The 113,590-nt window shown below is 62.0% G+C and carries 107 protein-coding genes, 1 other RNA gene and 1 pseudogene (1 of these 109 cut by a window edge); 56 read left to right on the top strand and 53 right to left on the bottom strand.

The annotated features are described in order from the left end of the window. The 4 genes from ACO06O_RS20090 to ACO06O_RS20075 form a co-directional block, all read right to left on the bottom strand. A protein-coding gene (locus ACO06O_RS20090) for an aromatic amino acid ammonia-lyase (protein WP_421884008.1) crosses the window boundary here: on the bottom strand, positions 1–312 show its start. Its footprint begins 1,269 nt before the window's first position; only the first 312 of its 1,581 coding nucleotides appear in the window; the start codon lies at positions 310–312; the stop codon falls past the left edge of the window. 196 nt (positions 313–508) lie between these two features. Further along, a complete protein-coding gene (locus ACO06O_RS20085) occupies positions 509–1,834 on the bottom strand; it encodes a hypothetical protein (protein WP_421884004.1) in 1,326 nt (441 codons plus the stop codon). Between the two features lie 25 nt (positions 1,835–1,859). Further along, entirely contained in the window at positions 1,860–3,026 is a 1,167-nt protein-coding gene (locus ACO06O_RS20080) for an acetyl-CoA acetyltransferase (protein WP_420420342.1), read from the bottom strand. A gap of 74 nt (positions 3,027–3,100) precedes the next feature. After that, positions 3,101–4,186, bottom strand: coding sequence for a GlxA family transcriptional regulator (locus ACO06O_RS20075; RefSeq protein WP_421884001.1), 1,086 nt, complete (start codon positions 4,184–4,186; stop codon positions 3,101–3,103). A 70-nt stretch (positions 4,187–4,256) separates the two neighbouring features. Between ACO06O_RS20075 and rnpB the strand changes: the two genes are divergently transcribed. The 3 genes from rnpB to ACO06O_RS20060 all read left to right on the top strand — a co-directional run bounded on the left by rnpB (position 4,257) and on the right by ACO06O_RS20060 (position 6,208). After that, positions 4,257–4,646: RNase P RNA component class A (gene rnpB / locus ACO06O_RS20070), an RNA gene on the top strand. A 120-nt stretch (positions 4,647–4,766) separates the two neighbouring features. After that, a complete protein-coding gene (locus tag ACO06O_RS20065) occupies positions 4,767–5,591 on the top strand; it encodes an alpha/beta hydrolase family protein (RefSeq protein WP_421883998.1) in 825 nt (274 codons plus the stop codon). 59 nt (positions 5,592–5,650) lie between these two features. Continuing rightward, the gene (locus ACO06O_RS20060; RefSeq protein WP_421883995.1) at positions 5,651–6,208 is read left to right on the top strand and encodes a PAS domain-containing protein; all 558 of its coding nucleotides are present in this window, start codon (positions 5,651–5,653) and stop codon (positions 6,206–6,208) included. A gap of 101 nt (positions 6,209–6,309) precedes the next feature. On the opposite strand, the gene ACO06O_RS20055 is transcribed toward ACO06O_RS20060, so the two are convergent. Together ACO06O_RS20055 and ACO06O_RS20050 are read right to left on the bottom strand one after the other, a co-directional pair. Beyond that, positions 6,310–8,019, bottom strand: a complete 1,710-nt coding sequence (locus ACO06O_RS20055) for a methyl-accepting chemotaxis protein (protein WP_421883992.1) — start codon at positions 8,017–8,019, stop codon at positions 6,310–6,312. A 239-nt stretch (positions 8,020–8,258) separates the two neighbouring features. Next, positions 8,259–9,071 carry an aminotransferase class IV family protein gene (locus ACO06O_RS20050; protein WP_421883989.1) on the bottom strand — a complete coding sequence of 271 codons (813 nt, stop codon included), beginning with the start codon at positions 9,069–9,071 and terminating at the stop codon, positions 8,259–8,261. A gap of 78 nt (positions 9,072–9,149) precedes the next feature. Between ACO06O_RS20050 and ACO06O_RS20045 the strand changes: the two genes are divergently transcribed. Further along, complete coding sequence (locus ACO06O_RS20045) at positions 9,150–9,506, top strand: MerR family transcriptional regulator (protein ID WP_421883986.1); 357 nt, start codon at positions 9,150–9,152, stop codon at positions 9,504–9,506. A gap of 225 nt (positions 9,507–9,731) precedes the next feature. Here the strand turns inward: ACO06O_RS20045 and ACO06O_RS20040 are convergent, their stop codons facing one another. Then, positions 9,732–10,064, bottom strand: coding sequence for a winged helix-turn-helix transcriptional regulator (locus ACO06O_RS20040; RefSeq protein WP_421883983.1), 333 nt, complete (start codon positions 10,062–10,064; stop codon positions 9,732–9,734). Between the two features lie 118 nt (positions 10,065–10,182). On the opposite strand from ACO06O_RS20040, the gene ACO06O_RS20035 reads away from it, so the two are divergent. After that, entirely contained in the window at positions 10,183–11,049 is an 867-nt protein-coding gene (locus ACO06O_RS20035) for an NAD(P)-dependent oxidoreductase (RefSeq protein ID WP_421883980.1), read from the top strand. 106 nt (positions 11,050–11,155) lie between these two features. Here ACO06O_RS20035 and ettA read toward each other — a convergent pair whose 3' ends face one another. Further along, positions 11,156–12,841: an energy-dependent translational throttle protein EttA gene (gene ettA / locus ACO06O_RS20030; protein ID WP_421883977.1), complete on the bottom strand. Its 1,686-nt coding sequence runs from the start codon at positions 12,839–12,841 to the stop codon at positions 11,156–11,158. Between the two features lie 192 nt (positions 12,842–13,033). Between ettA and ACO06O_RS20025 the strand changes: the two genes are divergently transcribed. Continuing rightward, a complete protein-coding gene (locus ACO06O_RS20025; protein WP_421883973.1) occupies positions 13,034–13,954 on the top strand; it encodes a DMT family transporter in 921 nt (306 codons plus the stop codon). Positions 13,955–13,964: 10 nt separating this feature from the next. On the opposite strand, the gene ACO06O_RS20020 is transcribed toward ACO06O_RS20025, so the two are convergent. Then, entirely contained in the window at positions 13,965–14,519 is a 555-nt protein-coding gene (locus ACO06O_RS20020; RefSeq protein ID WP_421883969.1) for a DinB family protein, read from the bottom strand. A gap of 94 nt (positions 14,520–14,613) precedes the next feature. On the opposite strand from ACO06O_RS20020, the gene hspQ reads away from it, so the two are divergent. The 10 genes from hspQ (at position 14,614) to ACO06O_RS19970 (ending at position 22,944) form a co-directional block, all read left to right on the top strand. Beyond that, complete coding sequence (gene hspQ, locus ACO06O_RS20015; protein ID WP_420420350.1) at positions 14,614–15,033, top strand: heat shock protein HspQ; 420 nt, start codon at positions 14,614–14,616, stop codon at positions 15,031–15,033. Between the two features lie 18 nt (positions 15,034–15,051). After that, positions 15,052–16,656, top strand: a complete 1,605-nt coding sequence (locus tag ACO06O_RS20010; RefSeq protein WP_421883966.1) for an acyl-CoA synthetase — start codon at positions 15,052–15,054, stop codon at positions 16,654–16,656. Between the two features lie 101 nt (positions 16,657–16,757). Then, the gene (locus ACO06O_RS20005) at positions 16,758–17,480 is read left to right on the top strand and encodes a tetratricopeptide repeat protein (RefSeq protein WP_421883963.1); all 723 of its coding nucleotides are present in this window, start codon (positions 16,758–16,760) and stop codon (positions 17,478–17,480) included. Positions 17,481–17,666: 186 nt separating this feature from the next. Then, a complete protein-coding gene (locus tag ACO06O_RS20000) occupies positions 17,667–18,356 on the top strand; it encodes a corrinoid protein (protein ID WP_420420353.1) in 690 nt (229 codons plus the stop codon). 37 nt (positions 18,357–18,393) lie between these two features. Then, positions 18,394–19,044, top strand: coding sequence for a DUF1638 domain-containing protein (locus tag ACO06O_RS19995; RefSeq protein ID WP_421883960.1), 651 nt, complete (start codon positions 18,394–18,396; stop codon positions 19,042–19,044). Between the two features lie 19 nt (positions 19,045–19,063). Continuing rightward, on the top strand, positions 19,064–19,366 hold the full coding sequence (locus ACO06O_RS19990; RefSeq protein ID WP_420420355.1) for a virulence factor: 303 nt from the start codon (positions 19,064–19,066) through the stop codon (positions 19,364–19,366). 87 nt (positions 19,367–19,453) lie between these two features. Beyond that, complete coding sequence (locus ACO06O_RS19985) at positions 19,454–20,641, top strand: alpha-hydroxy acid oxidase (protein ID WP_421883957.1); 1,188 nt, start codon at positions 19,454–19,456, stop codon at positions 20,639–20,641. Positions 20,642–20,892: 251 nt separating this feature from the next. Next, a complete protein-coding gene (locus ACO06O_RS19980) occupies positions 20,893–21,699 on the top strand; it encodes a hypothetical protein (RefSeq protein WP_421883954.1) in 807 nt (268 codons plus the stop codon). Between the two features lie 75 nt (positions 21,700–21,774). Continuing rightward, complete coding sequence (locus ACO06O_RS19975; RefSeq protein ID WP_421883951.1) at positions 21,775–22,344, top strand: DUF2059 domain-containing protein; 570 nt, start codon at positions 21,775–21,777, stop codon at positions 22,342–22,344. A 90-nt stretch (positions 22,345–22,434) separates the two neighbouring features. Next, positions 22,435–22,944, top strand: coding sequence for a DUF2059 domain-containing protein (locus tag ACO06O_RS19970; protein WP_421883948.1), 510 nt, complete (start codon positions 22,435–22,437; stop codon positions 22,942–22,944). A gap of 31 nt (positions 22,945–22,975) precedes the next feature. On the opposite strand, the gene ACO06O_RS19965 is transcribed toward ACO06O_RS19970, so the two are convergent. The 3 genes from ACO06O_RS19965 to ACO06O_RS19955 all read right to left on the bottom strand — a co-directional run bounded on the left by ACO06O_RS19965 (position 22,976) and on the right by ACO06O_RS19955 (position 25,718). Beyond that, positions 22,976–23,830 carry a D-amino-acid transaminase gene (locus ACO06O_RS19965; protein ID WP_421883945.1) on the bottom strand — a complete coding sequence of 285 codons (855 nt, stop codon included), beginning with the start codon at positions 23,828–23,830 and terminating at the stop codon, positions 22,976–22,978. Positions 23,831–23,920: 90 nt separating this feature from the next. After that, positions 23,921–24,154 (bottom strand): hypothetical protein, encoded by a 234-nt coding sequence (locus tag ACO06O_RS19960; protein WP_421883941.1) that lies wholly within the window; start codon positions 24,152–24,154, stop codon positions 23,921–23,923. Positions 24,155–24,254: 100 nt separating this feature from the next. Beyond that, positions 24,255–25,718: an autotransporter outer membrane beta-barrel domain-containing protein gene (locus tag ACO06O_RS19955; RefSeq protein ID WP_421883937.1), complete on the bottom strand. Its 1,464-nt coding sequence runs from the start codon at positions 25,716–25,718 to the stop codon at positions 24,255–24,257. Positions 25,719–26,044: 326 nt separating this feature from the next. On the opposite strand from ACO06O_RS19955, the gene ACO06O_RS19950 reads away from it, so the two are divergent. After that, positions 26,045–27,412 carry a sensor histidine kinase gene (locus tag ACO06O_RS19950; RefSeq protein ID WP_421883934.1) on the top strand — a complete coding sequence of 456 codons (1,368 nt, stop codon included), beginning with the start codon at positions 26,045–26,047 and terminating at the stop codon, positions 27,410–27,412. A 147-nt stretch (positions 27,413–27,559) separates the two neighbouring features. On the opposite strand, the gene ACO06O_RS19945 is transcribed toward ACO06O_RS19950, so the two are convergent. Together ACO06O_RS19945 and ACO06O_RS19940 are read right to left on the bottom strand one after the other, a co-directional pair. Continuing rightward, positions 27,560–28,048, bottom strand: a complete 489-nt coding sequence (locus ACO06O_RS19945) for a GNAT family N-acetyltransferase (RefSeq protein WP_421883931.1) — start codon at positions 28,046–28,048, stop codon at positions 27,560–27,562. Beyond that, the gene (locus tag ACO06O_RS19940) at positions 28,045–31,596 is read right to left on the bottom strand and encodes an indolepyruvate ferredoxin oxidoreductase family protein (protein ID WP_421883928.1); all 3,552 of its coding nucleotides are present in this window, start codon (positions 31,594–31,596) and stop codon (positions 28,045–28,047) included. The genes ACO06O_RS19945 and ACO06O_RS19940 overlap by 4 nt, the downstream gene beginning before the upstream one ends. A 216-nt stretch (positions 31,597–31,812) precedes the next feature. Between ACO06O_RS19940 and dcd the strand changes: the two genes are divergently transcribed. Continuing rightward, positions 31,813–32,376 carry a dCTP deaminase gene (dcd, locus tag ACO06O_RS19935; RefSeq protein WP_420420366.1) on the top strand — a complete coding sequence of 188 codons (564 nt, stop codon included), beginning with the start codon at positions 31,813–31,815 and terminating at the stop codon, positions 32,374–32,376. Positions 32,377–32,475: 99 nt separating this feature from the next. Further along, positions 32,476–33,450, top strand: coding sequence for an NAD-dependent epimerase/dehydratase family protein (locus ACO06O_RS19930; protein ID WP_421883925.1), 975 nt, complete (start codon positions 32,476–32,478; stop codon positions 33,448–33,450). 11 nt (positions 33,451–33,461) lie between these two features. Here ACO06O_RS19930 and ACO06O_RS19925 read toward each other — a convergent pair whose 3' ends face one another. Continuing rightward, the gene (locus ACO06O_RS19925; RefSeq protein WP_421883922.1) at positions 33,462–34,109 is read right to left on the bottom strand and encodes a LysE family translocator; all 648 of its coding nucleotides are present in this window, start codon (positions 34,107–34,109) and stop codon (positions 33,462–33,464) included. 125 nt (positions 34,110–34,234) lie between these two features. Next, entirely contained in the window at positions 34,235–35,101 is an 867-nt protein-coding gene (gene yghU, locus ACO06O_RS19920) for a glutathione-dependent disulfide-bond oxidoreductase (RefSeq protein ID WP_421883918.1), read from the bottom strand. 244 nt (positions 35,102–35,345) lie between these two features. Here yghU and ACO06O_RS19915 point away from each other — a divergent pair, with 244 nt between their 5' ends. Further along, the gene (locus ACO06O_RS19915) at positions 35,346–35,921 is read left to right on the top strand and encodes a HutD family protein (RefSeq protein WP_421883915.1); all 576 of its coding nucleotides are present in this window, start codon (positions 35,346–35,348) and stop codon (positions 35,919–35,921) included. A 22-nt stretch (positions 35,922–35,943) separates the two neighbouring features. On the opposite strand, the gene ACO06O_RS19910 is transcribed toward ACO06O_RS19915, so the two are convergent. The 7 genes from ACO06O_RS19910 to ACO06O_RS19880 all read right to left on the bottom strand — a co-directional run bounded on the left by ACO06O_RS19910 (position 35,944) and on the right by ACO06O_RS19880 (position 43,394). Beyond that, entirely contained in the window at positions 35,944–36,210 is a 267-nt protein-coding gene (locus ACO06O_RS19910; RefSeq protein ID WP_421883912.1) for a hypothetical protein, read from the bottom strand. Positions 36,211–36,493: 283 nt separating this feature from the next. Continuing rightward, positions 36,494–37,414 carry a methylenetetrahydrofolate reductase gene (locus ACO06O_RS19905; protein ID WP_421883909.1) on the bottom strand — a complete coding sequence of 307 codons (921 nt, stop codon included), beginning with the start codon at positions 37,412–37,414 and terminating at the stop codon, positions 36,494–36,496. Positions 37,415–37,444: 30 nt separating this feature from the next. Next, positions 37,445–39,517, bottom strand: coding sequence for an ASKHA domain-containing protein (locus ACO06O_RS19900; RefSeq protein WP_421883907.1), 2,073 nt, complete (start codon positions 39,515–39,517; stop codon positions 37,445–37,447). A 60-nt stretch (positions 39,518–39,577) separates the two neighbouring features. Then, complete coding sequence (locus ACO06O_RS19895; RefSeq protein ID WP_421883904.1) at positions 39,578–40,492, bottom strand: methyltetrahydrofolate cobalamin methyltransferase; 915 nt, start codon at positions 40,490–40,492, stop codon at positions 39,578–39,580. 178 nt (positions 40,493–40,670) lie between these two features. After that, entirely contained in the window at positions 40,671–41,564 is an 894-nt protein-coding gene (locus ACO06O_RS19890; RefSeq protein WP_421883901.1) for a homocysteine S-methyltransferase family protein, read from the bottom strand. Between the two features lie 4 nt (positions 41,565–41,568). Then, the gene (locus tag ACO06O_RS19885; RefSeq protein WP_421883899.1) at positions 41,569–42,435 is read right to left on the bottom strand and encodes a methylenetetrahydrofolate reductase; all 867 of its coding nucleotides are present in this window, start codon (positions 42,433–42,435) and stop codon (positions 41,569–41,571) included. Then, a complete protein-coding gene (locus ACO06O_RS19880) occupies positions 42,432–43,394 on the bottom strand; it encodes an ArsR/SmtB family transcription factor (protein WP_421883896.1) in 963 nt (320 codons plus the stop codon). Before ACO06O_RS19880 ends, ACO06O_RS19885 begins: the two co-directional genes overlap by 4 nt. 231 nt (positions 43,395–43,625) lie before the next feature. Here ACO06O_RS19880 and ACO06O_RS19875 point away from each other — a divergent pair, with 231 nt between their 5' ends. Further along, the gene (locus ACO06O_RS19875; RefSeq protein WP_421883892.1) at positions 43,626–44,576 is read left to right on the top strand and encodes a hypothetical protein; all 951 of its coding nucleotides are present in this window, start codon (positions 43,626–43,628) and stop codon (positions 44,574–44,576) included. After that, on the top strand, positions 44,573–46,138 hold the full coding sequence (locus tag ACO06O_RS19870) for an ATP-grasp domain-containing protein (protein ID WP_421883888.1): 1,566 nt from the start codon (positions 44,573–44,575) through the stop codon (positions 46,136–46,138). Before ACO06O_RS19875 ends, ACO06O_RS19870 begins: the two co-directional genes overlap by 4 nt. Here ACO06O_RS19870 and ACO06O_RS19865 read toward each other — a convergent pair. Continuing rightward, positions 46,135–46,890 carry a hypothetical protein gene (locus ACO06O_RS19865; protein WP_421883885.1) on the bottom strand — a complete coding sequence of 252 codons (756 nt, stop codon included), beginning with the start codon at positions 46,888–46,890 and terminating at the stop codon, positions 46,135–46,137. The two genes, ACO06O_RS19870 and ACO06O_RS19865, sit on opposite strands and share 4 nt — an antisense overlap. 172 nt (positions 46,891–47,062) lie before the next feature. Between ACO06O_RS19865 and ACO06O_RS19860 the strand changes: the two genes are divergently transcribed. Further along, a complete protein-coding gene (locus tag ACO06O_RS19860) occupies positions 47,063–47,722 on the top strand; it encodes a hypothetical protein (protein WP_421883882.1) in 660 nt (219 codons plus the stop codon). 22 nt (positions 47,723–47,744) lie between these two features. Here the strand turns inward: ACO06O_RS19860 and ACO06O_RS19855 are convergent, their stop codons facing one another. The 5 genes from ACO06O_RS19855 to ACO06O_RS19835 form a co-directional block, all read right to left on the bottom strand. Beyond that, positions 47,745–48,110, bottom strand: coding sequence for a nuclear transport factor 2 family protein (locus tag ACO06O_RS19855; protein ID WP_421883879.1), 366 nt, complete (start codon positions 48,108–48,110; stop codon positions 47,745–47,747). Positions 48,111–48,199: 89 nt separating this feature from the next. Further along, positions 48,200–48,781, bottom strand: coding sequence for a sarcosine oxidase subunit gamma (locus ACO06O_RS19850; protein WP_421883876.1), 582 nt, complete (start codon positions 48,779–48,781; stop codon positions 48,200–48,202). Beyond that, positions 48,774–51,794, bottom strand: a complete 3,021-nt coding sequence (locus ACO06O_RS19845) for a sarcosine oxidase subunit alpha family protein (RefSeq protein WP_421883874.1) — start codon at positions 51,792–51,794, stop codon at positions 48,774–48,776. Before ACO06O_RS19845 ends, ACO06O_RS19850 begins: the two co-directional genes overlap by 8 nt. A 1-nt stretch (position 51,795) precedes the next feature. Then, on the bottom strand, positions 51,796–52,128 hold the full coding sequence (locus tag ACO06O_RS19840) for a sarcosine oxidase subunit delta (protein ID WP_420420385.1): 333 nt from the start codon (positions 52,126–52,128) through the stop codon (positions 51,796–51,798). 12 nt (positions 52,129–52,140) lie between these two features. Continuing rightward, positions 52,141–53,385, bottom strand: coding sequence for a sarcosine oxidase subunit beta family protein (locus ACO06O_RS19835; RefSeq protein ID WP_421883871.1), 1,245 nt, complete (start codon positions 53,383–53,385; stop codon positions 52,141–52,143). A gap of 297 nt (positions 53,386–53,682) precedes the next feature. On the opposite strand from ACO06O_RS19835, the gene ACO06O_RS19830 reads away from it, so the two are divergent. Together ACO06O_RS19830 and ACO06O_RS19825 are read left to right on the top strand one after the other, a co-directional pair. Next, positions 53,683–54,744, top strand: a complete 1,062-nt coding sequence (locus ACO06O_RS19830; RefSeq protein ID WP_421883868.1) for a GlxA family transcriptional regulator — start codon at positions 53,683–53,685, stop codon at positions 54,742–54,744. Continuing rightward, entirely contained in the window at positions 54,741–55,154 is a 414-nt protein-coding gene (locus ACO06O_RS19825; protein ID WP_421883866.1) for a hypothetical protein, read from the top strand. Before ACO06O_RS19830 ends, ACO06O_RS19825 begins: the two co-directional genes overlap by 4 nt. A 1-nt stretch (position 55,155) precedes the next feature. Here ACO06O_RS19825 and ACO06O_RS19820 read toward each other — a convergent pair whose 3' ends face one another. Next, positions 55,156–55,626: an Lrp/AsnC family transcriptional regulator gene (locus ACO06O_RS19820; RefSeq protein ID WP_420420389.1), complete on the bottom strand. Its 471-nt coding sequence runs from the start codon at positions 55,624–55,626 to the stop codon at positions 55,156–55,158. Positions 55,627–55,774: 148 nt separating this feature from the next. Here ACO06O_RS19820 and ACO06O_RS19815 point away from each other — a divergent pair, with 148 nt between their 5' ends. From ACO06O_RS19815 to ACO06O_RS19800, 4 genes are read left to right on the top strand one after another with little or no spacing between them, the layout of a single operon-like run. Further along, entirely contained in the window at positions 55,775–56,947 is a 1,173-nt protein-coding gene (locus ACO06O_RS19815; RefSeq protein WP_421883863.1) for an amidohydrolase, read from the top strand. Between the two features lie 4 nt (positions 56,948–56,951). Further along, positions 56,952–58,178: a diaminopropionate ammonia-lyase gene (locus ACO06O_RS19810; RefSeq protein WP_421883860.1), complete on the top strand. Its 1,227-nt coding sequence runs from the start codon at positions 56,952–56,954 to the stop codon at positions 58,176–58,178. Continuing rightward, positions 58,175–59,359: a M24 family metallopeptidase gene (locus ACO06O_RS19805; protein ID WP_421883858.1), complete on the top strand. Its 1,185-nt coding sequence runs from the start codon at positions 58,175–58,177 to the stop codon at positions 59,357–59,359. Before ACO06O_RS19810 ends, ACO06O_RS19805 begins: the two co-directional genes overlap by 4 nt. A gap of 32 nt (positions 59,360–59,391) precedes the next feature. Then, positions 59,392–60,144 (top strand): maleate cis-trans isomerase family protein, encoded by a 753-nt coding sequence (locus tag ACO06O_RS19800; RefSeq protein WP_421883856.1) that lies wholly within the window; start codon positions 59,392–59,394, stop codon positions 60,142–60,144. A 10-nt stretch (positions 60,145–60,154) separates the two neighbouring features. Here the strand turns inward: ACO06O_RS19800 and ACO06O_RS19795 are convergent, their stop codons facing one another. Continuing rightward, complete coding sequence (locus ACO06O_RS19795) at positions 60,155–60,487, bottom strand: hypothetical protein (RefSeq protein ID WP_421883853.1); 333 nt, start codon at positions 60,485–60,487, stop codon at positions 60,155–60,157. 221 nt (positions 60,488–60,708) lie between these two features. Between ACO06O_RS19795 and ACO06O_RS19790 the strand changes: the two genes are divergently transcribed. Next, positions 60,709–61,347, top strand: a complete 639-nt coding sequence (locus tag ACO06O_RS19790) for a glutathione S-transferase family protein (RefSeq protein WP_421883851.1) — start codon at positions 60,709–60,711, stop codon at positions 61,345–61,347. 60 nt (positions 61,348–61,407) lie between these two features. Here the strand turns inward: ACO06O_RS19790 and ACO06O_RS19785 are convergent, their stop codons facing one another. From ACO06O_RS19785 to ACO06O_RS19765, 5 genes and pseudogenes are all read right to left on the bottom strand, one after another. Beyond that, entirely contained in the window at positions 61,408–62,796 is a 1,389-nt protein-coding gene (locus ACO06O_RS19785; protein WP_421883849.1) for an NAD(P)(+) transhydrogenase (Re/Si-specific) subunit beta, read from the bottom strand. 24 nt (positions 62,797–62,820) lie between these two features. After that, positions 62,821–63,246 carry an NAD(P) transhydrogenase subunit alpha gene (locus ACO06O_RS19780; RefSeq protein WP_420420397.1) on the bottom strand — a complete coding sequence of 142 codons (426 nt, stop codon included), beginning with the start codon at positions 63,244–63,246 and terminating at the stop codon, positions 62,821–62,823. A gap of 96 nt (positions 63,247–63,342) precedes the next feature. After that, a pseudogene (locus ACO06O_RS19775) lies at positions 63,343–64,572 on the bottom strand (Re/Si-specific NAD(P)(+) transhydrogenase subunit alpha); the annotation flags it as partial. 202 nt (positions 64,573–64,774) lie between these two features. Beyond that, positions 64,775–66,133, bottom strand: coding sequence for an ABC1 kinase family protein (locus tag ACO06O_RS19770; protein WP_421883846.1), 1,359 nt, complete (start codon positions 66,131–66,133; stop codon positions 64,775–64,777). A 57-nt stretch (positions 66,134–66,190) separates the two neighbouring features. Then, positions 66,191–67,006, bottom strand: a complete 816-nt coding sequence (locus ACO06O_RS19765) for an alpha/beta fold hydrolase (RefSeq protein WP_421883842.1) — start codon at positions 67,004–67,006, stop codon at positions 66,191–66,193. 104 nt (positions 67,007–67,110) lie between these two features. Here ACO06O_RS19765 and ACO06O_RS19760 point away from each other — a divergent pair, with 104 nt between their 5' ends. Beyond that, the gene (locus ACO06O_RS19760; protein WP_421883838.1) at positions 67,111–68,550 is read left to right on the top strand and encodes a sulfatase-like hydrolase/transferase; all 1,440 of its coding nucleotides are present in this window, start codon (positions 67,111–67,113) and stop codon (positions 68,548–68,550) included. Between the two features lie 7 nt (positions 68,551–68,557). On the opposite strand, the gene ACO06O_RS19755 is transcribed toward ACO06O_RS19760, so the two are convergent. Both ACO06O_RS19755 and ACO06O_RS19750 read right to left on the bottom strand, forming a co-directional pair. Then, entirely contained in the window at positions 68,558–69,178 is a 621-nt protein-coding gene (locus ACO06O_RS19755; protein WP_421883835.1) for a glutathione S-transferase family protein, read from the bottom strand. 3 nt (positions 69,179–69,181) lie between these two features. After that, positions 69,182–70,996: an AMP-dependent synthetase/ligase gene (locus tag ACO06O_RS19750; RefSeq protein WP_421883832.1), complete on the bottom strand. Its 1,815-nt coding sequence runs from the start codon at positions 70,994–70,996 to the stop codon at positions 69,182–69,184. Positions 70,997–71,117: 121 nt separating this feature from the next. Between ACO06O_RS19750 and ACO06O_RS19745 the strand changes: the two genes are divergently transcribed. Next, positions 71,118–72,899: a M3 family oligoendopeptidase gene (locus ACO06O_RS19745; protein WP_421883830.1), complete on the top strand. Its 1,782-nt coding sequence runs from the start codon at positions 71,118–71,120 to the stop codon at positions 72,897–72,899. A gap of 12 nt (positions 72,900–72,911) precedes the next feature. On the opposite strand, the gene ACO06O_RS19740 is transcribed toward ACO06O_RS19745, so the two are convergent. Then, on the bottom strand, positions 72,912–73,727 hold the full coding sequence (locus ACO06O_RS19740; RefSeq protein ID WP_421883827.1) for a HalD/BesD family halogenase: 816 nt from the start codon (positions 73,725–73,727) through the stop codon (positions 72,912–72,914). Positions 73,728–73,835: 108 nt separating this feature from the next. Between ACO06O_RS19740 and ACO06O_RS19735 the strand changes: the two genes are divergently transcribed. Beyond that, entirely contained in the window at positions 73,836–74,744 is a 909-nt protein-coding gene (locus ACO06O_RS19735) for a LysR substrate-binding domain-containing protein (protein WP_421883824.1), read from the top strand. On the opposite strand, the gene ACO06O_RS19730 is transcribed toward ACO06O_RS19735, so the two are convergent. Beyond that, positions 74,725–75,735, bottom strand: a complete 1,011-nt coding sequence (locus ACO06O_RS19730; protein ID WP_421883821.1) for an NAD(P)H-quinone oxidoreductase — start codon at positions 75,733–75,735, stop codon at positions 74,725–74,727. The two genes, ACO06O_RS19735 and ACO06O_RS19730, sit on opposite strands and share 20 nt — an antisense overlap. Positions 75,736–75,828: 93 nt before the next feature. Between ACO06O_RS19730 and ACO06O_RS19725 the strand changes: the two genes are divergently transcribed. The 8 genes from ACO06O_RS19725 to ACO06O_RS19690 all read left to right on the top strand — a co-directional run bounded on the left by ACO06O_RS19725 (position 75,829) and on the right by ACO06O_RS19690 (position 82,702). Then, entirely contained in the window at positions 75,829–76,011 is a 183-nt protein-coding gene (locus ACO06O_RS19725; RefSeq protein ID WP_420420407.1) for a DUF1192 domain-containing protein, read from the top strand. Positions 76,012–76,030: 19 nt separating this feature from the next. Next, positions 76,031–77,041: an NADP-dependent oxidoreductase gene (locus tag ACO06O_RS19720; protein WP_421883818.1), complete on the top strand. Its 1,011-nt coding sequence runs from the start codon at positions 76,031–76,033 to the stop codon at positions 77,039–77,041. A gap of 351 nt (positions 77,042–77,392) precedes the next feature. Continuing rightward, on the top strand, positions 77,393–78,190 hold the full coding sequence (locus ACO06O_RS19715; protein ID WP_420420409.1) for a 3-hydroxybutyrate dehydrogenase: 798 nt from the start codon (positions 77,393–77,395) through the stop codon (positions 78,188–78,190). A 507-nt stretch (positions 78,191–78,697) separates the two neighbouring features. After that, positions 78,698–80,005, top strand: a complete 1,308-nt coding sequence (locus tag ACO06O_RS19710; RefSeq protein WP_421883814.1) for an O-acetylhomoserine aminocarboxypropyltransferase — start codon at positions 78,698–78,700, stop codon at positions 80,003–80,005. 16 nt (positions 80,006–80,021) lie between these two features. Further along, on the top strand, positions 80,022–80,825 hold the full coding sequence (locus tag ACO06O_RS19705; RefSeq protein WP_421883811.1) for an alpha/beta fold hydrolase: 804 nt from the start codon (positions 80,022–80,024) through the stop codon (positions 80,823–80,825). Beyond that, the gene (locus tag ACO06O_RS19700; RefSeq protein ID WP_421883809.1) at positions 80,822–81,259 is read left to right on the top strand and encodes an acyl-CoA thioesterase; all 438 of its coding nucleotides are present in this window, start codon (positions 80,822–80,824) and stop codon (positions 81,257–81,259) included. Before ACO06O_RS19705 ends, ACO06O_RS19700 begins: the two co-directional genes overlap by 4 nt. Positions 81,260–81,392: 133 nt before the next feature. Further along, positions 81,393–81,794, top strand: coding sequence for a response regulator (locus tag ACO06O_RS19695; RefSeq protein WP_421883806.1), 402 nt, complete (start codon positions 81,393–81,395; stop codon positions 81,792–81,794). Between the two features lie 104 nt (positions 81,795–81,898). After that, a complete protein-coding gene (locus ACO06O_RS19690) occupies positions 81,899–82,702 on the top strand; it encodes a phytanoyl-CoA dioxygenase family protein (RefSeq protein ID WP_421883803.1) in 804 nt (267 codons plus the stop codon). 6 nt (positions 82,703–82,708) lie between these two features. Here ACO06O_RS19690 and greB read toward each other — a convergent pair whose 3' ends face one another. The 7 genes from greB to ACO06O_RS19655 form a co-directional block, all read right to left on the bottom strand. After that, a complete protein-coding gene (gene greB, locus ACO06O_RS19685; protein ID WP_420420415.1) occupies positions 82,709–83,272 on the bottom strand; it encodes a transcription elongation factor GreB in 564 nt (187 codons plus the stop codon). Between the two features lie 9 nt (positions 83,273–83,281). After that, the gene (locus tag ACO06O_RS19680; protein WP_421883800.1) at positions 83,282–84,379 is read right to left on the bottom strand and encodes an ABC transporter ATP-binding protein; all 1,098 of its coding nucleotides are present in this window, start codon (positions 84,377–84,379) and stop codon (positions 83,282–83,284) included. After that, positions 84,376–85,224 (bottom strand): ABC transporter permease, encoded by an 849-nt coding sequence (locus ACO06O_RS19675; RefSeq protein ID WP_421883797.1) that lies wholly within the window; start codon positions 85,222–85,224, stop codon positions 84,376–84,378. Before ACO06O_RS19675 ends, ACO06O_RS19680 begins: the two co-directional genes overlap by 4 nt. A 5-nt stretch (positions 85,225–85,229) precedes the next feature. Next, positions 85,230–86,159, bottom strand: coding sequence for an ABC transporter permease (locus tag ACO06O_RS19670; RefSeq protein ID WP_421883794.1), 930 nt, complete (start codon positions 86,157–86,159; stop codon positions 85,230–85,232). An 82-nt stretch (positions 86,160–86,241) separates the two neighbouring features. Then, the gene (locus ACO06O_RS19665) at positions 86,242–87,333 is read right to left on the bottom strand and encodes an ABC transporter substrate-binding protein (protein WP_421883791.1); all 1,092 of its coding nucleotides are present in this window, start codon (positions 87,331–87,333) and stop codon (positions 86,242–86,244) included. Between the two features lie 195 nt (positions 87,334–87,528). Next, positions 87,529–88,911, bottom strand: coding sequence for an aspartate aminotransferase family protein (locus tag ACO06O_RS19660; protein ID WP_421883788.1), 1,383 nt, complete (start codon positions 88,909–88,911; stop codon positions 87,529–87,531). A 173-nt stretch (positions 88,912–89,084) separates the two neighbouring features. Then, a complete protein-coding gene (locus ACO06O_RS19655; protein ID WP_421883785.1) occupies positions 89,085–91,502 on the bottom strand; it encodes a HAMP domain-containing methyl-accepting chemotaxis protein in 2,418 nt (805 codons plus the stop codon). Between the two features lie 236 nt (positions 91,503–91,738). Between ACO06O_RS19655 and ACO06O_RS19650 the strand changes: the two genes are divergently transcribed. Both ACO06O_RS19650 and ACO06O_RS19645 read left to right on the top strand, forming a co-directional pair. Then, entirely contained in the window at positions 91,739–92,314 is a 576-nt protein-coding gene (locus ACO06O_RS19650; protein ID WP_421883782.1) for a hypothetical protein, read from the top strand. Positions 92,315–92,483: 169 nt separating this feature from the next. Next, positions 92,484–94,382: a propionyl-CoA synthetase gene (locus tag ACO06O_RS19645; protein ID WP_421883780.1), complete on the top strand. Its 1,899-nt coding sequence runs from the start codon at positions 92,484–92,486 to the stop codon at positions 94,380–94,382. 9 nt (positions 94,383–94,391) lie between these two features. On the opposite strand, the gene ACO06O_RS19640 is transcribed toward ACO06O_RS19645, so the two are convergent. Together ACO06O_RS19640 and ACO06O_RS19635 are read right to left on the bottom strand one after the other, a co-directional pair. Continuing rightward, the gene (locus tag ACO06O_RS19640) at positions 94,392–95,360 is read right to left on the bottom strand and encodes a D-2-hydroxyacid dehydrogenase (protein WP_421883777.1); all 969 of its coding nucleotides are present in this window, start codon (positions 95,358–95,360) and stop codon (positions 94,392–94,394) included. 24 nt (positions 95,361–95,384) lie between these two features. After that, the gene (locus ACO06O_RS19635) at positions 95,385–96,032 is read right to left on the bottom strand and encodes a TetR/AcrR family transcriptional regulator (protein ID WP_421883774.1); all 648 of its coding nucleotides are present in this window, start codon (positions 96,030–96,032) and stop codon (positions 95,385–95,387) included. Between the two features lie 280 nt (positions 96,033–96,312). Here ACO06O_RS19635 and ACO06O_RS19630 point away from each other — a divergent pair, with 280 nt between their 5' ends. The 8 genes from ACO06O_RS19630 (at position 96,313) to ACO06O_RS19595 (ending at position 105,046) form a co-directional block, all read left to right on the top strand. After that, on the top strand, positions 96,313–98,655 hold the full coding sequence (locus ACO06O_RS19630; protein ID WP_421883771.1) for an efflux RND transporter permease subunit: 2,343 nt from the start codon (positions 96,313–96,315) through the stop codon (positions 98,653–98,655). A 4-nt stretch (positions 98,656–98,659) separates the two neighbouring features. Beyond that, the gene (locus ACO06O_RS19625) at positions 98,660–99,463 is read left to right on the top strand and encodes an outer membrane lipoprotein-sorting protein (protein WP_421883768.1); all 804 of its coding nucleotides are present in this window, start codon (positions 98,660–98,662) and stop codon (positions 99,461–99,463) included. A gap of 17 nt (positions 99,464–99,480) precedes the next feature. Beyond that, the gene (locus tag ACO06O_RS19620; protein ID WP_421883765.1) at positions 99,481–100,695 is read left to right on the top strand and encodes a hypothetical protein; all 1,215 of its coding nucleotides are present in this window, start codon (positions 99,481–99,483) and stop codon (positions 100,693–100,695) included. 448 nt (positions 100,696–101,143) lie between these two features. Beyond that, positions 101,144–101,647: a YbjN domain-containing protein gene (locus tag ACO06O_RS19615; RefSeq protein ID WP_420420429.1), complete on the top strand. Its 504-nt coding sequence runs from the start codon at positions 101,144–101,146 to the stop codon at positions 101,645–101,647. 155 nt (positions 101,648–101,802) lie between these two features. Then, positions 101,803–102,204 carry a hypothetical protein gene (locus ACO06O_RS19610; RefSeq protein WP_421883762.1) on the top strand — a complete coding sequence of 134 codons (402 nt, stop codon included), beginning with the start codon at positions 101,803–101,805 and terminating at the stop codon, positions 102,202–102,204. A gap of 35 nt (positions 102,205–102,239) precedes the next feature. After that, positions 102,240–103,064 carry a pyrroline-5-carboxylate reductase gene (gene proC / locus ACO06O_RS19605; RefSeq protein WP_421883759.1) on the top strand — a complete coding sequence of 275 codons (825 nt, stop codon included), beginning with the start codon at positions 102,240–102,242 and terminating at the stop codon, positions 103,062–103,064. 93 nt (positions 103,065–103,157) lie between these two features. Next, a complete protein-coding gene (locus tag ACO06O_RS19600) occupies positions 103,158–104,252 on the top strand; it encodes a mandelate racemase/muconate lactonizing enzyme family protein (protein ID WP_421883756.1) in 1,095 nt (364 codons plus the stop codon). A gap of 35 nt (positions 104,253–104,287) precedes the next feature. Then, positions 104,288–105,046, top strand: a complete 759-nt coding sequence (locus tag ACO06O_RS19595; RefSeq protein WP_421884174.1) for a class II aldolase/adducin family protein — start codon at positions 104,288–104,290, stop codon at positions 105,044–105,046. Between the two features lie 10 nt (positions 105,047–105,056). On the opposite strand, the gene ACO06O_RS19590 is transcribed toward ACO06O_RS19595, so the two are convergent. From ACO06O_RS19590 to ACO06O_RS19580, 3 genes are read right to left on the bottom strand one after another with little or no spacing between them, the layout of a single operon-like run. After that, positions 105,057–106,268, bottom strand: a complete 1,212-nt coding sequence (locus ACO06O_RS19590) for a winged helix-turn-helix domain-containing protein (RefSeq protein WP_421883753.1) — start codon at positions 106,266–106,268, stop codon at positions 105,057–105,059. Next, positions 106,265–106,762 carry a GNAT family N-acetyltransferase gene (locus ACO06O_RS19585; protein ID WP_421883750.1) on the bottom strand — a complete coding sequence of 166 codons (498 nt, stop codon included), beginning with the start codon at positions 106,760–106,762 and terminating at the stop codon, positions 106,265–106,267. The genes ACO06O_RS19590 and ACO06O_RS19585 overlap by 4 nt, the downstream gene beginning before the upstream one ends. Beyond that, positions 106,759–107,004, bottom strand: a complete 246-nt coding sequence (locus tag ACO06O_RS19580; protein WP_421883747.1) for a DUF1289 domain-containing protein — start codon at positions 107,002–107,004, stop codon at positions 106,759–106,761. Before ACO06O_RS19580 ends, ACO06O_RS19585 begins: the two co-directional genes overlap by 4 nt. Before the next feature lie 152 nt (positions 107,005–107,156). Here ACO06O_RS19580 and ACO06O_RS19575 point away from each other — a divergent pair, with 152 nt between their 5' ends. Further along, positions 107,157–107,492, top strand: coding sequence for an ArsR/SmtB family transcription factor (locus ACO06O_RS19575; protein WP_421883744.1), 336 nt, complete (start codon positions 107,157–107,159; stop codon positions 107,490–107,492). 17 nt (positions 107,493–107,509) lie between these two features. Further along, positions 107,510–108,607, top strand: coding sequence for a permease (locus ACO06O_RS19570; RefSeq protein ID WP_421883740.1), 1,098 nt, complete (start codon positions 107,510–107,512; stop codon positions 108,605–108,607). On the opposite strand, the gene ACO06O_RS19565 is transcribed toward ACO06O_RS19570, so the two are convergent. Continuing rightward, a complete protein-coding gene (locus tag ACO06O_RS19565) occupies positions 108,604–110,844 on the bottom strand; it encodes a xanthine dehydrogenase family protein molybdopterin-binding subunit (RefSeq protein ID WP_421883737.1) in 2,241 nt (746 codons plus the stop codon). The two genes, ACO06O_RS19570 and ACO06O_RS19565, sit on opposite strands and share 4 nt — an antisense overlap. Positions 110,845–110,997: 153 nt before the next feature. On the opposite strand from ACO06O_RS19565, the gene ACO06O_RS19560 reads away from it, so the two are divergent. The 3 genes from ACO06O_RS19560 to ACO06O_RS19550 form a co-directional block, all read left to right on the top strand. After that, positions 110,998–111,579, top strand: coding sequence for a TetR/AcrR family transcriptional regulator (locus ACO06O_RS19560; protein WP_421883734.1), 582 nt, complete (start codon positions 110,998–111,000; stop codon positions 111,577–111,579). A gap of 140 nt (positions 111,580–111,719) precedes the next feature. Continuing rightward, the gene (locus ACO06O_RS19555) at positions 111,720–112,289 is read left to right on the top strand and encodes a carboxymuconolactone decarboxylase family protein (protein ID WP_421883731.1); all 570 of its coding nucleotides are present in this window, start codon (positions 111,720–111,722) and stop codon (positions 112,287–112,289) included. 132 nt (positions 112,290–112,421) lie between these two features. Beyond that, positions 112,422–113,590 (top strand): aldehyde dehydrogenase family protein (locus ACO06O_RS19550; RefSeq protein ID WP_421883728.1); only part of this gene is annotated, 1,169 nt, incomplete at its 3' end.

Genomic DNA, 113,590 nt, shown 5'->3' with positions numbered 1-113,590 from the left:
CTGCTGAACGCCGGAATCCTTCTGAGACCCGACACCGGTGGTGATGCCATAGGCCGGGCGCCCGGACTGCACGATGCCCTCGACCACTTCGCGGGCATCGGCGATACGCTGCCAGGCGTCGTCGGCCAGGGCCGCCTTGTGATGCCCGACGGCGATCCGCGCCAATTCGTGCAGCGTCAAATCGTTCCCGGTCAGCGCGATTGCATCCTGCGGCCCCTCCGTCGCCGGCACGCGGGGCAGGGCGGCGGGGGCCGGGGAGACATAGGAGGGCGAGACGGCGGGCGTCTCGTTCAAGGGCGTCTGAATCGTCATGACCGTATCCGGGTGCGTCTCTTATGTTTGAACAAAAAGGCCTGCCGCCCGTATAAGGCAGCAGCCTGTCGTTCCGCAACCGGGGTATGCGACCTGTTTATCCTGTTTCCGCGCCGTCGGGCAGATTGGCCCCAAAACTCAAGCGATGATCCCACATCTGGAGACATGGTGGGTGGAGTAAACAAACTTGTAATTACTATTGTAACATGGTGGTATTTGAAATATTTAATGTTTCACCGCTAGATGAAATTACTGATGATGATATATATTTTATTAAAACTATATCATAGTGCAGATATTTTTCTTCTTCTGAATATGGCATTAGTGGTGGAAGTTTGTTGTTTTCATCTGATTTTGCGTGAACTATTCTACATCTTATTTCGTAAATCCTTCTAGATACTTCGTCTAGGAGGTCTGGATTTCTAGTATCAGCACGCACATTCTGGGAGGAGAGAGTGCTTTTCTCCCTCAATTTCTGAGAAAGATCCTCTTGAGAGTTGATAAAATCAACCAGGTCATTTTCATCGATGCAAGATTTCACTGTAGATTTTAACTGCTCTAGTTCCGAGCCATAAACTCTAGATGAACTGCTAGTGGAAACTCGAAATATTTTCTCTATATCTGCATCTCTTTCTATTTTGAAATTTGGTCGCCTAAGAATATTTCTTATGTTTTCTTTTGCTTCTTGACGAGAAAATTTTGGGAAAAAGAACTCTATCGATTGATAGAATGCAAGGTATTGCATCAAAGGCATTTTCCTGGCTGAAATGGCGTACCAGTATAGGTTTATCGCGTCTGCCTCATACTGAATCTTTGGAAAGGAGATTTCTGGATAATCATTCTTTGTTCCGTATATTATATTTAAATCCATTCTCCTAGATGTATTTCTTCTTGATAACGACAGTGGCAAATCACATTCTTGTTCGATTTGGAAAAAAAGGGAGTTTGATATCATTTGTAAAGTTTCTTTTATGTAATGGTGACTCCCTGTTGTATGTAATGACAATGTCATTGATAATGATCTAGGGCTAGAGTACGGGGATAATACTTTATTAAAATCGCTTGGTTTTCTTAGAGATATAGAGAATTTTCCATTGAAATCCAGAGAAAGTAGATCAGAGCTCCCCTTTTTAGGTTTCTCTCCTTTTATTTTTTGGTAAGACAATCTAAACAATCGGCTAGATAGCATTGACCCGAACGGGTCTAGTGCGACAACGTTCGCGTGTACGATGCCTGTTGAACTTTCATAATATGCATCTAATCCTTCAATAAACCTAATGTCCTCGAAATTGTTATTTAGGATTGTTTCAGCATCTTCCGGATCAGAAACTGTAACTGTTCGCGAACTCTCATTTTCCTGAATTTCAATTTCGAGGTCAAACGGGTAGTCCCCGAAGGTGAGGTCATCACGAAAGCAGCTAATCTTTGCAGCGCCGCAGCGAAGTTCAATTCTCTGAACTAAACTCTCGAAATTGGCTACATCTTCAACACTAGGTCCCTCATCGAAATCTTGATCCATCATTGAACCCCCATCGTTCTAGGCGGCCTTACTTCACCGCTTCCAGGATCGACACGTAGTTCGCGACCGCCGCGCCGCCCATGTTGAAGATGCCGCCCAGTTTGGCGTCCTTGACCTGCATGTCGCCGGCGTCGCCGCGGGTCTGCATGGCGGTCATGACATGCATGGACACGCCGGTCGCGCCGATCGGGTGGCCCTTTGCCTTCAGCCCACCCGACGGATTGACCGGCAGTTTGCCGTCCTTTGCCGTCACGCCGTCCAGCGCGGCCTTAGCGCCTTCGCCGGGCTTGGCGATGCCCATCGCCTCGTACTGCATCATCTCGGCGATGGTGAAGCAGTCATGGGTTTCGACGAAGCTGAGGTCGTCCAGCGACAGGCCGGACTTGTCGAATGCCTGATCCCAGGCCCGCGCACAGCCGTCCAGGAAGGTCATGTCGCGCTTCGACATCGGCAGGTAATCGTTGACCTGTGCCCGGGCGCGGAAAGCGACCGCCTTCTTCATGCCCAGGGCCGTGTCCATATCCGCCAGGACCAGCGCCGCCGCCCCGTCGGAGACCAGCGAGCAATCGGTGCGCTTCAGCGGGCCCGCTACCAGCGGGTTCTTGTCCGAAACGGTGCGGCAGAACTCGAAGCCCAGATCCTTGCGCAGCTGCGCGTAGGGGTTGGCACAGCCGTTCTTGTGATTCTTGGCCGCGATGGCCGCCAGGCCGTCGCTCTGATCGCCATACTTCTGGAAGTAGCCGTTGCAAATTTGGCCGAAGACCCCGGCAAATCCGCCCTCGGTCTCGCCTTCCTCTTTCAGATAGGAGGCCTGCAGCAGGATACCGCCGATTTCCGGACCGGGCGTTGCCGTCATCTTCTCGACGCCGACGACCAGGACGACCTTGCCCTGTTTGGCTTCCAGATAGTTCACGCCCTGATGCACGGCGGCGGAGCCGGTGGCACAGGCGTTTTCCATCCGGGTCGACGGCTTGAAACGCAGGCCGTCCACCGTGTTCATGACCAGCGAAGAGCCGAAATCCTGTTTCGAGAAGCCGCCATTGTACCAGCCGAGATAGATCGCATCGACATCTTCCGGGGCGACGCCCGCATCCTTCAGGGCCTCCTCGGCGACACGGCCGACCAGGGATTCGACATCCTCGCCCTCCAACTTGCCGAAGGGGGAATGGGACCAGCCTACGATCGCTGCGGTCATAACGGGGCTCCTCTCTGTTCGATTTGTATCGTTGAAATGGGTTTTACCGCAGCGCGATACAACGGTCGAGTCGGCTACTCCAGCGTCGCGATGGCCTTCATCGCGGCGCGGCGTTCCATGACGCTGCGCGGTTTGAACTGCAATCGGGTATGCAGCAGCGCATCCGCGTCGGCGGCGGACAAGCGGCGGACCTCGGTCGGGGTCAGGCCGAAGGCCTTGCGGAAAAGCGTCGCAAAATGGGATTGGCCGTTGAAGCCACATTCCAAGGTGATGTCCAGAACGGAACGGTCGGTTGTGACTGTCAGCCAGAGCCCGTGATCCAGGCGCAGGCGGCGGGAAAAATCGCCGAAACTCATGCCCAGCTCCTCCCGGAATCCGCGTTCCAATTGACGGCGGGAGATGCCGACCCGGTCGGCCAGTTGATCGATACGCGGCGGGTCGGACAGCCTTTCCTCCAACAGCAGGATGGCGCGGGCGACACGCGGATCGCGGACGGATTGCGCGATGGGGGGCTGCGGCTGGGCCGCGGCGGCGGTACGGCTGCTTTCCACCATCATGATGCTCAGCGCTTTCTGCGCAATGTCATGGCCCAGATGCCGTTCGATCATCCAGGCCGCCAGCCGTGCCGCACCGACCCCGCCGGCACAGGTGATGCGCTTGCCGTCGACCACGAACAGGCGGCTGGTATCGGGCTCCACCCGGTCGAACCGGTCGACCATGTCCTGATAGTGCAGCCAACTTACGCAGGCCTTGCGCCCGTCCAGGAGGCCAGCCTTGGCCATGGCGAATACGCCGGTGCAGATGCCGACCACGGCCACGCCCTTGCCGGCCGCGCTGCGTAGATAGTCGACGATCGGGGCGTCCTGAGCCTCATCGTGGCCCAGAAGGCCGCCGACCGCGACGATGTAGTCGAAGCGCGATGGATCCAGCAGGTCCGCCGTCGCCGTAACCGAAACCCCACAACTGGCCGGAATGGCCCGGGCGGCCGGGCTCATCACTTCCCAGCGACAGCGGATCGGCCGCGAGCGGTCGCGCTCATCCGCCGCCAGGCGCAGGGCGTCGATGAACGACCCGAAGGCGTTCAGCGTGAACCGGGCCAGCGGCACGAGACCGACATTCAGTGCGGCGGGCGGATCGGGGAGGCGAGGGTCGATGCTCATAGAGTGAATTTAGCGATGTGACGGAAACGTTGAAAGCGATCCGAAGAGGGCGTATCTCCTGCCGTCAGGGCCAGACGGTTGGACGGTCGCGCCCGGGCAACGGGGAAACCCGCCCGGGTGAGGAAAGTCCGGGCTCCACGGAAACACGGTGCCGGTTAACGGCCGGCGGGGGCGACCCCAGGGAAAGTGCCACAGAAAGCAAACCGCCGGATCTCGATCCGGTAAGGGTGAAAGGGTGCGGTAAGAGCGCACCGCCTGCCCGGCGACGGGGAGGGCATGGTAAACCCCACCGGGAGCAAAACCGAATAGGGACGGTAGCCGCCTTTCGAGCGGCAGGCGCGTTTCCGCGTCCCGTCCGGGTAGGTTGCGCGAGGCGGCCGGCAACGGCCGTCCCAGATGAATGGCCGTCCATTGCCTGCAAGGGCAGGGACAGAACCCGGCTTACAGACCGTCTGGCCCTTTTCGCGCATTGCCGTCCCGTCGCAGAAATTTCAATTCACGATCGCGCCTCGGGCCAATACGATTTGTGCGCCGTGCCTTCCATAGCCCGGCCATAGGGGTATAGCAGAAGGGGATACCGATGACGCATTGGAAGCCGATGGCCGCGACGATGCTGGTCTTTGCGATTCTGTGTGGCGGGGCCGCACGGGCCGATGACGAAGACTGTCAGCCAGCGGATTTGGAGCATTACGTGCCCGGCGGTGACGAATGCCTGGCGATCAAAACCTACCTTCCCGCGGATGTAGGGTCGGCTAAGCGGGTGGTCTTCGTCCTGCATGGGGATCTCAGTCGGGGCGGACCCGCGGACTATATCTTTCCGCTGGCGGAAAGGGCCGCGGAATTGGGTCAGATTGGGATTGCGTTGATGCGGGTCGGCTATTCCGGCGATGGACGCCGCTCGACGGGCACGCCCAGCCGCCAGAACAGCCGTAACGATATGTATACCGACGATGAGTTCGACGCGGCGGCCGAGGCGGCGAAGGCGCTGAAAGCGCATTACGGCGTCCCGGAGGCGGTGATGATCGGCCATAGCGGCGGTGCCGCCACGACCGGTGTCATCGTGGGTCGTCACCCCGGCCTGCTGCAGCGCGTCCTGTTGATCGCCTGCCCCTGCGATATCGACAAATGGCGTCAGTTGCGCGGCCGAAATCCCTGGCCGAGGGCGGAAAGCCCGGACGATTATATCGAAGAAATCCTGCCCGGCACGGTCGTCCGGCTGCTGGTCGGGTCCCGCGACAACAATACCTATCCAGACCTGTCGGAGGATTACGAGGAGGACGCGCGGTCGCGCGGTTTGGACGTGCGGTTGTACAAGGTCGACGGGGCCGGACACAATCTGAACGAAAGCATGGTCGGAAGCGATGTCTTCAAGGAAGCACTGACGGAAATAATCGCGGGCGAGTGAGTGCGCCGTTCGGGAAAACATGCGATACTGGTGCAAACGCCAGGAGACGTGACGGGACGATGCCGTACGGCGAAATTGAACTCTTCGACACGGAGGAGTTCGAGCGCTTGCTCGAACGCACGGAACTGGTGACTGCCTTCCGCTATTGGCAATCGATTTCCGGCGACCGGCCGCTTCCGACTTATGAAGACCTGGACCCGTTGGACATCATTCCGATCCTGCCCCTGGTCAATCTGGTGGATGTCGTACCGCAGACGCAAGGCGGCTATCGATTTCGCCATCGGCTTGTGGGAACGGAGCTGGTCGACCGGTTCCGCACGGAACATACCGGCCAATGGTTCGAGGATTTGTACGAGCCGGAACATCTCGAACGGCAACTTCCATCCTACATTCGCGCGGTTGAGCGCCAGAAACCGACGGTCGGCGATATCGAACTGAGTGAGAATGGTAAGAGGATCATGGCCTATCGCAGGCTGATCCTGCCCCTCGCCGGTCCGGACGGTGCGGTCAATTGCCTGCTCCTGGTCTTCGCTTTCCAAAGCGAAGACGACCGGTTTCGCCCCTTGAATGAGGGCCTGCCACTACACCGCCAGGGGCAAGGATCGCGGCGCGATTAGCATGGCGTCGTATCTGTCGGCGTGATCCTGGTCAGGCGGCAAAAAAACAGGGCAGCCGGCACTAGGCCGACCGCCCTGTCCCTGCCCCGAACTCTAGGCGCCTAGTTTGCGAGTTGCTTCAGGAAGCTGTCGACTTCCTGCTTCAATGTGCGGACCGTTTCGTTGAGACGGCGCGAGGATTCTTCCACGGCCTTGGCACCGGATTCATTGTCGTCGACCTTGCTGCGGACGGCGCCCATGATGTTGGACACGTCCATCGTGCGGCTTTGCGCCTGTTCGATGTTGCTGCTGATGCCTTCGGTCGCGGAGACCTGGGCATCGACCATGTCGGCGATTTCCGATGCGCCGGAACTGATCCGACGGATGCTGTCGACGACAGAGCCGATGGCCCCGCCGGCATCCTGGATGGCGCTTTGGATCGACGCGATCTGTTCGGCGATCTCGCCCGTCGCCTTGCCGGTCTGGGTCGCCAGTCCCTTCACCTCGTTCGCCACGACGGCGAAGCCCTTGCCGGCCTCCCCGGCGCGGGCGGCCTCGATGGTCGCGTTAAGTGCCAGAAGGTTGGTCTGTTCGGCGATGTCGTTGATCAGTTTCACGACTTCACCGACACGATCTGCAGCCTGTTGCAGGCCGGCCACCTTCTCGTTGACGCTTTCCGTCTGCTGCGCGGCGCTTTGGGCGTCCCGGGCGGAATCCGAAGACCGGCGTCCGATTTCCTGGATCGACGCCGACAGGTCGCTGGTGACGGACGACGCCTCGTTCACCGAACCGGCGGCGTCGTTGGCGGAGCCGTCGGCCTGTTGTGACATGCCGCGCAATTCCCCGGCGCTGCCGACGATATGGCGGATCGCGCCTTCGCTTTGGCTGCTGACTTCGCTCAGGGATTGGATGATGCCGCCGACCTTGTCGCGGAACTGTGTGGCGATGCCCCTGATGAACTCGCGCTTTTCCTCTTCGGATTTGGCCTGGCGTTCGGCCTGTTGCGCGACCAGTCCGGCATTCTCCTCCGCGTTCTCACGGAAGACGTCCAGGGCGCGGGCCATGTCACCCAATTCGTCGGAACGCTCCGTATAGGGCACAGCGTTCTTCGTATCGCCCTTGGACACTTGGATCATCTGTTCGGTCAACTGCAGCATCGGCCGGATCGATCCGCGCACCAGGAACAGAGCGATACCGCCGCAGACCAGAAGGCTGAGCACCGTGGCAACCAGGATGCCGGTGACGATGTTGGACGCGGCCGCCCGGACGTTGGACTTCAGGACCCCGGCATAGAGGATGCCGATCGTGTCGCCCTTCGTATTCCGGATCGGCTCATAGATCGTGTAATAGTCCTTCCCCAGGATCGTCGCTTCGCCCAGATAGGTCTCGCCGCGCATCATGTAGGGATAGACACGGCCGTTCTGGCCCAATTGCGTGCCCACCGCGCGGCTGCCGTCATCCTTGATGATATTCGTCGTACGTCGCCAGAAATCGCGGTTCTCGTCTTCCCATTCGAAGACGGTCGCGGTCTCGCCGGTGACGGAGCCGATCTCGTCGATCATGCTATGATCCGGAAAGTCGGGAATTTCCGGCAGGGTCAGCTTGGTGACGCGTCCGGCCTTGGTGATGGTGAAGCTGGTTTCCGGTAAGGTCTTGCGCAGAAGAACCGCCGCCGTGCGCAGGCTGGCATTCTGCCGTTCGATAACCTGATCGGCGATTTCGTCTTCCAGAATGTAAATCGCGCTGCCGCCGACGGCCGCGGATGCTACCGCAATCAGCCCCAGAACAATCAGTACAAGCCGCGTCCGCAGCTTGAGCCTAAGTTTGAGCATACCGTTTCACTCCCCCAAGGGTGTTTGGTTATTGGGACAGTGAAACACTATATGTATTAACAAAACTTGAACCGAGATTTCATGATCATGTCTTGATTTGTAAATTTCGACTGGCGGTTTGCGGCGGCAACCCTCGGATCGTCCCTCTGCAATTTGGAGAACCGGCGATAAGTTTATTACCGTTGGCGGGAAACGGTAGCGCGGGTCGTTTGCGACACCGCGCCCCGTTAGACGTCCCATCAGATCGGAATCGCAGGCTCCTGCTCGTAAGCCTTCTGCAGTAAGCGCAAAAAGGAGGATTCCCGATCCATTGGCGTCGAGCCGATGGCTGCGATAGCAATTCCGGGTGTCCAAGAATTCATCACGACACCGGCTTCAAAATTGCGAACCGACTCCAAGGCAACCCGGACCTGCTTCTGGGAAACGCCGCCGGCCGACAATTGCCGTGTCAGGATCTGCATCGTAACTCCGCGCAATATCGCCGCCTCCGGCCAAATGACGCTTTCACCGTCCCAAAAGGCCAGATTCCAGATTGTCGCCTCGCTCAGGCACCGCTCGGCGTCGATATAGGCGGCATCGTCGAACCCATTCGAAATTGCCCGCCGCAGGTAATAGGTCTTGGACCCTTCGCCGACATGTTTGATCTCCGCCATCTGACGATCATGGCGCACCACATCCAGACGCAGCGGCCCGTCGGGACCGTTGGCAGGCGGCGCGGTCCGCACGAGAAGGCCGAGATCCTTTCCGCTGCCCGCGGGCCGAAATTCGCCGCTGCGGGAAAACACCGTCGCCGTCAGTGAGAGATCGGAAGGTCCTTCCGCGACTGCCGCCCGAAGGATCTCGCGGACTTCATCGTCGGAATGCGCCTGTCCGAACAGGGATTTGGATGCTTCTCGTAGCCGTTCCAGGTGCAGGTCGAGCCCTCTCACGGCGCCGTTGCGGATCTGCATGGCGGTGAAATGGGCAAATCCGGAGAAGGCCAACGGGGATAGTTCCAACTTCGTCGCGTGATGCCCGTCTAGCATCGTTCTGTAACCGGTCTTATCTGGCATTGTGTGCTCCTTGCCATTGTGCGTTTCGGGAGCACGCGTTTTAACCCCTGACAGCGCTGTCAGGGTCAAGGAGGAAAAATGAAAATTGGCGAGTTGGCGCGGCGAGGCGGAGTCAGTGTCCGGATGTTGAGGTTCTACGAGTCCGAGGGGTTGCTGACACCGGTGCGAAGAAGCAACGGATATCGGGATTTCGGCCCGGATGCGCTTGAAACCGTCGCGCGGATCAAGACGCTAAAGGCGTCCGGCATGACGGTACCGAAGATCCGAAAGTTTCTACCTTGTGCCCTGAACGGCCGGGAAGAGTTTGAGCCGTGCGATGAACTGCGGGAAATCCTGGATCATCAGGTCGAGGCCGTATCGGAGAAAATCCGTCAACTCGAGGAATGCCGGGATGCATTGTCGGACTTGCGCGGTAAAATCGACACCAGGCCATGATATTCCGCCCGGGCGCGAAGGCCGGGCTGGAGTGCCGGAACCCTTGCTCACATGAAAGCACGATCAAGACGCTCCAGCGTTGACCCTATACGGAAAGGCTATCGAGTACGGTTCCGATTAGGCAGACGTTCTCTAACGCTCCAACCGACGATATTTGATCCGGTGCGGCGGATCGGCCTTGACGCAGGCGGCGTTCCCGCGCGCCGTTCTTACCGCAACTGAGTTTTACGTAGGATAGCGCCCGGTCGCCCGCGCAAAGACCTCACCCCAATTCGCGATCGGTGCGAGGGCCTCATTGAGACTGACGCCCCAAGTCGTAAGCGCGTATTCGACACGCGGCGGTACCTCTGGAAAGGCGGTCCGGGTGATAAGTTGATCGCGTTCAAGCTCGCGCAGTTGCTGGATCAGCATCTTCTCCGACACGCCTGGGATACGTCGCTTAAGCGCGCCGAAGCGCACGGGACCCTCGTTCAGTTCCCACAGGATTGCTGCCTTCCATTTGCCGCCAACAACCTCGAAGGCAGGACCGATGCCGCAGTCATAGGAATTATTCGTCACAAGTGGCCTCCACGAGCTAAAACTTACCAACAAGTATGTACCATACTTATTGGTCTGTACTTGTTAAATTGAAGGCATGTTACCTAGTTCTGCGTCTCGACGTAATAGGAGACCAGAAATGACTGATGTAACGGTAATTGGACTTGGCCCGATGGGACATGTTCTGGCGGAACTACTGCTCAAGGCCGGGAAATCCGTGACCGTGTGGAACCGCACTGCGGGCAAGGCCGCACCGCTGACTGAAGCCGGCGCCACCCTTGTGTCGACACCGGCGGAGGCCATCGCCTCAAGTCCGGTGACCGTCGTCTGCGTTTACGACTACGACGCGGTCGATAGCATCCTCGCGGCAGACGGCGTCTCCGGCGCGCTTGAAGGCAGGCTGCTCGTCAACCTTGGGACCGGTGGACCGGAAGATGCCCTGCGCGTCGGGGCTCACGTCAATCGGAATGGCGGCGGCTATCTGGATGGCGCCATTCAAGCGGCGCCCAGCCAGATGGGCGAGGACGACACACTGCTGCTAGTTTCGGGAGCGGGGCCCGAGTTCGCGCGCGCCGAGCCCCTGCTAAAGATTTTTGCAGGGAACACCGTCTATCTGGGAGAAAAGCCCGACGCAGCGGCCTTCATGGATCTCGCTACCTTGTCCTTCGTTTATGGTTCCTATGCCGGTTTCCTGCACGGTGCCAGAATTGCTGAAGCCACGGGCATTGACGTTGCGACCTATAGCCGACTTGTGAAGGAGCTTTCGCCGGGCTTCGGCGCATTCTTTGAACACGAAGGCGGGGTGATTGCCTCCGGCGATTTCCGCATCACTGAAAGCCCGTTGCGGATTTCCATTCCCGCCGTACGACGCATTCTGACTGCTTCTCAGGGGCTCGATCTCAATACCGAGCTTCCGGCCCTGGTGGACGGCTGGCTGCGCCGGGCCGAGGCGGAAGGGCTGGCGGATAAGGAACTCGCCAGTCTGATCAAGGTATTGAGGGGATAACGGCAATACGTACCACAGCGCCCCAACGAGACAGCCGCCTTGCATGCAAGGCGGCTGTTCGATTGAACGAAAGTCGCAACTTGGCGGCGCGATATCGAGAAACGTATTACCGCTCCAACCGGCGGTACTTGATCCGGTGCGGCTGGTCGGCCTCGACGCCCAGACGGCGTTTGCGGTCGGCCTCGTAGTCCTCGTAGTTGCCTTCGAACCACACGACCTGGCTGTCGCCTTCATAGGCCAGGATGTGCGTTGCCAGACGGTCCAGGAACCAGCGGTCGTGGCTGATGACCACGGCGCAGCCGGGGAAGGTCGCCAGGGCGTCTTCCAGGGCACGCAGGGTGTCGACGTCCAGATCGTTTGTCGGTTCGTCGAGCAGCAGGACGTTGGCGCCGGATTTCAGCATCTTGGCCAGGTGGACGCGGTTGCGTTCCCCGCCGGAAAGCTGCCCGACCTTCTTCTGCTGGTCGCCGCCCTTGAAGTTGAAGCTGCCGACATAGGCGCGGCTCTGCACCTTGCGCTTGCCCAGTTCGATGATGTCCTGGCCGTCGGAGACTTCCTCCCAGACGGTCTTGTTCGCATCCAGGGCGTCGCGCGACTGGTCGACATAGCCCAGCTTGACGGTCTCGCCGAGGCGGACGGAGCCGCTGTCGGGCTGCTCCTTGCCGGTGATCATGCGGAACAGGGTCGTCTTACCGGCGCCGTTCGGGCCGATGATGCCGACGATGCCGCCCGGCGGCAGCTTGAAGGACAGGCCGTCCATCAGCAGCTTGCCGTCATAGGCCTTGCGAACCTCGTCGGCCTCGATCACCACGCCGCCCAGGCGCGGGCCCGGCGGGATGACGATCTGGGCCGTCTGGTTCGCCTGTTCAGCGGCCTCGGCCTCGCGGACCAACTCGTCATAGGCCTGGATACGCGCCTTGGATTTGGTCTGGCGGGCACGGGCGGAGGCGCTGACCCATTCGCGTTCGGCGGCGATGTTGCGCATGCGCGCTTCCTGTTCGCGGCCTTCCTGCTGCAGGCGCTTCTGCTTCTGTTCCAGCCAGGCGGAATAGTTGCCTTCGTAGGGGATGCCGCGGCCTCGGTCGAGTTCCAGAATCCAGCCGGTGACATTGTCCAGGAAGTAGCGATCGTGGGTGACCATCACGACGGTGCCCGGATAATCGGCCAGGAAGCGCTGCAGCCAGGCGACGCTTTCGGCGTCCAGGTGGTTGGTCGGTTCGTCGAGCAGCAGCATGTCCGGGCGGCTGAGCAGCAGGCGGCACAGCGCGACGCGGCGCTTTTCCCCGCCGGACAGGTTGGCGACGTTCCAATCGCCGGGCGGGCAGCGCAGGGCATCCATCGCGACTTCGACCCGTCTGTCCAGATCCCAGGCGTCCTCGGCGTCGATCTTCTCCTGCAGTTCCGACTGCTCGGCGATCAGCGCCATCATCTCGTCGTCGTCGGTGACTTCGCCCAGCTTCATCGACACCTCGTTGAAGCGGTCGACGACGGCCTTCAACTCGCCCAGACCTTCCATCGCGTTTTCCGCGACGGTCTTGCTGTCGTCCAGCTGCGGTTCCTGGGCCAGATAACCGATCTTCACACCGTCGGCGGACCATGCCTCGCCGGTGTAATCCTGATCGATGCCGGCCATGATCTTCAGCAGGGTCGACTTACCGGCGCCGTTATAGCCCAGAACGCCGATCTTGGCGCCGGGCAGGAATTGCAGATTGATGTCCTTCAGGACTTCCTTGCCGCCCGGATAGGCCTTGCCCAGCTTGTGCATGCCGAAAACATATTGATACGCGGCCATGGCGGTCCTGCTCCCTGATCATCCGAAATGCGACTGGAAGCCACCCCGTCTTGGAGCGGCGACGCGGTTGTAGCGGAGTTGACCGACAAGGGCAATTTTTTGCGATTGTCGGCCTTGCTGTAGCCTCCTTACGCGGCGAAGGTGCATTGACACGCGCGGATACGCCACGCGGATCTGAGGGAGTTAGGGACCGTGGCAGAGCGGCAACCGCCTTTGGGCGCCGGACGCAATGCCGGTCTGGAAGTGCCGCCGGCCCAGCGCGCCAATCCACTTTGGGCCGCGGCCTGGATGATGGGGGCGCTGACATCTTTCGCGCTTATGGCCATCGCGGCGCGCGAGATTTCCAAGGAACTCGATACCTTCCAGCTGATGTTCTACCGCAGCATCATCGGGATTGTCATCGTGGTGGCGATCGGTGCGTTGCTGCCCGGCGGCATGGCCCAGTTCAAGACGGGCCGGTTCCGCATGCATGCGGTCCGCAACGCCGCGCATTTCGTCGGCCAGTTCTGCTGGTTTCTGTCGATTTCGCTGATCTCGCTGGCGGAAGTGTTCGCCATTGAATTCACGACGCCGATCTGGGTCGCGATGGTCGCGCCGATCTTCCTGGCGGAGAAAATGAACCGCTATCGGGCCATGGCGATTGCCGGCGGATTCCTGGGTGTGTTGATCGTCCTGCGACCCGGCGTCACCGAATTCGGCGCGGGGCATATCGCAATGCTGATCGGCTCCTTCGCCTTCTCGCTGTCCATGATCACGACGAAAAAGCTCAGCGCGACGGAGTCGCCCTTATGCATCCTGTTCTGGATGGCGGTGCTGCAGGCGCCGATGGGATTGATCGGGTCGGTCAGCGACTTCACCCTGCCGGGGCTGGAATCCGGGCTCTGGTTGGTAATTGTCGGAATCTGTGGTCTGACCGCGCATTACTGTATCGCCCAGGCCTTTCGTTGGGCCGATGCGACCTTGGTCGCCCCGATGGACTTTGTGCGCTTGCCCTTGATCGCGGTGGTCGGAATGCTGCTCTATGGCGAGGCATTGGACCCGTTCGTCTTTCTGGGCGGCGCGGTGATCCTGACGGGCAATTGGATCAGCATCCGCTTCGCCCGGCAGAGCTGATCCCTGCAGTCTAACCCGCCCCGTCGATCATCCATGCGGCGATGCCGAGACGGGCGACTTCGGTTTTCCGGTCATTCCTGTCCATGCGCAGATAGAATTCGTCCAGCTGCGGCGGGGCGACCGCTGTCTGGGACAGGAGATCGTGGACTTGGCCCCGGTGATGGGTGGCGTGGGAAAAGACATGTTGCAGGACTAGCCAGATCGGGTCGGTCTCCCGCCCCCAGCGCGGGGTCTCGTGCAACAGCACCTCGCGATCCAAATCCGCATCCGTCAATCCGCCGACAAATGCGATCAGGTCCTCGTCCGTTTTCGACCGCGCGACGGCCAGATCTTCGCGGGTCGCGAATTCCGGCCCGTCGCCGTCGTCAGGCTGGACCGGCGTGCCGCGCATGCGGGTCAGATAGCGCCGGTCGACGATAACCAGATGGTCCAGCGTCGCGTGAATCGACCCGAAGAAGCAGGGACGCTGCGCCATATAGGTCTCTTCGTCCAGACGCAGACACGCCTCCATCAGGCGCGTATTGGCTAGAACGTGGTTGGCGCACTGGGCGCGTAAAACTGCCATGGCGTCGATCGGCAACGATCTCTCCAGTTCAACTAACGGCTTGATTTCATTTTCCTGGCGGTCAAAGTACTATGACACAGAGGGATGTTGAGCGATGCACGAAAAAGACGATTGGACTTCCGCGCCGGACGAAAAGTCCAGCCCCCCGCCGTCGTCGGGGGCGGCGTCCGGCGATTCCGCAAATAAGGGCGTGGCCAAGTTTCAGATCGGTCAATCGGTTCAGCATCGCAAGTTCGGCTTCCAGGGCGTCATCTTTGACGTCGATCCGGAATTCGCCAATACCGACGAATGGTACGAGGCCATTCCGGCCGATGTGCGGCCGCGTAAGGATCAGCCCTTCTATCACCTGTTCGCCGTCAATCCCGCGGACAACTCGCCCTATATTGCCTATGTATCGGAACAGAACTTGGTTCCGATGCCGGAAGGCGAAGATGTCGCGCATCCGCAGTTGGAAGAGTATTTCGACGGCCGTCGCGACGGCCGCTGGGTCGTTCCGCGCGATCGGATCAACTGATTCCCGGATTATAGCGCCATGCTGATCGCCGCCGACCGCTACGAAACCGTTGTGGACCGTTTCGCATGGCAGGTGCCTGAACGCTACAATATCGGCGTCGATGTTGCCGACCGGCAGAACCCTGACAACCCGGCAATTATCTATCGCGGCGCGGATGACAGCGTACAGACCTATACGTTCGGCGACCTGACCCGGCTCAGCAATCGTTTCGCCAATGTCCTGCAGGCGCAGGGAATTGCGCGCGAGGATCGTGTCGGCATTCTGCTGCCGCAGGCGCCGGAAACGGCCGTTGCGCATATCGCGGCCTATAAGGCGGGGATGATCGCCGTTCCGCTGTTCACGCTGTTCGGGGAGGACGCGCTGGAATACAGGCTGTCCGCCTGTGGCGCGCGGGCGCTGGTGACCGATGCCGCCAGCCTGCCCAAGATCGCGGCGATCCGCGATCGCCTGCCGGATCTGCAGGTGGTGTTCTGCATCGATGGGCCGAATGACGGCGCCGTCGATTTCCACGCGGCGCTGAACCGCGCGTCGGACCGGTTCCAGGCGGTGGACACGGCCGCCGACGATCCGGCCCTGATCATCTTCACCTCCGGTACGACCGGTCAGCCGAAAGGCGCGCTGCACGCCCACCGGGTCCTGCTGGGCCATCTGCCGGGTGTCGAATTTCCGCATGATTTCTTCCCGCAAAAGGGCGACCGGTTCTGGACGCCGGCGGATTGGGCCTGGATCGGCGGGCTGATCGATGTGCTGTTGCCCAGCCTGCATCACGGCATTCCGGTTCTGGCCTATCGCGCACGGAAGTTCGATCCGGAAGAGGCGTTCCACCTGATGGGGCGGTTCCAGGTACGCAACGCCTTCATGCCGCCGACGGCGTTGAAGCTGATGCGCCAGGTCGACAATCCGAAGGGACGGTTCGACTACGCCATGCGCTCCATCGGGTCGGGCGGTGAAACGCTGGGCGCGGAACTGCTGGATTGGGGACGGGAGACCTTCGGCCTGACCCTGAACGAATTCTACGGCCAGACGGAATGCAATCTGGTCGTCGGCAACTGCAGTGCCTGCATGCCGGTGCGGCCGGGATTGATGGGGCGGGCGGTGCCGGGCCACACGGTCGGTATCGTCGACGATGACGGCAATCCTTTGCCCGACGGCACGGTCGGCCATATCGCGATCCGCCGTCCCGACCCGGTGATGTTCCTGCGCTATTGGGACAACCCGAAAGCGACGGAGCAGAAATTCGCCGGCGACTGGCTGCTGACCGGCGATACCGGTTTGCGGGAAGAGGATGGGTATTTCCGCTATGTCGGGCGCAGCGACGATGTGATCACCACAGCCGGCTATCGTGTCGGGCCCGGTGAAATCGAGGATTGCCTGATGAAGCATCCGGCGGTCGCCCTTGCGGCGGTGATCGGGGTGCCGGACCCGCTGCGCACCCAGGCGGTGAAGGCCTTTGTGGTGCCGCGCGGCGGGGTCACTGCGGATGCGGCGTTGATCGCAGAAATCCAGGCATTCGTCAAAACGCGCCTTGCCGCCCATGAATATCCGCGACAGGTTGAATTCGTCGACAGTTTGCCGATGACGGCGACGGGCAAAATCATGCGCCGTGAACTGCGCGACCGCTGAAAAGTGCGAAAATCGCCCTGTGCGAGAGGTATCGACGCACCGGTGGAATCCGCATAAGTTCCATTACCATGAGATGGGGTTTTTGGGGGATAGCCGTCGGCGTGGCGACGGTCACCGATCGGGATTTTCGACGGCTTGCGGCCGGCGTGGCATTAGCCGCTCTGGCGACGGGGGGCATTGCGCCCGCGACGGCGCAGACCGCGGCGGAAGAAGGACTTTCCCGCGCACCCGACTTCATCGTCGAACGCTACCGCGCGAAGGCCGAGGCCGGTGAGGCCCAAGCACAATTCCGCCTGGGCTATCTGCATGAGAACGGGCTGATTTCCGGGACGCCCGATATCGCCGCGGCGGCGGACTGGTATGCCCGCGCGGCGGAAGGCGGACATGCCGCGGCGCAGTTCAAGCGGGGGAGCCTGTATGCCGCCGGACTGGGCGGGCCGCGCGATTTTGCCAAGGCTGCGTCGCTGTATGAGGCCGCCGCGAAACAGGGCGTCGCCGAGGCCCAGTATAATCTGGCGATCCTGCTACAGGACGGAATTGGGGTCGAGAAGGATTCGGACGCGGCGATCCGGTGGTATGAGCAGGCCGCGTTCCGGGGCGTGCTCCCGGCCATGCGGGCGCTAGGTCTCTTGTACCTGTCCGGGGTCGGTCGGTCGCCCCAGGACGATATCGAGGCCTGGGCCTGGTTGACCCTGGCCGTGGAGAATGGCGACACCGCCATGGCCGACCACTTGAAGTCGGTCGACGGGAAACTGGAAGACAAGGCGCGCGACGAGGCCGGCCGTTTGGCCGACGCCTATCGCCAACTGCGCATCGTTCCGTGATTCATGGTACTATCGGATGTAAGACGCGCCCTGTCGCCCAGGAAGAATTTTCATTGTCGTGCTATGGACAAATCTTGTCGCGCGGATGCGAGCCTGAAAACCGCCTGGAATTAGCGTATCCGGCACATTAAAGAACCATGGGGCGGGACGGTACGCCGCCTCATTGCCGTAAAGGGATAAACGGATATGGCCGACGAAGAGGATCTCGACCTTCGCTCACTGGACGACCAGGAACTGGTCGAGCAGATGTGGGACGACCTGTATGACGGTCTCGCCGACGAGATCGTCGAAGGGACCAACATTCTGCTTGAGCGCGGCTGGGCGCCGTACAAGGTTCTGACCGAGGCACTGGTCGAAGGCATGCGCATCGTCGGGATCGACTTCCGCGATGGCATTCTGTTCGTGCCGGAAGTCCTGATGGCGGCCAACTCCATGAAGTCGGGCATGAATATCCTGCGCCCACTGCTAGCCGAAACCGGCGCGCCGCCGCAGGGCAAGATGGTCATCGGCACGGTGAAGGGCGACATTCACGATATCGGCAAGAACCTGGTGTCGATGATGATGGAAGGTGCCGGCTTCGAAGTGATCGATCTGGGCATCAACAACCCGGTCGAGAAGTATCTGGAAGCGTTGGAAGAGCATAAGCCGGACATCCTGGGCATGTCGGCGCTTCTGACGACGACCATGCCCTATATGAAGGTCGTTATCGACACGATGAAGGAACAGGGCATCCGTGACGACTTCACGGTTCTGGTCGGCGGTGCGCCGCTGAACGAGGAATTCGCCCGCGAGATCGGTGCCGATGCCTATTGCCGCGACGCGGCCGTCGCGGTCGAAACGGCCAAGGAAGTCATGGCCCGGAAGAACAACCAGTAACCCCGCCGGCCGCGGCCGGAAACGCGAGGGCGTGCCGATGACGGACGCATACCTCGACGAAGAACCGGCGCCCGATGCGGCGCCGGAATTCGTTTCGGACCAGGCCACCGTGCTGGTGATCGCCTGTGGGGCGCTGGCGCGCGAGATCGTGGACCTGATTCGGCTGAACCGATGGCGGCATCTGGCCGTCACCTGCCTGCCCGCGAAGCTGCATAACGAGCCGCAGAAGATTCCCGACCGGTTGCGGGAAAAGATCCGTGCGAACAAGGACCGCTTCGACAAGATATTCGTCGCCTATGCCGATTGCGGCACGGGCGGTCAGTTGGACCGGGTCGTGACAGGGGAGGGCGCCGTGCGGATCGGCGGGCCGCACTGTTATTCCTTCTTTGCCGGGGCCGAGGCATTCGACGCGATGGCCGAAGAGGAACTGGGCACTTTCTATCTGACCGACTATCTGGCCCGGCATTTCGACACGCTGATCCTGGACGGCATGGGATTGCGCAAATATCCGCAGATGCGCGACATGTTGTTCGGCAATTATACGCGCCTGATGTATCTGGCTCAGACCGACGATCCGGCCCTGGAGCGCAAGGCACGCGCTGCGGCAGAGGCGTTGGGCTTGCGCTTTGAGAAACAGCATACCGGATATGGCGAACTGGCTGCCTTCATGGCCGAAGCCGCACAGTAATCGAAGAGGAAGTTAGGGAATGGCACAGCTTATCGTCGTCTATTGGCGCGACATCCCGGCCCAGGTCATCGCCAAGAAGGGGCGCCGCGATCAGGTGAAGATCGTCCTGGAAGAACGTTTCGAGAAAGCGATCGACCGCGCCGCGATGCGCGGCGGCGCGCGGTCGACCGACGATTATCTGGCGGAATGGCGCAAGGCCGATCCGGTCGAGGTCTCCGACGATCTGGAAGCGGAAGCGCGCACCGTCGCGGACAAGCTGGAAGCCGAATACGACGATGCGCGGCTGAAGGCCCTGGTCGAAAATGGCGGCGTCGCGGCCTGATCGTCCCGGGAAAATCCGTGCGGGCTGACAGGTCGCAGTGGCGGCGTATACTGTCGCTAACCGCGCCCCCTTTCCCCCGGTCCGTCCATGATACCCAAACTTAACCGCAAGTTTCCTTCGACCTACGACATGGAGCGGGCCGCCCTGCGGCGCATGCCCAAATTCATGGCCGATTATGTGTCGGGCGGTATGGGGCTGGGGCTCAATCTGCGCAGAAACCGGGAAACATTGGATGCCGTCCGACTGATGCCCCGCTATCTGGTCGAAGGCGGTGCCATCGACCTTTCCGTCTCGCTGTTCGGGCAGACATTCGGCGCGCCGTTCGGTGTCGCACCGGTCGGCAATGGCGGGTCTGTCTGGCCCGGTTCCGCCGAGGCATTGGCGCGCGAGGCGCGGGCCCGGCAGCAGCCCTTCGGCGTTTCGACGGTCGCGGTTTCAAGCCTGGAAAAGCTCAAATCGGCCGCCGGGGACATGGGATGGTTCCAACTCTACCGACCGAATGTCCCGGAAATCGAGGCCGATGTTCTGCGCCGGGCCAAGGATGCGGGCTACAAGGTCCTGATGGTGACGGTCGACGTCCCGGATTTCCTGCGCCGGGATCACGACATCCGCAACAATTTCGGCAGCGAATTCTCCCTAACCGATCCGGCGACCTTCTGGCAACTGCTCACGCATCCGTCCTGGACCTATGCCAGCTGGCGTCACGGCATGCCGAAACTGGAAACCCTGCTGCACTATGCGCCCGCCGGGATTGGTGCCCGTGAAAGGGACCGTTTCGTCTTCGGGCTGCTGCCCGGTCATGTGGGGCCGGAAGACCTGCGCCGCCTGCGGGAGAACTGGGACGGCATCTTGTTGGCAAAAGGCATTCTCGACCCTGCCGAGGCGGCGCTGTGCCAATCCATCGGCCTGGACGGCGTGGTCGTCTCGAACCATGGCGGTAGGCAATTGGAAGCGGCGCCGAGTGCGATTGAGGTTCTGCCTGCGATCCGCCGGGTTGTGGGGCCCGATTTCGCCCTGATTGCCGATGGCGGGGTACGTACCGGCCTGGACATCTGCCGTATGCTGGCGGTCGGGGCGGATTTCGTCCTGATCGGCCGGGCGTTCTACTATGCGATGGGGGCGATGGGGTTGGCCGGCGCGTCGCATGTCTTCGATGTCCTGACCGCGGAGTTGCGGACGATGATGGGGCAACTGGGCGTGACCGACCCGCGCGACCTTCCGGAACGTCTGATCACTTCGCCGGAATTGCCTGTCGGAACAGGTGCCGACGATTAGGTGTTTGGCGGGACGGAGCGACTCATGTTCTTCTGATGTAGAAGCGAACTGGCAAGCATTCGCGCTAAATACTTAAAAAATACGCGCCTAATTCGAATAAAAATCCACCAAATTCACGATTTTTCTGAAACCAAGATTATTCAAATACCGCAATGCGTTAGCACCCGGAACAGCGTGCGAAGCGGAACGGTTAGCGTGTATAGTTGGCTGATTCTCTTGCGAAAATCCCCGATTCGACTCAGATTCACGGAATGTACTACTCGATCCGGCATCCGTTGGCGCTTGGGGCGCTGATCTGTCTGGCAGGCCTTCTGCTTGCCGGCGGGCCGGTGCGTGCGCAATCGGTGTTCGAGGCCCCCCTGGATCCGGCAACCTGTGGCGACCGGCTGAACCGGCTTTATGACGGGGATTTCGAGCAGTTCTGGTCCTTCGTTCTGCGGCAAGGGTATTCCGGCGTTCCGGAATACGCTTGGTCGACGCCGGAACGGGCGGGTGAATCACCGGAAGACTGGAAGGTCCGGGCCTGGCAATGTCTGCTGGAAGTTGAGCGTGCCAATCAGCGCGACGACCGTTTGGAAATGCGCTACGCGGTCGGCTACTTCCTGTGGTTCGGGACCAAGTCCCAGGGCTTCGATAAGCAACCGGACGGGACCCCCGGCATCCGGGAGCGCGGCTACCGTATGCTGCGTCAGGCGATGGCCGATGGCAGTGACGCGGCCCTTGAAGCGATTATTCAGGTCCATTTGGAAATTGTTCAACTGGGCGATCAGCGCATGGCGCTGGCCGGCAAGAAGGGCGTTCCCGCACGCCTGCCCGAATGGTGGCCGGAACGCGATCAACTGCTCGTCTCCCTCGATCGGCTGGCGAAATCCGGACATCCGTCCGCCTTTCTCGCGATATCGGCGATTTATTCCGAACGCGCTCTCCTGGCCAGCGCCACCGGTCACGATCACAACGGCCGGCCGGTATCCGGTCCCGACCCCCGCCTGATCGAAGCTTCGAAGGCCTATCGCAAGGCCTGGGAACAGCACAAATCCGACAAGCCGTCGAATTCGTGATCCTGTCACTCGACAGCAGACGCCATCTCCCGTAAATCTTTGCTCAGGCAGGATTAATGTGTGGGATGGGCATTCATGCGGCGTTTGACATGGTTGGTATGTGCCGCGGTTTTGGCGACCGCGGGGGGCGCTCAGGCGCGCGCCCAGACCATGTTGCTGCCGGTCGTCGACGTGGTCGGCTCCGGTGGGCCCGGGACGGGAGCGACCCGGGAACTGGTCGACGAACTTCTCATATTGCTGCAATACGACCAGGTTGCGGACCGGATTGTCGATGATGCGGCGACCGACGTTGTGCGGCGTGTCCGCATCGCCAATCCCCATATGACCGATAAGGACGCGCAGGCGGTGCGCCAGTTGTTCGAGGATGCGGTTCGCCGCAGCGCGCCGGATCTGACACAGGCGTCGCGCTCCATGCTGCTGCGAAACTATTCGGAACAGGAACTGCGGGAACTTATCGCCTTCTACCGCACGCCGGTGGGCCAAAAGTCCATTCGCCTCAACCCGGAACTGTCCGGGGAGATCGCTTCACGGGCGGCCGCAGCCGTGAGTGGGACGTTACCGCCGATCGTGGAGGCATTGTCGGTGCGCTTGCGCGCCGCGGGGTTCAGAAGCCCGGAATTCAGCGAATTCACCTCCGCCTGGTAAGATGGATCGCCGATATCGGCCATGGTTGAACCACCGGTCGTGGCGCGACTAGAATGTCGCGTTATTTTTTGGCGAAGCGGGGGGGAAGTGATGCGCCAGATCAGAAATTTGGTGATGGCAATCGTGCTTGCGGCGGCATTGCCCCTTGGGATCGGGGCGAGCCGGGCAGAGGAGGTGCCGGAACGCATTGTTCTTGTGGATAAGCTGATGGCCATGCTGTCGTTGGATCAGGCCATGTCCCAGGTCGCCGCCGCCACCACGCAAACCATTGTCGCCCGTGTTCGCCGCGCCAATCCAGGCATGACCGACGCCAACGCCAATGCGGTCTACAAGCTGTTCTATGACGCGATGATGGGGATGACGGATGAATCGATCACCCTGTCGCGCGCCAGCCTCCTGAAATACTACACCAAGGAGGATCTGAAGGTAATGATCGCCTTCTATGAGACGCCGACCGGGCGGAAATCCATCGAACTGATGCCCCAGATCATTCAGGAAGTCACGCTGGAGACCCAGGGCATGCTGGAACGACGGCTGCCGCCGCTGGTCGAGGCGTTGAACAAGCGGCTGAAGAACGCCGGCTACAACCTGCCGGGCTGAATCAACCTACCAGGCTGAATCCGGGACGCGTTCAGGACGCGGCGGCGCGGGCCATTTCGATATAGAGCGTGCGCAGTTTCGACGCGACCGGGCCCGGCACGCCATTGCCCAGGATACGGTCGTCGATCTTCACCACCGGCATGACGAAGCTGGACGCGGAGGTGATGAAGGCCTCCGCCGCGTCATAGGCTTCTGCGGGCGTGAAGGCCCGTTCCTCGACGGTCAGGCCTTCGCGGGCCGCGATCTCCAACACCGCGCGGCGGGTGATCCCATGCAGGATCTCATTGCCCAGATTGCGGGTAACGATGGTGCCGTCCAGGGTCACGATGAAGGCGTTGTTGGAACTTCCTTCGGTGACGACGCCGTCTTCAACCAGCCAGGCGTCGTTCGCGCCTGCTTCCAGTGCCGCCATCTTGGCGAGGCTGGGGGCCAGCAATTGCACGGTCTTGATGTCGCGCCGGCCCCAGCGGATGTCGGGAACCGTCACGACGGCGATCCCTTTCGCCGCAGCCGGGACGTCGCAGACCGCGCGCGCCTGGGTGAACATCACGAGGCTGGGCTTGGCGTTCTTGGGGAAGGCGAAGTCGCGATCCGCCGCGCCCCGGGTGATCTGCCAATAGACGATGCCTTCGACCAAATTGTTCCGGGCGATAACCTCACGCTGGATGCCCAGCAGATCTTCGGGACTGCAGGGCCAATCGAGCTTTAGTTCTTTCAGGGAGCGTTCGAGGCGCGCGATATGAGCCGCGTTGTCGACCAGCTTGCCGTCGATCACCGACGAGACTTCATAGACCCCGTCCGCGAACAGGAATCCGCGATCGAAGACCGAGATTTTCGCATCTTCCTCGGGAAGATACTCGCCGTTGACATAGACGATGCGCGACATGGGCTGCTCCCTCAGGCTGGAAATGCCGAGTTCTTACACGAGAAGCCCGTGGCGGGAAATACCGCGATGCGATCCGGTCGGGATCAGCGCCTATTCCGTCGTCGCCGTGGCGGTCGTCGTGGATTCGTCGGATGTCGAGGCGTCGGACATCCGATCGGATTCATCCGCCAGCGCTTCCCGGGTCCGGTCCTGGATGGCCTGCACGATGTTCTGCGTGATCGCAGGCGTCACGGACTGCGTGACCAGCGCATTTTGGGCCAGAACCGGGGACGCAATGGCGCCCGTCAGGATCAGTGCGGCGGTAAGAGAAGCGAACCGTTTCATGGGTCAACCTCCTAGGGTCGATGGGTTCAATCCTACTCCTGCCCAGAGAGATGGGGCGCGATTGACGGGAATGCAAGTTCGGCCGGCCGGCCGGCAAGGATCAGAAACTGAGATGCCCGGAAAGGCGGACACCCTTGTCCCGTTCGGCCCAATGCGCGACCGACCCGTGGGACAGGGCATAGTCGCCCGACAGATAGGTCGTCAGGCCCATGGAGACGGCTTGGTCGTCATTGCGGTAATGGACCCCCAGATCGGTGCGGAAAGTATCCTGCGTGGTCGAGACCGTCAGGCCCGGGGACACCGCGCCGCCGCCGAACAGATCCGTGTCGATATCCATCGCCAGCGTGCCCCGCAATCGCTGGTCCGGCGTCTCCTGGAAGCCCAGTATCGAATACCCTTCCAGCGATGCGCGCAGGTCGGCATCTTCGTCCACGAAGCGTAGGCCTCCGCCAAACTCCCCAAAGAAACCGTCATTTTCGATCCGGTCCAACAGATCCGCTTGCAGGTCGCCAATCAGATAGGGCTCCAATCCGATATCGTCGGATAGCGAGAAGAGGTAGGCAATTTCGCCGTCACCGGTCAGCCGGGCGAAATCGGCATCCGGTCCGCCGATGCCTGACGAAAAGCTGTCTTCATATCGTACGGAGCGGATGAACCCTGTCGATCCGGACAGGCGCAGCCCATCGATCGTACAAATGCCGGTCGACGCCGCCGCGTTCAGCGCGACATAGGCTGAGATCGCATCCGACCGGTCCATTCCGTCCTGCGTGCCGACTGCCGCGATGCGACGGATGTCGAAACGGGTCACCCCGGCGCTGGCGCTGAGATCCAGCCAGGCATTCGGCCGGAACAGGAGATAAGGCGCGACGCCGAAAGCCGTTTCGTCGTGAATGCCGCCGGGATTGGTCACGGAGACATGAGTGTCGCTATAGGTCATGGAGACCCCCGCCAGCGTCGTGGCGTTCAGCCAGGCGTCTCCGCCGGCGCTCAGCGCGATGGTGTCGCCGTCGAAGCCGGATCCTGTTCCGGGGGCTACGGGTGTCGACGATCCGTCGAGCCAAAGGCTCAGGCGCGCGCGCTTCGCCAGTTTGGGGCTGACTTGGGGTGCGCGCTTCACCGTCCCGTCCTGATCGCGGTACTCATAGTGGCGGCGGGACGAAAACAGGCCCGTCCGAAGGGCGGAGTCCGACGCCAGATAGGGTAGAATGGTCTTCAATGCGCCACGCTGCGTCTTGTGGCCGATTGTTTCCTGGTTCCGGCTCAGGCGTTCCGGCCGCAGGCGGGCATAGGGTGTGACCGGTGACAGGATATCCCCCGACCCGTGAAATGCCGCCGGACGTGCAGCGGCGTCACGTGGACCGATCTCCCGGTCGGATGCTCCGGGTGCGGCGATCCGAGTCAGATGAGACAGGATGGCGTCGTCGGTCCGCATCGCGTTGGTCGCGTTCACATGGGTCGATACCGCGGATACCCGCCCCGACGCGACGCCTGTTTCCGGCGAGGCCAACAACAAAGCGGCGACCGCAAGAGCGATACCCAAGTGAATCGGCAAGTTGCTGCGCATCTGCCCATACCCCAAGTCGGATATTCGTGTGACAAAGTGATGTTCATTCATGTCCTATAGGTAATGGGGGAGAATCAATTGATAATATTGATGAGTTATGAGTAAAATTATGTAATGGCAAAGTTGCAACATAGTAATGATTCTGGAAAACAACTGTAGATTACCGAGTGTCCGGACGGCGGGTGGCGCTGGATACATCTTAAAATATGCAGTCCCGTCGGCACGCATTCTTGTGGTTGAAAGTGCACGGCGCGGCGAAAGCATAAGCCTTCATTAAGAATTGCCCCGTAATGTGAAAACATTCGCAAACTGACGGGGTTCGCATCATGGATGCAATCGCACTTGATATAAGAACGATGGCAATCATGGCGGCCTTAACCAGCGTGCTTCAGGCCGTAGCGCTGACAACCTTGTGGCGGGCGGCGCCGCAAGCGCCGGGTCCGCGCGAATGGGCGTTGGGCGGGATTATGCTGGCCCTGGGAATGCTTTTGATTTCCTTCCGAAATCTGGTTCCCGATTGGGCCTCGGTGATCGTTGCGAATGTATTGATCGTTGCCGCTCATGCGGCGTATCTGGCGGGGATTAACACTCACCAGAACCAACGCCCCGACACGCATGTTATTGCTGGTTCGCTGCTCGCGACCGTGGGGCTATTCCTGTGGTTCACCTACTACGAAAACAATGTGTCGGCCCGGATCATCGTCATATCTGCGGTCCTGGTGCTGCTTTCGGCGACGGCGGCCCTTCGGTTGTCGCGGTCAGGGCGGAATCGAAAGCCCAGTGCAGCCTGGCTGGTCGTGGTCATGCTGGGTGCCCATGCCGCGTTTCATCTTCTACGAGGTCTGTACACATTTTTCCTGGATCGAGGCATTTCGGACTTTATGCAGGCTTCGATCGTGCATGGTGCGGCATTCGCCGACGTTGTCATATTCTCATTTGTCGCCGGTCTTGGATTCTCGATCATGACGGTGGCCCGTACCAACGAACGGCTTGCCGATGAACTGGCGTCGCGCACGACCTTGTTGTCGATCATCGCACATGACATTCGCAGCCCATTTACGGCCCTGATCGGCATGACGACGCTGGTATCCACGAGCCTGGAGAAGGGCGATGTGCAGGAGGCGCGAATTCTGACCGGCAAGGTGTCGCGGGCGGCGATGTCGACCCTGAACCTCCTGGAAGACATCTTGGTTTGGAGCAAGGCGGAGTTTAGCGCAACGACCAGGCATGCGTCCCAGATCGCACTTCAGGAACTGGTGGAGAAGAAAGTCCACTTGTTCGAGGAACAGATTCTTCAGAAACGCATCGATGTTCGCATGACACTGAATCAACCAACGGTCTGCCATTACGCTGACGAACTGGAAATGCTGGTCCGAAATTTACTGTCCAATGCGATCAAATTCTGTCCGCCTGAGGGTGAGATCTCCATTGTAACGTCTCCGACCGAACGAGGGGCGGAAATCCAGATATCGAATACAGTTGCGGCGACTCAGTCCATTGAACCAAGTGACGGTGACCGAAAGGGTCAGGCGCAACCCGGCGCGTCGGTCGGAACCGCGGGCGAAATCGGCATGGGGATTGGACTGGATTTGTGCCGGCGTCTTTGTGCAAATGCCGGGCACAATCTGACGATCCGGGCGGACGCAAAGGACACGTTCACCGCGTCACTGTCCGTCAGGGAATTGGCGGCGTAGAGCGGTATGCGTTCAGATGGAACCGCCTGAGATGCCCTCTTCGGTTTCGTGGTTAGGATCGGCGCGCGAGCATCGGAAGCGTGCCGCGACGCGCTCCGGGGAGCCGAAGGCGGCGTCTCAGGTCATTCCATGTGAACGCTTGCCGCTCTAGCGCACGCGGCGTTCCAGCATCACTTCGTTCGGCCGAAACCCGCGCTTTTCATAGGCGGCGGCCGCGCGGTCGTTGCCGACCAGATAGCTGATCATCATCACAGTCATGCCCAGTTCGCGGAAATGCGCTTCCGCGCAGTCCAGCAGCATGTCCAGCAACGGCCCACCCCGATGGACCGGTTCGATCCAAAGGTCGTAGACAAAGCCGACGACCTGATGGTCTGGATACAGGTAGTGGCCGCCCATATCCTCGACCGCGCAGATCATCATGCCGGCGGCGGCGCCTTGCTGTGTTTCCGCGAGGATCATGCGTCCGCGGTTTGCGGCGACCTCCCGGGCAAGATACCGAACATGGGCCTCGGCCCCGTCCGCGCCGGTCCGGCGGCCCGGGTGCAGGGCGTGTTCCACATCACACAGCCCCGCCATGAACCGGGTCAGGACCGGCAGATCCTCCGGAAACGCCGCATCACGCAGAGCGAAGGTCATTCCGCCGCCGCGGATGCCGGGGCCGGACTGGCCGACGGATCGCGGAAATGGGATAGCAATTCGCTTTCCTGTTTCTTCGCCAGGGCGATATGCCGCTCCTTGACGTGACCGAAGCCCCGGATCCGTTCTGGCACGCGGGCCAGTTCGACCGCCGTCGCATAATTCTTCGAAGACAGCTTATCGAAGACTTCCGCCATCAGCGTTTCGTATTCGGTGATCAGGGCGCGCTCGGTCTTGCGTTCCTCGGAATAGCCGAAGATGTCGAAGGGCGTGTTGCGCAAGCCTTTGAGTTTGGCCAGTACCCCGAACGCCTTCATCATCCAGGGGCCGTATTCCTTCTTCTGCAGCTCGCCGGTATCCGGGTCGCGATCCGCGAAAAGCGGCGGAGCCAGATGGAAACGCAGTTTGAAATCGCCCTCGAAGCGCTCCTTGACCGAGCGCATGAAGTCGCCGGACGTATAGAGGCGCGCAACCTCATACTCGTCCTTGATCGCCAGCAGTTTGAAGTAATAGCGGGCGACCGCCTTCGCCAGACTGCCATCCGACTGACCCAACCGGCCTTCCGCCGTGACGGCGCGGTCGACCAGGTCCTTGTAGCGGCGGGCATAGGCTTCGTTCTGATAGTCCTTCAGGAAGGCGATCCGCTTGGCGACGATGTCTTCCAAGGCGGTGGCAACTTCCGGCGCATCCGCGTTCTTCGCCTTTTCCTCGGCCTTGCCGACCAGGTTCATGACGGCTTTCGGATCATGCGCCATGCGGCGGCCCCACAGGAAGGCGCGCTTGTTCGCCTCGACCGCAACGCCGTTCAGCTCGATGGCTTTCTCCAAGGCCGCGCCGCTGATCGGCACCAGACCCATCTGGAAGGCGACGCCCAGCATGAAGGGGTTGGTCGCGATGCTGTCGCCCATCAGGGCTTCGGCGACCTTCGTACCCGGCAGGAAATGGGCGGCATCCGGACCGACCTGGTCGCGGATGATGCGTTCCATTTCCTCGGTCGGGAACTGCCAGTCCGGGTTCTTGGTGAAGGCGCCGGTGATCGATTCCTGGGTATTGACCACGGCGACGGTCGAACCGCGTTCCGCCTTCGCCATCGCGTCGTTGCCCGAGGCGACGACCATGTCGCAGCCCAGGATCACGTCGGCCCCGCCGGCGGCGATACGCACGGCCTTGATGTCTTCCGGCTTGGCCGCGATGCGGATATGGCTGGTTACCGGGCCGCCCTTCTGCGCCAGGCCGGCCATGTCCAGGATGGAACAGCCCTTGCCCTCCAGATGCGCGGCCATGCCCAACAGCGCGCCGATGGTCACGACGCCCGTGCCGCCGACCCCGGTCAGCAGGATGTCCCAGGGACGCTCGCTCGTCGCCGGGATCTTCGGGTCCGGCAGCGCTTCGAACAGGTCGGACACGCCTGCCGCCTTTGCGGCGCCGGCCGCCGCGCCCTTGCCCTTGCGCGGCTTGCCGCCATGCACGGTGACGAAGGACGGACAGAACCCGTCGACGCAGGAGAAGTCCTTGTTGCAGCTCGACTGATCGATCGCGCGCTTGCGGCCGAATTCGGTTTCCTTCGGGACGACCGACAGGCAGTTGGACTTGACGGAGCAGTCGCCGCAGCCTTCGCAGACCAGCTCGTTGATGAAGGCGCGCTTGGCCGGATCCGGATAGAGCCCGCGCTTGCGGCGGCGGCGTTTCTCGGCGGCACAGGTCTGATCGTAGATGATCGCCGTGCAGCCCGGAATCTCGCGCATTTCCTTCTGCAGCTTGGGCAGTTCGCTGCGATGATGCACCGTGGTGCCGGCAGGGAAATAGCCCGCCGTGGTCGGGTATTTTTCCGGCTCGTCGGACACGACGATCAGGCGTTTGACATTCTCCGCCGCGACCTGGCGTGCCATGGTCGGGACGTCGATCGGCCCGTCATGGGGCTGGCCGCCGGTCATCGCGACCGCGTCGTTGAACAGGATCTTATAGGTGACGTTGACCCCGGCGGAGACTGCCGCGCGGATCGCCAGCAGGCCGGAATGGAAATAGGTGCCGTCGCCCAGATTGACGAAGACATGCTTTTCCGACGTGAACGGCGCCTGGCCGACCCAGGTCAGACCTTCGCCGCCCATCTGGGTGAAGCTCTGCGTATTACGGTCCATCCACAGCGCCATGTAGTGGCAGCCGATGCCGGCCAGCGCGCGGCTGCCGTCGGGCACTTTGGTCGACGTGTTGTGCGGACAACCGGAGCAGAAATAGGGCACGCGCTTGGTGCCGCCCTTGGTTTCGGACAGCGATTTCTCCTTGGATTCCAGGAAGCCGAGCCGGTTCTTGAAATGCTCGTTCGAATCCACCGTCGCGCTGCCGCCCGGCAGTTTCTTCAGGCGGTCGACCAGCACGCGCGCAATTCCCGCCGGGGACAGTTCGCCATAGGACGGCAATTGCAGTTCGCGATTGTCGTTGAACTTGCCGACAACCCGCGGGCGCACGTCTTCGCGCCAGTTATAGAGCTGTTCCTTAAGCTGGTTTTCGATGACCGCCCGCTTTTCCTCGACGACCAGGATTTCCTCAAGGCCCTCGGCGAAATGACGGATGCCTTCGCGTTCCAGCGGCCAGGGCATGCCGACCTTGTAGATCACGATGCCCAGCTTTTCGGCGAAGGCTTCGTCGATATGCAGGTCTTCAAGCGCCTGCATGACGTCCAGATAGCTCTTGCCGGTCGTCACGATACCCAGGCGGCGGTTCTTCCCGCCGATGACTTCGTAATTCAGGTTGTTGGCGCGCGCATAAGCCAGCGCGGCGTAGAGCCGGTGCTTGTGCAGGCGTTCCTCTTCTTCCAGCGGCTGGTGGATCGATGCGCGGATGTTCAGCCCGTCCGGCGGCATCTGGAAGTCTTCCGGGATCTTGCTGACGACCCGGTGCGGATCGACATAGACGGAGGCCGAGGTGTCGACCGTATCGGCCAGGGTCTTGAAGGCGACCCAGACGCCGGCATAGCGTGACATGGCCCAGCCATGCAGACCCATGTCCAGGAATTCCTGAACATTCGCCGGGTGCAGAACCGGGATCATCGCGTCCATGAACGCGTATTCGGTCTGGTGCGCCGTCGTGGAAGATTTGCAGGTGTGATCGTCGCCTGCCAGGACCAGCACGCCGCCGTTCTTGGACGTTCCGGCGAGGTTGGCGTGACGGAAGACGTCACCGGTCCGGTCGACACCGGGTCCCTTTCCGTACCAGATGGAAAAGACGCCATCGACCTCGGCACCGGGATACAGGCCGACCTGCTGCGTGCCCCAGACCGCCGTCGCGGCCAGGTCCTCGTTCACGCCCGGCTGGAAATGGATATTGCTTTTTTCCAGAAACTTGCGTGCGCGCCAGAGCTGCTGGTCGAAGCCGCCCAGGGGCGAGCCGCGATAGCCGGAAATGAAACACCCGGTATTCAGCCCCGCCGCCTGGTCCCGGGCGCGCTGCATCAGCGGCAGCCGCACCAGCGCCTGCGTGCCCGTCAGGAACACACGGCCTTCTTCCAGGGTGTACTTGTCGTCCAGGGAAACTTCAGCCAGTTCGGCCATTGCGCACTTCTCCCAGTAGCAAGCCAGCACACTTCTTCTTTTTGTTGAGTATGGTGCCGGGTGGAACCACCCACAAGGGGCGGCACGTCATCTGTCAGTAAAAATAGGTTAGCATTACTGACCTATTTTTTCAACTAAATTGCGATGGCGCTTGCTTTCGATTGCCCTGCAGGCTCGAATCGCGCCGACTTGCGGCAACGGATCAAGGGAGCGGTCATGAAACTATCCGATCGCGATATTCTGAAGCGCATCGAGGAGCGGTCGATCGAAATCGATCCGGCCGACAAGGTGCGATTCGGGCCGGTTTCCATCGACCTGACCCTGGACCGGCGGTTCCTGTATTTCCGCCACGAACAGCTTTCGGTCATCGATGTCGACAAGGGGTTGGGACATCAGGATCCGATGACCCAATACGACGTCCCGGACGGCGAGGCATTCATCCTGCAGCCCAAGGCCTTTGCGCTGGGCGCCACGAAGGAACGGGTGAAGATCCCCGACGATCTGGTCGGCTGGCTCGACGGGCGGTCCAGCCTGGCCAGGATCGGGCTTATGGTCCATGCCACCGCCCATACCCTGGAGCCGGGTTGGAACGGCGTCATCACGCTGGAATTCTTCAACGCCGGCAATATCGCGCTGGCGCTGCGGCCCGGCATGCGGGTCTGCGCCGTCAGTTTCGAGCCGCTGACCTCGCCTGCGTTGAACCCATACGACCGGAAGGAAGGCGCGAAATACGTCAATCAGTCCGGCCCGGTCGCCAGCCGCGTGGGCAGTGACAACTAACGGCGCCCTCGACCGACATTTGAGGATGCACAGCGGGACCGGAAACGGTATATCAGCGCCCGAACGCGTTTCGAAACACCGACGGAAATCCATCAGCCCATGACCGTTCTCGTTACCGGCGCCGCTGGCTTTATCGGAAGGGCCGTGTCGCAAGTTCTGCTGGCGCGCGGCGAAAGCGTCCTCGGAATCGACAATCTGAACGACTATTACGACCAGGGTCTGAAGCGCGCCCGCCTGGCGACGCTGACCGATCAGAAGGGTTTCTCCTTCCGGGAACTGGATATTGCCGAGACAGACGACATCCTGGCGCTGAGGGATGCGGGGATCAAACGCATCGTGCATCTGGCGGCCCAGGCCGGCGTCCGCTATTCGCTGAAGAATCCCTATGCCTATGCCCGCGCCAATCTGCTGGGCCATTTGAACATCATGGAACTGGCGCGCGGGACGGACGGGCTGGAGCATATGGTCTATGCTTCCTCCTCCTCGGTCTATGGCGGCAATACGAAGGTGCCGTTCTCCGTCGACGACCGAACCGACACGCCGGTGTCGCTCTATGCGGCGACCAAGCGGTCCGACGAGCTGATGAGCCATTCCTACAGCCATCTCTACCGGATCCCGATGACCGGGCTGCGCTTCTTTACCGTCTATGGCCCGTGGGGCCGCCCGGACATGGCGGCCTGGATCTTTACCGAGAAGATGCTGAAGGGCGAGGCGATCCCGGTCTTCAACAATGGCGAGATGAAGCGCGACTTCACCTTTATCGACGATATCGTCGCCGGTGTGGTCGCCGTGCTGGACGGGCCGCCGAAAGATTCGGAAGGCCAGGTCCCGCACCGGGTCTACAATATCGGCAACAATCGCTGCGAACCGCTGATGCGGTTGATCGAAGTGCTGGAAGACGCGCTGGGCATGAAGGCCAAGAAGGATTTCCAGCCGATGCAGCCGGGTGACGTCCAGGCGACCTATGCCGATATCGACGCCATCGCCAATGATTTCGGCTATGCGCCGACGACGCCGATCGATGTCGGGATCCCCAAATTCGTCGAATGGTATAAGGCCTATAAGGGGCTGTAACGCCCGGGTACTTACCGTTCGGCCAGGGCCAGGCGCGCCGCGAAACCGGCGAAGGCGGCGGCAAAGCCGCGTTTTAGCCATTTCGTCACCGATTCCGAGGCCAGTATCCGATGCCGCACGGCATTGGCCAGCAGCCCGTATCCGATGAACACGATAAAGGTCAGCGCCATGAAGACGGCGGCCAGCACCAGGATATGGGGCAGGGATCCCGGTGTCGCGGCCGGCACGAATTGCGGAATGAAGGCCAGGAAGAAGATCGACAGTTTCGGGTTCAGGACGTTGATCAAGCCGCCGCGCAGGGCGATTCCGCCCAGGTCGCGCCAGACGCCCCGCCCGGACTTCCGGGCGCTGTCGTCCAGCTCCATCCGGCCGCCGTCACGCAGCATGCCCCAGGCGAGATAGAGCAGATAGAGAATGCCCAGGATCTTAACGACCTGAAAGGCCAATGCGCTGGCATGCAGCAGGGCCGCGAGCCCCAGAAGGCTGGCCGCCAGATGCGGGACAATCCCCATCGTGCAGCCGAAAGCCGCCGCAATGCTGGGCACGCCGCCGCGAAAAACGCCGGTGGACACCGTATAGATGACGCCGGTACCGGGGGCGAGCACGACAAGGGTGGCGGTGATCAGGTACTCGACGGTGATGATGTCCAGGACCGGCATGACCTTCCTCTCCCCATTCGGTGCGCCGCAATCCTACCGTGTTTGCAAAGGAAGGCTACCGGAAAGGCGGATGCGCCGACGAAGGACCGCCGGCGCATCCCAGATACTCAAACAACGCGGATGTCTTAGATCCGAACGCCGGTCTTGCCGTCGAAATCGGCGGCGCTATGGCGCTCACGCACCTGCTCGCCATCTTCACCCCAGCCGCGGTTCACGGCGCGGCCCCGGATGACGGCGTCGCGTTGACCGATCTCGCGGGTCCAGCGTTGGACGTGTTCATAGGATTTCACGTCCAGGAAGGTGCCGGCATCGCCATACTGCTTGCCCAGCGCCAGGACGCCGTACCAGGGCCAGGTGGCAATATCGGCGATCGTGTATTCGTCGCCCGCCAGATACTTGTTTTCCGCCAGATGCCGGTCCAGCACGTCCAACTGGCGCTTCACCTCCATGGCGAAGCGGTTGATCGGATATTCCCACTGTTCCGGCGCGTAGTAATAGAAATGGCCGAATCCGCCGCCCAGATAGGGCGCGCTGCCCATCTGCCAGAACAGCCAGTTCATGGTCTCGACGCGGGCCTTACCGTCGGACGGCAGGAAGGCACCGAACTTTTCCGCCAGATAGAACAGGATCGAGGCGGATTCGAAGACGCGGGTGCCCGGATTGGTGCTGCGGTCCAATAGGGCGGGGATCTTGGAGTTCGGGTTGACCTCGACAAAGCCGCTGCCGAATTGGTCGCCTTCGCCGATATCGATGTACCAGGCATCGTATTCCGCGCCCTTGTGCCCGGCGGCCAGCAATTCCTCCAGCATCACCGTCACCTTGACACCGTTCGGTGTCGCCAGCGAATAGAGCTGCAGCGCGTGGTCGCCGACCGGCAGTTCCTTGTCATGGGTGGCGCCCGCAATCGGACGGTTTGTGCTGGCGAACTTGCCGCCGCTGGCCTTGTCCCAAGTCCAGACCTTGGGCGGCGTATAGGTGTTGGTATCGCTCATCTCTGTCCCCTCGCTCTTCGAGTATCTTGCGGCGCCTTGTTCAATCACGGTGCCGGGCATCCGACAAGGTTGGGTCTATGTCGCGTACAAACAAGGTTTTGGAACAAATGTTCCAGTTCAAGGACCTGTGCCGACCGTGGCAGTGCCTTCGATTTATGACCGGTGCTAGCGCAGGGCGCATGCTATTCGCCGCCGGACACGCTATGAATGGGCTTCGAAATTTGTTTCAGGCGCAGGTATCGGTATGAAGATTCTAAGACGTGAGAGCTATCGGCGCGTGCCCTGGCGCAATGGTGCCGGTGAGACCGAGGAAATAGCCCTTTTCGCCGCGCCGGACGGGTCAGGGGATTTCGACTGGCGCATTTCGATGGCGCCGGTCCTGACCGCCGGCCCGTTCTCGGAATTTCCCGCGATCGACCGTATCCTTACCGTCATTGAAGGGGCCGGTCTACGGCTCGAATGGACCGACGGTGTACCCGCGGGCGGGCTGGATTGCTTGCCGGGAATGCCGGTCTCCTTTCCGGGCGACCGACCTTGCAAGGCATCGCTGTTGGGCGGTCCAATCGTTGATTTAAACGTCATGACCCGCCGCGGTCGATGGCAGGCGTCAGTGCGACGAACAAGTGAACTGAGCCGCGAGCCGACGGCAGCCCATCATTTGTTCTTCGCACTGGAGGGGCCGGTCGGCGCGCGGGTCGACGGCACGGAGGTCACGCTGTCCGATAAGGACACGCTGTGGCTCTCCGCGCCATTTCCCCGTGAAGTCACGCTGGACGGAACCTGGCTGGATATACAGCTATCGCCGGTTCCGCCCGCGTGACAGGGCATTCAGTCGGCCGCCGTTATTCCTGGGCCGTCATGCCGCGTACGATCCCCAGCAGCTTTTCGGCGAAAACGAAGTTCGCCTGAGTGCACAGGTGATCGGCGATCTGAATCATGCTGTGCGCTTCTTCTTTCGCCTTGCCGGTGATCGAAGCTTGATCCGTCGAACTGCGGGCGTCGGCGACGGCCTGAAGGCAGGTCTTCTTGTCGGTCACGGTCTGTGCAGAGGCCGACAGAAGGGGTGCGGCCACAAGAATGGCCACGAGGGGAAGGGCATAGAATTTCATGTGATGACTCCACCCGGCGGATTGTTCGGGCGATAGGTGGTGCGGGACATCCCGGCACCCACCCGAAGCGCCACGCCGCCGCGCGCGCCTGGCGGAATTACACATAATGGCGTGAAATTGTCTATTGGGATGTGGGGCAATTGTTACGCGCCCGGAACATACCCGTCATGCAGCTGCATTCTACCGCCCGGTTGTCGACCTCAGTACCGGAAATGCAATGGGCCGCCGAATGGCGGCCCATGAGTTTCGGAAACAATTCCCGGCGCCAGGAGGCGCATGCACATCACTCGACGGCATAGTCCGTCTTGAAGCCGCCCTTCTTGTTCAGCTCGAACTTACCGTCCTGGACGGCATAGAGCCAGGCGGCGGATTTCTTCAGGCCGCCGAGCGGGTAGAGGTGGCTCTGAACGATGCCGCAGCTGGGGTCCGTCGCCTTGTAGACAGCCAAGTCCCGGATCAGCTTGTCCGGCTCGCTGACGCTCATCAGCTTGGCGACGTTGCGGGCCTGTTTGGCGATGAAGCGCATGGAATTGCCGATACCGCAGGCCTGGGCGTGCTTCATCAGCGTCTTGATCGTGGCCAGGCCCGGGATGCCGATATGGATCGGCAACTCGTTGCCTTCGGCGCGGATCTTGCGGTCCCAGGCGATCAGCGGCTCGGCCTCGAAGCAGAACTGCGTCGCGATATAGAAATGCATCGGGCTCTGCTTGGCATAGGCGTTCTTGTCCAGCATGGCGCGAACGACTTCGGCTTCCGGAATGTCCGGGCTGCCCTCCGGGTGACCGGCGACACCCAGACTCTTGATGCCGTACTTCTCGAACAGGCCGAGGCGCAGAATCTGCATCGATTCCGTGAACTCACCGACCGGGTTGTCGACCCCGCCGCCGATCAGCAGTGCTTCCTCGACGCCCGTCTCGGCGGTCAGCATCTTCAGGTTCTCTTCGAAGAAGGCCTTGGACGGGATGGACCGCGCCGCGAAATGCGGTACCGGGCGCATGCCCTGATCCTTCAGCTTCTTGACCGTCGTGACCGTGTCGCGGAAATCGGAGCCCGGCAGAAAGGTGACATAGACGATCTGGTTGTCGCGCAGGACTTCACGGAAGTCCTCGATCTTGGCAGCCCCGCCCGGCGTGACTTCCAGGGTGGTCGTGCTCATGAAATCGATGATCTGGTCGACCTCGGACATGGTCTTGGGCTCCGTCATGGCGCGCACTTTCGTCGAACGAGTTGGATCCTAACCGCGCCGACGCCGACGACGGCCGCCACCCTCTCCCGAACCGGGATCGGATGCCGCCTTCTTTTCGGGCAATTGGACCGCTTTCTCCAAGTTCGGAAACGGCGCAGTTTTGTGCGGGAACGCCATCGCCCCAACAAAATGCTCCTGAAAGCGGGGTTCGACCGCCGTTTCGACCTTTTCGATCCGGGTCACCAGTTCCTTGATCTCGTTCCGGGCCTGACGGTTCAGGAGCGCGATGCGCGCGCCGGTGCCTGCCGCGTTGCCGACCGACGCGACCATGTCCAGCGGACAGTCGGGGATCAGGCCCAGAACCATCGCGTATTTCGCGTCGATATGGCTTCCGAAGGCACCGGCCAGAACGACCCGCTCCACCGGCTTGCCCAGCTTGTCGACCAGAAGCTGCGCCCCGGCATAGAGCGCCGCCTTGGCAAGCTGGATCGCCCGGACATCGGCCTGGGTCACGCGGATCTCCGGCTCGCCGCGATGCAGGATGTAGGAGAAGGTCCGGCCTTCCGGTACGACCCGGTCGGATTTCTGCGCCATGGACCCGTCGATAATGCCGTCTTCGGTGATCAGACCGGCCAGGAACATTTCCGCCAGGACCTCGATGATCCCCGATCCACAGATGCCGGACACACCGATCCTCTTGGTGGAGTCCGCGAACCCTTCGTCGTTCGACCACAGGTCGGAGCCGATGACCTTGAAGCGGGGTTCCAGGGTTTCCGGATCAATGCGCACGCGCTCGATTGCGCCGGGTGCCGCGCGCTGACCGGACGAAATCTGCGCGCCTTCCAGCGCCGGCCCGGTCGGGCTGGAACAGGCCAGCAGCCGTTCCTTGTTGCCCAGCACGATTTCGGCATTGGTGCCGACATCGACGACCAGGGTCACCTCGTCGCGGTATTGCGGGCCCTCGGCCAGAACCACGGCGGCGCAATCGGCACCGACATGACCGGCGACGCAGGGCAGGAAATAGGCCCGCGCGCCCGGATTGACTTTGCCTTTGAGATCCAGCTCTGCCGCCGACACGCGCAGCGACTGGTTGGTGGCCAGCGCGAAGGGCGCCCAGCCCAGTTCGGTCGGATCGACGCCCAGGATCAGGTGATGCATGATCGGGTTGCCGACCAGCACCAGTTCCAGAATGTCATTCGGGTCGACCATCGCCTCGGTCGCGGCCTGGACCAGCAGATAGCCCAGCGTCTCGCGTACGGCATTGGTCATCTCGGCGTCGCCGCCCGGATTCATCATCACATAGCTGACCCGGCTCATCAGATCCTCGCCGAAGCGGATCTGCGGGTTCATCGCCCCGACGGAGTTCACGACTTCGCCGGTTTGCAGGTCGGTCAGGTGGACCGACATGGTGGTCGACCCGACATCGACGGCGCAGCCGAAGGCCTTCTCGTGGAATCCGGGCCAGACATGGACCAGCTTGTGCCCGTTGCGGACCGCCGCGGTGACCTTCCATTCGCCTTTGCGCAGGGCCTTCTGCAGCCCTTGCAGCACCGGCAGGTCGGCGCGGTCGACAGTCAGGTCCCACTGCTCCTTCAGGGCCTTCTCCAGCCGCTCCAGATCGCCGGACGGGTGGTGCATGTCGGGCTCTTCGACCTCGACATAATGCAGGCGGACGATGGGATCGATTTCGATATTGCGCACTTCCGCGCGCTTGCGGACGACCTGTTTATGAACCTGGCTGTCCGCAGGGATGTCGATGACCAGATCGCCGTGGATGAAGCTGGAGCAGCCGAGACGCCGGTCGTCCTTCATCCCGCGCTTCTGCTTATACCGGTCTTCGACCTTGCCGAATTCGGAAACGTTTTCCGGCTTGCTCTTGACCTTGAACTTGGAGAAATCGCCGATACCCGGCACGACCTGGCAGCGGCCGCAGATGCCGCGCCCGCCACAGACGGAATCGAGATCGACACCCAATTGACGCGCGGCCTGGAGTATCGGCGTGCCTACCGGAAAATCGCCGCGTTTCCCGGAAGGGGTGAAGACGACATGGGCCGTCTTCACGTTTTCCTGGGATGATCCATCGCTCGTCGTGCTTGCGTCGGCCGGGTCGATATCCGCCATTTCCGTTCGTGTTCCTCCGGGGGTCGGTACGCGCTTGGATGAATGAGGGAAAAGCGCCGGCTACGCGGCCGGACGGCGGCGGCGGCGTTCGCCGCGCGCACCGCGCGCGCCCTGCACCTCGCCTTCCGGGGCCGGCTCGCGGAAGCGGCGGATCCAGGCGGCGCAATCCTTGTCGTGGCCGGCGACGACGTCGGCACCCCAAATGGCGTGCATTTCCTGTTCGTGAAGCGGGTTCATGATGGCGCTGGTCATACCCGCGCCGACCGCCATGGACAGGAAGGCGCCGTTCAGGCCGTGCCGGTTCGGCAGGCCGAAACTCAGGTTCGACGCCCCACAGGTCGTGTTGACCTTCAGCTCGCCATGCAGGCGGCGGATCAGGTTCAGGGCACCGACACCGGCGTTGCCCAGGGCGCCTACCGGCATGACCAGCGGATCGATGACGACGTCGCAGGCGGGGATGCCGTAATCGGCGGCGCGCTCGACAATTTTCTTGGCGACTTCGAAGCGGACGTCCGGATCTTCGGAGATACCGGTTTCGTCGTTGGAAATGCCCACGACCGCGCAATTGTATTTCTTCACCAGCGGCAGCACGACTTCCAGTCGCTCTTCTTCGCCAGTGACGGAGTTCAGCAGCGGGCGGCCTTCATAGGCCTCCAGGCCGCGCTCCAGGGCCTCGACGATGGAGCTGTCGATGCACAGTGGCACATCGGTCAGGGACTGAACCAGCTTGATTGCCTTGGCGAGAATGTCCGGCTCGTCGGCCAGCGGAATGCCCGCATTGACGTCCAGCATATGGGCGCCCGCCGCGACCTGGGCCAAGGCGTCCTTTTCGACCGTCTCGAAATTGTACTCCTTCATTTCCGCGGCCAGCTTCTTGCGGCCGGTCGGATTGATCCGTTCGCCGATTACGGTGAACGGCTTGTCGAAGCCGATGATATGCGTCTTGGTTTTCGATTCGAGGACGGTCTGGGTCATTGTGCTCACTTCCTTAAGGCATGTGCGGCGGCGCGGCCGGATCCCGGTGGCGCCTCATGGGGCAATCGGCTTCATGCGGTGATACATAACCCAGCACGCGCAGGCGAACAGCGCGACCGCGCCTCATAACGTCGGAATCGCGCCGTTCTGTTTTCCTGCGCCGGGGCAAGCGGTTGCGTCAGACCGATTCTGCTTGCCGGGCCGCGATTTTGGCGGGGGTGTCCGCCTTGGGAAACCGGGTCCAGCTGGACACCGGTTCGATCTCGTCGACGATGTGTTCGTCCCGGACCCAGCCCAGAACCGGCCGGAAGCCGTCTTCCGCGCGGTCCCGCAGCATGGCGTCCAAGGTTGCCGTATGCTCCGGCAGGGATCCGCCGCCGATCAGATTGACCGTTCCGTCGCGCAAGGCGGCGTCCAGCCAGGCGGCACGGCGTGCGTCGCCGGGGCGGAACTGCACGATGCCGTCGGCGGAGTCCAGCGTCCGCGGACCGAAGCGGGGGCCGCCGTCGACGCGCTGCAACAGGATGGAAACGTGGCTTCGCAGTTTGGCGCGGGCCTTGCGCGCACCTTCCAGCATGGCCTGGATGCGGCCGACACCGGGCAGGACGTCCAGCAGAAGTCCGTCGGCACCGCCGGCGATCAGGCCTTCCGCCTGCACGGCGACCGCGGCCTCAACTTCGCCCGGGGGCACGTCCCAGCCGTCGTCGCGCAGCACGCCAAGGACGAACCGGCGGCGGCCCTGACCGGGGATGCTGTCGACCGCCTCGGTCGCGGCTTCAGCGGCTTTGAAGTTGATGATGAAGGCCTCGTCTTCCAAACCGTGTGCCCGGAGCGTCAAAGGATTGGCCCGCAGACTGTTGGTGCGCACGATGTCCGCGCCCGCTTTCAGGAAGGCCTTATGGACGGCCTTGATCTTATCGTAGCGCGTCAGGTTCAGGACTTCCGCGCATTCCCCGGCGCCGAAGAAATCGCGTTCGGCATCGAGATCCAGTTCGGGAAGCTTCAACTCCCGCGTGATCGACCCATCGGTCAGAAGGACCCGGTTGGTCAGAGCGTCGGTGATGGTTCGCATGGGATTACGCAGCCTCCTCAGTGGCGGGGAAGGGGAACGGGACCGATTGCGGCACGCCGAGCGCCCGCGCGATGGTCATTGCATCACGGGTTCGGTTCAGAGTGTAGAGGTGAATGTGATCGACGCCCTCGGCGGCCAGTCGCTCGCCCAGGGAAACCGTCGTGGCGACGGACAGGGTGCGAACCGTCTCGGGATCGTTTTCCAAGCCGGCGAACCGCGCATCGAGCCAAGCCGGCACGGTCGCGCCGCAGCCGTCGGCGAATTTGTGCAGGCCGTCCAGCGATGCGATCGGCAGCAGGCCGGGGACGATCGGCTTTTCCATCCCGGCCGCAACGCATTCGTCGCGGAACCGCAGAAACAGGTCCAGGTCGAAGAAGAACTGGGTGATCGCATGCGAGGCGCCGCCGTCCAGCTTGCGCTTCAAGTGATCGATCTCGGCCTCACGGGACGTGGATTTCGGATGTCCCTCGGGATAGCAGGCCACCCCGATATCGAACCCACCAATTCCGGCCAGGGCCTCGGTCAGTTCCGCTGCGCAGGCAAATTCGCCCGGCCCGACCGGCGGGGCGTCGCCGCGCAGGGCGACCAAGCGTCGGATCCCTTTGGATTTCCAGAACCGGGCCAGGGCAAGAATTTGGTCCTTCGGCTGCCCGGTCGCGGTCAGGTGGGCTGCGATGGACCCGGCGAAACCGGCATCGCACAGCGCGTTAAGCGCCGTTTCACTGCGATCTCGCCCGGAGCCTGACGCACCATAAGTGACCGAAACATGGCTGCCGGTGCCGGCCAGAGCCCGAACCCCGCCGACGAACTTTTCGGACGTGCCTGACTTCGGGGGAAAGACCTCGAAGCTGATATAGAGGGACGACGTCATGCGACAGCTTCCTTCTCGGCTTGGGCTTTGCGGGCGGTCCAGACACAAACGGTCAGGGCGCCGCCTTCCAGGCGGGTGACATTGGTATCGATGAAGCCGGCGCCTGCCAGCCATTCCCAGATTTGCTCATCCTTGAACCCGGGCCAGCGATGGGCATGTTCGGCGCGCAGCTCCGCCAGATTGTGGCGGGCGAAATCGACGATCACGATGCGGCCGTCGTCGGACAGAGCACGGGCGGCTTCGGTTAGCGCCTGTACCGGGTCGTCCGAATAGTGCAACACCATGTGCAGGACGGCAGTGTCGAAGTCACCGTCGCCGCAGGGGATCTGGTACATGTCGGCCTGGCGGACCTGGCAATGGTCCAGACCGTCGCGTTCGATCGCGGCGCGGGCGACCCGCAGCATGTCGGCCGACAGGTCGATGCCGACGGCACTGGTGGCGCGCGGTCCGAAGAATTCCAGCAGCTTGCCGGTCCCGGTGCCGATATCCAGCAGGCGACCCAGCGGCCAACCGGCCGTTACCTGATTCAGGCATTCCGTCAGGGCCGATTCGTCGACATGCAGGGCGCGAATGCGGTCCCATTGTTCGGCATTGCGTTTGAAATAGGCGGCTGCTTCGGCGTCGCGTTTACGGCGCAGCCGGTCCAGCCGTTCCAGGTCGCGCGAAAGGACCGCATCGTCCAAGGGCAGCAGGTCGAGAACCGCGCCGGCAAAGGCCGCCGGTCCGGACTCGTCCGCCGCGCTGCCGGCCAGGCGGTAACGCGCCCAGGTGCCTTCCTGATAGCGGGCCAGGACACCGCCTTCGACCAGAAGCTTCAAGTGACGGGACAGACGCGGCTGGCTTTGGCCCAGCAGACCGACCAGGTCGCTGACGGTCAATTCGGAATGGGCGACAAGGTTCAGAATCCGAAGCCGGGTCGGTTCCGCCACCGCGCGCATTGCCTGTAAAAGCCGTTCCATGTCGCTCTCCGTGTCTAGATACCTATATAACGATATATTTATATTGTTGTCAATCGCGCGATTCATCTGAGCCGGAAACGGGTATTCTGTGGCGGTGAGCGGCGACTGACGGTAAGGTCTGGCACGGGACGGCACTGTTGCTAAGTCCTTGATCCAATCGGGGAACCGGGGTCCAGCCATATGAACTTTGTTATCAGTCCGACTGCGAAAGTCTTGCGCGCGGCGACCGTGATGGTTGCAGCAGCAATCATTTGGTTCTTGGCGATCGTTCCGGCACGCGCCGAACCGGCGAAGGTCGAAGTCGGCATTTTCGTCTCATCCGTCTACGACCTCGACTTCTATGAAGAGACCTTTCAGGCCATCGTGTGGCTGTGGTTCGTACATGACGATCCGCAGTTCGACCCGCTGGATTCGATCGAGTTCACCAACGCGCGGGAATACGAGCGTCTGGAGAGCTATGGCCGGTTTCGCGAAGACGGGCGGCGCTATGTGGCCGCGAAGTACCGGCTTCTGGTGAATCAGGGTTGGGATTTGGCGGATTTCCCCTTCGACCGTCAGGAGCTGGAAATTGTCCTGGAAAGCGTCGGTCGGGATGCGTCGCAGTTGGCGTTCGTATTCGATGGGGCCAATTCGGTTCTAGCTCAGGATCTGACGCTGAACGGCTGGTCGCCGGGACCGGTTCGCGGCGAGCCGAAAGTGTTCACCTATAACACCACCTTTGGCGAGGAATCGACGGAGCTGCTGTCCTTCCCCCGGGTCGAGTTCTCCGTGCCGCTGAAGCGGGACAATCCGAAACTCTTCTTCGAAGCCTATATCGGCTATCTGATCGCGGTTCTGATGTGCGCGACGATCTGGCTGACCTCGGCCTCGGGCATGCCCGATTACCGGATCGGCATGATTCTGGCGGCGATCTTCTCGTCGATTGGCAACAAGCATGTGCTGGAAAGCAACTATCCATCCTCGCCGACCCTCGGCCTCGCCGATCATTTGGAGATCAGTACCTTCCTTCTGATCGCCGCCTCGATGGTTCTGTCCGTCGGTTGTGAAAGATTGCACCTGATCGGGCGTGACCGCCTGGCGCGGCGACTGAATTTTGTCGGCATACCCATTCTGTTGTCGGTTTATGCGGCTTTCTTCATCGTCTTTGTGACGGCGGCGGCAACGGGCGGAAGCGCCCGATGACAAGGGCGGGGCGTCACGGTCTGATTGTCGTCGACCGGTCGGATCACGGATCGTCGGTCGTGCTGGACGACACGGTCCGACGCGGCGTCGCGGACATGATGGACGGAACGGACCTGGCGGGAAGCGACGACCGTCGCTTCGGCGCCAAAGACCGGGTGGTCATCACGTCCGAGAATGTGTTGGACACGGTCCTGCAACGACTGGACGATCCGGCCCGTGCGGACTTGATCGACGCTTTGAAGAACAAGCATCGCTGCCGGGAGATGCTGACGGCGCGCTATCCGGATTTCTATTACGGCATTGTGCAATTGGATCGGCTGACCGATCTCAAACTGCCGCCGGGACGCCGCTTTGTTGTCAAACCGAACCGGGGGTACTTCGCGACCGCCATTAAGATCGTCGATTCCGACAGCGACCTTGCGGCAACCCGGGACGAGATGGCGGCCGAAATCCGAAAGAACGGCGCGGTCTTCGCCAGTACGGTCCTGTCGGACGCGGATGTCATCGTCGAGGAGTTCATCGACGGCGAGGAATACGCGGTCGACATGTTTTATGACGGTGCCGGAATGCCGGTGATCGTGAACATCTATCACCATCCGATACCGGAGAATCCGGACTATCTGCACGCCCTGTATTACACCAGCAAACCGGTCTTCGACCGTCTGCACGGTGAACTTACGGAATGGTTTTCAAGCCTGAACGAAACCTTGGGCGCGCGGGCCTTCCCGATCCACGGCGAATTCAAGCTGGGCGCCAATGGGCTGGTTCCGGTTGAACTCAACCCTCTGCGTTTCGGCGGCGATGGGCTTATCGATCTTGCCTTCCACGCCTTCGGCCTCAATCCCTATGACGCGTTCTTCAATGACCGGGCGCCCGACTGGCCCACGATCTGGCGGGGGCGGGAGGAGAAGATCTATACCTGGATGATGGGGTATGTCGGCACCGATGTGGACGTGTCGTCTCACCGTCCCGATCACGGTGCGTTCCAGAACCTGTTTTCCAACATCCTCAGTGACACTCTGCTGAATTACGAAGCCCATCTGGGCTTTTCCGTCGTCTATGCCGAGGAGAGCGATATCGAAGCCGTGCATCGGCTGGTGAACACCGATTTCCAGAAGTTTTTCCGCGAGACGACGGCGTTTTCGGAAGATGCGCTTGCTAAACTGTACCGGAACGGTGTGCGCCTGCAGATCGCGGCCGGCGACTATGTCTGGCACGAAGGCGATGTCGGCGATTTTGTTCTGCTGGTGATCGAGGGCGGTCTGGACGTCATGCACCGCAACGCACAGGGGCAGGAAGTCTATCTGGATACGATCGGACAGCGGTCGGTTGTCGGCGAATACGCAGTCATCGACGGTCGTCCGCGCACTGCCGGCGTACGGGGCGGGCGGGACGGTTGTACCGCGATGAAGGTCAGCGGCGAGGCTTTCCGCAAGCTGTTGCGGGACGCACCGGGCCTGTTCGAGGAACTTTACTGGCAACAGCAGATGCGTATCCGCAAGATGAACGCACGAATCGGCGATCTGGAAGCGGAACTGGCGGCCCTTCGAGCCGGGGGCTAAGCGTTGTCTTTCAGATAGGCCAATTCGATGGCGTGCAGCGCCTCGTTGTTGTGGATCACCCCATCGGCCTCGATCAGGCGTTTGATGCTGTCGCGCAGATTGTCCAGCGCGTCGGTACCATCGGTATCCACAATGGCTTTCGCGGCGGCCATCATCGAGTCCGAATCCGGATAAAGGCGGCGCACCACTTCCCATAGATCGTCCGGATCGACCGCGTCGTCGCCATAGGTCTGGGTTATGTAATCCAGGAGGACGGATCGCTCCGCCGGGTGCAGATACCCGTCACAGCGCGAGAAGAACATCAACACGGTCAATTCGTAGCGGGCCGCGCGCAGCAGGGCGCGCGCTGCGGTTTCCGTTTCATCCGTACCGGGCTTGTCGAATCGAAACCAGTCCAGGAAGGCCTCCGGCGAGGAGTAGGTGCCGACCGCGCCGTGCGGGTCGAGAATCCGTTCGATGCGTTGAAAGTCAAACCGCCGCAATTCCCGCCGGACATGGCAATAGGCGTTCAGGCTGGGCGTGTCGCTGTGTGGATCGGCGGAGACCAATGTGATGCGGCGCACGCTCCAATGGCCGTTCCCGTCACGATATTCAATAATGGCTCCGGCTGGCAGATAGTGGCGCGTTCCGCCACTCGTCTCCAGCATCGCGGGGTGGTCTTCCTCCGGCAATTCTTCGACGATGCTGCCCGGCAGCGGCGGCCGCGGCGCATTGGCGACCTTGCCGGCGATCTTTTCCAGTTCATTCAGCATGCGTGCCACCCTCAGGTCTAACGATCGATCGCTTGTCGCCCTATTAAACACGCGCCGCCCGGTCTGTTCCATGGCTTTGTCGCCAAGCCTGTGCCGGTTACGGACTTGCGCGGTCGTCGGGGCGCGGCCTATAGGCTGGCCCTACGGTTTGCGAAGAAGTCCGGGGGTATCAATGAAAACGGTATTGAAACCAGGTGCGGTTTCACGGGCGCTAAAGACCATTCCTGTATCGGGATGGCTGATCGCGATGCCGATTTATCTCCTGGCTTGCAGCGCGTTTGCGTCTCTCTTGGTTGGCGCGACCGGGTGGGAAGGCCCCTTTCGGATTTGGGTCGGCGTATACCGTCAAATATTCTTTGAACCGTTAAGGGGCTTGGCTGCGTCCCATCTCGCCTGGGACTGCCTTTACCTTTCAATCCTGTTTGCCGGGCTCGTCTTTGGTGCCTGTTTGCGTGCGGAGTTGCGAACATTTCGATTCCTAAAGTCCCAGAACATCACCTGTGTCTTCGGCGGTGGAAACCCGGACCCAAACACTGATTTCAGGATCAAGGTCGGGATCTACGCGGCGGCGGCCCTGATCTATGTGTTGGGACAAGCCGCCGCGGCGCATTTCGTTCTTTGCGGTTCCGGCGCGCCATTCTGGTATCTTCTTTATATTCCGGTGACATACGCGGGAACTGTGCTGGTGCTGATCCGACAGGTGCGCAGGAGGGATGTTGAAGGCCTGCCGCTATTCAGCAGGGGCGAGGCCATTGGCGTGATATGCGTGCCCTGGACCATAGTGGCGCCGGTACTGATTTTGGCGCTCGCCGACGGGCTATCCCAAGGCTAAGACCCTGTTGCGACCTGTCTCGTCAGGCGATGAACCCGCCAGGCGGGGCCGCGTGGGGCAGGGACCAGCCAAAGTACACCTCAACCTCAGTAACCTTGCCGCCATTGAAGGTCAGAACTTCAGTGTTCCGAAACTTCCGCCCTTCGATCGACATACCTTCATAGGTTACGAAAACCGTCTCGCCCTGTTCGACAACATGTACGAAGGCGAAATCGGTGATCCGCTCGCTGTTTGGCCAGCAACGCTCAAAATAAGTACTTCGGTCGATCAGGTTGTCCTGCGGGCTGGAAAACCGGAATTCGTCCGCGATCAATACTTCCAATGCTGCCCGGTCGCCGTTTGCATAAGCGCGGTACATGGCTCGGGCAAGCTCGCCGCGATCTGACATGCCTTTCTCCTTCCCATTTGTGATCCAACGGGAAGGAGGGTGGGATAACAGGATGCAACATGCAACCGGTTAGGCTATGCAATTATATTTCAGGCCCACTCCCGCGCGCCGTCGGCGAAATAGTCCCAGAGATAGTCGGCGAAGCTCCAGCGGATCATGACGTCGAAAGTGTCGTCCTCGACCAGCGTGATAAAGATCGTCGCGTGATGGAAACCGGTGCCTGTCGCTTGGCCTGGGGTGAAGCGGCGCGGATGGAGGTCCAACGCGCAACCCTTGGCCAGCAATTCGCGGGACAGGCTGCCCGACACGCGGATCACCGTGTAATAATCCGACAGGTCGACTACGGCCTTGCCGACACCGTCCAGCGCGGCGCGCAAATCGGCGATCAGCTTGGTCTGACCATCCGCCTCGGTCCAGATCAGCCATTCGTCGAAGGCCTTCCAGAACACCCGGATGCTGCCTTTCTGAGCCGACGACATCGGTGCGGTCGGCAGAGCGACGCCCAGGACCTTCTTGACCGCATCGGCGAAACCCTTGTCGCAGGCATCGCCGCGCAAGGTGACCTTGCCCAGGAAGGGCAGTTCGGTGATCGACAATCCCTCGATCTGAACCGGGGTCTTGGCGGTCAGCGGGGTATCGGCCGTCACGCCGGGGTGGATCGCATCAACCATTGGTCCGCGTCCCTTCCTTATCGAAGAAAACCGTATCGGTGATCGTTACTTTTTCCACGCGGCCGCTCATCAGCGGGACCGACAGGGTCTCGCCCTTGCGGTTCTGGCCGTTGGCCACCAGCGCCAGCGCGATCGACCGGCCGACATTCGGGCTGTAGTAGCTGGAGGTGACATGGCCCAGCGTCTTCATCGGCGGCTTGGGCTTCACGTCCTCCACCACATGTGCGCCTTCCGGCAGCACGAAGTTCGGATCCTGAGTCAGCAGGCCGACCAGCTGTTTCCGGCCTTCGCGGGCGGTATCGCTGCGCGCGAAGGAGCGGCGGCCCAGGAAGTCGTCCTTCTTCTTCGAGACGATCCAGTTCATGCCCAGATCCATCGGCGTCACCGTGCCGTCGGTGTCCTGACCGACGATGATGAAGCCTTTCTCGGCGCGCAGGACGTGCATTGTCTCGGTACCGTAAAGGCAGAGATCGTGCTTCCGGCCGGCCTCGCGCAGGGCGTTCCAGACATGCAGGCCATAGCGCGCCGGCACGTTGATTTCATAGGCCAGATCGCCGGTGAAGCTGATCCGGTAGACCCGCGCCGGGGCGCCCGCGACCGTGCCTTCCTGCATCGCCATGAAGGGGAAGGTTTCCGGATCGAGGTCCAGCGATGTCAGTTCGGACAGCAGCGCCCGCGACTTCGGCCCGGTGATCGTGCAGACCGCCCATTGTTCGGTGACGGAGGTGAAATACACATCCATCTTCGGCCATTCGGTCTGGGACCATTCTTCCAGCCAGCCCAGCACACGCGCGGCGCCGCCGGTCGTGGTGGTCATGTGGAAGTGATCGTCGGCCAAACGGGTGGTTACACCATCGTCGAACACCATGCCATGTTCGTTCAGCATCAGGCCGTAGCGGGCGCGACCCGGTTTCAGGTTGTCCCACTTGTTGGTATAGATCCAATTCAGGAACTCAGCCGAGTCCTTACCCTGAATGTCGATCTTGCCCAGGGTCGAGGCGTCCAGCATCCCGACCGATTCACGGACCTGGCGGCATTCGCGCATCACCGCCTCGTCCATGGTCTCCTTGCCTTGCGGGAAGTACCAGGGGCGCTTCCAGTCGCCGACATCTTCGAAGACCGCGCCGGCGTCCAGATGGGCCTTGTGCATCGGCGTCGTGCGCTTCTGCAGGAACAGCTCGTTCCGGTTCTGGCCGGTGATGGCACCGAAGGTGACGGGGGTATAGGGCGGGCGGAAGGTCGTCGTGCCGACTTCCGGGATCGCCGCATTGCGGATTTCGGCCATGATCGCCAGGGCGTTGACGTTGGACGTCTTGCCCTGGTCCGTTCCCATGCCGGTTGTCGTGTAGCGTTTCAGATGCTCGACCGAGATATAGCCTTCCCGTGCCGCCAGATGAATGTCCGACGCGACAACGTCGTTCTGGTGGTCGTGGAAATGCTTGGCCTTGCCGTGGCCCAGCGGCTTCTTGCCGGGCACGGTCCAGACCATGCGCATCGCGCCGTATTCGATATCGTCCGTCGCGGGGGTGGCCGGAACGTCGCCCGACCCGAAACCGGCAGCCTTCGCCGCGGCGGCGCCGGTGGCATAGCCCTGGGACAGGCAGTCCTTCAGCGCGAATGCGCCGTTGCCCGACCCGGCCGAGACCGGTTTCCAAGGACCGGCGAAGCCCGGAACGAAGCATTGTTGCGCCTCGTCCCAGTTCAGCTTGCCGCGTGCCTGGCTCCACAGATGGACCGTCGGGTTCCAGCCGTTGGAATGGGCCAGGATATCGCAGGGCAGGGCGGTCGTGTCGGAGACGATCGTCCGGTTGTCTTCGCCCAGCTTGGCGATCTCGCAGGCATTGACGGCGTGTTTGCCGCTGGTGGCGACGACGGCATAGCCCTTGAAGACCCGGATACCGGCGTCTTCGGCAGCTTTGACCAGCGCGCCCTTCGGGTTGTCGCGCAGGTCGACTACCGTCACGTCACGCGCACCGGCCGCCTTTGCGTCCAACGCCGTCTTGTAGGCGGTGTCATTGTTGGTGAAGACCACGATCTCGCGGCCCGGCAGAACGCCGAACCGGTTGATATAGATGCGCAGCGCCGATGCCAGCATGATGCCGGGACGGTCATTGTCCGCGAAAACCAGCGGGCGTTCGATCGCGCCCTGCGCCAGAACGACCCGCTTGGCGCGGATCTTCCAGAACCGTTGACGGGGCATGCTGTCGTCGTCTTGCGGGCCCAGATGGTCGGTCACCCGCTCCAGTGCGGTCAGGTAGTTGTAGTCGTAGTAACCGGAAACCGTGGTGCGGCGCAGGACCGTCACGTCTTCCAGGGCTTCCAGTTCGGCCATGGCTTCGGCCACCCATTCCAGGGCGGGCTTGCCGTCGATTTGGGCATCGTCGCTCAACAGCGATCCGCCCAGCTCGTTCTGTTCGTCGGCCAGGATGACCCGCGCGCCGGTACGGCCGGCCGCCAATGCCGCGGCCAGGCCGGCTGGGCCGCCGCCGACGATCAGCACGTCGCAATGGGCGAATTTCTGGGCATAGGAATCCGGATCGCGTTCCATCGGGGATTTGCCCAGACCGGCGGCGTTGCGGATGATCTTTTCATAGACCGGCTCCCACCAGGACGACGGGAACATGAAGGTCTTATAATAGAAGCCCGCCGGGAACAGCTTGGCGAATTTCTGGTTGATGGATTGCAGGTCGAACTTCACCGACGGCCAGCAGTTCTGGCTCGACGCGCTCAGCCCGTCGAACAGTTCCACCATCGTGGCGCGGGTATTCGGTTCGGTCCGGTTGCCCTCGCCCAGTTGCACCAGGGCGTTCGGTTCTTCCGACCCGGCGGTCATGATGCCGCGCGGGCGATGGTACTTGAAGCTGCGGCCGACCAGCTTGACGCCATTCGCCAGCAGGGCGGAGGCCAGCGTATCGCCATGGTAGCCGGTATAGGACTTGCCGTCATAGGTGAAGGTCAGGGGCTGGGACCGGTCGATCCGGCCCTTGCCGTTCAGTCGGTAGGTCTGGCTCATCTTACTTACCTTCGCTCGGCTCAAGCTCGTCGCGGCTCGACAGGCCGTCCCAGTCCTTGGGTGGGTTCGGGGCGTCTTCGCCCATCTTGTAGCTGTCCCACATCACGTCCGTGACGGTGTGTCGGACGGCGTTGAACCAGCGGCCGCAGCCTTGGGTGTGGACCCAGCGCTCGGCGTGGACACCCTTGGTGTTCTTGCGGCTATAGATATAGTCGCCCCATTCCTGATCCGAGATTTGGTCGGTTCCGGTCGGCCGGGCGATATGCGCCTCGCCGCCATAGGAGAATTCGGTCTGTTCGCGCCAGCCGCACCAGGGACATTTAACGAGAAACATGGATCTGCCTCCTTAGTGCGCGACGGCGGCGGCGGCCGCTTCGTCGATCAGGGCGCCGGTATGGAACCGGTCCATGGTGAACGGCGCTGCGATGGGGTGCATGTCGCCCTGGGCGATGGAATGGGCGAAGACGCGGCCTGAACCTGGGGTCGCCTTGAACCCGCCCGTGCCCCAACCGCAGTTGAAGAACATGTTGTCCACCGGGGTCTTGGTGATGATCGGTGACCGGTCGACGGTCACGTCGGTGATCCCGCCCCATTGGCGCAACATGCGCACGCGGCTGAAGATCGGATAAAGCTCGATCACCGGGCCGACGACATGTTCGATCTGATCGAAGCTGCCGCGCTGGGAATAGGAAATGAACGGATCGCCCGAACCGCCGATAACCAGCTCGCCCTTGTCGGACTGGCTGATATAGGCGTGGATCGCGTTCGACATGATGACGCAATCGACGATCGGCTTCATCGGTTCGCTGACGAAGGCCTGCAACGGGAAGCTTTCCAGCGGCATCCGGAAACCGGCCATTTCGGCGACGACGGAGGAATGACCCGCCGCGACGACGCCGACCTTGTTGGCGCCGATGGAACCGCGCGTGGTTTCAACGCCCTTCACGACGCCGTTTTCGATCTTGAAGCCGGTGACTTCGCAATTCTGAATGATGTCGACGCCCATTGAATCGGCGGCGCGGGCATAGCCCCAGGCCACAGCGTCGTGGCGGGCCGTCCCGCCGCGGCGCTGCAGCAGCGCCCCCATGACCGGATAGCGGCAGTCCAGGTTGATGATCGGCACCATTTCCTTGACCTGTTCCGGGGTCAGGAACTCGCTGTCGATGCCGTTCATGTAGATCGCGTTGCCGCGGCGGCCGATCTCCTGCATGTCATGGACGTTATGCGCCAGGTGCAGCAGGCCGCGCTGGGAGAACATGACGTTATAGTTCAGCTCGTCGCTGAGGCCTTCCCACAGCTTGACCGCGTGGTCGTACAGCGCCGCCGATTCGTCCCACAGATAGTTCGACCGCACGATGGTGGTGTTGCGGCCGGTATTGCCGCCGCCCAGCCAGCCCTTCTCCAGGACCGCGACATTGGTGATGCCGCATTCCTTCGCCAGGTAATAGGCCGTCGCCAGCCCGTGCCCGCCGCCGCCGATGATGATAACATCATAGGACGGTTTCGGGTCCGGGCTGCGCCAGGCGCGTTCCCAGTCCTGATGGTGGTTCCGTGCGTTCCGCGCGATGGCGAAGATCGAATATTTCTTCATGGTTCGGAGGTCCTTCATCCCAGGACCGTATGCATAAGGCGGACGGCAAATGACCCCTTTCAGAACTGCGACAGGCTTAATAACGATTGCGACGGGCCTTTACGGAGGGTCATGACGCGGATTGACAAGGCGCCCGATCTGGCCCCATAGGCGATGGCGCATATCGGCAAGCCGATCCGGGGAGGAAAAACGGCGACTTGCAGGATGGGTGGTTAGGTAGGCAAACTGTCATATCGCTGACATGTCGCGTATGCGTAAGTCAGTCGATCTGCGATTGGGTGGTCGATGGCAACTCGAATGTTCAAACCCGTTGCGGGTTCGGGTCCGGACAAGGTGGTCTTTGTCCTGATTCCGAATTTCTCGATGATCGCCTTGTCGGGCGTGGTCGAACCCATGCGTTTGGCCAACCGGATCAGCGGCAAGACCCTGTATCAATGGGAAACCGCCAGCCGCGACGGCGAAACGGTGATGGCGTCGAACGCCTTTCCGATCCAGACGGACAAATCGGTCGCGGACTACAACTACGCGCCGACCAATGTCATCCTGTGTTCCGGCATCGACGCCCATGTCTATAAGGACAATGCAGTTTTCGGCTGGCTGCGCCGCTGGGCGCGGGAAGGCAGCCATATCGGTGCGATCTGCACCGGCGCCCATGTCCTGGCCCATGCCGGATTGCTGAAAGGTTATCGCTGCACGATCCATTGGGAGAACCTGGATAGCTTTACCGAAGAATTCCCGGATCTGGATGTCCGCGCGGAACTGTTCGAAGTCGACCGCGACCGCTTCACCTGCGCCGGCGGTGTGTCCGGGTTGGACATGATGCTGAACGAAATCGCAACCCGTCACGGTCAAGACCTGGCGGCGGCCGTCGCCGAACAGTTCATGCATGAGCGCATGCGCGAAGGTCATGACGACCAGCGCCTGCCGCTGCAGGCGCGACTGCGCATCAGCCATCCGAAACTGATCCGTGCGATCTCGGAAATGGAGCGTCATACCGAAGAGGCGCTGACCCGCGATGAAATTGCCGATCGTGTCGGCCTTTCGCGCCGCCAGCTGGAACGGCTGTTCCGTCGTTATTTGAACACCAGCCCCGCGCGCTATTACCTGAAGCTGCGCCTGAACCGGGCGAAGACGCTGCTGACCCAGACGACCATGCCGGTGACCGAAGTCGCCTTTGCCAGCGGCTTCACCTCGGCGTCGCATTTCTCCAAATGCTACCGCGACATGTTCGGGCGGACGCCGCGTGCGGAACGGCGGGGCCCGGGCGGTGCGCCGCTGGAGGACGGGGACCTTCTGGCGGAGGAGGATCTGGAGGATTTCGACGACCTGGACGACGATTCGATCGAGGCGTTGGGATGATCCAGGCGCCGCCGACCTCGAAGGAAGTGTCTGCGGCGTATCTGAAGCTGTCGGTCGGTCTGCGGGGCATTCTCTATCCGGTGCGGGACCTGATTTTCGAAACGGCACTGACCACGCCCGGCTGCGGCCAAATTGTCGAAGACGTGAAATGGGGGCAGCCGGCCTATCTGACCGAAAAGCCGAAAAGCGGAACGACGCTGCGTCTGGGGCCGTCGCCCGAGGATCCGGAGCGCGGAGCCCTTTTCGTGCATTGCAGCACCAGCCTGATCGAGGATTATCAGGCGCGATACGGCGATATGTTCGACTATGCGGGTAACCGTGCGCTGGTGATTCCGGCAGACCTGAAAGCGCATCGAGACGCGGTCGCCCATTGTATCGCCCTGGGTCTGATGTACCACAAGCGCGGCTGACTCACGCCGCCCCGGAAGCCGCGACCGGGATTTTCAGACCGACCTTCACATCGTCCATGACGACATTGGTCTGAAACCGCTGCACATTGGAATTCTGGAAGAAGTAGCGGCGGGTGAATTCCTCGTATTCCTTCATGTCGCGGGCCGTCAGGATGACGATGAAATCCGCGTTGCCGGTCACGTAATAGCATTGCATGACGTCCGGCGCGGCCCGCATGGTCCGCTTGAACTGGTCCAGAACTTCCGGCCTTTCCCGTTCCATCGTCACTTCGACGATCAGGGTCAGTTTGCGGCCCGTTGCTTCAGGCGACAGAACGGAAATGTCATGGGCGATTGTCCCATTTTCGCGCAGCCGTTTCAGCCGTTTCTGACACGCCGCCGGGGACAGGCCGACCAGCGCGCTCAGCTTTTCCGCCGTCAGCCGGTTGTTCTCCTGCATCAGGTTCAGCAATCGGGCGTCAAATTCGTCCATGGTGTCCTCGCAAAGAAATCGGGCCGTCGGGCCGTTCATATGGACGAAATTCATACATCATTCGGCCATCTCTGACGAATTTCGTACCTTGGCTTGGCCTAGTCTTAAACCTGTCATTCCGTGCGACACCCAACCCGAAAGCAGCGCCATGCCCGATACGAACGACGATCCGTCCCGGTTCCGGTCCATACTGACCGAATGGCGTCACGATCTGCACCGCCATCCCGAATTGGGGTTCGACGTCGCGCGGACGGCGGGCTTCGTGGCGGATAGCCTGCGCGGCTTCGGATTGTCGGTTCAGGACGGCATCGGCGGTGGGGTGGTCGGCGTTCTGCGTCGGGGCAATGGCCCGTCGATCGGCCTGCGGGCCGATATGGACGCGCTGGCGATCCAGGAGGAAAACACGTTCGACCATGCGTCGACCGTGCCGGGGCGGATGCATGCCTGCGGCCATGACGGCCATACCGCAATGTTGCTGGGGGCGGCCAAGCGGCTGTCTGAAGAAGGCGGGTTCGACGGCGAAATCGTCTTCATCTTTCAGCCCGCCGAAGAACACGGGCAGGGCGCGAAGGCGATGATGGCGGACGGCTTGTTCGACCGTTATCCCGTCGATGCGGTCTATGCCCTGCACAACATGCCGTCGATCCCGGCGGGTCATGTCGCGGTTCGTCCCGGTCCGATCATGGCCTGCGAGGACAATTTCGAGATCGTCATTCAGGGCAAGGGCGGGCACGCCGCCCTGCCGCATATGACCGTCGACCCGATCGTGGTCGGGTCCGAAATCGTCCTGTCGCTGCAGACCCTGGCCTCCCGGTATCTGGACCCGCTGGAACCCTGCGTTCTGTCCGTCACGGATTTCCATGTCGATGCCACACGCAATGTCATCCCCGACAAGGTCGTCCTGCGCGGCGATGTCCGGGCTTTCACGCCACGGCAGCAGTCGGCGATAGAAGACGGCATGCGCCGGATCGCTGAAGGGGTCGCAGCGGCGCATGGGGCGTCGGCAACTGTGGTCTATACCCACGAATTTGCCGCGACCATCAATGATGCGGCGGCGGCGGGACAGGTGGCGGCCACTGCGGAGCGCGTCTTGGGGCCGGAGCGGGTCGACAAGGACTGTCAGCCGGTCATGGCGTCGGAAGATTTCGGTTTCATGCTGGAACGGAAGCCGGGCTGCTATTTCCTGCTGGGGAACGGCGGCGCCGGGCCGGGTGGCTGCGGACTGCACAGCCCGAACTATGATTTCAACGACGACATTCTGACCATCGGCGCGGATCTCTGGGTCCAGCTGGTGCGCGATTGTCTGCCGGCGGAGGGGTGACGGGATGATGGATCTGAAGAACGTGACCGATGGCGCGATGGTGCTGCACCACAATGGGGCGGTCGAAACGGGCCTTCCCTATCCGGCACGATTGGAGGCAATTCTAGGTGCCGAACTCTGCGCGGAGGCGCAAACGGCCATTTCCGCCTGGCCAGGTTATGCTCCGACACCCTTGCATCGTTTGGACGGTCTCGCGGATCAATTGGGCGTCGGGGCGATTTACTATAAGGACGAAGGGCCGCGGTTCGGCCTGGGCAGCTTCAAGGCGCTGGGCGGCGCCTATGCGGTGCTGAAACTGCTGGCGAGGGAACTGCGCGACCCCGGCGGGGCGCACCTGTCGGAGGGCCGGATCGCGAAGGGGCTGCATGCGGACCAGGCGTCAACGGTCACGGTGGTTACCGCGACGGACGGCAATCACGGACGGTCCGTTGCCTGGGGCGCGCGGATGTTCGGCGCTGCCTGCCGGATCTACATGCATGCCGGTGTCAGTCCCGGACGTGCGAAGGCAGTCGAGGCGTTGGGTGCAAAGGTCGTTTGGGTCGACGGCAATTACGACGCATCGGTGCGTCAGGCGGCGCAGGACGCGGCGGACAATGGCTGGCACATCGTGTCCGACACGTCCTATCCCGGCTATATGGATCTGCCCCGACATGTCATGGCCGGCTATTCGGTGATGGTCGCGGAGGTGATCGCTCAAACGCCGCAGGATGCGGCGCTGACCCATGTTTTCCTGCAAGGCGGCGTCGGCGGTCTTGCCGGCGCGGTAACGGCAGCGTTGTGGCACCATTATGGGGCGGCGCGGCCGCGTGTCATTGTTGTCGAGCCGGACCGCGCCCCCTGCCTCTACCGCAGTGCGGTTGAAGGCCGTCCGGTGGCCGTCGAAATCGTCGAGGAAACGATTATGGCCGGCCTGTCCTGCGGTGAGGTTTCGCTATTGGCCTGGGACATTCTGGCGGCCGGCGCGGATGAATTCATGACGGTGTCCGATTCCTGGATTGCACCCCTGATGCGCGGCCTTGCGAACCCGGCGTCGGATCGTCCGGTAGTCGCGGGAGAATCCGCCGTGGCCGGCCTCGCCGGTCTTGCTGCAGTAAGGCAATCACCCGACACGGCTGCCGCCCTGGGCCTGGACCGGTCGTCCAGGATCCTGGTAATCGGCACGGAAGGGGCGACAGACCCGGCGATCTATGAAGCCATTGTCGGCCGAACGCCCCAGGAGATCGCGGCGTGACGGCCATCGCTGAAAACACCGCCCCGTCGCGCGGTTTCGATCAGGCTGAGTTCGAAGCGCGCCTGGCCCGCGCACAATCGGCGATGCGGGACGCCCGGATGGACGCGATCCTGCTGACCAACGAGCCGGAGGTTCGGTACTTCACGGGGTTCCACACCCAGTTCTGGGAAAGCCCGACCCGGCCTTGGTTTGTCCTGTTACCCCTTTCCGGCAAGCCGATCGCGGTCATCCCGGAGATCGGTCGTGCCGGCATGGAAGCGACCTGGATCGACGATATTCGTTCCTGGCCCGCGCCGAGACCCGCTGACGACGGTGTTTCGCTGCTGATCGCGGCGTTAGGGGAAATGCCGCGCCGGTTCGGGCGATTGGGCGTGCCGATGGGGCATGAAAGCCTGATCCGGATGCCGTTATCGGACTATCTGACAGTGATCGCGGGGGCGGAGGGATTGGAGCCTGTCGACGCCGCGCCTCTGCTGCACGGCTTGCGGTTCATCAAATCTTCCGCGGAAATCGATAAGATCCGCCAGGCCTGCACGCTCACCTCCGCCGCTTTCGAGGCTCTGCCGGACCTGATGCGAGCGGGACAGTCGGAACTGGAGATCTGCCGGGCATTCCGGATCGATCTGCTGCGGCGCGGGGCGGATCAATCGCCTTACCTGATCGCGGGTTCCGGGCCTGGCGGGTATGACAGCATCATCATGGGCCCGACCGAAAGGCTCGTCGAAGAGGGCGATGTCCTGATCATCGATACCGGCACGACCTATGACGGCTATTTCTGCGATTTCGACCGGAATTTCGCCTTCGGCCGGGCGGATGATGCGGTGCGCCAAGCCTACCGGACCGTGTTCGAGGCGACGGAGGCTGGGTTCCGTGCCGCGCGACCGGGCGCCACGACCAGCGAACTCTGGACCGCGATGTGGCAGGTTATGGAGGCGGGCGGCGCATTGGGCAATTCCGTCGGCCGGCTGGGTCACGGCCTGGGGATGGAACTGACCGAATGGCCGTCCAACACGGCAGAGGACGGCACGGTTCTGGCGCCCGGCGCGGTTCTGACCCTGGAGCCGGGGATGGAATTCCTGCCGGGCCGCCAGATGGTGCATGAGGAGAATATCGTTATCACGGACAGCGGCGCGGAATGGCTGACCCGCCGCGCCGCGCCGGAATTGCCGGTCGTGACGTGACCGGACGGGAGTCGCAAAGAAGGGGCACTGCGATGCGTTATGACGATCACCTGCGTTACGAATATGAGTTCGAGACGATCGACCCGCTCGGCCGGATCGGCGTCATCGCCCTGGCGACCGATTTCAACATCGAAACCGATCTGCGTCGCCTCGTGCCCGTCGGTGTGGAAGTGCTGACCAACCGGGTTTTGAACGCGAACCCGATCTCCCTTGAAAGCCTGCGGGCCATGGCCCCGGACATCGCCCGGGCGGGGGCCGGCATTCTGCCCAATGTCGGGGTCGATGCGATGATCTATGCCTGCACGTCGGGCACGGCGGCGATTGGTGAGGAAAATGTCGAGGCGGCGATTCATTCGGTCTGGCCGGGAATTCCCGTGACGAACCCGCTGAAATCCGCCTGCGCCGCCTTCGAGGCTTTGGGTGCGAAACGCCTGTCCGTGCTGACGCCCTATGTCCGGGAGGTGAACGAGACCCTGGTCGAGGAACTGACGCGTCGCGGTTTCGAGATCGTGAACATCGGAAGCTTCAACATCGACAGCGATTTCGACGCGACGCGCATCCCATCCGATGCCATCGCGGCAGCCGGGCGGGACCTATGCGACCCATCCGCCGATGTGTTGTTCGTGTCCTGCACCGCGCTGCGCGCCGCCGCCGTCGTCGAGACGCTGGAGGCCGATCTGGGAAAGCCTGTCGTGTGCAGCAATCAGGCGCTGGCCTGGCACGCCTTGCAACTGATCGGCTGCGCCGCGCGGCCGACCGGGTTCGGACGTCTGTTCGACCGCTAACCGGCCGGTTTCAGGAAGGCTGGGCGGGTTCCTGTCCCGGGTCGGTCGGCAGAACCAATTCCCAATCTTCACCCGCTGCCAGCAGGCATGTAACCCCGTCCGCATTGGTGTGAACGAAGGTCCATGTGCCTTCCGCCGACACGAAAAGTTCTACCAGGGATCCGCCGCTGGTCATGCCGATGGCGGATTGGCGTTCCTGATAGCGGGCGGAAAGCCGGGTGATGATCTTATCGCGTGGACCGCAAACCTGAGGACCGCCTTGCGCGGAGGCCGCTTGCGGTCCCATCAACAGCCCCGCCGTCAACGCGGCGGCCAGACCGGTACCAAGAATTGAACGAAACATGGCGTTCTCCTTAGTGAGACGCTCATGTTACAGGAGTGTGACCAGCCGATCTACGAATTGGCAAAGGTATGATGTGATTGTTTTGTTACTGTAATGTTACATCTATCCTTGAATACCGTGATCGCCCCTTCGGAAAGCGCAAGAACCGGAATGCGCAGCCTGCCGGTTTGACGGATTGTCCGGCCTTCGCCGAATTCGTCCCACCCGAACGGACCGGATCCATGATCACGCTATATGACTATCTACCCTCCCAGAATGCCTACAAGGTGCGCCTGCTGCTCAATCAATTGAACCGTCCCTACCGCACCGAATATGTCAGCATCTTCGAAGGGGAGGGACAGTCGGAAGCCTATCTGAAGGCCAATCCGATGGGCGCCGTGCCTGCAATCCGACTGGAGGACGGGTTCTTCATTGCCGAATCGAACGCGATCCTGACCTATCTCGCCGAGGGTAGCCGATTCCTGCCGGACGATCCCGTGGCGCGGGCGAAGGTGATGCAATGGCTGTTCTTTGAAAGCGACTATATCCAGAACGGGGCCGCGTCCCTGCGCTATTGGGCACTGACGGGCAAGCTGAGCAGCCGGGGAGCCGAACTGGTGGGGCAGCGCAGCGAGACCGCCTTGCGCACCCTACGAGTCCTCGACCGCGAATTGGCGGAACGGCCCTTCCTGGCGGGGCAGGAGTATACGATCGCCGATATCTCGGTCTTCGCCTATATGCACCGCGCCGACGAGGCCGGTCTGCCGCTGGCGCAATACGGCAATGTCGTCGCCTGGATCCGACGCGTGATGGATCAGCCGAATTTTGTTAGCAAGGTCTATCCCTATAGCATCGACCCGCATTCCCAGGGCGAATTGTGACCGAAACGAAGAAAGCCGCCCGAGGGGGCGGCTTTCTTGTATTGGGGCCAATGACCGGCCTCAGTCTTTCAGGCTCTTCACGATCTTTTCCACCATCTGCTTGGCATCGCCGAACAGCATGGTCGTATTGTCCTTGAAGAACAGTTCGTTCTGCACCCCGGCATAGCCCGACGCCATGGAGCGCTTCAAGAACAGGACCTGACCGGCATCCTCAACATTCAGGATCGGCATGCCGTAGATCGGCGATGTCTTGTCGGTCTTCGCAGCCGGGTTGGTCACGTCATTTGCGCCGATGACGAAGGCGACGTCGGTGGAGTTGAAATCGCCGTTGATCTCCTCCAGTTCGAACACTTCGTCATAGGGCACGTCCGCCTCGGCCAGCAGCACGTTCATATGGCCGGGCATACGGCCCGCGACCGGATGAATGGCGTATTTCACATCGACGCCCTCGGCCTTCAACAGATCCGCCATTTCACGCAGCGCATGCTGCGCCTGGGCGACGGCCATGCCGTAACCGGGGACGATGATGACGCTGTCGGCATTCTTCATCATGAAGCCGGCATCTTCCGGGCCGCCGGATTTCACCGGACGGTCGTCGTCGCCGCCTGTCGCGGCCACGGAGGTCTCGCCGCCGAAGCCGCCCAGGATCACGTTGATGATCGACCGGTTCATCCCCTTGCACATGATGTAGCTGAGGATCGCGCCGGACGCGCCGACCAGGGCGCCGGTGATGATCAGTGCGGTATTGCCCAGCGTGAAGCCGATGCCCGCTGCCGCCCATCCCGAATAGCTGTTCAGCATGGAGACCACGACCGGCATGTCCGCGCCGCCGATCGGCACGATCAGCAGGATACCGATGACGAAGCTCAACAGCACGATGGCCCAGAACAGCCAGGCTTCCTGCGTCACGCAGAACCCGGCGACGAGGGCGACTAGAAGCAGGCCCAGCCCGGCATTCAGCGGGTGCTGCCCGGTGAAGATCAGCGGCTTGGAACTGATGACACCCTGCAACTTGCCGAAAGCGATGATCGATCCGGTAAAGGTCACCGCGCCGATCGCCGTGCCCAGCGACATTTCAATCAGTGAGGCGACGGCAATATTGCCCGCCGTGCCGATATTGTAGGCTTCCGGCGCATAGAAAGCGGCACCCGCCACGAAGACGGCGGCAAGGCCGACCAGGCTGTGGAAGGCAGCGACGAGCTGCGGCAGCGCCGTCATCTCGATCTTCCGGGCGATGACCGTCCCGATCGTGCCGCCGATCAGAATGCCCAGGATGATCCATTCGTAGGACAAGACGGACGGCATCGCCAATGTGGTGATCACGGCAATGGCCATGCCGACCATGCCGAAGCGGTTGCCGTTGCGCGCGGTTTCCGGATGGCTCAATCCTCGAAGCGCGAGGATGAAGCACACTGCCGCGACGAGATATGCGTAACCGGCCCAATCCATTGTCGGTCTCCTTTCCCGCCGCGCTTAGCGCTGTTTCTTCTTGAACATCGACAGCATCCGGTTCGTCACCACGAAGCCGCCGAAGATGTTGACGCTGGCCAGGACCACGGCGATGAAGCCGAATACCTTGGACAGGTTCAGGTCGGTCGGCCCCGCCGCGATCAACGCGCCGACGATGATGACCGACGAAATCGCGTTGGTGACGCCCATCAGGGGCGAATGCAGGGCCGGCGTGACCGACCAGACGACGTAATAGCCGACGACGCAGGCCAGGACGAAGGCCGTGAAGAGATGCAGGAAGGGCGTCCCGGTCGCGGCTTCGGCCGCGGCGGCCGCGCCGGTCGGGTCCATTGCGGTAATCTTGTCGGACAACGCGGTGACCTGATCGGCCAATGCCTGCGCCTGTTCCTTGAGGGCGGACGCGGTGTCGCTAAGGGTCTGGTGATCCATCGGTCAGCCCTCCTTCTTTTCGTCGCCGCTATCGGCGGCCTTCGTGTCATCCGGCGCAGGTGCCGGGGCCTCCGCCGGTTTGGCGGCGGCCGATTTCTTCGCGGCGGATTTCTTCGCTGCGGATTTCTTGGCGCTTTTCTTTGCGCCGGATTTCTTCTTCGCGGGCGCGGCCTTCTGGGCCGTCGCCGATCCGGCGGTTTCCTTCACGCGATCATGAACGATCTCTCCGCCGCGGCAGACCAGCGTGCCTTTGACGACCGTGTCTTCCAGGTCGATCTTCAGCGCGCCGCTATCCTTGTCGATCATCGGTGTCAGGAAGTTCAGCAGGTTGCGCGCAAAGAGCTGGCTGGTCGTTTCCGCCAATCGGCTGGGGACATTGTCATGTCCGACCAGCGTGACGCCGTGTTTGGTGACGACCTTGCCGTATTCGCTCAAGGGGCAGTTGCCGCCGGTCTCGACCGCCAAGTCGACGATCACCGCGCCGGGCTTCATCGACTTCACATGATCCTCGGTCACCAGGACCGGGGCCGGGCGGCCGGGGATCAGGGCGGTGGTGATGACGATATCCATCGTCTTGATCTTTTCGGCGATCAACTCCGCCTGTTGGCGCTTGTAATCCGCCGACATTTCCTTGGCATAGCCGCCTTCGGTCTGGGCCTGCTGAAATTCCTCGTTCTCGACGGCCAGGAATTTCCCGCCCAGGCTTTCAACCTGCTCCTTCGTGTCGGGCCGGACATCCGTCGCCCAGACGATGGCGCCCAGGCGCTTCGCGGTCGCAATGGCTTGAAGCCCGGCAACGCCGACTCCCATGACGAAGACATTCGCCGGGTTCACGCGGCCGGCGGCGGTGGACATCATCGGCAGGGCGCGGCCGTAGTATTGCAGCGCGTCCAGCACGGCCTTGTAACCGGCCATATTCGCCTGGCTGGACAGGATATCCATGGACTGGGCGCGGGTGATGCGCGGGACCAGTTCCATGGCGAACAGGGTCACGCCCTGGGCGGCCAGTTTCTGAACCATGGCGCCTTCGGTCAGGGCGTATGCGTGGCACGCCAGCGCCTGGCCTTTCGAGAAGAGCTTGATCTCCTCATCCGTCGGGCGGGCGATCTTCAAAACCAGATCGGCACCTTTGACCGTGTCGGCCGGGGATTTGGCAATCTGCGCACCCGCCGCCTTGTATGCGTCATCGGAAATCGATGCGGACTCGCCCGCACCGCTTTCGACCGTGACCGTACAGTTCAATTGGATGAACTTGGCGATACTATCAGGCGAGGCGGCGACACGCTTTTCCCCGGCGCGCCGTTCCTTCAGAACCGCGATCTTCATGGGACTTTCCTTTTCCCCTCAACAGCACAAACGAACAGGCCGCGACCCTATCGCCGCGGTCGGTCCGACTTTTCGCGAATGATACCGGGGATATGAGGTCCAATCGAGAAAAGAAAAGAGCCGATTTGTAATTTGTTGTGTTGAAGTTTTGTATCGTTCTAAAGAATGGCCCCCGCAGAACCCAATCAATCGGGTGGATCGATCAGGTCAGTCCGGAGGCTGCAAGGGCCGCATTCTGGCGCTCCGTGAGGCGCTGGGTATCGAAATCGTCGATCAGCGCGTGGAATTGGCGATGCCAGTTCACCTCGGCCTTCAGATGCATGAAAACGGAACCCAGGCCGATCGCCGCGCGGTCGACCAGGACGAACTCCCTCGGCGGCTGAACGCCACCCAGTTTTGCCAGTTCCTTCTGCACCTGACCGGCGATTTTCGCGCCGAACTGGCCGCTATCGGTCTCCTGAATGCGTTGCACCTTGTCATCCATCAGCGGTCGGTACAGGAACCGGGCCCAGACGTTGAGGATCTCCAGAAGTTCCTTGGAGACGTTCTCGAATCCCCAGCTTTCGTACGCGTACACGGCCAGGTCCATATCGTCGTCCCGCAACGCGCGATACAGATCGATCACGCCCTGAACGAAGCTGGGAGGGAAAACCCGGATACAGCCGAAATCCAGGAGGTTGATGGACTGCTCGTCCTCACGCACCGTGTAATTGCCCAGATGCGGATCGCCGTGGATGACCCCGTATTCATAGAAGGGGACATACCAGGCCCGGAACATCGCCAGGGCCAACTCGTTCCGCACTTCCAACGGCGAATCCCGGAAGTCCATCAGGGGCTTGCCGTCCAGCCATGTCATGGTCAGCAGGCGCTTGGTCGACAGCGCAGGGACGGCTTCCGGGACATGAACCTTCGGCTCCTGCGCCAGCATGCTGGCGTAAAGCCGCATCGCCTTCGCCTCGCGTTCGTAATCCAGTTCCTCGCGCAGCCGCTCGGACAGTTCCTCATAGATGCGCTTGGTCGAGATCGCCTTGTCGTAGCGTTCGTAGATCGAGAAAATTAGCTTGAGCTGCCGCAAATCGGCATCGATGGCCGAGGCCATATCCGGATATTGCAGCTTGCAGGCCAGCCGCGTGCCATCCTCCAGCCGCGCGCGATGAACCTGTCCCAGCGAGGCGGCATGGGCGGCCTCCTTCTCAAACTCCCCAAACCGCTTGGTCCATCCCGGGCCCAGTTCCGAACTCATCCGGCGCCGAACGAAGGGCCAGCCCATGGGCGGTGCATTCGATTGAAGTTGCCGCAACTCCTCGGCATATTCCGCGGGCAGGGCATCGGGGATGGTCGCGAGAATCTGGGCGACCTTCATCAGCGGACCTTTCAGGCCGCCGATCGCGGCCTTCAACTGACCGGCATGCTGATCCTTGTCCAGTTTGACGCCCAGATATCGCGCGCCCGCCAATCGGGCGCCCAGTCCCGCCATCGCGCCGCCGACCTGAGCAACGCGCCGGACCTGGCCGGAGAAGCTGGCATCGTCATTGTACCGTTCGGAGGTATCGTCGGTCATATCGCCCCTCAATTCGCGCCAGTCGCCGGCGCGGACCGGATGGAGGCCGGCGCCAAGTCAGATATCGTGCCCGCGCATCCACTGGGCAAGGGTGTCGGCGGTCGTTTGCCAGGAGTCGTCCAGCATCATCCCGTGGCCGGTCCGGTCCAGGATCGCCGCTTCCACACCCAACTGCCGGGCGGTGGACCGGACGAAGGCCGGGGGGATAAGCCCGTCCTCACGCGCGCCCAATACGCAGATAGGGATACGTCCCTTGAGGCGAGTTGGATCGACCCGGACCGTGCCATGCATTTCGGCGACCGCACGGGAGGATTCTCCACCCATCCGGGGCATATACTGTTCCGCCTTGCCGGGCGAGACCCGGTCGGAGAACAGGGCTTGGCGCAGTCCGTTCAGGCCGACCGCGCTCTGCGCTCCGGCCTGGGCCATGCCCAGTTCGAACATCAGCATCGGATTCCAGGCCGCGAGGCTCATCGACGGACCGATCAGTCCGCCCGGCGGCACGGAGGCCAGCAGGGCGAGCCCGGCGACGGGGCGCGTTTCGGCGTATTTCATTGCGACGAACCCACCCATGGAATGGCCGATCAGAAGCGGCGGCGCGTCCAGATCGCGGGCCAGCGAGGCCATGTCGGCGACATAGTCCTGGATGCCGAAACTGTCGAGATTGCGCTGGCCGTCGCTGCCGCCATGTCCGCGGAAGGACGGCGCGTAGCAGCGGTATCCCAAGGTCGCGAAATAGGGCAGGAATCGTTCCGCCCAGCACCAGGCGCCCGCAAAGGCGCCGTGCAGAAAGACGACGGGCGTCTCACGGGGCGTGATGCCTTCGGGCGGCCGGACGGCCAGGATCTCAAGGTTCAAGGTATCGCTGGTCAAAAATGGAATCCTTTCGGGTAGGATCGGGACGCTAGACCGACTCGGCCGGTCGGCAAAGACCGCGGGGCCCGTCCGGTTCCGCTCGAACGGAGGGACAGATCGGCATGGCGGCCCGCAATTTCCTGGTGATCATGATGGACGAGCTGAGCCGCGACGGCGTCGGCTGTTACGGCGGAACGGCCCTGACCCCGCATATCGACGCGCTGGCGGCGCGCGGTACCCGATTCGCCAAGGCCTATACGCCGTCACCGATCTGCGTCCCGGCGCGCGCCGCGTTTCATACCGGTCTCTATGTCCATCAGAACCGGTGCTGGACCAATGCTCAGCCCTATCACGGACAGATCGACAGCTGGCCGCATCACCTGCGCCGCGCGGGATATGAAACGGTTTCGATCGGAAAGCTTCATTACCGGTCGGCCCAGGACGATAACGGGTTCGACCGCGAGATCGTCCCCTTGCATTGCGTCGGTGGGGAAGGATGGGTCATGGGCTTGCTGCGGCGCCAGGACCATACTTGCTATGACGCGTCGGGTTTTGCGGCCGATATCGGGCCCGGCGATGATCCCTATACGGATTACGACCGGACCGTGCGCGACCGCACCTTGGCCTGGCTGCGCGACGAGTCCCGCAGCGCGGCGGACAGTCCGTGGTCGCTTTTCGTATCCTTCGTCCGCCCGCACTATCCGCTGACCTGTCCGCCGGAGTATCTGGAACTTTACGACCCGGAGCGTCTGCCGCCGATCCGCCATGGCGGCGCGCGCGCCGAATACCGCCATCCGGTCCTGAACGCGATGCGGCAATACTGCGATTACGACGATCACTTTCCCGATGACCGGGCCCGCGCCGTCGCAAGGGCAAGTTACTTTGGGCTGTGCAGTTTCGTCGATGCGCTGGTCGGCGACGTCCTCAGGGCGCTGGAAGCGGCCGGCAGGCTGGAGGATACGGCGATTGTCCTGACCGCCGATCATGGCGAAATGAACGGCCATCACGGTTTCTGGACCAAGATGGTGATGTATGAGGACGCGATCGGCGTGCCGCTGATCCTGGCAGGGCCGGGCGCGCCGAGGGGGACCTGCGAGAGCCAGGCCTCGCTGATCGATATTCTGCCCACCGCTTTGGACGCCGCGCAGATGGAGGGCGGGGCGGCGTATCCGGGGACATCCCTGTTCGATCTGGCGAATGCGCCCGACGATCCGGACCGGGCGGTTTTGAGCGAGTATCACGACGGCGGGTCGATCACCGGATTCCTGTCATTGCGCTGCGGGCGATGGAAATATGTGGCCTATCCGGGTTTCGCGCCGCAATTGTTCGATTTGGCGTCCGATCCGGACGAAGCCGTGGATCTTGGCTTGTCGGCGGACCATGAAGGGGTGCGCAACCAGATGCGCGCGCGCATGACGGCGCAGTTCGGCGATCCGGACGCGATCAACGAGAGGGCCTTTGCCGATCAGGCGGCGCGGATCGAAGAATTGGGCGGGGTAGCGGCGATCCGCGCCCGCACCAATTACGATCACACGCCGATTTCCTATCCCGACGAAGACTGATCCCCCTTTAGGGAAGCGGACAGGCCTTGAACGCAGGCAGGGCTTCGCAGCGCGCCGTGAAGGCGGCGAGGTTCGGCGCGATCTTGTCGGCTTCCAGTTTCGGCCGGACAGTGCGGGCGAAGCTATGGGCGACGGCGGCGGAGATGTCGGCGTGGCTGATGGTCTCCGTTCCGGCCAGCCAGCCATCCCCGGCGGACTTGGCAACTCCGTCCAGATGTTTCAGCCCGGCGACGACTTGGGCGTCGTTATGGGCCTCCCACGGCTCGTGCACTTTCTCCTCCGGATGGAACCGCCGTTCATAGAAAGCCCATTGGGCTTTCTCCATGATCCCGACGCCATAGGCCGCGATCTGAAATACGTCCCGCCGCGCTTCCCCCTCTGCCGGGGCCAGGGCCCGATCCGGCCCGGCCAAACGGTCGATTTCGTCCAGGATGGCCCAGCTTTCCACCAACGCGCTGCCGTCATCCATCACCAGGGTCGGGACCCGCGCCAGCGGGTTGTGCGCGCGGACCGGCTCCGGCGTTTCGAAGACGCGCAGGCCGTCATGGTCGAACGGCATGTCCAGCAAGGTCAGCGCGATGGCGACGCGACGCGTATAGGGGGACAGATAGACGCCATAGAGTTTCATGCTTCAGCCCTTTCCATAGAGCGCGTTGAGACGGTCGGCATATTGGTCGCGAATGACGTGACGGCGGATCTTCATTGACGGTGTCAGCATGCTGTTTTCGACACTGAACGCTTCGTCCGCCAGGGCGAATTTTCGGACCTTCTCGATCGGGTTCAAATCCTTGTTCGCCAGATCGACGGCGGCGCGGATCGCCTTGCGCAGATCGTCGTCCTCCATCAAGTCGGACCAGCCCGTGCCCTTTTTCCCATTTGCCGTCCGCCATTCCCGCACCCAGTCCGCGTCCGGGACGATCAAGGCGACCAGATGGGATTGCTTGTCGCCATAGACCATCACCTGGGCAATTTCCTGCTGCAGGCTCAATATCCCCTCAACCCGCTGCGGCGAGATATTGTCGCCGCCCGAATTGACGATGATGTCCTTCTTGCGGTCGGTAATCCGGATCCGGCCCAGATCGTCCATCTCGCCGATATCGCCGGTATGCAGCCAGCCGTCCTTGATGGTCTCCGCCGTCCGGTCCGGCTGGTTCCAATAGCCCAGCATGACCAGTTCGCCGCGCACCAGAATCTCGCCGTCCTCCGCGATCTTCACGTCGACACCCTTCAATGCCGGGCCGACGGTTCTCAAATCGTTGATCTCGACCCGGTTGACGGAAACGACCGGCGCTGCCTCGGTCTGGCCGTAGCCCTGAAGCACCCGCAGACCCAAGGAGACGAAGAACAGGCCGACGTCGTAGTTCAAGGGGCCGCCGCCGGAAACGAAAGCCTTCAACCGTCCACCGAACCGCGCCTTCACCTTGCGGCGGACCAGGAGGTCCAGGAAGAAGTCCTGCACCTTTTCGATCAGGGTCAGTGAGGCGGGATCCTCATATCGTTTCGACCCCAGTTCGATTGCCTTCAAAAGCAGTTTTTCTTTCGTGCCGCCGACTTTTTCCGCGCCGCGCAGAATTTTGCCGCGCATCGTCTCGTACAGTCGCGGCACCGCGGTCATGATTGTCGGCTGGGTTTCGATGATGTTCTGGGCCAGCTTGTCCAGGCCTTCGGCGTAATAAACCTGTGCACCGATGGAGATCGGGACGAACTGGCCGACCGTGTGCTCGTAGGAATGGCTGAGCGGCAGGAAGGACAGGAAGACCTCCGTCCCGTCGTCGAGGCCGGGCAGGGTGCGCAGGAAATCGTCCGCGCCCATCACGTTGCACAACATGTTGCCGTGGCTCAGCATCACGCCGGTCGGTACTCCGCCGGTGCCGGACGTGTAGATGATCGCCGCCATGGAATCGCGTTTCAGGCCGCGCGCCTGCTCGGCGGCCGCCTCGACTGTGGCCGCCTCCTGATCCTTGCCCATGCCCAGCAGGTCTTCCCAGCCATAGATCCGCATGCCCTGAGGCACTGGGCCGGGCCATTCCATGACAACGACCGTTTCGACACCGACACGGGTCGCAGCCTCCATCAGCGGCTTGGCCAGTTGCGCCGTCGAACAGACCGCCAGTTTGGCGCCGGAATCTCGCATGACATGGATGTGATTCTCGACCGTGTTGGTCGTGTAGGCGGGGACCGCGACCGCGCCGATGGCCATGATCGCCAAGTCGGTGATCATCCATTCCGGGCGGTTTTCGGCGACCAGCATGACGCGGTCGCCTGGCTTCACACCGACCTGTTTCAGGCCATGGGCCAGTTTCGCGACCCTTGCGGCGGTCTGTGCCCAACTGGTCGGCCGCCACCGGCCGTCCGATTTGGCCCATAGGAACGGTGTGTCGCCCCAGCGCGCGGCCTGGTCGAAAAACATCGTCGGTAGGTTCGGAATAGACGCGTAATCCAGCATCGCCCTCGACTCGTGTGTTTGGAAGTTTCCTCGACATGTCCGGTCACCGGCATTGTTCCCATGCCTTGTTCCGGTCCCCAAACAAACATAGATACGGATGTGAAAGAAGGAGACAAGCACGATGCCCGATACGCATGCCGCCCCCGATCTTCCCGTTTGGGACCTGACCGACCTCTATCCGGCCCCGGATTCGCCGGAACTGAAACGGGATATCGGCGATGCGCTGACGCAGGCGCGAGAGTTCGAAGACCGTTTCAAGGGCAAGGTCGGCGACCTCGACGGGGAGGCCCTGGCCGGGGCGATCTCCGATTATGAGGCGATCGATGAAACCCTGTCGCGGGTTCTGTCCTATTCGCAACTGCTGCATGCCGGCGACGTGACCGATCCCAAGATTGGCCAGTTCTATCAAACGATGCGCGAGAAGGCGACGGAGGCCAACGGCCATCTGCTGTTCTTCACGCTGGAACTGAACAAGGTCTCGGACGAGGCGCTGGAGGCCAAGCTGACGGAAAGCGTGGCGCTCAGCCGCTACCGCCCGTGGCTGGACGCGCTGCGCCTGTTCCGGCCGCATCAGCTTTCCGACGAGGTCGAACGCCTGTTGCTGGACAAGAGCGTCGCGGGCAGCGGCGCCTGGGTCCGCCTGTTCGACGAGACCTCGGCCAGCCTGCGCTTTTCGTTCCGGGATGAAACGCTGACCCAGACCGAAATCCTGCACAAGATGCAGGACCGCGACGCGACCGTCCGCAAGGAGGCGAGCCAGGCGCTGGGTGCGGTGCTTGGAGAGAACATCTCGACCTTCGCGCTGATCACCAACACGCTGGCGAAGGACAAGGAAGTCGAAGACAAATGGCGCGGCTTCGCGCGGCCGATTTCGTCCCGCAACCTGGCGAACCAGGTCGAGGACGAGGTTGTCGACGCGCTGATTCAGGCCGTTCGCGACATGTATCCGCGCCTATCCCACCGCTATTACCGGCTGAAGGCCAAGTGGATGGGGCGGGACAAGCTGGATTACTGGGACCGCCTGGCGCCGCCGCCCGCCGATGACGACCGGACCTTCACCTGGGACGATGCCCAATCGATTGTCATGAACGCCTATTCGGCCTTCTCGCCCGATATGGCGGCGGTCGGAAAGCGCTTCTTCGACAATGCCTGGATCGACGTGCCGCCGCGCCCGGGTAAGGCGGGCGGTGCCTTCGCCCATCCGACGGTGCCCTCGGCGCATCCCTATCTGCTGCTGAATTTCCAGGGCAAGGCGCGGGATATCATGACGCTGGCCCATGAACTGGGTCACGGCGTGCACCAGGTGCTGGCGGGGAAACAGGGCCATCTGATGGCCGATACGCCGCTAACCCTGGCGGAAACGGCGTCGGTCTTCGGTGAAATGCTGACCTTCAAGAGCATGCTGGCCGCGACCAAGGACCCGATCGCGCGGCGCGCGGTGCTGGCATCGAAGATCGAGGACATGATCAACACCGTCGTGCGCCAGATCGCCTTCTGCGAATTCGAACGCCTGGTCCATGACGAGCGGCGCAACGGCGAGCTGACGCCGGACCGGATCGGCGAATTGTGGATGCAGGTCAGCGAGGAAAGCCTGGGCGACGTGTTCCGCTTCGACGAGAACTACCGGAACTACTGGGCCTATATCCCGCACTTCATTCATTCGGCCTTCTATGTCTACGCCTATGCCTTTGGCGACTGCCTGGTGAATGCGCTCTACGCCAAGTACGAGGCGGAGCCGGAAGGTTTCCAGGCGAAGTACATGGAGATGCTGTCCGCCGGCGGAACGCTGCGGCACAAGGACCTGCTGGCGCCCTTCGGGCTCGACGCGACCGACCCGGATTTCTGGAAGCTGGGCCTCGGCGTTCTGGAAGGCTTTATCGACGAGCTGGAAGCGACCTTCTAAGCTTGTTTCTTCCTAAATCCCCCTCACCGGGGCGTCCGACGGCTGACCGCGTCCGTAGAAACGGATGCGGTCTTCCGCGCTGTACTGATAGTCCGCTTGTTCCATGAAGCTGAGCACCGCCATGACGCGCGTGCCGCCCAGGACGGGGGCAACCCGGTGCACGGATTGCCGTCCCGCGAAGACGGTCAAAGTGCCGGGCTCCGCCTGCGACCGGCGGACCGCGTCGTCGCTTCCGCTGAGGACGCGCCGCACGCCGTCGTAATTGGGATCGTCGTCGCTGCGCAGATTGCGGCGATACTCGAAAGCACCGCCCTCTTCCGCCGCTTGCAGCAGGATCGTGACCGCGAAACCCGCGCGGTCGAAATGCCAGTCCAGGCCGTCACCCGGTCCATAGGACATGACATTCAGACAAGCCATCGGATCCGCCATTCGGTAGAGGGCGGGCAATTGCATCACCCTGCGCAGGAAATCACAGAGCGGGTCCCAGTCATAGACCGCGCGAATCGCGGTGCCGACCAACTGATCGCCGGTCAGGGAACTATGGGAGGTGAAAAGCGACGGTTCGGCCAGATCCGTCGGCAAGGATTTGGAAGGGCTTGAGAAGTAGACGTTATGCGCCTTTCGATGACGGTATGAGACCGTATCGAAAGCGCTGAGAAGCTCCTTCGCCGCCTTGGCCGCGTCGCCCTTTGCCATGAATCCCGGCAGCGAGAAGGCCCCGTTGCGTACCCAATCTTCCCGCTTGGCATCCACCAAATTTCGGTAATCCGCGCTGTCGGGGCGGTGCAACGGAAAGCGATCCAGGTCGAGGTCCAAATGGGGCCGCACGATGTCGATCCTTATCTGACAGGGTCGAGAACACAGTGTGAAAAGTGGAGCTTTCTGAAAATGCCCAAAATTGTTAGGTTGAGATAAGAAAAACTATGGGTACGGAACATGTCCCGACGATACCCCCCATTGACCGCGATGATGGCCGCTGAGGCGGCGGCCCGGACGGGCAGCATCGTCGGTGCCGCCGCGGAACTGGGCGTAACCGCCCCGGCGGTCAGCCAGCAGATCAAGCTTCTGGAACGGCATCTGGGACGCCGTTTGTTCGACCGGGGCCGTGGCGGTGTCACCCTGACGGATGCGGGGCGGTCGATCCTGCCCTATCTCGCAGAAGGGTTCGACAATCTGGCCAAGGTCGGACAGATCGGTCCCGGCGATAGGTCCCCCGGGCGCATTGTGGTCAGCGCGGCCGCATCGGTGGCGCTGAAATGGCTGCCCGGCGCGATTGACGCCATCCGGCGCAACAGGCCCGACCTTCGTGTAGAACTGCGGATGGAAGAAGATCCGGTCGATTTTGGCGAGGGCGGTCCGGATATCCGGATAGGGTATGGCGAACTGCCTTATACCGGCCTGGTGCGCCGCACTCTGGTTAGGGATTGCTTGATCCCGGTCGCCCGGCCGGGGGAGTCCAGAAGTTGGAACGAGGACCGTCTGATCCACACTGATTGGGGCGGGTCTTATGCCAGCCTGCCGGTATGGCGGGATTGGGCGGCGGCCGCGGGGTTCGATGCACCCGACCCGCGCCGGGGGCAGCGGGCAGGGGCGTCGGCCCTGGCGCAAGAGATGGCGGCCGAGGGGGGCGGGGTCGCCTTGGCGAACGCCTTGTTCGCGGCCCGCGATCTTGCCGCCGGGCGGATCGAATGTCCGTTCGGTCCCGCCCTGCCGATGCGCGACGGCTATACGATCTGTCACAAGGATCGGGCGCCGATTTCCCGCGACCTCGCCGACCGCTTGATTCTTCAGGCCCAGATGGATCTGGACTTCGCCCTGTCGCGGGTTAAGCCACCGTTAGGATGATCTTGCCGATATGGTCCGAGCTTTCCATCAGCCGATGCGCGTCCGCCGCGTCGGCCAGGGGGAAGGTTTTATGGATCACCGGCGCGATCTTGCCGGAATCCAGCAGCGGCCATACGTCCCGGCGCAGATTGTCGGCGATGGCCGCTTTCTCGGCGACGGTCTGCGGGCGCAAAGTCGACCCCAGGATGGTCAACCGGTTGATCAGGACGCGGGTGAAGTCGACCTCCGCCTTTGGTCCTTTCAGGAAGGCGATGAAGGCGTAGCGGCCGTCGCGGCGCAGCAGCCGCAGCCCCGGATCGATATAGGGGCCGGCGACCATATCCAGAATGACGTCCAGTCCGGGACCGCCCGCCATATCCTTGGTCCAGGCCTTGGCCTGTTCGACCCAGTCGCCGTCGCGGTAATTGATCGCCAGATCCGCGCCCAGCTCCAGGCAGGTCCGGCATTTGTCATTGGTGCCGGCCGTCACCGCGACCTGCGCGCCGAACGCCTTGGCCAGTTGGATCGCCGTGGTCCCGATACCGCTGGATCCGCCATGGACCAGAAACCGCTCTCCGGCCGTCAGTTTGGCCCGCATGAAGACATTGTAATAGACGGTAAAGAAGGTCTCCGGCAGGGCGGCCGCACGCACCATGTCATAGCCTTCCGGCAGGCGCAGACAGTGATCCGCCGGGGTCACGCAGTATTCGGCGTATCCGCCGCCTGGCGTCAGGGCGCAGACCTTGTCGCCGATCTGGAGCGACTGAACGCCATCGCCAAGAGCGGCGACCTCGCCCGCGATTTCCAGGCCGGGCAGGGGGGAGGCGCCCGGCGGCGGCGGGTAGGAGCCCGCGCGCTGCGACACATCCGGACGGTTCACCCCGGCGGCGTGAACCCGAACCAGCACCTCCCCCGGTCCCGGTGAGGGGGTGGCCATCCGACCGGCAATCAGAACCTCCGGTCCACCTGGTTCGGTGATTTCGACGGCAGTCATCTGGGCGGGCGCGGACATGGCGAAACTCCTTTGCTGATCCCGGTCTTGCGGAGCGGCGGGCGGGCGCGATACTGACAGTCCACCGTCACCGCCGCAAGGGAGGCACAGATCATGTTCGACGAGGAAGAACGCCCGAAGCCCAAGGGCATCCAGCCGATGGATCTCGACACGATGAGCATCGAGGCCCTGGGCGAATACATCGAAGAACTGGAAGCCGAGATTGCCCGCGTCCAGGACAAGATCGCCGCGAAGAAGGACGCGCGCGGCGCCGCCGAGAGCTTCTTCAAATCCTAAAGCCCCACGGGAGCCTGCGATGACAGACACGAACAAAACCTGGGTTCTGGCCGAACACCCAACGGGAATGCCGGATGCCGGCACCTTTCGCCTGGAAGAGCGCGCCATCCCCGATATCGCGGATGGCCAGGTGCTGGGCCGGTCCCGCTGGCTGTCGGTCGATCCCTATATGCGCGGCCGCATTTCGAAACAGGCGAACTATGCCGGTGGCGTTTCGATTGGCGAGGCGATGCACGGTGCGGCGGTGGCCGAAGTGGTCGAAAGCCGGCATCCCGATTGGAAGCCGGGCGATCTGTTCGAAACGATCGGCTTCGGCTGGCGAGACTATGCCGCCGTGCCGGGCGACGGGCTGACGCGGGTCGACACCTCCATCGACGCGCCGGAGCATGCCTGGTTGAGCTATCTCGGCATGCCGGGCCTGACGGCGCTGATCGCCATGGACACGATCGGCAAGGTGAAGAAAGGCCAGACGGTTCTGGTATCCGCGGCGTCCGGTGCCGTGGGACAGGTCGTCGGACAGATCGCGAAGATTCGCGGCGCACGGGCCGTCGCCGTCGCCAGCAGCGACGAAAAGCTGGACTGGTGCCGTCTGATCGGCTTCGACGAGGGGATCAACTACCGCACCGCGCCGAATCTCGGTCGCGCGGTGGCGGAGGCGTGTCCGGGCGGCGTGGATGTCTTCTTTGACAATACCGCCGGCCCGATACATGACGCGGCGATGAACAATCTGGCTTTGGGCGCGCGGGTTATCATCTGCGGGACGATCAGCCTCGCAGGACAGTTCGAGGCCCCGGATATGGGGGAGCGTTTCCTGCGCAAGATCCTGGTCGCGCGGGCCAGGATGGAAGGCTTCCTGATCTTCGACCATGTCGCCAAGTATCCCGCCGCCCGTCGGCAGCTCGCGCAATGGGCGGCGGAGGGCAAACTGACCTTCAAGACCGATATCCTGGACGGGATCGAACAGATGCCGACCGCCTTCCTGAACCTGCTGACATCGCAGAATTTCGGAAAGCAGGTCGTCCGGGTGTGACAAGCGATCTTGTTTTTGCAGTGCAGCAAGCTAGAGGGGTAGGCGTTTGAATGGAAGCGCCTGAGATCGGTATGGCGGGTTGTGGGTTAGGAGCGTCGGCGCAGGCGATGCGGGGCATCGTCCAGCCGTCGCGACGACACCGACGGCCCGCCATACCGACCTTCGGCGCCGTTCTCGGTCCCCTGGACCGCGTCGCGGCACGCTCCCGATGCCCCGCATCGCTTCGCGCGCTGCTCCTAGCCAGCAAACCGAAAACAGCGTCTCAGGTGCTTCCATTTAGACGCCTACCCCTCTAGGGTCTGCCCAAATCGAACTGCGTCCTGCGGGCGCCCAGATTAGGAGAATGCCGGAATGTCACAGACAGCATTATTGAAGGGGCGCGCAGCCCTGGTGACCGGATCGACCAGCGGGATCGGCCTCGCCATGGCGCGGGCGCTGGCGCTGGCCGGCGCGAATGTCATGCTGAACGGTCTCGGCGATCAGGGTGAAATCGACAAGACCCGTGCCGCCTTGGCGGCGGAGACGGGCCAGGATATCCGGTATCATGGCGCGAATATGCTGAAGGCGGAAGAGATCGCCGACGCCGTGCAAAAAACCGACGAGGCCTTCGGGTCGGTCGACATCCTGGTCAACAATGCGGGTATCCAGCATGTCAGCCCGCTGGAATCTTTTCCGGAGGACAAATGGGATGCGATCATTGCGATCAACCTGACCTCCGCCTTTCATGCCACCAAGGCGGCGCTGCCGAAAATGCGGCGCGGCGGTTGGGGCCGGATCATCAATACCGCCTCCGCCCACGGTTTGGTGGCCAGCGTCAACAAGGGCGCCTATGTCGCCGCCAAGCACGGCATTGTCGGCCTGACCAAGGTCACGGCGCTGGAAACGGCAGAAGAGCCGATCACCTGTAACGCGATCAATCCGGGCTGGGTTCGAACCGAACTGGTCGAACGCCAGATCGAAGCGAAGGCGGGCGATCTGGGGTGCTCGGTCGAGGACGCGGCCAAAGAGATCCTGTCCGAGAAGCAGCCGTCGATGGAGTTTGTCACGCCTGAGCAATTGGGCGGGTGCCTCGTCTTCCTGTGTTCCCCGGCGGCGGATCAGATTACCGGCATTTCCCTGCCGGTGGATGGCGGTTGGACCGCGCGATAACGAAACTGTGTTCCGGACACATATTCGCTTTTGGTTAACCCTTTGTTAGGGTTCAGGTGCCATTCTAAGGATGTCTACCCCTCGGCCCCACCCCCCCTCCAAGTTTGGGGCCGCAAGACACTCTTAGACCCCCTGTTCTACTTGGCCGCCTCTGGCGGCCAATTTTTTGCGAGAAAGCTGTCATAAATTGTTCGTAAACGAACGATTGTTACCGCGCGTTCACAAAAACTCAGCCCAGCCCCCTAGAAAGGCCATAAGACTGTTGACCGAGCGGAATAGGCTCGTTACCGTCTCGACCGTGAGGCAAGTTGAACAGGGGGTGCAGGGAGATCGGGAAAACCCGACGCCAGTACCGTGGGATACGAAAAGACCGCCAATTCGGCGGTCTTTTCATGTCTTATGGTCTTGGCAGGGGCCGGTCCGGACGGGTTAAAATGCGGCGATCCGACCAGCCGCCCCGACCTCTCCAATGGTGGAACGGCCGCTTCCGATAAGGAGATCACGCCGATGAAGCCCGACTTCCTGAAATTCGACACGTTGAGCCTTCACGCCGGGCAGCAGCCGGATCCGACGACCGGCGCGCGTGCCGTGCCGATCTATCAGACGACATCCTATGTCTTCGACGATACGGATCATGCCGCCGCGCTGTTCAACCTGGAACGGCCCGGCCATATCTATTCGCGAATCTCCAACCCGACCGTCGCGGTCCTGGAAGAACGAGTCGCAGCGCTGGAAGGCGGGGTCGGTGCGGTGGCGACGGCCAGCGGACACGCATCACTGTTCCTGGCGATATCGACCTTGATGGGGCAGGGCGCGCATATCGTGGCGTCCAAGTCGCTCTATGGTGGCTCCATCAACATGTTCCTACACACGCTGCCCCGGTTCGGAATCACCGCAACCCTGGTGGATCCCCGCAAGCCGGAGGAGTTCGAGGCGGCGATTCGGCCCGAGACCCGCCTGGTCTTCGCCGAGATTCTCGGTAACCCAAATCTGGAAGTGCTGGATATCGAAGCGGTGGCCGATGTCGCGCACCGGCACGGGCTGCCGCTGATGATCGATGGAACCTTCAACACGCCCTATCTGTGCAAGGCGTTCGATCATGGTGCCGATATCATCATGCATTCGGCGACAAAGTGGCTGGGTGGTCATGGCGTGGCAATGGGCGGAGTCCTGGTCGATTCGGGCCGGTTCGACTGGTTCGCCCAGGCAGAAAAATTCCCGACCCTGACGGAACCCTACGCGGCCTATCACGGCATCGTCTTTGCGGAAGAATACGGTCCGGCCGGATTCATCGTCCGGGCACGGGCGGAAGGGCTGCGAGATTTCGGGGCGGTCCTGTCCCCGGCGAACGCCTTCCATCTGCTGCAGGGGATCGAAACCCTGCCGCTGCGTATGGACCGCCATGTCGCCAACGCCCGCAAGGTCGCGGACTTTCTGGCCGCCCATGAAGCGGTCGAATGGGTCAATTATCCCGGTCTGGACAGTCACCCGGACATCGATCTGGCGCGCAAATACCTTCCCAAGGGACCGGGGTCGATGCTGGCCTTCGGCGTAAAAGGCGGACGCGCGGCCGGTGCCAAGTTCATCGAATCGGTCGAATTGTTCAGTCACCTTGCCAATGTCGGCGACGCCAAGTCCCTGGTGCTGCATCCGGCGTCGACGACACATCAGCAGATGACCGCGGAACAACTGGCCGCTGCCGGGATCGGCGATGATCTGATCCGCGTGTCGGTCGGGCTGGAGGATCCGGACGATCTGATCGCCGATCTCAACCAGGCCCTGCGCCGCGCGTTCAAACTGGCCGCCGCCGAGTAAAGGGAAGCCATTTTCCATGTTTATTGAGATGCAGAACGGTCCGGTTTTCGCGAATACCGGCGGCGCCGAGTTCGACCCCAAGAAGCCGGTTGCGATCCTGATCCATGGGGCCGGGTGCGATCACTCCATTTGGGGCGGTCAGAACCGCTATATCGCCCATCACGGCGCGTCGGTGCTGGCGCTGGACCTGCCGGGCCATGGCCGGACGCCCGGCCCGGCGATCGACAGTATCGGCGGGTTGGCCGACTTCATTATCGGCGTGGTCGATACGCTGAAAATCGACCGTCCGGTCCTGATCGGCCATTCCATGGGCGGATTGACCGCGCTGGAAGCGGCGGCGCGTTTGGGCGCTCGATGCGCCGGGTTGGGCTTGTGCGGTGTCGCCGCGAAGATGCCGGTTCATCCGGCGCTGCTAAACGCGGCCAAGAACGACAAGGTGACGGCGGCGGAACTGATCGCTGGTTGGGGGCATGGCAGCCGCGCCCATCGCGGCGGCAATCCCGCTCACGGCATCTGGATGCTGCGCCAGGCCGTGATCTTGATCGACCGGATGGCACCGGGCGTGCTGCACGACGATCTGGCCGCCTGCAATGCCTATGGCGATGCCCTGGCGGCGGCCGCGCGTGTGACGTGCCCGGCGCATCTGCTGCTGGGCAAGGGCGATAAGATGACCCCGGTCAAGGTCGCACAGCCGCTGATCGAGGCCATCCAGGGGGCGGACGTGACGGTCCTGGAATCGGCCGGCCATATGATGACGGTCGAGGCGCCCCGGGAAAGCTGCATGGCGCTGATGGGGCTGATCCGGAAGGTCGCGGGATGACCGGCGGTGCGCCCGACCGGTCGTCGTTTGCCCGCCTGCTGGCGATCCCGACCCGTTGGATGGACCAGGACCCGTACGGGCATGTGAACAATGTCGAGTACTATTCCTTTTTCGACACGGTGGTGAACGAGCATTTGATCCGCGAGGCCGGGTTGGACGTGGTTCACTCCCCCGAAATCGGTCTGGTGGTCGAGACGAAGTGCAGTTTCCTGAAGGAGATATCCTTTCCCCAGACCGTCCATGCCGGAATGCGGGTGCCGCGTATCGGCAATTCGTCGGTCACCTATGAGATCGCCCTGTTCCGTGACGCGGAAACGGATTGCGCCGCCTTCGGACACTTCGTGCATGTCTATATCGACCGAAAATCGCGCCAGACCGTTCGGGTTCCGGACAGAATCCGGACCGCATTGAAACCCGTTATGGTCGAAAGCTAGCAATTCTGGGGGGTAAAAGTGCTGGAGGTGGCGCGGCTTGGCCGGAAACCGTTGCCGGTTGCACGAAGTGCTTGAAATCCCTGTCCAGGCAAGTATTTTTAGTTTCGGGTGACTTAGTGAAAGGTCGCCAGAGATGCATTATCCGCCTGTCCTTGTCGTCGAAGACAATGCTACGACGCGCGAAGTTTTGAAGGCGCGATTTCTGAGCAAATCCATTCCTTGCGTCGAAGCCGCCGACGGCTTCACCGCGATGCGGCTTCTCAGGCAGCAAAGTTTCAGCCTCGTGTTGCTGGACATTGTCATGCCGGGAATGGATGGCCTTGAGCTTCTTCGCTGGATGACCATCAACGGTATCAAGACCCCGGTTGTCGCCATGAGCGGCAGTCTGATGTGTTCCGGCATCAACTACGCGCAGATGGCTCAGGAATTGGGGGCATTCTGGGGAATCTCGAAACCAGTTTCCGACGACGATATAGCGGAGATGGAGTCGCTGCGCGTGCCGGCCATGCAGTCCGCCCTGCGCGCGGCTCATTAACCTATTAAATCGAAAATCCCGATCTCAGGCTGCAGAAAGTTTCGTTTGCTGAATGTAACGCCGGTGCTCACTCTCGATCCATAGATTTATCTCAGGAGGGCGTCATGCCGGACGGGACGATCGGGTCGTTGGGCGAGCGGTTTTTCAGGGACGGGTTCGTGGCCGGTGTGCCGGTGCTGACGCCGAATGAGGCGGCGGTCTTTCGCACGGAACTTGAGGTGGCGGAAGCCCGTTTCGGCGGGTCGATGCATTACATCCTGTTCCCCAATCTGATCTTCCGCAGCGCCGACCGGCTGCTACGTAACCCTCGCCTATTGGACGCCGTCGAGGCGGTGCTGGGGCCGGATATTCTGGCTTATGAGTGCACCTATATCATCAAGGAGCCGGGGAATACCAAGCGGGTCTCCTGGCATCAGGACCTGACCTACTGGGGACTGGACACGGATGATATCGTGTCCGCCTGGCTGGCCCTTTCGCCGGCGACGGAGGAAAGCGGCTGCATGCGGATGATCCCCGGTTCGCATAGGGTCGGGAAGCAGACGCATGTCGATCTGCGCGAGTCCGACAATATCCTGTCGCGCGGGCAGACCATTCAGAATGTCGATGAAGCGACCGCCGTTTCGGCGGCTCTGGCACCGGGAGAGCTGTCGCTGCACCATGGTTGGACGATGCATGCCTCGCATCCGAACCGGTCGGTGGACCGGCGGATCGGCTTCAACATCGTCTTCATGAAACCCAGCGTTCGGCAGAAGGTACAGGCACGCGAATGCGCGATCCTGATGCGTGGGCAGGACAGTTTCCGTCACTATGACCCGTTACCTCGGGCCCAGGCGGATTTCGATCCCGAAATGATGGCCCTGCGCGAAGAGATCGACCGCCGCCGCAACGCGACCTGGCAGACCAGCTGAACCCGGTCAGTCCTCGTCGTCCCGATAGGCAATCTCGATCACTTCGATTTCCTCGGGGCCGGTCGGCGTCTGGACCTTGACCACATCGCCTTCCTCGGCTTTCAGCAGGGCCCGGGCGATCGGCGAGACCCAGCTCACCTCGCCGCGTTCGATCCGTGCCTCGTCGATGCCGACGATTCGAATCGTCTTCTCCTCACCCCGATGGTTCTCGAAGGTGACCGTCGCCCCGAAGAAGATCTGGTCGCGGTTGGTCTGACGTTCCAGATAGACGATCTCGGCGATCTCCAGCCGTTTGGTCAGAAAGCGGATCCGACGGTCAATCTCGCGCAGCCGCTTCTTGCCGTAGATGTAGTCGCCATTTTCGGACCGGTCGCCATTGCCGGCCGCCCAGGACACGATATCGACCACTTTCGGCCGCTCGACCCGCAACAGGTTCTGCAATTCCCCCTGCAGGCGCTTGTATCCTGCGGGCGTCATATAATTCTTCGCGCCGCGCGGCAGCGGTGCCGCGCCTTCGGGCAAATCCTCTTCCGCGTCGGAATCGGATTCCTTGGTAAACGCCTTACTCATGCAATCATTCTACTCGGCCAGGACCAGGGTGTCCTTGCGGCGCCAGCTCACCCAACGCCGGTCGCCCGGATTGGTGGCGGCAACCACGGACCGCTCGTTATTCTGGGTCGTGACCGAGAAGTCCAGACCGGATGCGGTCTTCACAAAGACATGGCTTTCATTGCCGTAATAGGCGACCTGGGTCACCTGACCTTCCAGCGACAGGCAATCCTCGTCCGAAGGCTTGTCCGCGGTGACCATGGCCTTCTCCGGCCGGATCGCGATGCCGATCTTGCCCTGGGCCGATCCGTCGAAGGGCAGGCGGACATCGCCGATCCCGTCGATCCCGACCGAAATTTCGCTGCCGGCGGAGGACTTCACGATGCCTTCGAACAGGTTCATCTTGCCGATGAAGTCGGCGACGAAGCGGCAGTTCGGGAATTCGTAGAGGTCGCGCGGCGCCGCCAATTGGCGGACACGGCCGGATTCCATGACCGCAACCCGGTCGGCCATGCTCAGGGCCTCGTCCTGATCGTGGGTCACCATGACGAAGGTAATACCGACCTTGGCCTGAAGATTGCGCAGTTCCAACTGCATTGCTTCGCGCAGCTTGGCGTCCAGGGCGGACAGCGGCTCGTCCAGCAACAGGACCTTGGGGCGCTTCACCAGGGCGCGGGCAAGGGCGACGCGCTGGCGCTGACCGCCGGACAGTTGATCCGGCATGCGCTCGCCATAACCCGGCAGTTGGACGAGGCCCAACGCTTCCTCAACCCGTCCCTTGGCCTCGGACGACGGAACGCCGTCCATTTTCAGGCCATAGGCGACATTGTCGGCCACGGTCATATGCGGGAAGACCGCATAGGATTGGAAGACCATGTTGACGGGCCGCTTGTTCGGCGGAACGTCATCCACCACCTGGCCGTCGATCTCCACCGATCCGTCGCTTGGCACCTCAAAGCCTGCGATCATGCGCAGCAAGGTCGTTTTCCCGCAGCCGCTGGGGCCCAGCAGGGCAAAGAACTCACCCGACTTGATGTCGAGCGACACGTCGTCGACGGCCAGGACATTGCCGTTGAAGCGTTTGGTTACGGAACGGATGCCGATGATTGTCTTGGCGCCGTCTGTCATTTCTTTTCGGCCCCTTTGCTTTGCAGCCACATGGCGATGGCGGTCAGGAAGACGGTGATGACGATCAGGACGGTGGAGGCCGCGTTGACCTCCGGCGTCACGGAGAAGCGGACCATGGAATAGACCTTCACGGGGAAGGTCACCGTTTCCGGCCCGGACGTGAAGAAGGTGATGACGAAATCGTCCAGCGACAAGGTGAAGGCCAGCAACCCGCCCGCCACCAGACCCGGCTTCATATGCGGGATGATGACGTCGCGATAGACCTCCCAGTCGCCGGCGCCCAGATCCCGGCAGGCCTCTTCCTGTTCGCGGTTGAACCCGGCCAGCCGCGCCCGGACGATCACCGCCACGAAGGGGAAGGTGAAGCTGATATGGGCGATGGTGATGTTGGCGAGGCTGATCGGCCAGACCAGATCGTTGGGCCAGCCGATGCGCGCGAAGAAGGCCAGCATGGCGACGCCCATGCAGATTTCGGGAATGACGATGGGCAGCGCCATCGTGCCTTCATAGAAAGGCTTCATCGGGAACCGGAAGCGCCACAGCAGAATCGCCACCATCGCGCCCAGGATCAACGAAAAGACCGTCGAGAACAGCGCGATGGTCAGCGAGTTCCCGAACGCGATCATCAGGTCGGTGTTGTTGAACAGCTTCCCGTAATACTCGGTCGTGAAGCCGCGCCAGACGATGTTCCGGCGGCTGTCGTTGAAACTGAACGCCATCAGCGTCAGCAACGGCACATACAGGAACACGAAGGTTGCGATCATGACCGTCAGCAACGGCCATTTCCGCAGATAGTCCAGCGGTCCTGCGGGATCGCGGCCGAACAGGCCCTTTCGCTTCGCCATGGCCGTTACCCTCCCATCCCGTCGCCGCCGCGGCGCCGGGCCATGAGTGCCCGGATCGCCAGGGCGCCGAAGGTGATATACATCAGCAGGAAGGACAGCGCGGAGCCGAAGGGCCAATCGTTCGCCGACTTGAACTGCCGTTCGATGATGGTCGCGATCATCGCGCTGTCGGGCCCGCCCAACAGGTCCGGTGTCAGGAAACTGCCCAGGGCCGGGATGAAGGTGATGATCAGACCGGAAATGATGCCGGGCAGCGCCAGCGGCACGACGACGTTCCACAAGGTGCGCAGATGGCCAGCCCCGAGATCCAGACTGGCCTCCAGATAGGAGCGGTCGAGCCGTTCCAGCGCGGCATAGAGCGGCAGCACCATGAAGGGCAGGTGGACATAGACAAGGCCCAGAATGACGGCATTGTCGTTGTAGAGAAGCTCCAACGCCTGAAATCGCTCGCCCAGGATCGCCAGGGCAATACCGCCCATACCGAACAGTTCCAGGAACCAGCGCGCCGCGCCGTCCAGCCATTCCAGCGTGAAATTGACGTATCCGCGCGTTCGCAGCACCGCGATCAGCGCATAGGTCCGGATCAGAAGATTGGTCCAGAAGGGCAGCATGATGCCCAGCAGCAGCAGCCCCTTCCACTTGTTCGGCGCATAGACGATGCCGAGTGCGACAGGTAGCCCGATGACGAGGCAGATGAAGGTCGCGACGGCGGCAAGCCAGAGCGACTTCGCGAAAATCGTCAGGATGTCCGGATTAAAGGACCGGACATAGTTGTCGAGGGTCCAGGTGATGTCGATGCCGACCACCCCGACTTTTTCCCCGAAACTGAAAATCCAGATCAGCCCCAGCGGAGCCAAGAAAAAGGCGATCAGCCAAATGGTCGGCGGAATCCCGACGGAATAGAAAATACGCCTGAATTTATGCCAGGGATCCATGCCCGAAGTTCCCTAGAAACGGCCCGCCCGCCGGCCGCTCCCCCAATGGGCTGCCGGCGGGGCGGGGGTTCGAAACGGTGTTCTAGGCGGCCAGGAACCGGGTCCAGGCTTCGTCCTTCAGACGCGACACATCCTCGCCCGAATAGATCTGCCATTCGCACTTGGCCAGGACTTCTTCCGGCGGGAAGATGGACGGGTTCTTGTTGTAGCTGTCGTTCAGCAGCGCCCGGGCGGCCTGGTTCGGCGTGGCGTACTGAATGTAATCCGCGATCAGCGCACCGGCCTGGGCGTCCAGGATATAATTGATGAACTTATGGGCGTTCATCGGGTGCGGCGCGCCCTTCGGAATGGCGAGGTTGTCCGCCCAGATCAGCGACCCTTCCTGCGGGATGACATAGTCGATGTCGTCATCTTCCAACATGACCTGGCCGATATCGCCGGACCATTCGATGGTGATGTCGACTTCGCCCGATGCCAACAGATCCTGGCCATTGTCTTCGGCGATGGTCTTGAACGCCGGCTTCTGCTTGATCAGCAGGTCGACAGCAGCGTCGATATCGGCCTTGGAGGTCGGGTTCATGCCGGTGCCGAGATACATCGACGCCATGCCGATCATCGCAGTGCTTTCCGACAGGATCGCGATACGGCCGGCATATTTGTCGCTCTCGAAAACGTCTTTCCAGCTGGTGACGCCGTCGGTCGCGCTCTTACGGATGCCGAGGCCCATCGTGCCCCACATATAGGTCACCGAGAATTTGCGGCCCGGATCGTAGGCGGCGTCGGTGAACAGCGGGTTGATGTTCTTGGCGTTCGGCAGCATGCCGTAATCCAGTGGCTCCAGCATATCGGCGGCCATCATGCGCGCGACATAGGTGTCGGACGGCACGATGACGTCGAAGCCGGGATTGCCTTCGCGCAGCTTGGCGAACAGCTCGTCATTATCGGCGAACAGCGACATATTCGCTTCGATTTCGGTCTGGTTCTCGAAATCGGAGAGGGTCGTCTCGCCGATATAGGTGTCCCAGTTGTAGAAATTGACCTTCGGTTCTTCGCCATGCGCGGCGGCATGGGCCTTCGGCCCGAAGGTGATACCAGCCCAGGCGGCCCCCGCGCCGGCGATGGTCGCCTGCAGCATGCTGCGGCGCGTCATTCCATTTCGAAACTTACCTGTCATTCCCTGTTCTCCTCTGCTGGTTTCCGGTGCCGGATCGCGGTCGTTGCCGCGCCAACATTCCGGCTGAACCCCTGACTCGTGTCGGGTAGGCTCGTTCGGGCCGACCATTCCGACGAATCAGGGCACTTTCTGGGGTCCCCTGTCAATGTGTTCCGGCGTGCTGCGCCACCGTGACTTTCGGTGGCGCGGTCCGGCTCACATGATCCCCAGGTCGCGCGCGGTTGCGTCCAGGCATTCCCGTGCCACGGACATCAGCGCGTCGATCTCTTCGGTCTCGATCACCAGCGGCGGGGACAGGACCATGGCGTCACCGCAGGCCCGCATGATCGCGTTCCGTTTGAAGAAGTGGTCGCGGCACATCGTGCCGACTTTTCCGGCCGGTTCGAAGCGCTCGCGGGTTTCCTTGTTTTTCGTCAGTTCGATGGCGCCGATCAGGCCGATGCAGCGGGTTTCGCCGACCAGCGGGTGGTCGTTGAACTCCGCCAGACGCTTCGCCAGATGGGGCCCGGTTTCCGTCGCGACTTTTTCGATCAGACCTTCCGATTCGATGATCTCGATATTCTTCAATGCGACAGCGCAGGCTACCGGGTGTCCGGAATAGGTATAGCCGTGGAAGAATTCGCCGCCATTCGCGGTGATCGTGTCGGCGACGCGATCCGATACGCCGGTCGCGGCGATCGGCATGTAACCGGACGACAGGCCCTTGGCCATGGTGATCAGGTCGGGCTCGATGCCGAAGGTGTCCAGCCCGAACCATTTTCCGGTCCGACCGAAGCCGCAGATCACTTCGTCGGCGATCAGCAGGATGTCGTATTGTTTGCAGATGCGGTTGATTTCCGGCCAGTAGGTTTCCGGCGGGATGATAACGCCGCCAGCCCCCTGGATCGGTTCGCCGATGAAGGCGGCGACATTTTCCGGACCCAGTTCCAGGATCCGGTCTTCCAGCGACTTCGCGGCGTGCAGACCGAATTCCGCAGGCGTCATCTCACCGCCCAGCTTGTACCAATAGGGCTGCATGACGTGGTGGATGGTCGGGATCAGCTTGCCGCCCTGTTTGTGCATCGGGGACATGCCGCCCAGCGCCGCCCCGGCGACGGTCGATCCGTGATAGGCATTCTCGCGGCCGATGATGAAGCGCTTTTCCGGCTTGCCCGCACATTGCCAGTAATGGTGCACCATACGAACATTGGTGTCGTTCGCCTCGGACCCGGAATTGGCAAAGAAGACGCGGTTGAAATTGGCCGGCAGCTTCTCCGCGACCTTCGCAGCCAGTTCGATCGACGGCGCATGGGCGGTTTTGAAAAAGGTGTTGTAGTAGGGCAGTTCCTTCATCTGGCGGTACGCGACCTCCGCCAGTTCTTCACGGCCATAGCCGACATTGACGCACCAGAGGCCGGCCATTCCGTCCAGGATGCGATTGTTATGGCCGTCATATAGATAGACGCCTTCCGCCCGGGTGATGATGCGCGAGCCGCCCTCCGCCGCCAGAGACTTGTAATCCGTGAACGGATGCATGTGGTGGGCGGTGTCCAGGCGAACCAGTTCCTCGACATCGAGATTGCGGCGAAGTTCGGTCATCTCGGCGTTCCTTCTAAACGGGATATGGGGGCCGGTGCGTCCGGCGACGCAGGACGCTATCAAATGTGATCACATTGGGAAAGGGATGTGATCACATTTTTGGGTTTCACGCAAAAGCAAACGGCCGCCCGAGATCCGGACGGCCGTTTGGAGATTGCAGTGGAATGGAACGGTCAGGCGGCGCGGAGTTTGCCGAGGAAGCCGTTCACCGCCTGGGACAGTTTGCCTGCGCCGGTGTCGAGGCCTTCGACTTCCTGCATCAATTGCTTGGCAAGGGCGCCCGTGGAACTGGCCTGTTCGCGCACCGAATCGATATTGCCGACGACCTGCGACGTCCCGTCCGCCGCACCTTCGGCGTTCCGCGCGATTTCGGATGTCGCCGCGCCCTGCTGTTCCATCGCCGCGGCGACAGAGGAGATGACGTCATTCACCTTTGCCGCGGTTTCGGCGATCCGCTTGATACGGCCGACGGCGTCGTCCGTGCTGCCCTGGATCTCCCGGACCAGATTCGAGATTTCGTCCGTCGCCTTGCCGGTCTGGGCTGCCAGGGCCTTGACCTCGTTGGCGACGACCGCGAAGCCTTTGCCTGCCTCGCCTGCGCGAGCGGCCTCGATCGTCGCGTTGAGCGCCAGGAGGTTGGTCTGCTCTGCGACTTCCGAGATCAGGCGGACCGCCTCGCCGATCCGTTCGGCGGAACTGGCAAGATCCTGGATCGCCGTATCGGTTTCCTGGGCGGAAGTCTGGGCTTCGGTCGCAATCTGAACGCAGGTGGAAATCTGGCGGGTCACTTCCGACACGGTCGCGGCCAACTCCTCGGCCGCGGCCGCCACGGCCTGAACATTGCTGCTGGCCTGTGCCGAGGCATGGGCGGCGCTGTCTGTCGACGTCGAGGTTTCGGATGCGCTCGCCAGCATGGAAGAGACCGCTTCGCGCATTTCCTTGGTGGCGCTGCCGACCTGATTCAGGACGCCCATGACCGATTGCTCGAATGTGGTCGCAAGTTCCTCAGTCGCGCGGCGCTTTTCCTCTTCAGCCTTGGCTTCCAGGCGTTTCTGGTCTTCCTGTAGGCGTTCTTTCTCCAGTCCGTTCTCCTTGAACACCTCGACCGTCTTCGCCATCGCGCCGATTTCGTCGCCGCGGTCTGTACCCGGTACATCGACGGAATTGTCGCCTTCCGCCAATGTCTCCATGCAATCCGAAAGACGGGTGATCGGCCGTACGACGCTGAACTGGGTCATGACACCCATCGCCCCGGCCAGAAGAACGGCTGCCGCGACGCCGATGCCGATCATGGCAAGGCTGCCCTCGCGGACGCTGTCCAGGACCTCGGACCCGGCTGCAATCAACTGTTCGCTGGAACTCGTAAGCTCCTGGGCCGCAGTCCGCATGGTTTCTTCGGCGGACAAGCCGTCATTGGCGCGTTCGACCATCTCGCGATACTTGGACATATAGCCGTCCATGGAGTCGATCATCGATTGGGACGTCTTCCTCAGGACATCGTCGGTCGTTACTTCCGCGAGGCGTCCGGCCGCCTTCTTCATGGAATCGATCAGGGTTTCAGTGCTGGCGAGGTTGGCGGCGAATCCGTCCCGGGTCGTCAACTGACCGATCGACGCCTTCAATGTGGCCAATTGCCGGGCGATGAGGGTCAGGCGCGTCGCTTCGCGCTCAATGCTCTGACGCATGGTCAGTTCAGCGGCGGTGCTCTTGACCTTGGCCGATGCCGAATCGAACACTTCGCGCTGCTTATCCGCGATTTTCGAGACGGCGGTCACGAAATCCGCCAGAAGGGCATCCGCCGTAACCCCCGCTGTCAGGCTGTTTGGATTCTTCACCGCCTTGGCAAAGGCCTTGCGGTAATCCTGGGCCAGTTTCGAGATGGTGTTGGCGTCCTCTTCCAACACCGTCCCTTCCAGATTGTTTTTCAGCGTGACGGAATTGACGAAGATTTCCTTTACCAATTCATTCACGGCATCCGCCGCGCCCTGACGGCCGGTATAGCGGAAGATCGCGGCCTCGACGCCGGCCCGGCGCGCAAGGTCCTTCAACGCGGTCGTGACATCCACGATCGCGAAAGCGGCATCCTGTTCCTTGGCCGCAAGCTCCGCCGCGGACTTGGCCCAGGTCAGTTGCATCTCCTGACCGCTGGCGACCGTCGTCGCGGCCTTCAGAACGACATCCAACGTTTTATCCAATTCGTCGACCGTTTGGACCTGTGTCAGGCGCAGATCGGTGTAAAAGTTCAAATTGGCCTCGAACCGGTCGACGGCGCCTAGCGCCGCCAGGCGGGTCGATTCGTCCTCGGCGTTTAGGCGGCCCTCCAAGCGTCCGATTTGCGATCGGGTGCTTTCAATATCGCTCAGCGCGGCGTCCGCGTCCGTCTGGTCGACGGTGCGGCCGAAGCGCTCTGTGTTGATCTGTGCTCGAGCCAGGGCGGCAGCGACCGAACTACTGGTTTCAACGACCTGAGTGCCGTCGTTCATCGCGCTCAATCCGCGATAGCCGACAAAACCAACGACAAGGATCAGGATCGCCATAAAAGCGAACCCTGAGCCAAGTTTCCACGAAATACGAATATCGTTTATGTTCATCGCGTTTCCGTCCCATAGCATACCTAACAGAGGCCAATTTTTCGCCCGTCGGCGGACAGCCCTTCTTGTCGCGTAACACTAAGTTCAACTTCATAATTAATTGTTAACACATGTCTAGGTATGTGTAGACAACATCCCGTGATTAGACGGGTAAATGAAATAATGCATGAATATGAATGCAAAAACCAACAGATGAGGTCCGCGCCACATTTGCGCAGGGCCCGGGAGGAGTGAGCATGCGTATTCGTTACCTTATGGCTTCCCTCGCCTTGATTCTTGTGGCGTCCGTCACGCCGGCGACGGCCAATGATTTCGAGCCTCAACTGAAGGCTTATCTGGAAGAGGCGACCTGGATTCAGGATCCTGCAGTCGTCGCGGCCATCGAGGCACAGAACGCCAAACATGCCGGTCTGGCAGATGCGGATATCGACGCACTGGACAAGAAATGGCGGGCCGAGAAGGATTCCGGCAGCGGTCCGATGATTGCCGAGGTTCTGGGCAACGACCTGTCGAAATGGCTGATGCAAATCAAGGAAGACAGCAACGGCCTGATCGCCGAAGTCTTCGTCATGGACAACAAGGGTTTGAATGTCGGTCAAAGCGACCCGACCAGCGACTACTGGCAAGGCGATGAGGCCAAGTTCCAGCAAAGCTTCGGCGCGGGGCCGGATGGGGTTCTGATCGACGAGGTCGAATTCGACGATTCGTCAGAAAGCTTCATCAGTCAGGTGAGCCGCACGATCAACGACGCCTCAGGCAACCCTATCGGGGCGGTAACGATCGGCATTAATGTCGAGAATCTTGGAAACTAGATCTACGCGGCACTTTCCTGGTGTCCAGCGAGCGCCGGTCCATTACTGGGCCGGCGTTTTTGCTGCCGGGTCCCGAAAACTGTGCCAATTCGCCCCTTGTTCGTTATTCTTGTTTGCGGAAAATCGTTGAAAACAGAACATGATCCCGGTCCTCAGGGGGAAACGTATAATGGGAAAACTGGACGACATCTACCGGCGCAGCATCGACGACCGCGAAGGGTTCTGGGCGGACGCCGCAGGCGAACTGGAATGGCACAAGCGCTGGGACAAGGTGCTGGACGACAGCCGCGCCCCCCATTTCTATCGCTGGTTTGCCGGCGCGGAATGCAACACCTGCTACAATGCCCTCGACCGCCATGCCGACGGCGGGCGCGGCGATCAGGCGGCGATCATCTATGACAGTCCGATCACCGGCCGACAAAAGCGGATCACCTATTCCGAGCTACGGGACAAGGTCGCGCGCTGTGCCGGGGTCCTGACCGAACTCGGTATCGAAAAGGGCGATCGGGTCATCATCTATATGCCGATGATTCCGCAGGCCGCTGTCGCCATGCTGGCCTGCGCGCGGATCGGCGCGGTGCATTCCGTCGTCTTCGGCGGCTTCGCCTCCAACGAATTGGCGACGCGCATCAAGGACGCCCGCCCCCGCGCGATTCTGACCGCGTCCTGCGGGATCGAACCGGGCCGCGTCATCCCCTATCAGCCATTGGTCGAAGGCGCATTGGACCTCGCCCCCGGTATTGTTGAATCCATCGTCGTGACCCAGCGAGAAGAGGCCGCCTGGACCCTGCGGGACGGCCGGGATCATGATTGGAAGGCAGCGTTGGATGCGGCTGGTCCGGCGGCCTGTGTGCCGGTCAAGGCGACCGATCCGCTGTATGTGCTCTATACGTCCGGTACGACGGGGCAGCCGAAGGGCGTCGTGCGCGACAATGGCGGCCATATGGTGGCGCTGAAATGGTCGATGAAGAACGTTTACGACGTCGATCCGGGCGAAATCTTCTGGGCGGCGTCGGATGTCGGCTGGGTGGTCGGGCATTCCTATATCGTCTATGCGCCCCTGCTGCATGGCTGCACGACCGTTCTGTTCGAAGGTAAGCCGGTCGGCACGCCCGATGCCGGGACGTTCTGGCGCGTGATCGCCGATCATGGCGTCACGACCTTGTTTACCGCGCCTACGGCCTTCCGCGCGATCAAGAAGGAAGACCCGCAGGGCAAGCTGATCGGCCAATACGATCTGTCGAAATTCCGCGCTTTGTTTTTGGCCGGTGAGCGCTGCGACCCGGACACGCTGGCCTGGGCGCAGGACAAGCTGAAGGTGCCGGTCATCGATCATTGGTGGCAGACGGAGACCGGCTGGCCCATGGCGTCGAACTGCATGGGGATCGAACCGTTGCCGGTCAAGCCAGGGTCGCCGACCCGTGCCGTTCCGGGATATGACGTCCAGATCATTGATGAGAAAATGAATGAGGTGCCGCGCGGCCAGATGGGCGCGATCTGCGTCAAACTGCCGATGCCGCCGAGTTGCCTGCCGACGCTGTGGAACGCGGATCAGCGCTTCATCGACAGTTACCTGGCCGATTATCCCGGCTTCTATAAGACCGGCGATGCCGGATACATGGACGAAGACGGCTATATCTATGTCATGTCGCGCATCGACGATGTGATCAATGTCGCCGGACACCGCCTGTCCACCGGCGCGATAGAGGAAGTGTTGGCGTCCCATCCCGATGTCGCGGAATGCGCGGTCATCGGGGCGGAGGACGCCCTGAAAGGTCAGTTGCCGGTCGGGTTCCTGGTTCTCAAGGCAGGGGTCGATCGCGACGATGCGGAAATCGTGACGGAAGTGGTCAAGCTGGTCCGGGATCAGATCGGCCCTGTCGCGGCCTTCAAGAACGCCACCGTCGTGAAGCGCCTGCCCAAGACCCGGTCCGGCAAGATCCTACGCGGCACCATGGCCTCGATCGCCGACGGCAAGGACTTTAAAACGCCCGCGACGATCGACGATCCGGCGATTCTGGATGAGATTGCCGAAAACCTGAAGGGCATCGGCTATCCAAAAGGATAGCGCCGGAGGTTAGTACCCCCTGGCCGGGTCGACCAGGCTCGCCAGGGGGTCTCCGGCAATCCAGCGCGCGAGATTGTCCCCGAAAGCGCGGGTCAGGTTGACCTCCCAGCCGCTGATACTGTCGGCCATGTGGGGCGTGACGATGACGTTCTCATAGTCCCAGAGCGGGTTGTCCCGGGGCAGGGGCTCCGTGCGGAAAACGTCGAGGATAGCGGTGCCGATCTTGCCGCTGTCCAAGGCGCGGCGCAGCGCATCCTCGTCGACCACGGCGCCGCGCGCGGCGTTCAGGAAGATCACCCCATCCGCCATGGCGTCGAAGGCGGCATCGTCGATCATGCCCGCCGTCTCCGGCGTCGAAGCGCAATGGACGGATACGAATTCCGCGCCGTCCAACGCCTTCAGCAGGTCCTTTGACGCGAAGACCTCGTCGACATGGTCGGTCGGGCGGGCGGTAGAACGGGTGCCGACGGTCCGCATGCCGAAGTATTTCGCGTGTTGCGCCACCAGCCGCCCGATGCTGCCCAGGCCGACGACACAGAATTTGCGGTCGGTCAGCGGCGGCCATTCGTGCCGCTCCCACTGCCGCGCCTGCTGCTGACGGGCATAGCGCGGCATGCCGATATTGGCCGACATATGTGCGGCGATGGTGAACTGCGCCAGGAAAGGCGCGTTGACGCCGGCCGCGTTCGTTACGGTCTTTTCCGCCGGATCCCAGGTTCCGATATGTTCGACCCCGGCGCCGCCATTGGACAGCCATCGTACCGACGGATAGGCCAGCAAGTCCGGAAACCGGTTCTTCGGATAGGGCTCGCCACCAATGGCGAAGACAACGCTTGGCCGGAACTCGTCCAGAACCGTCGCGACCTTGTCGGCGTCGTCTTCGACCCGGATCGGCAGATCGGGAAAGCGATTGGTCAGGATCGGACCGATCTGGTCCGGCACGCTCGTAATCACGAGCACGCGATGGTCCGAAGTCATGGGCGGCCTCGATCGGGTTAGGGATTAATCCGGCGCGTAAGCTTTCAGGAAAAAGCCGAGGGTATCGTCGACATGGTTGGCGATTTCCTCGTCGGACGGCACATCGCCGATGCCGAGGCTCAGCCGCATATGCCAGGGTTCCTTGATCATCGCGATCAGACGCCAGGCCGCGCGTTCGGTATCGGGGATGTCCAGAACCCCATTGTCGCACTGTTCCTGAAGGTAGGTCCGCAACCGCCGGATCAGCGGCTTCGGGCCGTCTTCGTGGAAACTGCGCGCCAGTTCCGGGAACCGCTCCGCCTCGGACAGAACCACCCGGAACAACCGAACGCCGTCCTTGGACATCAGAATGCGCAGGAACCGGTTGCAGAAGGCGGTCAGGACCGGTCGGGGGGACCGGTCTTCCATGCCCGCGGCGATATCGTCGTTCAGCTCGACCCGCCCGTCGTCGCAATCGTCCAGAACGCGCTGGCCGCCGATGATCGCGCAATGTCGGTTCATCACGGCGATGAACAGCGACGACTTGTCGGAAAAATGACCATAGACGGTCCGCTTCGACACATTCGCGTCGGCGGCGATGGCGTCCATGCTGACACAGCCATAGCCGTATTTCATGAACAGGTGTGAGGCAGCGTCGACGATCTGGGCCCGTTTTTCCTCGGACCGGGTCATCGGCTTTTCATCAGTCAGGGCATGGCCTTCCACAGGCGTTTCTCTCCATCTGTCTTACTGCGCTCCTACTGAAGACAGTAAGTGTTTTATCCAGAATCTCAACGCGGCCCGCTGCGCGAGGTTGCCCCCAGACCCCGCAGGGCGGTCGAAACATTCACTCCAGAGTATAGAAAAATTCTTATTGAAAAGTAAACTCGTCCGTGTAGTTTAATTAAACGAAACCGTGCAGTTTACATTCTGGGCGCCTCGGCGCCGCGACTTGGAAGGTAAGGAAAAGAACATGCTTGCGCGCTTCTCGAATTTCGTTCTGCGCTGGCGCTGGGCGATCGTGCTGCTGTCCTTCGTGGCAGCGTTCGGCGCCGCGTATGGCGGCAAGAACCTTGAGTTTTCCACCAATTACCGCGTCTTCTTCAGCGAGGAGAACCCGCAGCTTCAAGCCTTTGAATCGCTGCAGCGAACCTATGTCCGCGAAGACGTGATCATGTTTGTCATCCAGCCGGATTCAGGGACGGTCTTCACGCCGGAACTGCTCGCCGGCATGCGGGACCTGACGGACAAGTCCTGGCAGATTCCGTTTTCGACCCGGGTCGATAGTCTGACGAATTTTCAAAACAGCTATGCCTCCGGGCAGGATGATTTGATTGTCGAAGATCTGGTTCCGGAGGGCTCTCCGCTCGATCAGGCCGATCTGGCGCGAATCGAACGTACCGCATTGGATGAACCGTTGCTGCTGGATCGCTTGGTGTCGCCGGATTCCCGGACCGCCGGCATTTCGGTGACGGTCAATCTGCCCCTGCAAAGCGAATTGGAAGTGCCGGAGGCGATGGCCTATGCCCGTATGCTGGCGGAGGAATTTCGGGCCAACCATCCGGATGCGCGCCTGGCCATCACCGGGTCTGTTGCCCTGAACAATGCCTTCACCGAGGCCAGCATGGCGGACATGTCCCTGCTGGTGCCGCTGATGTATGGCGCATTGCTGCTGGTCATGGCGATTCTGCTGCGCTCGGTTACCGGGACGATTTCGACGCTGCTGGTGATCGGTCTGTCGGCGATGACCGCCATGGGGCTGGCCGGCTGGCTGGGGATCGGCCTCACGCCCCCGTCGGTCAGTGCGCCTACGATTATTCTGACCATCGCGATCGCGGATTCGATCCACATCCTGATCACCATGATCGGACGGATGCGGGCCGGCGACAGCAAATACGACGCCATTCGCGAAAGCCTGCGTATCAATTTCCAGCCGGTCTTCCTGACCAGCCTGACCACGATTATCGGCTTCGTGTCGCTGAACTTCTCCGATGCGCCGCCGTTCCGTGACCTCGGCAATATAACCGCGATGGGCGTGGCGGCGGCCTGGATCTACTCGATCCTGTTCCTGCCCGCGATCATGGCCATTATGCCGATCCGCGTGAAAGTGGCGGCCGAAGGCCACCGCAGCAGCATGGACCGGTTCGCCGAATGGGTGATCGCCTACCGGACACGCCTGCTGGTCGGTACCGTGGCCTCGGTCGTCGTGCTGGGCGTCATGATCCCCCGGATCGAATTGAACGACCAGTTCGTGAACTATTTCGACGAGTCCCTGGAATTCCGTCAGGACACGGATTTCGCCATGGACAACCTGTCGGGCATCTATCAGGCGCAATGGTCCCTGCCGGCCGGCGATTCCGGTGCGGTCAGCGATCCGGGCTTCCTGACGGCGACCGACGGCTTCGCCGACTGGCTGCGCGCCCGGCCTGAGGTCGTCCATGTTCAGACGATCACCGACATCTTCAAACGGCTGAACAAGAACATGCATGCCGACAATGCGGCCTTCTACCGCTTGCCGGACGAACGGAACCTGGCGGCCCAATATCTGTTGCTGTTCGAAATGTCGCTGCCCTACGGCCTCGATCTGAACAACCAGATCAATGTCGACAAGTCGTCGACGCGGGTCGTCGCGACCCTGGAGAACATCACGACGAACGAACTTCAGGCGCTGGACCGCGAAGCCAAGTCCTACCTGGCGGCGAACCTGCCGACCGGAGAGGCGACCGAGGCGTCGGGGCCCTTCGTCATGTTCGCCTATATCGCCGAGCGGAACATCGAAGGGATGCTGACCGGCACCTTCCTGGCGTTCCTGCTGATTTCGGCCACGCTGACCTTCGCCTTGCGCAGCATGCGTCTGGGGCTGATCAGCCTTGTCCCCAACCTGATCCCACCGGTCATGGCCTTCGGTGTCTGGGCGGTTCTGGTCGGCGAGATCGGCATGGCTTCGTCGATCGTCACGGCGACCAGCCTGGGGATCATCGTCGATGCGACGGTGCATTTCCTGTCGAAGTACCGGCGGGCCCGGATCGAGAAGGGGGCCAGCGCGGAAGACGCCGTGCGCTACGCCTTCTCCACGGTCGGCACGGCGCTGTGGGTAACCAGCGCCATCCTGATCGCCGGGTTCGGCGTCCTGTCCTTCAGCGCGTTCCAGATCAACTCGTCGCTGGGCATGTTGACCGCGTTGACCTTGGCTATGGCCTTGATCGCGGACTTCCTGCTGCTGCCGGCAGTTCTGCTTACCGTGGACCGCGGCCGGAACCGGTCGCGCGACGCGGCGATGAATACTTCCCAACCCACCACGCAAGCTGCGGAGTAAATTGATGATCAGACAATCCCTGTTGTCCGCCACGGTCGCGGCCTTCCTGACCCCGACGGCGGCCGGGATCGCCTTTGCGGCGACGCCGGAAGAACGCGGTCATGAGATTGCGGTCGAAGTCGACGCGCGGGATCTCGGCTTCCAGGACAGCCGCGTCGCGATGCAGATGCTGCTGAAGAACGCCGAAGGCGAAACCTCGACCCGCGAATTGTGGGTCGAAACCCTGGAAGTCCCGGATCCGGAAGAAGGCGACAAGAGCCTGACCTATTTCCTGAATCCGGGCGATATCGAAGGGACGGCCTTCCTGAGCTTCACGAAGATCCTGGAACCGGACGATCAATGGCTTTATCTGCCGGCCCTGAAACGGGTGAAGCGGATCAGTTCGTCGAACAAGTCCGGTCCCTTCGTCGGCAGCGAATTCGCCTATGAGGATCTGACCAGCTTCGAAGTCGGCAAGTACGACTACAAGTATCTCGGCGATGCCGATTGCGGCGGGATGACCTGTTTCATGGTCGAACGCTATCCGCTGTACGAGGATTCCGGCTACACCCGGCAGGTCGCCTATGTCGATCAGCAGGAATACCGGATCGTGAAGGTCGAATTCTACGACCGGAAGGATTCGCTGTTGAAAACCCTCGATGCGACCGATTGGAAGGAATATCTCGGCCAGTACTGGCGGGCCCATAAGCTGGAGATGGTCAACCACCAGACTGGCAAGGAAACCGTCCTGGTCTTCCACGACTATGAGTTCCGGACCGGCGTTTCCGAGAGCAACTTCAACAAGGCGCGCCTGGACAACATCCGTTGATGCGACTGGGGTCTAGTATGAAACGGACGATTTTGTGTCTCGGGACGCTGTGTGCTCTCGCGGCACCAATCGGTTGGGCAGGTGCGGAGGAGGCGGAGCTTTCGGGCTCCGTCTCCGCCGAACTTCGCTTCTTTCCGAAGGATCCGAAATTCGCGGATCAGGATGACCGGCATTTCGCGCCATCCATCGCCGCGGAGCCGGAATTCCGTTGGGATGCGCGGGACGATCTCCGCCTGACCGTCATTCCTTTCCTGCGTTATGACGCGGCGGATACCGAAGAACGCACGCATTGGGATCTGCGGGAAGCGAACCTCTATTATGAGGGGGAGAGCTGGGACGGGACCGCCGGTCTGGGCAAGGTGTTCTGGGGCGTCGCGGAATCGCGGCACCTGGTCGATATCGTCAACCAGTCGGACATGGTTGAAGACATCGACGGCGAGGACAAGCTGGGCCAGCCGATGGTGAACGTCAATTTTCTGCAGGATTGGGGCACGATCGGACTGTTCGTTCTGCCGGGCTTCCGGGAGCGTACCTTCCCGGGCGATTCGGCGCGATTGCGTGGCGGATTGCCGGTCGACGAGGATCAGACGCAGTATGAGAGTAGTCAGGGCAAGCGGCATGTCGATTTCGCCGCCCGCTATGCCCATTACTTCGGCAATTGGGACGTCGGTGTCAGCCATTTTCACGGCACCAGCCGGGAGCCCCGTTTCGTCACGGTCTCGACGCCGGATGGCGCGGCCCTTGCCCCCGTCTATGACCTGATCGACCAGACCGGGGTGGACCTGCAATACACGTCCGATGCCTGGCTTTGGAAATTCGAGGGCATCCGGCACAGCGGGTTCCGCACCAGCGATTCCTTCTACGCCATGGTCGGCGGCTTCGAATACACGCTCTACGGCATCGCCGACAGCGACGCGGATCTGGGCCTGCTGGCCGAGTATCTTTGGGACGGCCGGGATTCCGGCGCACCCACGACGCTTTTCGACCGCGATGTCTTCACCGGCATGCGTCTCGCCCTGAACGACGTGCAGTCGACGGAGGCCCTGCTGGGCCTCGTCACCGACACGCGTAATGGCGAAATGCTGCTCTTCGCCGAGGCCGAAAGGCGGATCGGCGATTCCCTCAAGGCCGAGATCGAAGGCCGTTTCTTCCTGAACGCCGATTCAAATTCCCCCTCGGCGTCCCTGGAAGACGACGGGCAGGTTACCCTGCGCCTGAATTGGTACTTCTGATCCACCGGCCTTGATCCGCGGCCGGGGGCACCGACACCCCCGGCCGCCTCTTTTCAGCCCCGGAATCCCACCCCTGAATCGGTCTGGCGTTGTTGCCGGGCGCGCCCTGGCCGTGTCCCGAAAATCGGGACGAAAGGTCGATTTTTCGGTTTTCCGATACGGCGACTCGGCCCAGTTTCAGCCTATCGGCGGCAACAAAACTTTCTTCGAAAAAGTCTTTGCGCCCAAGAATCCCCTATGGCAGTCTAGACCTAGTGCGGTGATACGGACCGAACTACCAGATTTCGCGGTTACCACGATATCTGGATGGGCTTGGAGAGAGGCCCGACCCGGTGATCGTCACGGCGCCGACGGCGGAAGATCCGCCGGGTCCCGACTCCATGCGGCCGGCACGGAATTATCGGGGCGGCGGGTCAGCCCTTCCGCACCATCGAAGGGGAGAAGACCCATGACCAGTTTGCAGGTCGACCATACCGGACAGCTCGCGAACCCGCTCGATATCCTCGAAGCCATGTTCCAGGCGAACGAATGGCCTTTCGAGCGTTCGGACGACGAGGAATTGATCGTCGAGACCACGGGGGGCTGGTGCGATTACCGCCTGCTGTTCGTCTGGCGGGAAGACATGCATGCGTTCTATTACACCTGCACTTTCGATCTGAAGATCCCCAGCGACCGGCGCCGCGGCGTCGCGGAACTGCTGGTGCTGATCAATGAGAAAATGTGGATGGGCCATTTCGATCTGTGTTCCGAAAGCGGCTCGCCGACCTACCGCCATACGATCCCGACGCGCGGCATGGCCGGGTTCTCCGTCGAACAGTTGGAGGATCTGATGGATATCGCCCTGGCCGAATGCGAGCGCTTCTATCCCGCATTCCAGTTCCTGCTCTGGGGCGGTTATCAGCCGGAAGAAGCGGTGCAGGCGGCATTGCTGGATTGTCAGGGCGAAGCGTAATCGCCGACCCTCCCAGTACGGCGTTCTGAACGACGCGATTCCCCCGCGCTTCCGGGCGTGGGGGATTTTTGATTTCTCTTAGTCCCGTTCCAAATTGACATCCCATGCGACCTATGGCGAAAGAACAGCCTCACATCTGAACGGGGAGTGGGCGGATGTTCTTTGAGAAACTGAGCCTCAGACAGAAGATCGGGCTGCTGTCCCTGGCGAAGCGCATGATGATCGCGGACGCAAAGGTTCGGGTCGAAGAGGACGCGCTGTACCAGATTCTGCGGACGGAACTGGGACCGGGGGTCGACGCGCCGACTCAGGAAGTGTTCGGGCCGATCGACGTATCCGAATTCGACGATCCCCATTCCAGGCTTGTCCTGCTGATGACTCTGGCGATCATGGCCTTCATCGACGACAACTTTCACCCCAGCGAATCTGGGGTCCTGGCCCAGGTGACCGATCAGATCGGCTTTCCCCGGGACTTGATCGCGCAGGCGATGGATATCGCGGAACGCCAAGGCGCCATTGTCGTCGAGATCGAAAACCTGTTTGCAAAGGCCGGCTGACGGCTTCCACCAAGCCTTTTCCATAGGAGAGTTCCATGACCGAGACCCTGACGCGCCCCCTTATCCTCATCGGCTGCGGCAAGATGGGCGGGGCGATGCTGAACGGTTGGCTGGAATCCGGCATCGCGGCGGGCGGCGTCTATGTCGTGGACCCGATGGGTGGAGGCCCGTTCAAAGGGCGCGCGGGCGTGACCGTCGTTGCGGGGGCCGACGAGGTTCCGGACGATCTGGATCCGGAAGTCATCGTACTGGCGGTCAAGCCGCAGCAGATGGATGCCCTCCTGGCCGATTACCGCCGTTTCACAGGGCCGTCCTGCCTGTTCGTGTCCATCGCGGCCGGGAAGACCATCGGCTATTTCGAGAAGCATCTGGGGGCGGATGCGGCCATCGTCCGGGCGATGCCGAACACCCCCGCCGCCATTGGCCAGGGAATCACGGTCGCCTGCCCGAACGGCAATGCGGACGAAGGTCAGGTGGCGCTGGCGGAACGCCTGTTGCGAGCCGTCGGAGAGGCTGCAAGCGTTACGGATGAGGCGTTGATCGACGCTGTCACGGCGCTGAGCGGCGGCGGTCCGGCCTATACCTTCCTATTGATGGAGTGCATGGCGAAGGCCGGGGCGGCAGCCGGTCTGCCGGAGGATCTGGCGGCGCGCCTGGCCCTGGTCACGGTCGCGGGCGCCGGGCAATTGGCCCTCGCCAGCGACGAGCCGCCGGCAAAGTTGCGCGAGAACGTGACCAGCCCGGGCGGCACGACCTTGGAAGCGCTTAAAGTTCTGATGCGCGACGGGGACGGACTGCCCGATTTGATGGTGGAAGCCATCGCCGCCGCCACACGGCGGTCCAAGGAATTGGGCGGTTAACCGACCCATATCGGGCGACACGCGTCGAAGTTAGACCGTTGCGCGTCGCGGCGGCGCGATATCGGCCGCCGCCGATCCGCCTAGAATTCCCCCATGCGGATCGTCGGGGCCAAGCTCTTTCCTTTGGATTATCCCTTCGTCGGCGGTGGTTATGCCACCAGCTACGGCGCACGCACGCATCTGAACAATGTGCTGGTCGCGCTGGAAGCCGAGGATGGGATCGTGGGCTATGGCGAAATCAGCCGCGTCACCGGCGCGTCGCCCCGGCCCACGGATCCCGATCAGGTGGCCCAGGCAGAAGGTGCGATCCGGACCCTCCTGAAGGTGCCGCTGGCCGCACCGCGTGATGGCGCATCTTTGCTCGGCGGTGGAGACAACCGGAACCTGACTTGCGGTCTGGAGACGGCACTGCTCGACCTTCAGGCTAAGACGGCGGGCGTGCCGCTGTCGGTTCTGTTCGGCGGTATGCGGCGCGATTCCGTGCCCTGCTATTACTCCATCGGACAGGCAGCGCCGGACGAGGTCGCAGCCCGACTGACCGAGGCGGCAGGGGAAGGGTACCGCATCCTGCAGGTCAAGATCGGCGGCGATCCGGCGACGGACACGGCGCGGGTGGCTGCCGCTCTCGAGGCTGCCCCTGACGATGCGATCGTCCTGCCGGACGCCAATGGCGGGCTTTCCCCATCCGATGCGGCGGCCTTGATCGCCCGGTTCGACGACCCACGCCTTTATTGGGAGGAACCGTGCAAGACCTATGAAGAGAACCGGCTTCTCGGCGAACGGACCGGCGCGCGGCTTCTGCTAGATCAATGCATGGCCGGTCTGGACCGATATCTGGATGTCTGCCGCGAAGGATTTGCGGCCGCGGTCGGGTTGAAGGCGACGATCCTTGGATCGCCTGTCCGGGCGCGGATCGCGCGGGATCTCTGCGTCGAACACGGGATCCGGCTCAAGGTCGACGATTCCTGGGGCGCCGATATCGGGACGGCACTGGCGCTGCACCTGGCATTGGGCGTGCCGGCCCCTCTATTGCTCAGCGGCGTCGATATGCGGTTATACTTCGATGGCCGCTGCGACCCGGCCGGCCCGTCCTTTGCGGCAGCTGAATTGCAGCCGAACCATGGGTTGGGGTTGGGCATCTCGCCCGACCCTGAGGTGCTGGGGCCGCCCATCGTGGAAATCCGTTAGACCGAGGCTTGGGAAGGGAATCGATCGTGACCGAAATGCGCACAAACCCGTTGAGTGCCGATATCTCGCCCGAGGAATGGCAAGTCCGGACGGATCTGGCCGCGCTTCACCGGCTCTATGTCCATTTCGGCTTCACGGATTTGATCTACACCCATATCACTGCCCGGGTGCCCGGCGAACCCGACCATTATCTGATCAAGGCGGATGAACTGCTTATGGAGGAAGTCACGGCCTCCAACCTGCTGAAGGTGGCGCTGGACGGGACCTTGGTGTCCGGTGGATATCCCCCCAATCTCGCGGGACATCTGATCCACTCGACCGTGCTGCAGGCGCGCCCGGATCTGCATGTCCTCGCCCATACCCATTCGCGGTGCGGCGCGGCGGTCGCGGCGATGAAGGACGGGCTGCTGCCGCTGTCCCAGTTCGCCAATATGGTCATTCCGGCAGTGTCCTATCACCCCTATCAGGACGTCACGACGGCCGAGGCGGAATGCGCCGCCCTGGCCCGGGACTTCCCGGACGGCAAGTATGTCATGGTGATGCAGAACCACGGCCTGCTCGCCGCCGGCCGGTCGGTGGCGGAGTGTTTCTATTATCTCTACTTCACCGAAATGGCCTGCAAGATTCAGGTCGATGTCCTGGCATCGGGGCAGGATCCGATCCTGTGTTCGGATTCCATCGTCCAGGGGCTGTATACTTACAAGGGCGCACCCGAAGTGCCGCCCACCGGGGTGCGGGTCTGGCCCGCGATGCTGCGGCTGCTGGACCGGAAAATGCCGGACTATAAGGACTGAACGACGGGGGTCAGGCGATGGCGGGGCGCATCCATCCGTCTTCGAACCGGATGCCCGATAGATTTCCGAATTTGCGCTGCCGGTCCAGTTCGGATTCGAGTTTCTTCATCCGGCCCTTGCCGAAGGACACGCCCGGTTCGGGCCACAGAGCGGTAATCTGAAGCACGTCCGCGGCGCGGTCGGCCTTCATGTCGATGCGCCCGACCATCCTGTCGCCCTCCAGGATCGGGAAGACGTAATAGCCGTAGGTCCGCTTCTCGGCCGGCACGAAGACCTCGATCCGATAGTCGAACCCAAACAGGCCCTTCAGCCGTTTCCGGTCGCGCATGACCGGGTCGAACGGGTTCAGAATGCGCAGTCCCGGCGGCGCTACGGATGCCTGTTGTGCGGCCTCAACCAGATCGGGGCGGCCGAACAGCGTGCGCTTGCCGCCGTCGATCTGTTCGACGCGGACCGGCACCACCTCGGTCCCCAGATTTTGCTCGCACCAGGCCTTCGCCTCGTCCGTCGTGATCAGATCCCAATATCCGGCGATCTCCCCGGCGGTGCCGAAGCCCAAGCGTTTCACCGCCTCCCGGCAGGACCAGTCCACCAGCGCGTCATGGTCGACGGGGGCTTCCCTGTGCGGGGGCGGGATGACGCGGTGGGTCAGGTCATAGACCTTCTGAAACCCTTCCCGGCGGCAGATCGCCAGTTCGCCGACCCGCCACAGATATTCCAGCGCCGTTTTCGACGGATGCCAGTTCCACCACGCGCCCGGTCCTTTCCGTTCTTCCGGCGAGAGATCGCGGGACAGGACGGCGCCGTTGGTTTCGATATGGTTCAGGACCTGCTCGGTCTCCTTCAGGAAGTCGGGGCCATGCCATCGCGCATAGCGATCGGACAGAGTACGCCGGCGGTTTTCGAACCGCCGCATCCAATAGGGATAGAAATCCGACGGAATGACCGATGCGTCATGCGTCCAGTTCTCGAAAAGATGGCGCTTCTTTTCCAATAGCCGCTTGAGTTGGACCGGACGATAGCCCGTCGCGCGGCTGGACAGGATCATGTGATGTGCGCGTTCCAGCATGTTGATGCTGTCCACCTGGACAAAGCCCAGGCGACGGATCAGATCCATCAGCGCGGCGTCGTCCATCTTTCGGCGATGCGATTCGCCCAGACCCTGCAGATCGTGGATCAGGCGGCGACCTTCCTCCGCCGTGATGGTGGGAAGGGCGGTCATGCGGATTTCTCCATGAAGACGACGGGCAGATCGGCACCGGGGGCGGCCATGATGCCGCGCGATACCGGACGATAGCCAAGCGCCGCATAGAAGCCCTCGGCATTGGCGTTGGAGCGGACTGTCAGCCGCCGACGGCCGGCGGCCCGTGCCGCGGCCTCCACATGGGATACCAGGCGCCGGCCCAATCCCGACCCGGCGGTTGCGGGGTCGATGAAGACCTTACGGATGCGGGCGGCGTCGGGGGCGTCCGGTACATCGCACCACCCAGCGCTGCCAAGCAATCTGCCGTCCTCATGCCAGGCGAGCGTCAGATTGTTTGATGCCAAAGCCTCGGCATAACCGGGATCGCGGATCAGCAGGATATGGGCCTGGACTTGTTCCGGCGTATGAAACGGACCTGCGAGATCCCGCCATGCCTGCTCATGCAGGGCGCGGACCGCGGCGGCATCCTGAACCCTGTACCCGGCGAAGCGGATGTCTTCCGGCGCGGTCACGTTCCCGATGCCGTGCCGCCACGACGGCGCCGTCGGGGACGCAGGTCGCTGTCGGAAACCCGGCCCGTCGCGATGCGCCTTTCGCGCAACAACTTGACGATCTCATAGCGCCGTTCGTTGGTTGCGCCGCCCCATTCGGCGATTTCGCCGGTCGTCCGCATGCAGCCGCTGCACCGGCCGGTCGCCGGGTCCAGCGCACAAATGCCGATACAGGGCGACGGAATATTGGGGAGCTGGGCCACGCATTCGTTCCAGTTTTGTTTGACCCTGACCAGCTAATCGGGGTCTCGCGGGAATTCAAGTCAAATCCGGTCTTATAAGTGGGGACGAACGGTATTTCGAATATTCTAGAAATACCGTTGACGGCGATTGCGCTCAGGCGTATGGTGATGTCATGAGCGAATTGGAACAAACTGCCGCTTGTCTAGAGGCCCTTGGGAACCCGACCCGGCTGGCGATGTATCGCCTGCTGGTCCGTGCGGGCGAAGAGGGTAAAAGTGTCGGTCAAATCCAGGCCGCCCTGTCCATTCCCGCGTCGACCCTGTCCCACCACTTGAAGCATCTGGAGTTGGTCGGACTGGTTCAGAAACGGCGGGAAGGGACGACCCATACCTGCGTCGCCAACTACATGACGATGAACGCGGTTCTGGGGTACCTGACCGAAGAATGCTGCGCCGACAGTCATGTCGCGCCGTCGCAGCCGCACCAAGCCCATAAGATAAGCGCCTGACGCTTAGGAGTCCGTCGATGACCGATCACGCCCAAGGTTCTTCGTCTCACTATTTCGATATTTCTGGAAACATCGTTTCCTGGCTCCGCTCCCTGCCAAAGGATCGGGTGGTCTGGGCTTTTACTGCCCTGGTTGCTGCGATTTTCGTCCTGGTAACGGATGAAGCGCTGGCATTGCTCGGCGCGACCGGGAACAGCCTGATCGACACCGGGCCCTTTATCGCAGTGAGCATCCTGATCGCGGCCTATGTAAAGGCGACCGGTGCCGACGCCTTGATTGCAAAGGCGCTGTCCGGGCGTCAGGAAAGTGCGGTTCTGACGGCGGCCGTTTTCGGGGCGCTGTCGCCCTTCTGCTCCTGTGGGGTGGTGCCGTTGATCGCGGCACTGCTGGCCGCAGGCGTGCCGCTGGCGCCGGTGATGGCGTTCTGGCTGGCATCGCCGGTCATCGATCCGGAAATGCTGGTTCTGACCTGGGGCGTGCTGGGACCGGAAATGGCGATCGCCAAGACCTTGTCCGCTGTCGGGTTGGGCCTGCTCGGCGGGCTTTCGGTCATGGTGCTGCAGCGGGCCGGAAAGCTCAGCGATGTGTTGCGCGACGGGGTCGCCCGCAAGTCCAGTTGCGGCAGCAAACCCGCGGCAACATCCCAGGGATGCGGCCCGGTCAAGGACAACTCGCCGCGCTGGGCCTTTTGGCGGGAGGGGAACCGACGTGTCCAGTTCGTCGAGGAAACCGGTACGATGGGCTGGTTCCTGGTCAAATGGCTCAGCCTGGCCTTTCTGATCGAGGCGATGATGATTGCCTGGGTCCCGATGGATCAGATCGCCGGCGGGCTGTCCGATCTCGGCCCCTTTGCCGTGCCCGCCGCTGCGGCAGTCGGCGTACCGGCCTATCTGAACGGTTATGCGGCGATCCCGCTGGTGCGCGGGCTTATGGAAGTCGGCTTGCAGCCAGGGGCGGCACTGGCCTTCATGGTGGCGGGCGGCGTTACCTGCATCCCGGCAGCCGTCGCCGTAAAGGCCTTGGTCAAAATGCCGGTCTTCCTGGTGTACTTGGCAATCGCTGCGGTCGGTTCCGTCGCTGCCGGCCTGCTCTACAGTCTGTACTGGACACTCTAACCGTTCAGATAGGTCCAGACCCGTTCGGGCGTCAGCGGCATGTCGATGTCCTGGCGCCCGATCGCGTCGGCCACCGCGTTCACCACTGCGGCCGGTCCGCCGATACTTGCGATCTCACCGGCGCCCTTCATCCCCAGTATGTTGATGTCGGTCGGCGTATCGGCCGAATGCAGCGCGAAATTGGGCAGATCCCCGGCGCGGGGCAGTTGATAATCCATGAAGGACCCGCTCAACAATTGCCCGGTCTCCGGATCGAAGACCGTCCGTTCGTATAGGGCCTGACCGATGGCCTGGGCCAGACCTCCATGGATCTGACCCTCGGCGATCATCGGGTTCACCCGGCGGCCCAGATCGTCCACTGCCGTAAAACGGTCGAGCCGCACGAAACCTGTCTCCGGGTCGATTTCGACCTCCACGACATAGGCGCCATGCGGAACGGTCTGGATTTCATGATCGCTCTCCGCCGTGCCGCCGCACAGGTTTTCCCGCTCTTCCGGCAGGTCGGCAGCGATCTCCGCCAGCGTCACCCGGCGGTCGGTGCCGACAACGGTGAACCCGCCCGTGCCGTATTCCAGATCGACCTCCGCCGTTTCCAGACGTTCGGCGGCAAGCGCCCTGGCATTGTCCAGCATCACGTCGGCGGCCTTCAGGATCGTCACCCCCGCGATGGGCAGGGAGGACGAGCCTCCGGTGCCGCCGCCGGTCTTGATCTGGGCGGTATCGCCCTCGACCACGCGAATCCGGTCCATCGGAATTTCCAACTTGTCGGCCAGCAATTGGGCGAAGGCGGTTTCGTGGCCCTGGCCGGATGCCTGAACGCCGGTCAGGACGAGGATGCTGCCATCGGGCTGCAGCAGAACCTCGCTGCGTTCCGACGCGCTGCCGCCGGTCAGATGCAGGTAAAGCCCGATGCCGATGCCCCGTTTCAGGCCCCGGTCGGCGCTGGCGGACTTTCGGGCGTCGAAGCCTTGCCAGTCGGCGGCTTCGGCGCCTGCGTTCATGACTGCCTCGAACCGCGCCGAATCGTAAATGAAGCCGTTTGCGGCGCGATAGGGCATTTTTGCTTCCGGCACCAGGTTCCGGCGGCGGAATTCCAATGGGCCCAATCCGGTTTCGCGGCCTGCCTTTTCGATGAGCCGCTCCACCAGATACTGGGCTTCCGGCTTGCCCGCGCCGCGATAGGCGTCGGTCGGCGCGGCATTCGTATAGACGGCGGAGACCGTCACATGCAGCGCCGGGATGTCATAGACATGGCCCAGCGTCTTGGTGAAGCCCTTGGTCAGCACACCGACCCCCAGTGCGGACGCATAGGCGCCCATATCGCCGGTCGACGTTACTTTCAGCGCGGTGATCCGACCGTCCGCGTCCAACGCGACGGCGGCCGTGCTGGCCTGGCCACGGCCATAGGCATCGGACAGAAAGGATTCCGACCGGCTGGAGACCCAGCGCACCGGCCGTCCATAGGCTTTCGACGCGGCCAGGACCAGGCTTTGTTCCGGATAGTTCATCAGCTTGATGCCGAAACTGCCGCCGACATCACCGGTCACAACCCGGACGGAGGCGGGGTCGGCACCCAGGGTCGCGGCGACCATGTCGCGCATGAAATGGACACCCTGCGTCTGGGTGAACAGCGTGTAGCCGCCATCCTGGTACTGGCCCAGCGCCGACCGCGTTTCGATCGGCGCGACGGAGACCCGGTCGCTGCGTTGTTGGATTTCGACCGTGCGTGCGGCCGCCGCGAAGGCGGCTGCGACCGTATCCGCATCGCCTTCTTCCCAGACGACCGCGGTATCCGTGGACTGTGTCGGGTCGGTCACCGCCGGCAATTCGTCGAAATCGGCCATGATCGCGTCCAGGGCGTCCCGGGCGGCGTCCTCGGTTTCGGCGACGATAAAGGCAATGGGATCGCCGACGAAACGCACCGTGTCGCGCGCCAAAAGATCGCGCACCGGGGATTGGAAGGGTGTCCCGTCGCTGCCGGGATGGGCCGATTTGCAGGGCATCGGCTTGCAGCCCAACCGGTCGAGATCCGCTGCGGTCAGAATACCGACGACACCGGGAAGGTCCGCCGCGTCCGTCACGTCCAGTTCGGTGATCCGGCCATGGGCGACTGGGGAGCGGAAGACGGCCGCATGCAGCATGTCCGGCAGGCGTAGATCTTCCACGAACCGGCCCTTACCGGTCAGCAGTCTGGTATCCTCAAGGCGCGGAATCGGTTTGCCGGACCATTCGCTCATGTCACACTCCTGTTTGACGTCGACCCGGTTTAGCAATGTGCGCCCGGGGCGACAAACCGGAATAGCGTCCAAGATGGACGGGGCGCGACTGGCAAGAAAATTGAATGTCCGTTCCAGAACCCCATATCCGTAATTGGACAAGGAGCTGAGAAAATGGGCCGCTTGAAAGCATTCGATCCGGACGATGCGCTGGACCGCGCGATGCGGACCTTCTGGCAGCACGGATACGACGCGACATCGGTCGACGACATTGTCGTCAGCACAGGCGTCAACCGCGCCAGCCTCTATGGCACGTTCGGTGACAAGAAGCAGATCTTTCTGCGGGCCTTCGAACGCTATGTCGGGGCCAGTACCGTCGCCAATCTGGACGCCGCGACGGAACCGGGCAGCGCGCGTGAGGCGTTGGTAGCGCTTTTCGAACGCTTGGTTTCGCGCTCCTGTGACGGCCGAAATGCCGGCTGCATGATCACCAACACCGTCGCCGAGTTCGGTAGTCGTGACCCGGAAGTTCTGGCACATGCGCGCCAGGCGCTGGCCCGCATTGAAAATGCTCTGGACCGTCTGCTGCGCCGCGCGCAGGCCTTTGGGGAATTGCCGGCAGATGCCGACGCCCGGGCGCGGGCCCGCCATTTGATGGCGACGATGCAAGGGGTGCAGGTGATTTCGAAGATCAACTCCGACCCCCGCCTGCTGAAGCAGATCTGCGATCAGGCTGTCTCCGCCGCCTTCGCCTGACCCTCACGCGACTGTGACTGTTTGATTTGTCGATTTTATTGGAACAATCGTTCCATAATGACCACCTCCCGAATCGCAACACCGCTTGATGGCCGGCTGTTCGGTCAAACAGGCATTACATTCGGTTAGGAGGCAGGAGTATGAACAAGAGCACCATCCATTCCATCGACACTGCGCCGGAGGCGGCCAAGCCGTTCCTGGAAAAGGTACAAGGGAAGTTTGGATTCGTCCCCAACATCCTTGGCGCCATGGCGGAGGCCCCGGCGACACTGGAAGGCTATCTGACACTGACCGGCATCTTCGAGAAATCGTCGCTCTCGCCCATCGAACGGCAATTGATCCTGCTGGCGGTCAGCCGCGAGAATGAATGCCATTTCTGTGTCGCGGCCCATAGCGGCGGCGCGATCAAGGCCGGGCTGGATGACGGCGAGGTCGAGCATCTGCGCGAAGGCGAGGCGCTGAACGATCCCAAGCTGGAGGCACTGCATGCCTTCGCCACCGCCTTGACGGTATCGCGCGGTCATGTCGGCGACAAATCGTTGGAGGCGTTCCTGAATGCCGGTTACACCCGCCAACAGGCCTATGAGGTCATACTGGGGGTGGCAGTGAAGGTCATGACAAACTATGTCGATGCTCTGGCGGACGTTCCGCTGAACGATCAGTTGGCGCCGATGAAGTGGGTCCCGCCGTCGCGGCGTGCCGCGGAATAGGCGGCTTCCCAATCGGTCAAAAGGCTTGTGAACGGATCGGCATTTTGCCGGTCCGTTTCGGCTTTCCTTCGAGTTTGCCTCTGATACAGTCCGCGTCCGAGATTCCCCACCCAGTCCTAAGGGAGACAAAGAATGCCCGCATTGACCGAGTTCTATATTGACGGCGCGTGGACGGCCCCGTCGGCCCCCAAAACGCTCGACGTCATCAACCCGGCGACGGAAGAACCCTGTGCGACCATCTCGATGGGCGCGAAGGCGGATGTCGACCGCGCGGTTGCGGCCGCGAAGAAGGCCTTCGAAACCTGGGGCCGGACGACCCCGGCGGAACGGCGCGCGTATCTGGTGAAACTGGTCGAAGTCTATGAGAGCCGGGCCGAAGAAATGGCCCAGGCGATTTCCAAGGAAATGGGCGCGCCGATCGCCATGGCGCGCAATGCCCAGGCTACATCCGGCTCGTCCCATCTGCGCGCCTTTATCCGGGTGATGGACGATTTCACCTGGGAACATCCGCTGCGCGACGACGCCCAGGGCGAATACATCGTGCATGAGCCGATTGGCGTCGCGGGCCTGATTACGCCGTGGAACTGGCCGATGAACCAGGTCGCGCTGAAAGTCGGGGCCGCGCTGGCCGCCGGCTGCACCATGGTCCTGAAACCGTCGGAAATCGCGCCGCTGTCGTCGATGCTGTTCGCGGAATTCGTTGATCAGGCGGGGATCCCGAAAGGCGTCTTCAACCTGGTTAATGGCGATGGCCCGAATGTCGGCGAGGCGATGAGCACGCATCCCGACATCGACATCATGTCGCTGACCGGCTCGACCCGCGCCGGGATCGCGGTCACCAAGGCCGCCGCCGACACCGTCAAGCGCGTGTCGCTGGAATTGGGCGGCAAGGGCCCCAACATCGTCTTTGCCGACGCCGATATCCGCAAGGCGGTGAAGGGCGGCGCCATCGGCGTGTTCTACAATTCCGGCCAGTCCTGCAACGCCCCGACCCGCATGCTGGTCGAACGGTCGGTCTATGACGACGCCGTCGAGATCGCGCGCGAAACCGCCGAAGCGACCAAGGTCGGCGAACCGTCCGAGGAAGGCCGCCATATCGGTCCGGTTGTCAGCGCGGCGCAGTTCGACAAGATCCAGGGTCTGATCCAGGCCGGGATCGACGAAGGCGCCCGTCTGGTCGCCGGCGGGGTCGGCCGGCCGGAAGGCGTCAATCGGGGGTACTTCGTGCGCCCGACCGTCTTCGCCGATGTCACCAACGACATGACCATCGCCCGGGAAGAGATTTTCGGTCCGGTCCTGTC

The sequence above is a fragment of the Pacificispira sp. genome (genome assembly GCF_965228185.1).
GTDB lineage: Bacteria > Pseudomonadota > Alphaproteobacteria > UBA8366 > Aestuariispiraceae > Pacificispira.
Note: the sequence above shows the minus strand (reverse complement) of the source record. Positions and strands in the feature narration are given on the sequence as shown.

Bases quoted from the DNA above. Each gene is read 5' to 3' on its own strand.
- ACO06O_RS20085 (WP_421884004.1), bottom strand. From the start codon at position 1,834: ATGATGGATCAAGATTTCGATGAGGGACCTAGTGTTGAAGATGTAGCC.
- ACO06O_RS20080 (WP_420420342.1), bottom strand. From the start codon at position 3,026: ATGACCGCAGCGATCGTAGGCTGGTCCCATTCCCCCTTCGGCAAGTTG.
- ACO06O_RS20075 (WP_421884001.1), bottom strand. From the start codon at position 4,186: ATGAGCATCGACCCTCGCCTCCCCGATCCGCCCGCCGCACTGAATGTC.
- ACO06O_RS20065 (WP_421883998.1), top strand. From the start codon at position 4,767: ATGACGCATTGGAAGCCGATGGCCGCGACGATGCTGGTCTTTGCGATT.
- ACO06O_RS20060 (WP_421883995.1), top strand. From the start codon at position 5,651: ATGCCGTACGGCGAAATTGAACTCTTCGACACGGAGGAGTTCGAGCGC.
- ACO06O_RS20055 (WP_421883992.1), bottom strand. From the start codon at position 8,019: ATGCTCAAACTTAGGCTCAAGCTGCGGACGCGGCTTGTACTGATTGTT.
- ACO06O_RS20050 (WP_421883989.1), bottom strand. From the start codon at position 9,071: ATGCCAGATAAGACCGGTTACAGAACGATGCTAGACGGGCATCACGCG.
- ACO06O_RS20045 (WP_421883986.1), top strand. From the start codon at position 9,150: ATGAAAATTGGCGAGTTGGCGCGGCGAGGCGGAGTCAGTGTCCGGATG.
- ACO06O_RS20035 (WP_421883980.1), top strand. From the start codon at position 10,183: ATGACTGATGTAACGGTAATTGGACTTGGCCCGATGGGACATGTTCTG.
- ettA (WP_421883977.1), bottom strand. From the start codon at position 12,841: ATGGCCGCGTATCAATATGTTTTCGGCATGCACAAGCTGGGCAAGGCC.
- ACO06O_RS20020 (WP_421883969.1), bottom strand. From the start codon at position 14,519: ATGGCAGTTTTACGCGCCCAGTGCGCCAACCACGTTCTAGCCAATACG.
- hspQ (WP_420420350.1), top strand. From the start codon at position 14,614: ATGCACGAAAAAGACGATTGGACTTCCGCGCCGGACGAAAAGTCCAGC.
- ACO06O_RS20010 (WP_421883966.1), top strand. From the start codon at position 15,052: ATGCTGATCGCCGCCGACCGCTACGAAACCGTTGTGGACCGTTTCGCA.
- ACO06O_RS20000 (WP_420420353.1), top strand. From the start codon at position 17,667: ATGGCCGACGAAGAGGATCTCGACCTTCGCTCACTGGACGACCAGGAA.
- ACO06O_RS19995 (WP_421883960.1), top strand. From the start codon at position 18,394: ATGACGGACGCATACCTCGACGAAGAACCGGCGCCCGATGCGGCGCCG.
- ACO06O_RS19990 (WP_420420355.1), top strand. From the start codon at position 19,064: ATGGCACAGCTTATCGTCGTCTATTGGCGCGACATCCCGGCCCAGGTC.
- ACO06O_RS19985 (WP_421883957.1), top strand. From the start codon at position 19,454: ATGATACCCAAACTTAACCGCAAGTTTCCTTCGACCTACGACATGGAG.
- ACO06O_RS19980 (WP_421883954.1), top strand. From the start codon at position 20,893: ATGTACTACTCGATCCGGCATCCGTTGGCGCTTGGGGCGCTGATCTGT.
- ACO06O_RS19975 (WP_421883951.1), top strand. From the start codon at position 21,775: ATGCGGCGTTTGACATGGTTGGTATGTGCCGCGGTTTTGGCGACCGCG.
- ACO06O_RS19970 (WP_421883948.1), top strand. From the start codon at position 22,435: ATGCGCCAGATCAGAAATTTGGTGATGGCAATCGTGCTTGCGGCGGCA.
- ACO06O_RS19965 (WP_421883945.1), bottom strand. From the start codon at position 23,830: ATGTCGCGCATCGTCTATGTCAACGGCGAGTATCTTCCCGAGGAAGAT.
- ACO06O_RS19960 (WP_421883941.1), bottom strand. From the start codon at position 24,154: ATGAAACGGTTCGCTTCTCTTACCGCCGCACTGATCCTGACGGGCGCC.
- ACO06O_RS19955 (WP_421883937.1), bottom strand. From the start codon at position 25,718: ATGCGCAGCAACTTGCCGATTCACTTGGGTATCGCTCTTGCGGTCGCC.
- ACO06O_RS19950 (WP_421883934.1), top strand. From the start codon at position 26,045: ATGGATGCAATCGCACTTGATATAAGAACGATGGCAATCATGGCGGCC.
- ACO06O_RS19945 (WP_421883931.1), bottom strand. From the start codon at position 28,048: ATGACCTTCGCTCTGCGTGATGCGGCGTTTCCGGAGGATCTGCCGGTC.
- ACO06O_RS19940 (WP_421883928.1), bottom strand. From the start codon at position 31,596: ATGGCCGAACTGGCTGAAGTTTCCCTGGACGACAAGTACACCCTGGAA.
- dcd (WP_420420366.1), top strand. From the start codon at position 31,813: ATGAAACTATCCGATCGCGATATTCTGAAGCGCATCGAGGAGCGGTCG.
- ACO06O_RS19930 (WP_421883925.1), top strand. From the start codon at position 32,476: ATGACCGTTCTCGTTACCGGCGCCGCTGGCTTTATCGGAAGGGCCGTG.
- ACO06O_RS19925 (WP_421883922.1), bottom strand. From the start codon at position 34,109: ATGCCGGTCCTGGACATCATCACCGTCGAGTACCTGATCACCGCCACC.
- yghU (WP_421883918.1), bottom strand. From the start codon at position 35,101: ATGAGCGATACCAACACCTATACGCCGCCCAAGGTCTGGACTTGGGAC.
- ACO06O_RS19915 (WP_421883915.1), top strand. From the start codon at position 35,346: ATGAAGATTCTAAGACGTGAGAGCTATCGGCGCGTGCCCTGGCGCAAT.
- ACO06O_RS19910 (WP_421883912.1), bottom strand. From the start codon at position 36,210: ATGAAATTCTATGCCCTTCCCCTCGTGGCCATTCTTGTGGCCGCACCC.
- ACO06O_RS19905 (WP_421883909.1), bottom strand. From the start codon at position 37,414: ATGACGGAGCCCAAGACCATGTCCGAGGTCGACCAGATCATCGATTTC.
- ACO06O_RS19900 (WP_421883907.1), bottom strand. From the start codon at position 39,517: ATGGCGGATATCGACCCGGCCGACGCAAGCACGACGAGCGATGGATCA.
- ACO06O_RS19895 (WP_421883904.1), bottom strand. From the start codon at position 40,492: ATGACCCAGACCGTCCTCGAATCGAAAACCAAGACGCATATCATCGGC.
- ACO06O_RS19890 (WP_421883901.1), bottom strand. From the start codon at position 41,564: ATGCGAACCATCACCGACGCTCTGACCAACCGGGTCCTTCTGACCGAT.
- ACO06O_RS19885 (WP_421883899.1), bottom strand. From the start codon at position 42,435: ATGACGTCGTCCCTCTATATCAGCTTCGAGGTCTTTCCCCCGAAGTCA.
- ACO06O_RS19880 (WP_421883896.1), bottom strand. From the start codon at position 43,394: ATGGAACGGCTTTTACAGGCAATGCGCGCGGTGGCGGAACCGACCCGG.
- ACO06O_RS19875 (WP_421883892.1), top strand. From the start codon at position 43,626: ATGGTTGCAGCAGCAATCATTTGGTTCTTGGCGATCGTTCCGGCACGC.
- ACO06O_RS19870 (WP_421883888.1), top strand. From the start codon at position 44,573: ATGACAAGGGCGGGGCGTCACGGTCTGATTGTCGTCGACCGGTCGGAT.
- ACO06O_RS19865 (WP_421883885.1), bottom strand. From the start codon at position 46,890: ATGCTGAATGAACTGGAAAAGATCGCCGGCAAGGTCGCCAATGCGCCG.
- ACO06O_RS19860 (WP_421883882.1), top strand. From the start codon at position 47,063: ATGAAAACGGTATTGAAACCAGGTGCGGTTTCACGGGCGCTAAAGACC.
- ACO06O_RS19855 (WP_421883879.1), bottom strand. From the start codon at position 48,110: ATGTCAGATCGCGGCGAGCTTGCCCGAGCCATGTACCGCGCTTATGCA.
- ACO06O_RS19850 (WP_421883876.1), bottom strand. From the start codon at position 48,781: ATGGTTGATGCGATCCACCCCGGCGTGACGGCCGATACCCCGCTGACC.
- ACO06O_RS19845 (WP_421883874.1), bottom strand. From the start codon at position 51,794: ATGAGCCAGACCTACCGACTGAACGGCAAGGGCCGGATCGACCGGTCC.
- ACO06O_RS19840 (WP_420420385.1), bottom strand. From the start codon at position 52,128: ATGTTTCTCGTTAAATGTCCCTGGTGCGGCTGGCGCGAACAGACCGAA.
- ACO06O_RS19835 (WP_421883871.1), bottom strand. From the start codon at position 53,385: ATGAAGAAATATTCGATCTTCGCCATCGCGCGGAACGCACGGAACCAC.
- ACO06O_RS19830 (WP_421883868.1), top strand. From the start codon at position 53,683: ATGTTCAAACCCGTTGCGGGTTCGGGTCCGGACAAGGTGGTCTTTGTC.
- ACO06O_RS19825 (WP_421883866.1), top strand. From the start codon at position 54,741: ATGATCCAGGCGCCGCCGACCTCGAAGGAAGTGTCTGCGGCGTATCTG.
- ACO06O_RS19820 (WP_420420389.1), bottom strand. From the start codon at position 55,626: ATGGACGAATTTGACGCCCGATTGCTGAACCTGATGCAGGAGAACAAC.
- ACO06O_RS19815 (WP_421883863.1), top strand. From the start codon at position 55,775: ATGCCCGATACGAACGACGATCCGTCCCGGTTCCGGTCCATACTGACC.
- ACO06O_RS19810 (WP_421883860.1), top strand. From the start codon at position 56,952: ATGATGGATCTGAAGAACGTGACCGATGGCGCGATGGTGCTGCACCAC.
- ACO06O_RS19800 (WP_421883856.1), top strand. From the start codon at position 59,392: ATGCGTTATGACGATCACCTGCGTTACGAATATGAGTTCGAGACGATC.
- ACO06O_RS19795 (WP_421883853.1), bottom strand. From the start codon at position 60,487: ATGTTTCGTTCAATTCTTGGTACCGGTCTGGCCGCCGCGTTGACGGCG.
- ACO06O_RS19790 (WP_421883851.1), top strand. From the start codon at position 60,709: ATGATCACGCTATATGACTATCTACCCTCCCAGAATGCCTACAAGGTG.
- ACO06O_RS19785 (WP_421883849.1), bottom strand. From the start codon at position 62,796: ATGGATTGGGCCGGTTACGCATATCTCGTCGCGGCAGTGTGCTTCATC.
- ACO06O_RS19780 (WP_420420397.1), bottom strand. From the start codon at position 63,246: ATGGATCACCAGACCCTTAGCGACACCGCGTCCGCCCTCAAGGAACAG.
- ACO06O_RS19770 (WP_421883846.1), bottom strand. From the start codon at position 66,133: ATGACCGACGATACCTCCGAACGGTACAATGACGATGCCAGCTTCTCC.
- ACO06O_RS19760 (WP_421883838.1), top strand. From the start codon at position 67,111: ATGGCGGCCCGCAATTTCCTGGTGATCATGATGGACGAGCTGAGCCGC.
- ACO06O_RS19755 (WP_421883835.1), bottom strand. From the start codon at position 69,178: ATGAAACTCTATGGCGTCTATCTGTCCCCCTATACGCGTCGCGTCGCC.
- ACO06O_RS19750 (WP_421883832.1), bottom strand. From the start codon at position 70,996: ATGCTGGATTACGCGTCTATTCCGAACCTACCGACGATGTTTTTCGAC.
- ACO06O_RS19745 (WP_421883830.1), top strand. From the start codon at position 71,118: ATGCCCGATACGCATGCCGCCCCCGATCTTCCCGTTTGGGACCTGACC.
- ACO06O_RS19735 (WP_421883824.1), top strand. From the start codon at position 73,836: ATGTCCCGACGATACCCCCCATTGACCGCGATGATGGCCGCTGAGGCG.
- ACO06O_RS19730 (WP_421883821.1), bottom strand. From the start codon at position 75,735: ATGTCCGCGCCCGCCCAGATGACTGCCGTCGAAATCACCGAACCAGGT.
- ACO06O_RS19725 (WP_420420407.1), top strand. From the start codon at position 75,829: ATGTTCGACGAGGAAGAACGCCCGAAGCCCAAGGGCATCCAGCCGATG.
- ACO06O_RS19720 (WP_421883818.1), top strand. From the start codon at position 76,031: ATGACAGACACGAACAAAACCTGGGTTCTGGCCGAACACCCAACGGGA.
- ACO06O_RS19715 (WP_420420409.1), top strand. From the start codon at position 77,393: ATGTCACAGACAGCATTATTGAAGGGGCGCGCAGCCCTGGTGACCGGA.
- ACO06O_RS19710 (WP_421883814.1), top strand. From the start codon at position 78,698: ATGAAGCCCGACTTCCTGAAATTCGACACGTTGAGCCTTCACGCCGGG.
- ACO06O_RS19705 (WP_421883811.1), top strand. From the start codon at position 80,022: ATGTTTATTGAGATGCAGAACGGTCCGGTTTTCGCGAATACCGGCGGC.
- ACO06O_RS19700 (WP_421883809.1), top strand. From the start codon at position 80,822: ATGACCGGCGGTGCGCCCGACCGGTCGTCGTTTGCCCGCCTGCTGGCG.
- ACO06O_RS19695 (WP_421883806.1), top strand. From the start codon at position 81,393: ATGCATTATCCGCCTGTCCTTGTCGTCGAAGACAATGCTACGACGCGC.
- ACO06O_RS19690 (WP_421883803.1), top strand. From the start codon at position 81,899: ATGCCGGACGGGACGATCGGGTCGTTGGGCGAGCGGTTTTTCAGGGAC.
- greB (WP_420420415.1), bottom strand. From the start codon at position 83,272: ATGAGTAAGGCGTTTACCAAGGAATCCGATTCCGACGCGGAAGAGGAT.
- ACO06O_RS19680 (WP_421883800.1), bottom strand. From the start codon at position 84,379: ATGACAGACGGCGCCAAGACAATCATCGGCATCCGTTCCGTAACCAAA.
- ACO06O_RS19675 (WP_421883797.1), bottom strand. From the start codon at position 85,224: ATGGCGAAGCGAAAGGGCCTGTTCGGCCGCGATCCCGCAGGACCGCTG.
- ACO06O_RS19670 (WP_421883794.1), bottom strand. From the start codon at position 86,159: ATGGATCCCTGGCATAAATTCAGGCGTATTTTCTATTCCGTCGGGATT.
- ACO06O_RS19665 (WP_421883791.1), bottom strand. From the start codon at position 87,333: ATGACAGGTAAGTTTCGAAATGGAATGACGCGCCGCAGCATGCTGCAG.
- ACO06O_RS19660 (WP_421883788.1), bottom strand. From the start codon at position 88,911: ATGACCGAACTTCGCCGCAATCTCGATGTCGAGGAACTGGTTCGCCTG.
- ACO06O_RS19655 (WP_421883785.1), bottom strand. From the start codon at position 91,502: ATGAACATAAACGATATTCGTATTTCGTGGAAACTTGGCTCAGGGTTC.
- ACO06O_RS19650 (WP_421883782.1), top strand. From the start codon at position 91,739: ATGCGTATTCGTTACCTTATGGCTTCCCTCGCCTTGATTCTTGTGGCG.
- ACO06O_RS19645 (WP_421883780.1), top strand. From the start codon at position 92,484: ATGGGAAAACTGGACGACATCTACCGGCGCAGCATCGACGACCGCGAA.
- ACO06O_RS19640 (WP_421883777.1), bottom strand. From the start codon at position 95,360: ATGACTTCGGACCATCGCGTGCTCGTGATTACGAGCGTGCCGGACCAG.
- ACO06O_RS19635 (WP_421883774.1), bottom strand. From the start codon at position 96,032: ATGACCCGGTCCGAGGAAAAACGGGCCCAGATCGTCGACGCTGCCTCA.
- ACO06O_RS19630 (WP_421883771.1), top strand. From the start codon at position 96,313: ATGCTTGCGCGCTTCTCGAATTTCGTTCTGCGCTGGCGCTGGGCGATC.
- ACO06O_RS19625 (WP_421883768.1), top strand. From the start codon at position 98,660: ATGATCAGACAATCCCTGTTGTCCGCCACGGTCGCGGCCTTCCTGACC.
- ACO06O_RS19620 (WP_421883765.1), top strand. From the start codon at position 99,481: ATGAAACGGACGATTTTGTGTCTCGGGACGCTGTGTGCTCTCGCGGCA.
- ACO06O_RS19615 (WP_420420429.1), top strand. From the start codon at position 101,144: ATGACCAGTTTGCAGGTCGACCATACCGGACAGCTCGCGAACCCGCTC.
- ACO06O_RS19610 (WP_421883762.1), top strand. From the start codon at position 101,803: ATGTTCTTTGAGAAACTGAGCCTCAGACAGAAGATCGGGCTGCTGTCC.
- proC (WP_421883759.1), top strand. From the start codon at position 102,240: ATGACCGAGACCCTGACGCGCCCCCTTATCCTCATCGGCTGCGGCAAG.
- ACO06O_RS19600 (WP_421883756.1), top strand. From the start codon at position 103,158: ATGCGGATCGTCGGGGCCAAGCTCTTTCCTTTGGATTATCCCTTCGTC.
- ACO06O_RS19595 (WP_421884174.1), top strand. From the start codon at position 104,288: ATGCGCACAAACCCGTTGAGTGCCGATATCTCGCCCGAGGAATGGCAA.
- ACO06O_RS19590 (WP_421883753.1), bottom strand. From the start codon at position 106,268: ATGACCGCCCTTCCCACCATCACGGCGGAGGAAGGTCGCCGCCTGATC.
- ACO06O_RS19575 (WP_421883744.1), top strand. From the start codon at position 107,157: ATGAGCGAATTGGAACAAACTGCCGCTTGTCTAGAGGCCCTTGGGAAC.
- ACO06O_RS19570 (WP_421883740.1), top strand. From the start codon at position 107,510: ATGACCGATCACGCCCAAGGTTCTTCGTCTCACTATTTCGATATTTCT.
- ACO06O_RS19565 (WP_421883737.1), bottom strand. From the start codon at position 110,844: ATGAGCGAATGGTCCGGCAAACCGATTCCGCGCCTTGAGGATACCAGA.
- ACO06O_RS19560 (WP_421883734.1), top strand. From the start codon at position 110,998: ATGGGCCGCTTGAAAGCATTCGATCCGGACGATGCGCTGGACCGCGCG.
- ACO06O_RS19555 (WP_421883731.1), top strand. From the start codon at position 111,720: ATGAACAAGAGCACCATCCATTCCATCGACACTGCGCCGGAGGCGGCC.